Origin of the sequence: Streptomyces sp. HUAS CB01 (genome assembly GCF_030406905.1) — a bacterium.
Taxonomy (GTDB): domain Bacteria; phylum Actinomycetota; class Actinomycetes; order Streptomycetales; family Streptomycetaceae; genus Streptomyces; species Streptomyces chengbuensis.
Genome location: NZ_CP129137.1, coordinates 741020 through 856362 on the forward strand (window position 1 = coordinate 741020; position 115343 = coordinate 856362).

Sequence of the window (115343 nt, forward strand, 5' to 3'; positions counted from 1 at the left end):
CTTCCAGTTCGGCGATGTCTACCTCCATCTGATCGAAGCCGACCGGCCGCCGGGGCCGGCGGTGGCCAAGGTGGCGGGCCACCCCGAGTTCCGTGACATCAGCGACAAGCTCTCCGCCTACGTCAGCGCGTACGACCCGGAGACCTGGCGCAGCCCGAAGGACGCCATGGCCCACGAGTTCTACCGCTGGGAGCGTGCCGCGAAGGGATGAGGCACGACGAATCGCCGGCTCCGCGTACGGACGCGGAGCCGGCGAGGGGGAGGGAGCCCGGGGGTCAGCCGCCGGGTGTGACGCTCTCGAACGCGTGGAGGTACGCGTTCACCGGACGGACGTCGCCGACGACGAGGCCGGCGTCCGCCATCCTGCCGGTCATGCTCTCCTGGGTGTGCTTCGCACCGCCCACGTTCAGGAGCAGCAGCAGATCCATCGACGTGGTGAACTTCATCGACGGGGTGTCGTCGACGAGGTTCTCGATGACCACCACCCGGGCCCCGGGACGGGCGGCCGAGACGACGTTGCGGAGGGTCCTGCGCGTGCTGTCGTCGTCCCATTCCAGGATGTTCTTGATGATGTAGACGTCGGCCTCGACCGGGATGGCCTCCCGGCAGTCGCCGGGGACGATGGTGACCCGGTCGGCGAGGGACCCGCCGTCCCGCAGCCGGGGATCGGCGTTGGCGACGACACGCGGCAGGTCCAGCAGCGTTCCCCGCAGGCCGGGGTTCTTCTCCAGCAGGCTCGCCAGCACATGGCCCTGACCGCCGCCGATGTCCGCGACGGTGGACGCTCCCGTGAGGTCGAGCAGTTCCGCCACGTCCAGCGCCGACTGCATGCTGGACGTGGTCATGGCCTGGTTGAAGACGTGCGCGGACTCGTGCGCGTCCTCGTGGAGGTAGTCGAAGAAGCCCTTGCCGTACAGGCCGTCGAAGACGCTCCTGCCCGTGCGGACCGCCTCGTCGAGGCGCGGCCAGGCGTCCCAGGTCCACGGCTCGGTGCACCACAGGGAGATGTACTTGAGGCTGTGGGGGTCGTCCTCCCGCAGCAGGCGCGACATCTCGGTGTGGGCGAACGTGCCGTCCGCCCTCTCGGTGAAGATGCCGTAGCAGGTCAGGGCGCGCAGCATGCGCCGCAGGGCCCGGGGGTCGGCCTTGACGGCCGACGCCAGGTCCTCGGCGGTTGCCGGGGTCTCCCCCAGCGCGTCCGCGACGCCGAGCCGTGCGGCGGCCCGTACGGAGCCGGCCAGGGCGGCGCCGAAGACGAGCTCCCGCAGCCGCATGGACGGCGGGGTGGCGGTGTGGACGGTGGTCCCCGCGGTGTCCGTGGCCGCGCCGGTCGTACCGGTCGTCATGCGCACTTCCCCGCCTTCTCGGACAGGCGGCAGTAGTTGCCGGAGAAGGTGTTGCCGGTACCGGTGTCCCGGTTGGCGAGGTCCGCCGGACGGTTGCCCACCAGCATGTTGGACTTGATGACGTTGCCGCTGTTGGGGGCGCCCACGATGCTCTTGAAGAGCACGATCCCGCCGGAGAACGGCGAGGTGCCGACGTTGCTCCAGACGGCGTTCGACGCGACCGTCGCGCCCTCGACGCCGGTGAGGACGATGCCGGCGCCCTGGATCCTCGGGAGCCGCGCGGTCTTGGCGCAGGACTTGTTGTTGTGGTGCACGCGGTTGCCGCGCACGGTCAGGTCGCCCGTCCGGGGGACGCCCTCGTCCCCGACGACGAACATGCCGGCGCAGTTGCCGGTGACGACGTTGTTGTTCACGTACAGGTTCCGCAGGCGCCGGACGGTGATGCCGATGCGGTTCCCGGCCAGCAGGTTGTCCATGACCACGGTGCGCCGCGTGTTGATGGCTCCGGCCTCGGTGTCGATGGTGTTCGACACGAAGATGCCCGACTCCGCGTTGTCACGGGCCGCGTTGCCGCGGATCTCGGACCGCAGGGAGCGCTCCTGGGCGATGCCCCAGTTGCCGTTCCCCACCGCGGTGACCTCACGGACGCTCAGCTTGTTGGTGCGCGAGGCCCAGATGCCGTTCTTCTTGAACTGCGACACCGTCAGGGAGTGGATCCGCACGTTCGTGGCGGGCTTGGCATCGGTGCCGATGACGCAGATCCCGTTGCCGCCCAGACCGCACACGTGCGTGGCCTTGGCCGTGGACGGGAGGAGGACGGTCCGGTCACCCGCGCCGCGCAGCGTCAGGTCGGACTTCCTGATGAGGACGCTCTCCCGGTAGACGCCGGGGGCGATGTCGATGGTGTCGCCGGGGCGGGCCCGGTCGACCGCGAGCTGGATCGACTCACCGGGGACCACGTCGTAGGTGGTGCGGGCACCTGCCGGCGCCGCCACGCCCAGCCCCGAGGTCACCATCAGAGCGACACAGCCGAGGTACATGAATTGTCGTTTCGTCATGAGCTCAAATTATGTGGCGAATAGGACAAGTCGCCACATAACTCACCCATCAGGAGCGTGTCGTGGAGGCCTGCCCGGCGGACCGGTTCAGCAGGGCACGTCACCCTCGAGCCGGCGCAGCCGCTCGGCGTCACTCGTCCGGGGGCAGGTGCCGCACGCCTCGGCCGGGCGGATCGTGTAGTAGAGGCAGCAGCCGGCGCGGGTGCGGGTCGGGTACGACCGGCCCTCGCGGCCCGCGAGCCGGCGGAAGTCGGCGCCGCCGGGGAACGGCGGGACGGGCTCCGGCAGCAGCTGGGTCGCGGCCCGCACGCCGCGCTCCTCCTCCCCCAGCATCCGGCCGAGGTACCAGACGCCGGACACCAGGTCGTCGCCCGCCATGCCCCACAGCGCACGGGGCCCCCGGCGCACCCGCGGGGCGATCGCGGTCAGCAGCGGACGCACGTGGTCGGCGTAGCCGGCGCGCAGCTCCGCCCGCAGGGCCTCCTCGTGCGGGAGCACCCGTACACCCGGCAGCCCGGCGGCCGGATCGCCGGGAAGACACGCGAAGCCGCCGGGAACGACGGAGAAGGCACCTGTGGTGAGGCTGACACGGACGTCCTGGGGCCGGAGCCGCGGGACGCGGCGCTCCAGGCACCACGGTCCGCTCATCAGCAGACCCACGGACCAGAGGTAGTCGTGGAGCGCGCGGGAGGCCGCGACGTCGGGACGCGGGGTGCGGCCGTGGTCGTGCTCCACCCGCAGGACCTCGGCACCGAGGAGGGCGTCAAGGAACTCGGGGCGGCCGGCCAGCTCCGCGCCGTCGGCCCAGCCCTGCGGGGTCGACGAACCGGGCTCCGCAACGTCCGCCTCGAGGGCGGGGCAGAGCTCCGCGAGCCGGCGGAACGCCGATCCGGCGACGGCGGAACAGCTCACGGCGGAGGCATGAGGGTACACCGGAGCCAGGGTCACGAACGCTCCTCGACACAGCGGCTGACACGGATGAGGTAAGGCGAGGCTCACCTTAACCACAGAAGTGATCTCCCGCGCCAACCGGGGTCGTGTCGAGGCGAATTGACAGAGTTAGGTGTGCCTAACCTAGGCTCTGGCCCCGTGATCCGGAACTCTCGGATCACCGGATCCGAGCGCGGAGTGGCCCCCTCATGCGGTTGTACCTGCTTGCCCTGAACCCGACCGACTCGGTCACCGAGGGATTCCTCCCGGCCGCCCGCCGGCTCGGACTGGACGTCACCCTGCTCACCGACCGGCCCGCCGACCACCGTGCCGCGCACCGGGACGTCGAGGTGCTGGAGTGCGACGTGCGCGACTTCCGCGCCGTGGTCTCCCGTGTGTCCGCCCACGCCTCACCGGACGCGGTCTTCACCAACAGCGACCACCTCCAGACCCAGGCCGCGCTCGCCGCGGACTACTTCGGGCTGCCGGCCAAGGACTGGCGGGCCGCGCTGCGCACGAAGGACAAGGCCGAGATGCGCCGCCGGCTGGCCGCCTCGGGCCTGGACACCGTGCGGTCGCTGGAGCTGCCCGCCGCGCAGGACCCGGCCGCCGCGGCCGGGGACTTCCCCTACCCGTGTGTCGTCAAGCCGCGCGAGGGCGTGGCCAGCGAGGACGTCGTCCTGGCCGGGGACGCGCGGGAACTGGTGCGGCACTGCGAGGAGATCCGGGCACGGCGCCCGGGGGCCGCGCTGGTGGTCGAGGAGTACCTGCCCGGAGAGCTGTTCACCCTCGAGACCCTCGGCGACGGCCGGGTACGCCATGTGCTGGGCGGGTTCCGCACCGAACTGTCCCCTCCCCCGTACTTCATCGAGGAGCGGCTGACCTACGTCGCCCGGCATCCGCGGGACATCGAGGAGCAGGTGCTCGCGCAACTCGACGTGCTCGGCGTCGGGTTCGGCGCCTGCCACACGGAGTTCGTGGTGCACGAAGGCCGCGCGCGGATCATCGAGGTCAACTACCGTGCCATCGGGGACCAGTGCGATCTGCTGCTCGCCGGGCTGCTGGACATACCGCTGTTCGAGCACGTCCTGCGCACGCATCTCGGCGAACCGCTGCCGTCGGAGCTGGGGGCGCGGGACGACGGAGCCGCCAGGCTCGACTACCCGTGCGCCGACCGGGCCGGGACGCTGACGGCGGCCCCCGGAGCGACGGAAGTGGAGGCGGGCGGGGTGACACTGACGTACCGGCCGCTGCGCGGCCTCGGCGAACACCACCCGGTGTACGGGACCAACCGCGACTTCCTCGGCGTGGTGCGGGCCACGGGGACCGACCGGTCGGCCGTGGACCGCGCCGTGACCGGGTTCCTGGCCGCCCAGCGCTGGGAGATCACACCGTGACGGTCCCCGCGGCGGGCGCCTCCGGTGCGGCCGGCCCGGCGACCGCGCGAGCCGGACTGCTGCTGCGGGTGCTCAGCGCCCTGCTGCGCGAGGACGTCGTCGGGCTGCGCAGCCGCGGCCGCCCGGTCGAGCGTGCCGACGGGACCTGGCTGCGGCTGGACGCCCCCGGGCCGGACGCGCTGCTGCTGCCGGTGCGCGAGGACGGCTTCCAGTGTGCGTGGGAGGCCAGGGAACCGCTGCTGCGCCGGGAGTCGGACGGCGCCGAACTGACGGACACCGACACGGTCCTGGCCGAACTCCGGGCCCTCGCCGCACCGGTGGACCGCGGCGGCTTCGACGCGTTCGCCGACGAGTGCCGCCAGACCCTCGCGACCGTACGCCTGCACGAGGCCACGGAGCAGGAGACGCTGCGGACGCTCGCGGATCGCCACGGCGCCGATCCGGCCGACTGGACCGGGCTGTCGGGCGGCCTCGCCCTGGACGCCCTCGCCGCCCGGCTCGACCATCCGGTCTATCCCACCGCGCGCGGCAGATCCGGCCTGACCGTCGCGGCGCTGCGGGCGTACGCGCCGGAGTTCCACCCGCGGTTCGCGCTGCGCTGGCTCGCCGTGCCGCGCGAGGCCGTCACCGCCGCCGGCCCGCTGCCCGGCCCCGCACCCTCGGCCCTCGGGCTGTCCGGCCTCGACCGCACCCATGTCGCCCTGCCCGTGCATCCGCTCACCGCGGCGGGCCCGCTCGGCCGGGCGGTGCGCGCCGCCGGGCTCGACGGCCTGGCGGTCCCGGCGCCACGGTCCCACCTGGACGTCGTCCCCACCTTGTCCATGCGGACGGTCGCCCTCGCCGGCCGGCCCGGCACCCACCTCAAACTGCCCCTGGCCACCTCCACCCTGGGCCGGCTCAACCGGCGCACCATCAAGCCCGGAACCCTGGCCGACGGGGCCGCCGTCCAGCATCTGCTCCAGACCGTGACGGCCCGCGAACCCCGCTTCCGGGACACCGTCCTGCACGCCGACGAGACCTGCTTCGCCCACGCCGGACACGAGCTGCTCGCCGTGCTGACGCGCCGCCAGCCGTCCGGACTCGACCGCTGCCTCGTCGTACCGATGGCCGCCCTGCTCGCCCGGGCACCGAGCGGGCGTCTCGTCGTCGACCACCTGGCCGACCGCTTCCACGGCGGCGATCCGCTCGCCCTGCTGGACGCGGTGCTCACACTGCTCCTGGACTTCCAGACCACGCTCTTCGGGTACGGAATCGCCCTGGAGTCCCACCAGCAGAACGTGTCGCTGGTGCTGGACGCGTCCGGTGGCGGCCCTCGGTTGCGGCTGCTCCTCAAGGACAACGACGGCCCGCGCATCAACGGCGCACGGCTGCGGGCGGTACTCGGTGGGGACGCGCCCGGGCCGGGGGACTTCGACGACCGCCGCATACTCACCGACGGCGACGGACCGCTCGCCGACCTCTTCACCACCGTCACCGTCCATCTGTGCGCCGGGGCCTACGCCTTCGGCCTCGCCGGGCACGGACGTGCCCCGCTCGACCGGCTGCTCCGGCTGGTCCGCGACCGGCTGGCCGAGGCGGTGGAACGGCTCGGAACCGGACCGGGTGAGCCCGGAGCCGTACTGCGGGCCCGGGTGCTGGACGCGCCCGAGCTGCCCGTGAAGGCGATGGTGACCGCGGGAACCCTGCTGGCCAAGGAACGTTCGGGAGCGTCCGACATCAACAAGCACTACACCACCGGCCCCAACTACCTGCTGCGGGGAGTGTGAACCCGGATGACCTCCACGCATCCGTCCGCGCACCGTGCGGCCCTGGCACCGCCGCCCACGGCCGACGACGCGGTCGCCCACACCCTCCTCAACTGCCTCCTCCGAGAGCTGTGCGGCCCCGAGCACCAGACCGCGGTCATCGACGGGCACCTGCTGCTGCGGCTGCCCCGCCGCGGGGTGCTGCTGCGCGTCGCGCTGCGCCGCACCTCGCTGCTCGGCGCCCACCGGTTCACCGGCCCCGTGACCGAGGAGACCTCCGGCGGCTGGTCACCGGTCGGCTGGCAGCGGCTGGCCGGGCACGTCCACGCGGAGCTGACGCTCCGCACGGGCGTGCCCAACGAGGAGTTCCTGGACCAGGTCGCCTCCAGCCACCGGGGCGTCGCGTCCGCACTGGCCGTGGGCCCCCCGGCCGCCCGGGACACCGGCCCACGCGCCGTGCCCGCGGCGTACCTCGCCTCGGAGCGGTCCCTCGCCCTCGGGCACCGCTTCCACCCCACGCCCAAGGCACGCGGCGGGGACACCGCGGCCTGGGCGGCGTACGCACCCGAGGCCGCCGCGTCGTTCCCGCTGCGGCTGCTCGCGGTACGGGAGGACCTGGTGGCCGAGGAGTCGGCGGAGCCGGGCGCCGGAGCGGCGCTCGACCGGCTGGGCCGCGCGCCGGACGGGTACCGGCTGCTGCCCGCCCACCCCTGGCAGTACCAACTGCTGCGCGACGACCCCCGGCTGCGGACGGCCCTCGCCCGCGGCGAGGTGCGGGACCTCGGACCCGGATCCGCGGCGTTCGCCGCCACGGCCTCCGTCCGCACCCTGTTCGACGGCGACGGCTTCCTGAAGTTCAGCCTGAACGTCCGCATCACCAACTGCCTCCGGAAGAACGCACGGTACGAGCTCTCCGGCGCGGTGGCGCTCACCCGGCTGCTGGAGCCGGTCCTCGCCGAACTGACCGCCCGCTTCCCCGGCAGCGACGTGCTGCGCGAACCCGCGTACCGGAGCCTCGCCCTGCCCGGTGCCGGCGGTGTCCCGGTGCGCGGTCTGCTCGAGGGCTTCGGCGTGATCGTCCGCGAAGGGCTCGGCCGGCGGCTGCAACCCGGGCTCACCCCGCTGCTCGCCGCGGCCGTCGCCGACGAGTACCCCAACGGACCCGCCCATGTCTCCCGTCTCCTCGCGGACACGGACCCGCGCACGGCCCTGTCGTGGTGGCGCGCGTACCTCGGTCTGCTGGTGCCCCCGGTCCTCGCGGCCTACTTCGACCACGGCGTCGTGCTGGAGCCGCATCTGCAGAACGTCCTCGTCTGCGTGGACGGGGGAGGGCGCCCACGGCAGGTGCTGTTCCGCGACCTGGAGGGCACCAAGCTCCTGCCGGACCGGCACGCCGCCGCCCTCGCGGCGCTCCCCGCGGACGTGGCGGGGCTCCTGACGTACGACGCCGGGCGCGGCTGGGACCGGGTGGTCTACTGCCTCCTGGTGAACCACGTGGCCGAGATGCTCGCGGCCCTCGCCGATCTGCACCCCGGCACGGAGGCGGCGTTGTGGGCCGAGGTGCGGGACGTGCTCCGGCGCCACGCCGACGAGCACGGGCGGCAGCCACGGCTCGACGCGCTCCTGTCGGGAGCACCGCTGCCCGCCAAGGCCAATCTGCTCACGCGCTGGGCGCGCACGGCCGACCGCGAGGCGGGGTACGTGCGGCTGCCCTCCCCGCTCGCCGATGACGTGCTGTCCGGGGCGGTCCGCGCCGACGACCTCCGGAGCGCCCGATGACCCACTCCCCCGTGCCCGGCGCCCCGTCGGCGCCCGCCGCGTCCGCCGGCGCGGCACCGGCGGTGACCGCGTCCGCCACCGCTCCCCCCGCCGCCCCCGCCCCCGTCACCGCGCCGGTGCGCCAGCGGGCCCTCTCCCTCCCGGCCGACCGGCTCCCGGCCTACCTCTACGACCTCGGCGCGCTGCGGGAGCACGTCACGGCGGTACGGGAGTCCCTGCCGGAGCGGGTCGAGCTGTACTACGCGGCCAAGGCCAATCCCGAACCGGAGATCCTTTCGGCCCTCTCGCCGTACGTGGACGGCTTCGAGGTCTCCTCGGGCGGCGAACTGGCCCATGCGGTGAAGGTCGTCCCGGACCGTCCGCTGGCGTTCGGCGGTCCCGGGAAGACGCCGGCAGAGACGGCGGCGGCGCTCGGGGCCGGTGTGGCCCGGTTCCATGTGGAGAGCGCCCATGAGCTGCGGATGCTGGCCGCGCTCGCGGCGGAGCGGCAGGCGCCGGCGCCACCGGTCGAGGTGCTGTTGCGGTTCAATCTGCCGCTGTCCGAGGACGCGTTGAGGACGAGCGCGCTGTCCATGGGCGGCCGGCCGACACCGTTCGGCCTCGATCCGGCCGAGGCGGCCGACGTGATGCGGTACCTCGCCGGCGGATCCTGTCCCGGGCTGCGGGTGCGCGGGGTCCACGCCCACCTGGCGAGCGGACTCGGGGCGGCGGCCCAGCTCGCCGTCGCGGAGTCCGTGGTGACCTGGGCCGTGCGGCTCTTCGAGCGCCACGGTGTACCGCTCCACGAGGTGAACGTCGGAGGCGGCATGGCCGTCGACTACGCGGATCCCGCCGCCCGCTTCGACTGGGCCGGCTACGGAGCCGGGCTGGCACGCCTCACCGCGGCCCACCCGGACCTGCGGCTGCGCATCGAACCGGGGCGCGCGCTGACCGCGTACTGCGGCTGGTACGCCACCGAGGTCCTGGACGTGAAGCGCAGCCACGGCGAGGACTTCGCCGTGGTCCGCGGGGGCACGCACCATCTGCGCACACCGGCGACGAAGGGCCACGACCAGCCCTGTGCGGTGCTGCCCGTGGCCGGCTGGCCCCATCCGTGGCCGCGCCCCGAGGCGCGGGGCGACCGGGTCACCGTGGCGGGGCAGCTGTGCACGCCGAAGGACGTGCTGGCCCGCGACGTGCCGGCGCCGGGGCTGCGGGCCGGGGACCGGGTGGTGTTCGCGCTCGCGGGCGCCTACGCGTGGAACATCTCGCACCACGACTTCCTCATGCATCCGCGGCCGGGGTTCCACTTCCTCGCCGGGTGAGGGCCGTGCCCCACGGCCGTCCGGGCGCTCGCCGTGCGGACGCGACGGTCAGGGCCGTGGGCCCGGCCCGACGGGGCCCATGTCCGTCCGCAGGCGGCGGGCCCGCTGCGTTCCGCGGTGCGCTGATGCTGACACGGTGGCAGGTCAGCGACGGTCAGGGCCGTGGGCCCGGCCCGGCGGGGCCCATGTCCGTCCGCAGGCGGCGGGCCCGCTGCGTTCGCGGTGTGCTGATGCTGACACGGTGGCAGGTCAGCGACGGTCAGGGCCGTGGGCCCGGCCCGGCGGGGCCCACGTCCGTCCGCAGGCGGCGGGCCCGCTGCGTTCCGCGGTGCGCTGATGCTGACACGGTGGCAGGTCGCCCGCACAGCGGGTCCTTGCGAACGGTCCCTCGACACCACGCGTGCCGGGTGGCGCGGGGCGGCCGCGTCGGCGTGCAACCGGCTCGGTGCCGGGACCGGGGACGGTCCGCCGGGAGGGGCGCGGCGTCCGTTGGGGTGCAGCGCAACGCTTTGGATCGCCCTCGCACGGCACGTAGTCGGGGGCGGCAACCCAGCGAGGGCGTCGCGGCCCGCCGGTCCCTTCCGGTCGGTACGAGGGGTGTCAGGGCAACGAGGGGCGGGGCGGTTCCGGCGGGGTGCAGATGGCGGCCGCGCGAGGGGCGGCGCGGATGATCGCGCCGACCAGGTCGGTGCCGGGCTCCGGGCAGGGCTCCTCGGTGGGCCGCCCCGGGCACTCCGCGGCAGTGCGCGCGGGGCGGCGGACGGGGGTCCGCTCCTGGCGTCCGGCCGTCACGGCCGGCTCGGCAGACGGCTTCCGCGGCGGCAGGCGCGGGCCGCGGCCAGGAGTTCGCGGACCCGCGCGCCGGACTGTCCGGGGTCGCCCACGGGCCTGGGGAAGGGCAGCGGGACGTCGTGGTGGCCGTGTGCGTGCTCGAGGCGGAGAGTGATGCCCCGCCGGTCCATGGCCAGCGGCCACACCCGGACCACGCCCTGGAGCAGCCGCGGATCCACCAGCCGGGTGAGCAGCTCCACCACCTCGGCGTGGTCGTCGACGAGATGGGTGAGCACGGCGGCCTCGTGACGGGCGAGCACGTCCGGCCGGGCCAGGGCGAGTTCGTCGAGGCCGACCGTGACCGGCCCCGCCGCGGTCTCCAGGGCGACGTGCGCGGTGACCATCCGGAACGTCACGGTCCCGGATTCCTCGCACTCCGGCCCGGCCTGGGCCAGCCACCCGGCGACCGTGACGCGGGACCGGACCCGTTCGCGGACCGCGACCGGCGCGACGTCGGTGAACTTGAGGACGACGGCGAGCGTGCCGCGTGGCGCGAGGGCGACCTCTCCGGCCAGCCGGCAGTCGGCGGGCAGCCGCAGCAGCAGCCGGCCGTCGTCGCCGACGCTGTGCAGCCCGCCGCCGACCAGGTCGCAGGTGTGCGCGTCGGTGACCACCGTGAAGGATTCGGCGGCGGCCAGCACCGTGCGCACCCGTTCGGCCGGGCTCGCCTGCTCACCCGCGCAGACGTCGTCAGCAGTCATTCCGCACCCCTCGATTAGGTTAGGTAAGGCACGCCTAACCTAGCTCATGAGTCGGTGCGGGCGCATCACCCGTCGGGGTCGCACCGCCGCCCCACGCTCGCCCGCGCGTGACCGGACCGCCCGGCCGTGGGCCGTGGCCGCGCGCAGGGCCCTCCGGGACCGGGACGTGTCGCCCGAGGAGGGGCGGGCGCGGGCGCGGGCGGTTCCACCGCACCGGCGGGGCGACGCGTCGCCGCCGGCACCCGCCCGTCTCCCCCGGACCCGCCCGCGCGTGCCCGGCCGGGCGCCCGTCGCGGCGGGACCGCCGACGGCCGTGGAGCGGACGTGACGACGTGGCGACGTGGCGACGTGGCGACGGCATGACGTGGCGACATGGCGACGTGGCGACGTGGCGACGTGGCGACGTGGCGACGTGGCGACGTGGCGACGTGGCGACGTGGCGACGTGGCGACGTGGCGACGGCATGACGTGACGTGAAGGGGCGTGAGTTCCGCGCGGCGTCCGCCTCGTGCGGGCCAGTCGCGCGGTGGCCCCGGTCGCGGCCCGCTGGCACGCTCCCGGCGAAGTTCGCGGTGCGCGTTTCCGCAACCCCCGGGCGGCCGAAAGGAGCGCACCATGACCACGACGACCACCGAGGAGCATGAGGCCGGTGCCGAACGGGAGCTCACCGTACGCGAGGCCGGCGGCCGGCTCGGCGCCGTGATCTCATGTGGTCGCGGGACAACCGCGCCATCCAGCACCACGGCGTGGACGACTCCGACGGCCACGAGCGCAGGCTGCGCCGCGTCACGATGGACGGCGACGTGGCGGCCGGCGTGGACGGCGTGCCCTCGCGGCTGCTCGAGCCGCCGGCGGCCGTACCGGCGCCCCCCTTCGGCGCCCCCTCCGGCGCCTCCACCGCGGTCGCCTGAGCCCGTCGCCGCCATGACCGGGTGTGGTGGGATCCGGTGAGCCTTCGTCAGCCGCCGTACCGACGGCTCACCGGTTCTCACCCTCCACCCGGCTCAGGACGTGGCCAGTAGTGCCTCCAGCGCCGTCGCCGTGCCGGGGTGGGCGTGGACGAGGGCCACGCCCCCGGGGCCTTGGGCCGTCGTCTCCCACGCGTCGTCGCAGCCCAGCAGTTCCGCCACCGCGTCGCAGGCGGCGGGATGGGCGGCAAGCAGCGGAACGCCTCGGCCGCCGCCCCCCGGCCGGGCGGGACGCACCGCGCGCGGGTCCGGTGGTACGCGCCACGGCGGCACCCACGAGTCGAGGACGTCGAGCCGCGCGGGGAAGATCCGGCCGGCCTCGCGGATCAGCAGCGGCGCCAGCTCCGCGCCGCCGGCCCGGAGGGTGGTGATCAGGGTCGGCAGCCAGGGCAGCAGCACCGCGTCCGGCAGCCGGGCGAACGCGTTCGACACCGATTCCACGACGAAGTCGGCGAGGGCGGGCGCCGGCTCCAGCGCGTGCAGGAATCCGCTGAGGTAGCGGGGGTAGGCCGGCACCACGAGGGGGTTGGCGAGCAGCTCGTCGCACCGCGTGCGCAGATCCGCCCGGGAGAGGCTGCCGAGCTGGGTCTGCGCCGCCCAGAGCAGTGCGACCTTCGCCGGTTCCCCGGGGTGCGACTGGGCGACGGCCAGCTCCAGTTGCGTACGGTCGCAGCCCAGCGACAGCGCCAGACCCTCCATGCTGAACAGGAACCCCAGCATCGCGGCGACCTGACGGACGGTCGCGTGCTCGTCGGTGAACGCCGTCGGCAGCAGGGTGCAGTAGTGCGCGTACCCCGTCTTGACGAAGGACTCGATCCACGGCGGCAGCACCGGTTCGCTGGTCCGGTAGTACGCCAGCAGCCTGCGCACCCGGCGCAGGACCTCCGGGGCGCCGTCGACACTGCGCTCGGTGGCCAGCACCTCCAGGGCGCGGGTGCCCAGTTCGTCGGCGAGGCGTCGGCTGCGCAGATGCAGCGTCGCGTCCTCGACGGCTTCGAGGACGACCGCTGTCGTCGCCTGCGGGCCGTACGCCGTGCGCCGAAGGCGCTGCTCCAGCACCTGCTCGATGCTGACGCCTTCGTAGCCGAGCTCGATGAGCGCACGCTGGTGGGTGCCCAGCGCGAGGTCCCAGGACTCCTGGATGGGGCGCTCGCCCAGCCGCCGCTCCCCCATGATCGGGCGGGCGGCGCCGTGCGGCATCAGGTACCGCAGCATCCACAGCACATCGGAGCACTTCTCCAGGTCCGGCCGGGCGGCGATGTCCAGCAGCGCCCGCTGCACTCCACGCTGCTGGAGCCTCAGTCCCAGCGGGGCGAGCCGGTCGTGCACATCGCGCGCCAGGGGCGGCAGCGCGTCGTAGCCGACCTGGCCGATCCGGTCGCCGCCCATCATGATCTCCACGAGCCGGCGCACATCGCGCCGGCCCGGCACGGTGTCCTTCTCGATGCAGGTGACGGCAGCGTCCTGGAAGTCGTACGGGGTGGGCTTGGCGCGGTCCCTCATCCCGGCCAGCAGGATCGAGGTCTCGAACACGGCGATGGCGTCGGCGGTGGAGGCGAGGTAGCCGTTGCGGCGTGCCGCCCGCACGATCTCGACCGACCAGCCGAGCAGTTCGGCCTCGTCGAGGCGGTCCAGGACGGGCGGCCGTCGCAGAAAGCCGGAAAGCCTGTCGGAGGCCGGCACCGCCGGGTCGACGGCCGACGGGCCGGCCTTCACCGCCTTCGCCTTCTTCTTCGCGCCCGCCTGCCCCGCCAGCCGGAACGGCTCGACGCCGGAGCGCCTGACGTTCTTCGCCCACACCGTCGCGGCGATGGACACCGAGCCGGCGGCGAGCCCGAACTGCGCCTCGATCGCGGCGTGGCTGGAGGGGATCAGACCGTGCTGCCACGTGGTCGCGGTCCGTGGCGCGATCTCGAAGGTGTCGGCACCGTCCACGCCGAACTCGGCGACACGGCTGGCCGCGTGGAACGCGCCGCAGACGTAGAGGCAGTCCGCGGGATCGGTGCCGGTGGCGGCGAGGTGCTCGCGCATGCGGGTCCACATGTGGCGCTCGCGGTCCTCGTCCACGCGCACCCGCCGTGGGTCGCCCGGCGCAAGACGGCGGAAGAGACTGCCGATCAGCAGCATGACCTGCCGGTACGTGTCGTGGTCGCTGTCCCCGAGAGGCAGCTCCACGTACTGGTGCCACCACTCCGACCAGTGCCGGACCCGGCCGTGGCGCAGCAGGTGCTCCTCCAGCTCGGCGAAGCGCGGCCGCAGGTCGCCGAGTTCGACGCCGACCGCGTCGCCGTGCAGTGCGGCCTCCTCCTCGGCCGGTCCGTCCGGACCGGCCGGCTCGGCTGCGTCCGTTCCGCGCGCGTCCCACTGGAACACATGGTCGGAGGAACGGTCGACGAGGACGAGCTCGACACCCGGGGTGTCCAGGGCGTAGGCGATCGCCTGGTACTCGGCCGACGCCTCGGTGACGGGCGCGACCACGGAGAGCGGCGACCAGTCGGCCGGGAATCCCTCGACCTCGGAGGCGAACGCCTGCACCGCGACCGGGAGCCTGCAGTTGCGCAGTTCGGTCAGCAGCGGGGCCATGTCCTCGCACAGCTCGAGGTACACCACCTTCGGCTGCTTCTCCCTCAGCCGCCGGGCCATCGCGAGCGCCGAGGCGGGCGAGTGGTGACAGACCGGGAAGATCTCGAGGGGTTCCCGCACCGCGCGGTCCACGTCGTCGACGATGCCGAGCAGCAGGCCCTCGAGCGCGTCGGGACCGCCGGCGAAGGCCGCCGCGGCTTCCTGCAGCTGGGTCCGCAGCGCGGTGAACGTCCCTTCCTCGGCGGCGCTCATGACAGGGTGGCGATCGCGTCGCGGCCGCCCTCCAGGAACTCCGGCCAGGAGCCGCCCTCCTCCTTGCTGCGCGGCTCGACGACACCGTGCAGGTACTTGTTGAGGATGGCCAGGTCCTCCGGCTCACGCCGCGCCAGGGATCCTACGAGGGAGGAGGCGAGGGTGTGGGCGGTCAACGCCCGCTCGCCGAAGAAGTTGCTGTGCAGGATCGCGTCCTCCAGCACACCGATCTGCTCGGCGGTCGACAGCGCGGACTCCAGCTTCTCGTCGTCGCTGCCGGCCGAGGCAGCGGAGGCGCGCAGGTCGGCGAAGCTCTGCAGGAGCACGTCGAGCAGCGTCGGAGGCACGTCGAGCTCGATCCGGTGGCGGCGCAGCAACTCCTCGGTGCGGAAGCGGACGATCTCCGCCTCGCTCTTCTTGTTCGTCACCACCGGGATGCGCACGAAGTTGAAGCGGCGCTTGAGGGCCGACGAGAGGTCGTTGACGCCCCGGTCCCGGCTGTTGGCGGTGGCGATGACCGAGAAACCGGGCTTGGCGAAGACGATGTTGTCGCTGTCCAGCTCGGGGACCGAGATGTACTTCTCCGACAGGATGGAGATCAGGGCGTCCTGGACGTCGCTGGTGGAGCGGGTCAGCTCCTCGAAGCGGCCGATCGCACCGGTCTCCATCGCGGTCATGATCGGTGAGGGGATCATCGAGTCGCGGGACTGGCCCTTGGCGATCACCATGGACACGTTCCACGAGTACTTGATGTGGTCCTCGGTGGTGCCGGCCGTGCCCTGCACCACCAGAGTGGAGTTCCGGCTGATCGCGGCGGACAGCAGCTCGGCGAGCCAGCTCTTGCCGGTGCCGGGGTCGCCTATGAGCAGCAGGCCGCGGTCGGAGGCCAGCGTGACGATGGCGCGCTCGACGAAGCTGCGGTCCCCGAACCACTTCCGGGAGATCTCCCGCTCGAGACCGTCGGAGCGCTCGGAGCCCAGGACGAACAGCCGGACCATCTTCGGGGAGAGCCGCCAGGAGAAGGGCTTGGGGTTGTCGTCGATCGACTCCAGCCAGTCCAGTTCCTCGGCGTACTTGATCTCGGCGGGGGCGCGCAACAGATCGGACATGTCAGGGCCTTTCTCAACGTGTAAGAGTGAAAGAGCGTCAGCGTGGGACGCGGTGCGGACGCGGTCATGGCTGAGGACGCGTCAGCGGGCAGTGCCGCCGCGGCTGAGGAGGCGACGGATCCGCCCGCAGCGCCGGTCAGGCGAGGAACGTCTTGAGCTCGTGGACGAGCTTGCGTATGTGACCGGATATCACCGGTGTGCCGAGGTCCTTGAAGCGCTCCCGGAACCAGGGGTTGACGCTGCCCCGGCCGGAGCTGGTCACCGAGCCGACGGGGATGAACTTGGCCCCCGAACGATGGATGGCGGCCATGGACTCGAAGAGCTGCTCGCTCCGCCATTCGTAGAAGTCGGAGATCCACACCACGACGGTGTTGCGCGGTTCGGCGATCTTCGGCTGGGCCAGCGCCATGGCGACCGTGCCGTCGGTGCCGCCGCCGAGGTTGGTGCGCAGCAGCGTCTCGAAGGGGTCGTGCACCCAGGGTGTGAGGTCGAGGGCCTGGGTGTCGTAGGCGATCAGATGGACGTCCACCTTCGGCAGTCCGGTGAAGATCGAGGCGAGGATGGTGCAGTTGACCATCGAGTCGACCATGGAACCCGACTGGTCCACGACCACGACGAGCCGCTGCGGCATCGTCTTGCGGGCGGTGTGCCGGTAGTAGAGGCGGTCGACGTACAGCCGCTCCTCCTCCGGGCTCCAGTTGGTCAGGTTCTTCCAGATCGTGCGGTCGAGATCCAGGTTCCGGAAGACGCGCTTCGGCGGCACGGAGCGGTCCAGGGCCCCGACCGTGGCCTTCTCCACCTGGGTTCGCAGCACCTCGGCGACCTCGTCGACGAAGCGGCGGATCAGGGCCTTGGCATTGGCCAGCGCCACACCGGACAGATTGTTCTTGTCGCGCAGCAACTGCTCGATGAGCGACATGCTGGGGGTGAGCTGCGAGGCGAGCTGCGGGTCGGCGAGGACTTCGCGCAGATGCATCCGTTTCACGAGGTCGGCCTCGATGGCGCCGAGTTCCGGGCCGATCGCCGGAATCAGCGTGCTGAGGTCGGGCACCGCACCGCCGCCGGAGCCGGTCGGGGCGGCGGCGCGGCCGGCCGCGCCGCCGCCGGAACGGCCGCCGCGCAGCTCGCCGGGCCGGCAGCCGAGCGCACGCTCCAGCCAGCCCGCGTCGGACTGCCAGCGCGCGAGCTGCCCGGCGGTGACCGTGCCGGATCCGGACGAGAAGACGTTGAGCAGCACTTTCGACACGAGTGCGGCACGGCGTACTTCGGCGGCGCGGTCACGGCCGTCCGGCCCGCCCCCACCGGCGCGCGCCTCGGGCGCGGCACCGGGTACGGCCGGGGAGCCCGCTTCGGGCACGGACCCGGGTACGGGCGCGGCACCCGCTGCGGCCGGGGCCCCGGCTTCGGGTCCGGCTTGGGGTCCGGCTTCCGCTCCGGCTTCGGGTCCGGCTTCCGCTCCGGCTTCCGCTCCGGCTTCCGCTCCGGCTTCGGGTCCGGCTTCCGCTCCGGGCAGAGATCCGGTGGCGGGTCCGGGCACGCGGACGGGGTCGGAGCCGTGAGCGGGGTCCGGTCCGGACCGGTCGTCGGGCCGGGGCACCATCAGACCGTCGAACTCGGCGGCCAGCTCCGGATGGCGCTGCACGATGGAGTCGACGGACGCCTGCGGGTCCAGCAGCGCGGGCGGCAGCCCGATGTCCTCGACGACGGCGAGGCTGGCCGCCTCCAGCGTCGTCTGCTCCTCGTGGTCGAAGAGGCGGGCGAGGAGCCGCCAGTACAGGACCTGACGGCGATGGTCGTGGGAGTCCGCCTCGGGCCGCCGGCCCGGCCGCTCCCGGTCGGTCGTCTGCCCCCGGTCGGTCGTCTGCTCCGTCACTTCCGCAGCAGCCTCCCCGCTCGCTCCCGCAGCACCGTCACGGCGTCGGTGGCGGCCTTCTCGGCCCTGAGACCGGCCCTGTCGGCCGTGCCGCCGGCCCATCCGCCGCCGTGCACCGCCACGGCCTTCTTCCGCACGGTCCTCTCGACGGCGAGCGGCTGGACGCTGAAGATGCCGGCGTCCCACCGGAGCAGCCCGATGCACGCGCCCGACGCCTCGACGGCCTCCGGCGTCAGCGGCCCCGCCGTCGGAATGCGGTCGGTGTCGACGGCCACGGGGTGTCCGGCGACCTCGAACAGCAGTGAGCCGTCCTCCTCGCGCACGGTGTAGCCCTCCAGGAACACCGGCTCGGCGATGCGCGCCGGGTGGCGGTCCAGCGGTGCGGCCGCCGCTGCCGTGGCCGCGGCCATGGCGACGCGGGCGGTGGCGAACGCGTCGGCGGGCCCGCCCGGGCGTGCCAGGTCGTCGTTCCAGATCAGGTCGCCCTCGGCGGTGACCGGCATGCCGGACAGGTCCATCGAGCGGCCCTCGCTCACGGCTGCCAGCAGCGCCATGTGCGGACGGAGCAACTGCCAGACACCGGCCTCCACGACCGTGTCCGGCTTCGGCACCGAGACGGCGGCGCGCACCAGCCGGGGCGCGGTGCCGTCCGCGGGCTCGAACACCGCGTGGACCTGGGCCTGGGCGGCGGTCGCGTGCTCGTGCACGTCGACGCCGAGCGGCAGCAGCCGGCCGGTGGCCGTGCCGGGTGCGGACACCTCGGCCGCACCCGGCAGCGTCAGCAGCACCGCCCGCGACCAGAGGTCGGCCCAGCGGCGCACGGGGATCCGTTCCAGCGTGGCGCCCGGGCAGGAGGCGGCGAGTTCGGCGGCGAAGCCGTCCAGGAGCGTCGCCTGCCTGCGCAGGGCCGGGTCGGCGAGCATCGCGGAGACCACCTGGGCCGCGCCGGAGACCAGTTCGTGGTCGATGCCCTGCCATCCGGCGCGCGCCAGGTCGGACAGCCAGGAGCGGGCGGCGGCGGACACGTTCGCCGTCCGCCGTTCGGCAGGCGGGGGTGCGGCCTCCTCGACGCGCGATCGGCCGGTCGCCTCGTCGACGCGGGTCATGAGCGCGTCGTGGACGGAGCCGAGCAGCGCCGTACGGGCGGCGGCCAGTGCGACGAAGTGGTCCTCGCCGGCGGCTCCGGCCGCGGCCTTCCCGGCCGCCTCGGCGGCCCGGGAGGCAAGGGGCGTGCCCGCCACGGCGTCGGCCAGTTCCGCCGCCCCCGCGGCCTGGGTGGGCCGGGGCCTCAGCAGACCGCCGACGAGAGCGCGGTCGAACGCGTCGACGGCGGCCAGGGCCTCGTCGAGCCCGTCGATCGGGTCGGTGAGCAGAGCGGTGCGCATCACGCCACCGCCCTGGTCGGCGGGAACCACTGCATCTCGGGCAACGGCACGGTGTCCGGGGTGAGTTCGAGGTAGGCCAGATGGCGCAGGAACCGGCTGAACACGGGTGCGGCCGTCTTCGTCGCGGCCTGCGCGGGACGGGTGCCGGTCATCGCGGTCGTGAGACCGGCCGCAGTCGGCTCCTCGTCCCCCGTCTCGACGCGCAGGTAGCGGGCGACGCGCTCGGCGCCGTACTGCAGCACGGCCTCGCCGACGAGGGCCCGTATGTGGTTGCAGAACGAGCCGCGGGCACCGCCGCACGGCCGGTTGTTGTTGGTGCTGCAGGCGAACGCGTACGTGCCCGTCTCGACGGACGACACATAGACCCGTTCGATGTCCGAGCCGCTGGACACCACGCCCTGCAGGCGTCCGTCCGCCAGCTCGACGAACGGGACCTTGGCGAGCTTTCGCGGCCGCGCGGGCGCCACCACGCGCGCCGCGCTCCGCTTCTCCCAGTCGGACAACGCACCATCTCCTTTGCACAGCACGGGAAGTCCCTGCCGGCACAGTGGCTCCGGCGGGACACGACAGAACCTAGCGGCGTGCACTGACAACGCCGATCTTGAGTGGGGGGACCGGGGCAGCGGCCCCGGGAGCCGGACGGACGCGGAGGGGCCGCGAACCCGCACAGCCATACGCACGTTCCGGGACCTCGCGGCTACTCCCGGTGACGCATCCGGGGCCGCGGACGGCGCTCGCGGTGCAGAGCGCGCCCAGGCTCTCTAGCCTCGAAGCAGAAGAAGACGCGAGGAACCACAACTGAGCAAAGGCGCTCCGGTCAGCCCGCCCGTCCGAACCCGGAGGTGGCCCCCATGCCCGAGCTCTTCATCGGCGGTACCTGGACCGCCGCCGCCGGCGGGCGGAAGCGGGAGATCCGCTGTCCGGCCGACGGCACACTCGTGGCGACCGTCGACGAGGCGGGGCCGGAGGACGTCTCCGCCGCGATCGCGGCCGCCCGCGACGCCTATGACAGCGGGCCGTGGCCCCGCACCACGGCCGCGGAACGCGGTGAGTTGCTGCTGCGCTCCGCCGCCCTGCTGGAGCGCGACCGGGCCGAGTTCGCCCGCGCCGAGTCGCTGGACGCGGGCAAGCGGCTGGTGGAGAGCGAGTACGACATGGACGACGTCGCCAGGTGCTTCCGCTGGTTCGGCCATCTCGTGGCGGCGGGCGGCCACGACCGCGTCGTCGACGCCGGCCTGCCGGACGTCGACAGCCGTGTCGTCCATGAGCCCGTCGGGGTGTGCTCGCTGATCACTCCGTGGAACTACCCGCTGCTCCAGACGTCCTGGAAGGTCGCTCCGGCCCTCGGCGCGGGCAACACGTTCGTCCTCAAGCCGAGTGAACTGACCCCGCACACCGCCGTGTTGCTGATGCGGCTGCTCACCGAGGCGGGACTGCCCGGCGGCGCGGCCAATCTGGTGCTGGGCGCGGGCGGTGTCGTCGGCGCCCCGCTCACCGAGGATCCCCGGGTCGACATGGTGTCGTTCACGGGCGGTCTGGTCACCGGCCGCCGCATCATGGCGGCCGCGGCTCCGACGGTGAAGAAGGTGGCGCTCGAACTCGGTGGCAAGAACCCGAACGTCGTGTTCTCCGACGCCGCGTTCGAAGCGGCCGTGGACTACGCGGCGACCGCCGTCTTCCTCCACTCCGGCCAGGTGTGCTCGGCCGGGGCGCGGCTGCTGGTGCAGGACGAACTGCACGACGCGTTCGTGGCGGAGATCGTCAGGCAGGCGGAGTCCATCAGGCTCGGCGGGCCTTTCGACGAGAACGCCCGCACGGGCCCGCTGATCTCCTCCGGGCACCTGGAGAAGATCGAGGCGTACGTCGAGGCCGGTCTCGCCGAGGGCGCCGTACTGCGCTGCGGGGGTTCCCGGCCGGACGCCCCGGAGCTGTCGGACGGCTTCTACTACCTCCCGACGGTGCTGGACGAGTGCGCTCCGGACATGACGGTGGTGCGCGACGAGTCGTTCGGCCCGGTCCTGACCGTGGAGCGGTTCCGCGACGAGGACGAGGCGGTGGCGCTCGCCAACGACACGGTCTACGGGCTCGCGGGCGCCGTGTGGACCGGGGATCCGGCGCGGGCGCACCGGGTTGCCTCACGGTTGCGGGCCGGCACGGTGTGGATCAACGACTTCCATCCGTACGTCCCGCAGGCGGAGTGGGGCGGGATGAAGCAGTCCGGGTTCGGCCGTGAACTCGGCCTGGCCGGCCTGGCGGAGTATCTCGAGGCCAAACACATCTGGCGCAATCTCGCGCCCAGCCCCCAGAGGTGGTTCGCATGACGGCGGACACGGGACGGGCACCGGACGCCAAGGGCCCGTCGGGCCCCGGCCACCACGAGGACGACGCGTCGCTCGCGGAACTGGGGTACAAGCCGGAGCTCAAACGCACGCTGGGCAACTTCCACACGTTCGCCGCCGGGATCAGCTACATCTCGATCCTCACCGGCACCTTCCAGCTGTTCTACTTCGGCGTCGCCTTCGGCGGCCCGGCCTACTGGTGGTCGTGGCCGATGGTGTTCGTCGGCCAGCTGATGGTGGCGCTGTGCTTCTGCGAGCTGGCGGCGCGCTATCCGGTCGCCGGCTCCGTCTACAACTGGGCGAAGAAGATGGGCGGTCCGCACCTCGGCTGGCTCGGCGGCTGGATGATGATGACGGCGACGATGGTGACGTTGTCCGCCGTGGCGCTGGCGTACCAGATCACCCTGCCGCAGATCGATCCCTGGTTCCAGCTCGTGGGCGACGGGACCGGTTCGTCGGCGGCGGCCAACGCCGTCCTGCTCGGTACGGTCCTCATCGTCTTCTCGACACTCGTCAACGCCTTCGGCGTGCAGCTGATGGCGCGCATCAACTCCGCGGGCGTCTTCATCGAGCTCATCGCCGCCGTCGCGCTGATCATCTTCCTCGCGGTGCACATCACCCGCGGGCCGGCCACCGTCCTCACCGAGACGTACGGGCTCGGCAAGGACCAACCCTGGGGCTACTTCGGAGCCTTCCTCACCGCTTCGCTGGCCTCCGCCTACGTGATGTACGGCTTCGACACGGCGTCCTCGCTCGGTGAGGAGTCGCACGCGCCCCGGCGGAACTGCCCGCGCGCCATCCTCCGCGCGCTGGTGGCGTCCTTCCTCATCGGCGGAATGATCCTGTTGTTCGCGCTGATGGCCGTGCCGAACCTGTTTGCGAAGCAACTGTCCACCGAGGGGCTGCAGTACGTGGTGCTGGTGACCCTGGGCCCGACGGTCGGCGAGATCTTCCTGTGGTGCGTCGTCGTCGCGATCACCGTGTGCGTGCTGGCCGTGCACGCCGCCGGGATCCGGCTGATGTTCGCGATGGCACGGGACAACAACCTGCCGGCGGGATCGCGGCTCGCGCGGGTCAGCCCCCGGTTCCGGACGCCCGTGGTGCCCGCGGTCGTCATCGGCCTCGTGGGTGTCGTCATCCTGGTGATCAACATCAACCAGCCGCAGATCTTCTCGGTGGTCACCAGCATCGCGATCATCATGATCTACGTCGCCTATCTGATGGTCACCACCCCGATGCTGATCCAGCGGCTGCGCGGCAGGTGGAAGCCGGCCGAGGACGGCTTCTCGCTCGGCAGGTTCGGACTGCCCGTCAACGTCCTCGCCGTGCTCTGGGGCGCGGCCATGTCCCTGAACCTGGCCTGGCCCCGTGCCGAGGTCTACAACGCCACCGGGCCGCAGCACTGGTACCTGCGCTGGGGCGCGTTCCTGTTCATCGGTCTCGTCGCGCTCGGTGGGTTCGCCTACTACTGGTTCGTCCAGCGCCACAAGACGGGTGTGCTCGCCGAGCACGCGTCCGAGTCCGCGCCGACCGGTGGTCCGGCGGCTCCCTGACGAGCCTCCCCGGCACGCGCCCGGCCGTGTCCGGCCGCGGCCCCGACGGCTCCCCGACGACCTGGAGATGCCATGGCCTCACCCGCCTCCGTGCCGGAGTTCGACCATGTCGTGGTGGGAGGCGGCACGGCCGGCGCCGTCGTCGCCGCGCGGCTCAGCGAGGACCCGGACGTCCGCGTCTGCCTGCTGGAGGCCGGCCCCTCGGACGTGGGCGACGACAACATCCTGGTACTGGAGCGCTGGATGGCCCTGCTGGAGTCGGGCTACGACTGGGACTACCCCGTCGAACCCCAGGTGAACGGCAACAGTTTCCTCCGCCATGCCCGGGCCCGGGTGCTCGGCGGTTGTTCGTCGCACAACTCCTGCATCGCGTTCTGGGCGCCCGCGGAGGACCTGGACGGCTGGGCCGCGGCGGGCTGCACCGGCTGGAGCGCCGCGGACTGCTTCCCGCTGTACCGGCGGCTGGAGAACAACGACGCGCCCGGCGACCACCACGGCCGCTCCGGCCCGGTGCGGTTGCGGACGGTGCCCCCGAGGGACCCGTGCGGGCGGGCCCTGCTGGAGGCCTGCGCCGAGGCGGGCATCCCGACGACCCCGTTCAACGCCGGTACGACGGTGGTGCGGGGCGCCAACTGGTTCCAGATCAACGCCCGTCCGGACGGCACCCGTTCGTCCGCCTCGGTGTCGTACCTGCACCCCGTGCTGGGCACGCGGCCGAACCTGGAGGTGAGGACCGGGGTACGGGCGCGGCGTCTGCTGTTCTCGCCCGACGGCCGGTGCACGGGTGTCGAGTACCTGGAGCCGGACACCGTCCACACCTCGGTGGTGACCGCGCGCGGTGAGGTGGTCGTGGCATGCGGGGCGATCGACTCGCCGAAGCTGCTGATGCTGTCGGGCATCGGCCCGGGCGGCCATCTGCGGGACGTCGGCGTCGACGTACGGGTGGACGCCCCCGGAGTCGGCTCCCACCTGCAGGACCACCCGGAGGGAGTGATCATGTGGGAGGCGAGGCAGCCCATGGTCACCACGTCGACCCAGTGGTGGGAGATCGGCATCTTCGCGGACACCGTGCCCGGCCTCGACCGGCCGGACCTGATGTTCCACTACGGCTCCGTGCCCTTCGACCTCAACACCTACCGGCACGGCTATCCCACGTCCGACAACGCCTTCTCGCTGACGCCCAACGTCACCCAGGCGCGTTCACGGGGCACGGTGCGGCTGCGCAGCCGGGACTTCCGCGACAAGCCGATGGTCGACCCCCGGTACTTCACCCACGAGCACGACATCCGGGTGATGACGCACGGGCTGCGGTTGGCGCGCGACATCGTCTCCCGGGGCCCGATGACCGACTGGGCGGGTGCGGAGCTCGCCCCCGGGCCCGGAACCACGAGCGACGACGCCCTGTTCGCCTACGTGCGGGACACCCACAACACCGTCTACCACCCGGCGGGGACGGTGCGGATGGGCGCTGACGCCGACCCGGAGTCCCCGCTCGACGCGCGTCTGCGGGTCAAGGGCGTACGGGGACTGCGGGTGGCCGACGCCTCGGTCATGCCGCTGCTCACCACGGTCAATCCGTGCATCACGACGATGATGATCGGCGAGAGGTGCGCCGACATGATCAAGGCCGATGCGGCGGGGAGCGGCTGAGCGGTCTCCGGTGGGAGCGGCGGGCTCCGGGCCGCCGCAGCGCGAGGGGAGTTCGAGCCGGGAACGGCTGACGGACGTCCGGCGGCCGGACGGTGCGCTTCCGCCCGGCGGCCGGGCCTTTCTCAGTGCGTTCCCGGCTCGGTGTCCCGCGTGGGGCGGGACACGGGGCACCGGCCGGTGGAGCCGGCAGGCTGCTGCGGGGCCCTCATGACGGGCCGGAAGCCCGGGGCGGTGGAGCCCCGGGCCCGGAGTCCGACGCACGGCGCTCAGTGCCGGCCGCCACCGCCACCGCCGCCACCGCCGCGGTCACCGCCGTGGTCGCCGCCGCCACCGCCGCGGTCACCGCCGTGGTCGCCGTTGCCGCCGCGGCCGTTGTCGTGGTCGCCGCCCCAGTCGTGGTCTCCGTATCCGCCGTAACCGTAGTCGTCGTCGCAGTAGTGGTAGCGGTATCCGTCGTCCCAGCAGTCGCCGGACGAGTAGCTCGCCGCGTTGGCGACGCCCGCTCCTCCCAGGGACAGGGCCAGAGCCGCGAACAGGCCGGCCGGCAGACGGAATGCCCTTGAAGTCCTCGCACGCATGATGAGATCCCTTCCGGCGACTGCCGCGGGCGCCACGGCGCGGGCCACCGCGCGCCGGCACCGGAGAAGGCCGGTGACGTGTTCGCGAGGGGCACTGGCGCATCGGCCGTGCGTGAAGCGGGAGTTGCCGCGGCGGGGCGGTGGTGCCGTCCGCGCGGCATGGCGCGCCGCGCCCGGACGGATCGGTGCCCGCATGGAACGGCGCCGACCGGGCTCGGCCGTGTACGACGCCGCGCGCCCGCCAAACGGCCCTGCCGGCCGTCGACCGGGATATCGAGGTTCGTGACCGCCCTCCCATGGACCCACCGGGAGCCATGGACTCACCGGGAGCCGCACCACCGAAAGACGGACATTTCATTACATTTAGAACAAACTAGGCACGCGCGGCCGGGAAAGTCAACCGCTGGCGACCGGCCAGTCAACGGCCGCGGACGACCGGGCACCCACCCCCGGAAGGGGGACTCCGGAGAGGGTTCCGGCGCAGGTGGAGGCCCCCGCCGGAAACGGAGGGGGTCCGACCGGGCATGCCGGCGGCCCTGCGAGACCGATATCGCACGGGGTGTGTGACGGGGATCATCGAAGGCGTGTGCATGCGTCGTTGACGCACGCGAGCATTTCATGTGCCTCCTCCCCTCATCTCGGCTGGTCGCACCGCTCGGTGATCGGCCACAAGGAGTGGCAGCCGGGGAAGATCGACCCTCACGGGTTCATGATGGACACGATGCGGAGCAGGGTCCGGCAGCGTCTCGGCGGCAAGCCGGACGGCCCGCCCACGCCGCCCCCGTCCAAGCCGCCGGCGGCGTACGAGCCGTTCCGGTGCCGCGTTCTTCTCCGTGGGCCGGCGCAGCGCCGTCCTCACGGCGATGGGCAGGCGGCTGGTGGCGGAGTGCTGCGGGCGGTACGAGGTCGGCCCGGACCCGGAGTGGACCGAGGCGGATCGCACGTCCTACGCGGCCTGGCAGCGCAAGCTCGACTACTCGGGGAGCGATGCGGACGGCATCCCCGGGAAGACGAGCTGGGACAGGGTGAAGGTGCCGAACGTCTGATCCGGGGAGGGGTCTCGTGGGCGAACGGCGCCGCCCCGTCCGGTGGTTGCGCACCGGACGGGGCGGAGGGTGCCGGGACGAGGGGCGCCCCGGGCGGGGCCGGCCCCTCGCTCGCCCGGGTCAGCCGAGGGTCGCGAGCGCCTGGTTGAAGGTCTTCGACGGGCGCATGACCGCCGAGGCCTTGGACACGTCCGGCTGGTAGTAGCCGCCGATGTCGGCCGGGGAGCCCTGCACGGCGATCAGTTCGTCGACGATCGTGCCCTCCTGCTCGGTCAGCGTCTTGGCGAGCCCGGCGAACGCCTCCGCGAGCTGGGCGTCGTCGGTCTGCTTCGCCAGCTCCTGGGCCCAGTAGAGCGCCAGGTAGAAGTGGCTGCCGCGGTTGTCGATGCCACCGAGGCGGCGGCTCGGCGACTTGTTCTCGTTGAGGAAGGTGCCGGTCGCACGGTCGAGCGTGTCGGCCAGGATCCGCGCGCGGGCGTTGCCCGTGGTGGTGGCGAGGTGCTCGAAGCTGACCGCGAGCGCCAGGAACTCGCCCAGGCTGTCCCAGCGGAGGTAGTTCTCCTTGACGAGCTGCTGGACGTGCTTCGGCGCGGAGCCGCCGGCGCCGGTCTCGAACAGTCCGCCGCCGTTCATCAGCGGGACGACGGAGAGCATCTTGGCGCTGGTGCCCAGCTCCAGGATCGGGAACAGGTCGGTCAGGTAGTCACGCAGGACGTTGCCGGTGACGGAGATGGTGTTCTCGCCGCGGCGGATGCGCTCCAGGGAGAAGCGGATCGCGTCGACCGGGGCCATGATCTCGATCTGCAGGCCGTCGGTGTCGTGCTCGGTGAGGTACTGCCGGACCTTCTCGATGAGCCGGGCGTCGTGCGCGCGGCCCTCGTCCAGCCAGAAGACCGCCGGGTCGCCGGTGGCGCGTGCGCGGGTGACGGCGAGCTTGACCCAGTCCCTGATCGGCGCGTCCTTGGTCTGGCACATGCGGAAGATGTCGCCGGCGCTGACCGTCTGCTCGAGCACGGCGTTGCCCTCGGCGTCGACGACGCGGACGGTGCCGGTGGTCGCGATCTCGAAGGTCTTGTCGTGGCTGCCGTACTCCTCGGCCTTCTGCGCCATGAGGCCGACGTTCGGGACGGAGCCCATGGTCGCCGGGTCGAAGGCGCCGTTGGCGCGGCAGTCGTCGATGACGACCTGGTAGATGCCCGCGTAGCTGCTGTCCGGGATGACGGCGAGGGTGTCGGCCTCCTGGCCGTCCGGGCCCCACATGTGGCCGGAGGTGCGGATCATCGCCGGCATGGAGGCGTCGACGATGACGTCGCTCGGGACGTGCAGGTTGGTGATGCCGCGGTCGGAGTCGACCATCGCCAGGGCGGGGCCCTCGGCGAGCTCGGCCTCGAAGGACGCCTTGATGGCGTCGCCCTCGGGAAGCGCCTCCACACCCTTGAGGATGCCGCCGAGACCGTCGTTCGGGGTCAGGCCGGCCGCGGCGAGGGTCTCACCGTGCTCGGCGAAGGTCTTCGGGAAGAAGGCCCGTACGACGTGGCCGAAGATGATCGGGTCGGAGACCTTCATCATCGTGGCCTTCAGGTGGACGGAGAAGAGCACGCCCTCGGCCTTGGCCCGGGCGACCTGCTCGCCGAGGAACTCGCGCAGGACGGCCACACGCATCACGGACGCGTCCACGACCTCGCCGGCGAGCACCGGGACCGACTCGCGCAGCACGGTGGTGCTGCCGTCGTCGCCCACGAGCTCGATGCGCAGGGCGCCGTCCTCGGTGACGACGGCGGACTTCTCGGTGGACCGGAAGTCGTCGCCGGTCATGTGCGAGACGTTGGTCCTGGACTCGGAGGTCCAGGCACCCATGCGGTGCGGGTGCGCCTTGGCGTAGTTCTTGACCGAGGCCGGGGCGCGGCGGTCCGAATTGCCCTCGCGCAGCACGGGGTTGACGGCGCTGCCCTTGACCTTGTCGTAGCGGGCGCGGATGTCGCGCTCCTCGTCGGTCTTCGGGTCGTCCGGGTACGCCGGCAGCGCGTAGCCCTGCTCCTGGAGCTCGGCGACCGCCGCCTTCAGCTGCGGGATCGAGGCCGAGATGTTCGGCAGCTTGATGATGTTGGCGCCGGGGGTCTTGGCCAGTTCGCCGAGCTCGGCGAGGGCGTCGTCGATGCGCTGGCCCTCCTCCAGGTACTCCGGGAACTGGGAGATGATCCGCCCCGCCAGCGAGATGTCCCGGGTCTCCACGGCGACTCCGGCCGTCGAGGCGTACGCCTGGATCACCGGCAGGAACGAGTACGTCGCCAGGGCCGGGGCCTCGTCAGTGTGTGTGTAGATGATGGTCGAGTCACTCACCGGGTGCTCCGCTCTCCACGTCTGCAACATTGCTCGACATCAAGATATCTCGGCGCGTCTTCCCTCTCGACAGTGGCCTGCCCCACAGCGGCGGAAAACCGTCGGCCCACGGTCTCACGGTGTGCGACCGGTGAGGACGAGGGGCAGGGACTGCTCGGACCAGACGGTCTTCCCCTCCCGTGTGTAGCGGCTGCCCCAGCGGCGCGAGAGCTGGGCGACGAGGTAGAGGCCGCGGCCCCCCTCCTCCGAGGTCCGGGCCCGGCGCATCCTGGGCTGGGTGTTGCTCGGGTCGGAGACCTCGCAGGTCAGGGCGTCCGTCCGGAGCAGCCTGAGCCGTACGGGACCGCCGGCGTAGCGGATGGCGTTGGTGACGAGCTCGCTGGCGATCAGCTCGGTGGTGAAGCCCAGTTCGTCGAGGTCCCACCGGGTCAGCTGCTCCAGGACCAGATGGCGCGCGTCCGCGACGACGGCGGGGTCGGCGTCGAGCAGCCAGGTCGCCGTGGAGTCGGCGGGGACCTCCCGGGTGCGGGCCAGCAGCAGCGTCACGTCGTCCTTCAGCCGGCCGGGCGGGAGGTCCTCGACGATGTCGTGGCGTGCGTGACGCAGCGGCCGCTCCAGCACCGCCGCACGCACCAGCCGGTCCGCCAGGTCCCGCATGCCCTCGTCGATGTCGCCCTCACCCCGCTCGATCAGGCCGTCGGTGTAGAGGGCCAGGACGCTGCCCGGCGTCAGGTCGCGCTCGGCGGCCTCGAAGGGCCAGCCGCCGACTCCGAGCGGCGGCCCGGGGCTCAGATCGACCCAGTCGACGGTGCCGTCCGGCGTGACGACCGCCGGCGGCGGATGGCCGGCGCTCGCCATGACGCACTGCCGGGCCACCGGGTCGTAGACGGCGTACAGGCAGGTGGCACCGGCCGGACCGCCCGGGAGGGGGATGCCCGTGTCGCCGTTGCCGGGCTCCTCGCTCTCTGCCTCGGCGGCGACCTGCAGGACCAGGTCGTCCAGGTGCGCCAGCAGTTCCTCGGGCTCCAGGTCGAGGTCGGCCAGCGCCCGTACGGCACTGCGCAGCCGCCCCATCATGGCCGTGGCGTGGAGTCCGTGACCGGCCACGTCCCCGACGACGAGGGCGACTCGCGCCGAGGACAGCGGGATGACGTCGAACCAGTCCCCGCCCACGCCGCTGTCGGCGTCGGCCGGGAGATAGGCGCCGGCGGCCTCCAGCGCGGGCCGCTCGCAGGTCGCGGGGGGCAGCAGGCTGCGCTGCAGGCCGACGGCCGTACGGCGCTCCTTCGTGTAGCGGCGCGCGTTGTCGACCGCGAGCGCCGCGCGGGAGGCGATCTCCTCCAGCAGGGCCAGATCGTCCAGGTCCAGGGCAGGGCGGTGCCCGGTCCGCCAGACCACGAGCCGGCCGAACATGATGCCGCGGGCGCGCAGCGGAGCGGCCATCGCCGAGTGCGCCTCCGGCACGGCGGCGGCCCACTCCGGCGCACCGCCCGGTGCCGCCTGGGCGTCCCTGCCGAGCCCCGTGACGAGCACACCGTGGCTGTTGCCCGCGAACGCCCCGGGACCGCGCCCGTCGGGCTCGTCGACGGTCTCCGCGTGTGTCGTGCCGGTCCGGGGCACCCCGGCCTCCGCCCCGGCGACGGCCATCCGCAGCAGTACGAGTGCGTGCCGGCCGTCCGCGGGCGGTTCGCCGCCCGTCAGCACGGTCTCCGCGAGGTCCACGGCCGCGCGGTCCCCGAGGGCGGGTGCCAGGACCCCGGCCAGGTCCTCGACGGTGCGCATGACCGAGAGCGACGACCCGCTCAGTGCCTCGGTGGCGCGGTAGAGGAGCTCCAGCCGGCCCCGGGCCCGCTGGTGGTCGGTGACGTCGGTGAAGACCGTCGCCACGCCCATCGCCCGGCCGTCGGACTCCAGCAGCCGGAACGCCGAGAACGACAGTTCCCGGCCGCCCCGGGGGTCGACCAGGGTGCGCACGGTGGTGCTGAAACCGATCAGCGGGTGGCCGGTGCGCAGGACCTCCCGCAGCTGTGCGTCGATGGTCTCGGCGTCCTCCGCGCGGAGGAAGTCCCCCAGGCGCCGGCCGCCCATGTCGAAGGGCACCCCGGTGTACGGCAGCAGATGGGAGTTCGTCCGCAGCAGCCGCAGACCGGCGTCGAAGAGGGCGAGCCCGACCCGGCCCTGCAGGAACAGCTCCCGGGTCAGGGCGCGGTCCTGCCGCCACCGCACGAGGACGTCCTCGGGAGCGCAGACGACCAGGAACCGGGCCGCGCCGTCTCCGCGGCCCTCGTCGAGGGGCAGCACGCCGAAGCCGACGTCCAGTTCGTGGCCGGAGCCGTGCCGGAGCGTCACCCGGCCCTCCCAGCCCGCCTGCGGGTCCGGTGCGCCCCGCTCTCCCCGGTCGGCGTCCCGCGCACCGGCTCCGCCGGACGCCTCGGACACACCGGACGCACCAGCCCCGCCGGACGCTCCGGCGGGTGCCCGCCCGCCGCCCCACCGCGCGCGCAGGGTCTCCCAGCTGTCCGCGTCCGCCAGCAGCTCCCTCACGGACCTCCCGCAGACGTCCGCGCACGGCCGGCCGAGCAGGGCCTCGGCGGCCGGGGTCAGGGCCACGACGGTGCCGGCGCCGTCCAGCAGCGCCGCCGCGGTGCCGGCGACCGCGAAGGGGGAGTCGTCGCGGCCGGTCCCCGCGGCGCCCGCACGGGAGTCGTCGACCCGCGCCGGCCGTTCTCCCGGGCCCCCGGGGCCGGCGGGGGGCCACATGTCCGGGAACGACGCCGGTGTCACGGTGCCCGCCGCCGGGAGCGCCGGGCCAGCAGCACCGCCACGTCGTCGCGCGCCGTCGAGGGCAGCAGCCGGGACAGGACGCGGTCGCAGGTGTCCTCCAGGGGCCGGTCGAGGTGACGCAGCGCGGTGGCGAGCTCCCGCATGCCCTCGTCCAGGTCCCTGCCGCGGGCCTCGATCAGCCCGTCCGTGTAGAGCACCAGCAGCGTGCCGGGTTCCAGCGGCACCCGCTCGGTGCGGAACTCGGCGCAGCCGGTGCCCAGGGGCGTACCGGGAGAGCCGTCCAGGAAGTCGACCGTGCCGTCCGGAGCCACGACGGCCGGGGGCGGATGGCCCGCCCGGGAGACCAGGCAGTCCCCGGACACCGGGTCGTGGACGGCGTAGACGCAGGTGGCCATCTCGTTCTCGCCGAGATCGGCCACGGCGGCGTCGAGGGAGTGGAGCATCGCCGCGGGTGGGACGTGGTGCCGTGCCAGGGTCCGCACCACCGTGCGCAGCTGGCCCATGACCGCCGCGGCGTGGATGCCGTGCCCCATGACGTCGCCGATGACGAGCCCGGTCCTGCCGTCGGGCAGGGCGATCACGTCGAACCAGTCGCCGCCGACCTCGTGGTCGCTGGCGGGGAGGTAGCGGCCGGTGAGCTCCAGGCCGGTCACCTCGGGCAGGGCGGCGATCGACAGGCTGCGCTGGAGGGTGAGGGCGGCTTCGCGCTGGCCGGTGTACATGCGTGCGTTGTCGACGTTGAGGGCCGCCCGGGCGACCAGCTCGTCGATCAGCACCTTGTCCAGCTCGTCGAACGGCTCGCGCTCACGGGTACGCGTGAGCACCACCGCACCGAGGGCCTTGCCCCGGGCGACCAGCGGCACCAGTCGCGCGGAGCGGATCCGGCTGCCGAAGTACGCGCGCAGCCCCTCGTCCCCGGCGCCGGGGAAGAGCGCGGGCAGATCGCTGCGGAAGAGGTCCATGGGCCGGCCCTCGGCGATGACCCGTTCGTACACCGAGCCGAGCGGGACCTGGTAGGTGGTGCCCGCGACGAGCGTCGAGGTGGGGGCGTCCGCCTCGGGGAAGACGGCGGCCATCCGGCGCACCATGCCCTTGCTGGACTCCGTGGCCTCGTCAGGGCCGAGGACCTCCTCCAGCAGTTGGACGTCGGCCGAGTCGGCGAGCTCCGGCACCAGCATCTGCACCACTTCCTCCGCGGTCCGGCGCAGGTCCAGGGTGGTGCCGATGCGTGCGCCGGCGTCGGCGAGGAGCGCGAACCGCCCCTCGGCGCGCCGGGCCTGCGACCGGGCGTCCTCCTGGTCGCTGATGTCGATCAGCGAGGCGATCAGCCCCAGCCGCCGCCCGGTGATGTCGAGCAGCGGGGCGAAGGAGCAGGACCACATGCGGTCGCGGCCGGGCTCGGCGGGGGTGCGGCCGGTGCCCCTTACGTCGACCATCGCCCGGCCCCGCTCCAGGACCTCCCGCATCAGCGACTCGAGGACCTCGACGTTGACTCCCGGGACGACCTCCGTGGGCCGCTTGCCGAGGTGGCCGGCCGCGGGGACGCCGTTCATCCGCGCCAGCGCGTCGTTGACGCGCAGGTAGCGCAGGTCGGGGCCGAGCATGGCCAGCCCGATGGGCGACTGGGTGAACAGCCCCTCCATGGCCGCCAGCGAGTCCCGCATCCGCAGCACGGCGGAGGTCTCGACGGCGATCGCCATGACGCCCGTCTTCCCCTGCGGGTCCGGCGACGGGCAGATCCACATCTCCATCGCCACGAAGTGCCCGTCGCGATGGCGTACGGGCAGGGTGCCGACGACCGCCTCCCCGGCCAGGACGCGCTGGGCGAGCTGCTCGGCCAGATCCCAGTTGCCCTCCGGGACGAGTACCTGGTTGGCGTCGCGGCCGAGCAGTTCCTCCGGCGGGTGGCCGAGGACGTCCTGGGCGGCCAGCGACCACTCGACGATGCGTCCGCCCGCGTCTGTCCGCCAGAGCGCGACCGGCAGGAGTTCGCGCAGCACACCCGCGTACCCGACCACCGTCAGGGGCTGGTCGGGCAGCTTGCTCATCGGCTCGTGAATGTCCACGCGACCGCCTCACCCCGGGGAGCCGGGGGCGCAGCACGTGCCGGGAACTCCCCGGCGATCCCCGGATGAGCGCTGCCGGCCCGGCACCGGTGCCACCTTTCGGGTGCATTTTCTCAGAAATCACCCTATCCAAGGCATCGAAAGCGGCAAACGAGGGCGACGGGGCCGGGGCGGACCCCGCACGGCCCGCCCCCCGCCGTGCCCGCGCGGACCGATTCCGGGCCGGGACTCGCGGGCCCTGCGCGGGCTCCCGGACCCGGGGCCGGGCCTCGCGCGCCGACCCCGGGCCGACCGTCCGGCCGGTCCGGCCGGTCAGACCTTCTCGAAGACCATCCGCAGCGCGGTGTAGCGGCGCTCACGCAGGAACTTCAGCGCCGTGCGCTGCTCCCTGATGATGTCGGCGACCGCGTCCTCGCCGATGAGCTCCGCGCCCCTGGCCCGGTTGGCCTGCGCCCGCTCCAGCCAGCTCGCCACCGTCTTCACGCCGTCGTCGGGATCGCTGCGCACCTCCGGGATCCGGAACAGGCCGCGGGCCGCCTCGGTGAGCTCGCCCCGGGTCGGGAGGAACACCTCGGGGAAGACCTTCCGGGACGCGTGCATGCCCTCGCGGAGGTTGTCGAAGCCGTCCCGGACGTCCTTGAGGGCCGTCCTGATCCGCCCGCCGCCGTTCGCCTCGTGCCCGGCGGGGCGGCGCGGCGGCAGGACCAGGGAGGTGAACCAGCCGCCGCTGTTCCAGGCGTTGGCCTGGAGGGAGACGCGCCCGCCGGGCCGCAGCCAGGTGTGACAGCGCTCGAAGAACGTGCGGTAGCTGGCCACGCGCCTGCGCCGCAGCATGGTCGTGCCCGCGAAGTGCTCGATCGCCTCGATCGCGATGATCGCGTCGTACGGGGCGTCCGGCTCGTGGTCGAACCAGTTCTCGGCCAGGATCTCGCAGTTGGGCCAGCCCTTCTGGCGGACCCAGGCCGCCTGGCCGGGGCTCATCGTGAGCCCGACGGCATGGCCCACGTCGTGGTTCTCCACCAGGCGCTGCATGAGGCTGCCCCAGCCGCAGCCGACGTCGAGCACCCGGCCTGCGCCCGCCGCGCGCGCGGCCTCGACGTGGTGATCCAGCTTGCGGAGCTGCGCCGACTCGAGCGTGTCGCCGTCCTCCCACATGGCGTAGGAGTAGACGAGTTCGGGCCCGAGCGTCAGCCGGTAGAACTCGCCCAGGAAGTCGTACTGATGAAGGATCGCCTCGGACGACGTGCCCTTGTACTCGGACGTTTTTCTCGACCCGATCAACGCCATCACCTGCCTGCCTGTCGATTCGGTGCGGAATTCCGACGGCCGCGGGCGGGCCGGATCGGGAACGGCGGCAGCCGCTCGGAGGAGGTGCGCACGCAAGTCGGTTTCCGGACGCGGCGGTCTTCACCGGACGACCGGGCTTCTCACGGCCGTTGACCCGCCGACGACCCGGACCGCATTCGCGGAACGCACCTTCCGATCACAGTAACCGTGCGCCGTCGAACCGGCACGCCGAGCGATCGACGGGCGAGAGGAGTGCGGCTCCCGGCCGGGGGACGCCGCGGCGGGCGGCCCGGCCGCACAGCCGGACCGCCCGCCGCCACAAGGCCGTCTACGGCAGCCGACTGCCGGTGGGCGCGCCTTCCCCGGCCTGTCGCTTGGTCCTGAGAACGTCCCCCGCACCACCGCGTGCACGGCGGCGTCCGGTCATCTCCGGCGCGACGTCCATGATCTCCCTGTCGAGCTCGTCCTCGGCCTTGGGAACGGGCTTCCCGTGCTGCCTGGCTCGCTTCATGGCGACCTCCTTCACTGCGTGAGGTTTCTGCGCCGTTGGCTACCCGGTCGCGGCGCCGTCATACGTACGCGTCACCGCCGAGGGGGACAGCCACCGGGAACAAACCAAATAGACCACAGAACCGTTGCCCCGGCCTGCCGGAAATCCCCCACCCGTCCGGCCCGCTCGTCCGCCCATAAGATGTATGCAGCACGCACGGCAGGAGAGCGATGACGGCACTGCCGAGTTCCGGAACGACGCACGCCTGGGTGGTCGAGCGCCCCGCGCCGATCACCACGGGGCCGCTGCGCCCGGTCGAGCGGGAGATCCCCGAACCCGGACCGCACGAACTGCTGCTGGGCGTCCGCGCGTGCGGCGTCTGCCGGACGGACCTGCATCTCGCGGAGGGCGATCTGGCGCCCCGCAGGCCGCGCTGCACGCCGGGCCACGAGATCGTCGGCGAGGTACTGGCCACGGGGCGGTCCGCCGACGGGTTCGCGACCGGTGACCGGGTGGGGGCGGCCTGGCTGGCGGGCACCTGCGGGCAGTGCCGCTGGTGCCGGGCCGGACGCGAGAACCTGTGCCCCGCGTCGCGCTACACCGGCTGGGACGTCCACGGGGGCTTCGCCGGGCACACGGTCGTGGACGCACGGTACGTGTACCGGCTGCCGGCGGGCCTGCCGGACGAGGACGCCGCCCCGTTGCTGTGCGCCGGCATCATCGGCTACCGGGCCCTGGAGCGCGCCGAACTGCCGCGCGGCGGGCGGCTCGGCGTCTACGGCTTCGGCGCGTCCGCGCATCTCACCGCCCAGCTCGCCGTCGCGCGGGGCGCCGAGGTACACGTCGTCACGCGCTCGTCCAAGGCGCAGCGGCTGGCGCTGGAGCTGGGCGCCGCGTCGGCAGGGCCGGACACCCCTCCGTGCCTCCTGGACTCCGCCATCCTCTTCGCACCGGCCGGGACCCTCGTACCGAAGGCGCTCGAGGCCCTGGACCGGGGCGGGACGCTGGCGATCGCCGGAATCCATCTGACGGACGTGCCGCCGCTCGACTACGAGCGGCATCTGTTCCAGGAGCGCACCGTGCGCAGCGTGGCAGCCAACACCCGCGAGGACGGTCGGGCCTTCCTCTCCGAGGCGGCGCGACTGCGCCCCACCGTGCGGGCCGTGCGCTACCCCATGCGGGAGGCGGACCGGGCGCTGGCCGACCTGGCGTCGGGGAACGTCACCGGCGTGGCCGTGCTCGTGCCGCCGTGAGGCCGCGGAGCGCCGCCGCCGGACTCGTTTGCCGAAACGGCAAGGACAATTGCCTGTCCGTCGGGACAGGTCGCAGGGTGGCGACATGAACGAGACGAACGAGCGGGACCTCGCCGAACTGGACGTCGTGGTGGTGGGAGGCGGAGCGGCCGGGCTGTCCGCCGCGCTGACCCTGGCGCGGGCCAGGAGGACCGTGCTGGTGATCGACTCCGGGGAGCCGCGCAACGCCCCCGCAGCCGGCGTCCACGGCCTCCTCGGCCGGGAGGGGACACCACCGGGCGAGCTGCTGCGGACGGGGCGGGAGGAGGTCGGCCGGTACGGCGGGCGCATCGTGCCGGACACGGTGACGGGCGCCCGCCGCGAGGGAGACCGTTTCGTCGTGCAGACGGCGGGCGGCCTCCGCCACCGGGCACGGCATCTGCTCGTGACCTCCGGTCTGGTCGACGAGCTGCCCGGGGTGCCGGGCCTGCGCGAGCGCTGGGGCCGCGATGTGCTGCACTGCCCGTACTGCCACGGCTGGGAGGTGCGGGACGAGCCGCTCGGGGTGCTCGCGAGCGGACCCGCGGCGGTGCACCAGGCGCTGCTGTTCCGGCAGTGGACGCCGGACGTGACCCTGTTCCTCCACACCGCGGACGATCCGGCCGAGGAGCAGTGGGAGCAGCTGGCGGCGCGCGGCATCGCCGTGGTCGACGGCGAGGTCGTTGGTCTGGCGATCGAGGACGACCGGCTGTGCGGGGTGCTCCTGGCGTCGGGCCGGCGCGTACCGGTCGGGGCACTGGCCGTGGGCCCGCGCTTCGAGGCGCGCGGGGAACTGCTCTCCGGACTCGGCGTGACGACCGTCGAACACCCCGTGGGCGTGGGCCGTTACGTGGAGTCCGACGCGCGGGGGGCGACGGGCGTCGAGGGGGTGTGGGTGGCGGGCAACGTCACCGACCTCATGGCGAGCGTCGCCGTGGCGGCGGCGTCCGGCGCACAGGCGGGCATGGCGATCAACGCCGAACTCGTGGCCGCCGACACGGCCGCGGCGGTGTCCGCACGCCGTTCGGCAGCGCGTGCCGCGGAGGCGTTCGGTACGGCCTCGGAGTCGGCTGCCTGCGAACGCGTCCTCGGGGAGAGCCGCCACGGGCTCGGTTCCCTGCTCGGCGGGGGCCGGGGCGGGGCGGACTGACGCGCCACGGGGACTGCAGGAGCGGGTGACGCAGGGAGTCGACCGCTCAGGAGCGGGCCAGGACCGGGCCGTCCGGGAGACCGGCCGAGTCGCCGACGCCGGGCCTGGGGCGGGAGGACGCCGGCAGGGCCTGTTCCGTCCAGATGGCCTTGCCGTCCTTGCTGTACCGCGTGCCCCAGCGCTGGACGAGCTGGGCGACGATGAACAGTCCCCGCCCGCCCTCGTCGTCGTCGGCGCTGTGCCGCAGGTGGGGCGCGGTGTGCCCGGCGTCCGCGACCTCGCACACCAGGGTGCGGTCGTGGATGAGCCGCAGGTGCAGCGGCCCTTCGGCGTATCTGACCGCGTTCGTGACCAGCTCGCTGGCGATCAGTTCGGTGGTGAAGACCAGCTCGTCGAGCCCCCAGTCGCGCAGCCGGTTCGCCACGAGCTCGCGGGCGCGGCCCGCGGCGACCGGCTCCGCCGGCAGGCTCCAGACGGCGACCCTGCGGTCGTCGAGTTCACGGGTCCGCACCAGCAGCAGCGCGGTGTCGTCGTTGGTGGTGCCGTCGGGCAGCAGTTCGGAGATGGCCCGGTCGCACAGCTCCTCCAGGGAGTCCGCGCCCTCGGCGAGTACGTGCCCCAGGGTCTCCAGCCCCTTGTCGATGTCGCGGTCGCGGGCCTCGACCAGTCCGTCCGTGAAGAGCGCCAGCAGGCTCCCGACGGGGAGCTCGATCTCCAGGCACTCGAACGGCAGCCCGCCGAGTCCCAGCGGCGGCCCGGCGGGCAGGTCCGGGAAGCTGACGCGCCCTCCGGGCTCGACGACCGCCGGGGGCAGATGCCCGGCCCGGGCCATGGTGCAGCGCCGCGACACGGGGTCGTAGACGGCGTACAGGCAGGTGGCGCCGGCCGCGACGTCGTCGTCGCCGGTGAGCGTGCCGAGCGCGTCGGCGCTGTCCTGGGCCGACTGCCCCACGAGGTCGTCGAGCCGCTTGAGGAGTTCGTCGGGCGGCAGGTCCAGGGGCGCCAGCGCACGGACGGTCGTGCGCAGCCGTCCCATGGTGGCCGCCGCGTGCAGTCCGTGCCCCACCACGTCGCCGACGACCAGCCCGACGCGCGTCCCGGACAGCGGGATGACGTCGAACCAGTCGCCGCCGACCCCGCTGAGGTCGTCCGTGGGCAGATAGCGGTACGCCAGGTCGACGGCCGAGTTCGACGGGAGGTGCTGCGGCAGGAGCTGCCGCTGGAGAGCCAGCGCGGACTTCCGCTCCCGGGTGTAGCGGCGGGCGTTGTCGACGGACACCGCGGCGCGGGCGACGAGTTCGTCCGCCACGGCGACGGCCCCGCGGTCGAAGAAGCCCCGCCGTCCGTCGCGTACGAACGTGGCGAGTCCCAGAACACCGCCCCCGGCGCGCAGGGGCACGACGAGGGTGTCGTCCTCCAGCACGAGACCGCCCGAGGCGAGGCTGCGGTGCTGGGGGGAGTCCTCGGCGTAGGTCACCGGCAGCGGGCGGCGGCCCCTCTCCGCGGCGGGCACGGTCCCGTCCACGGCCCCGGAGGCCGGGGCCCCGGGGGCCGTGGCCGCCGAACGGGAGGCGGCCCGGAGCAGATCGGTCCCCCCGGGCCCCGTGCCGCCCGGCACCTCGCCCTCCAGTACGGCGGGGGCCAGGTCCACGTCGACGCGGTCGGCGAACTCCGGCACGGCCACCGCGGCGAGTTCGCCGGCCGTGACGAGCACGTCCAGGGTCGTACCGACGCTGCGGCCCGCCTCGACCAGCAGGTTCACCTGGCGCTGCGCCTCGTAGCGGTCGGAGATGTCGAAGGCGTCCTCGCACACGCCGAACACACGGCCGTCGGCGTCCTGCAGGCGGTAGTACGAGCAGGACCACAGGTGCTCCTTGCCCGGGTCGCTGGGCTGCTCGGCGCGGAAGTGCAGATCGAGGAACGGCTCCCCGGTGTCCAGCACCTGGCGCATCACCGCGTGGAGCGTCTCCGGGTACCCCGGGGTCACGAACCTGCCCCTGGGGTAGAGCTCTTCGGCCAGCTCGCCGCGGGTCTCCGCCAGCGGGCGCCCGATCTCCCGCTCCGATGCGGCGTTGCACCAGACGAGGCGGAGGTCGGTGTCGTATATGGCGAACCCGAGGGGCGACTCGGTCGCCAGCCCCTGGAGCATGGCGAGCCGGGACTCCCATTCCCTGAGCCGGTCCCGGTCGGCCGCCACGACGACGCGCTCCACCTGCCCCGTCCCGGAGAGCAGGCAGACGGCGGTGACGAGCTGCATCCGGTGGCCGTCGCGGTGGACGGCGGCGTGCACCTCGTGCTCGGGAAAGGGAGGCACCAGGGCGCTGTCCTCCGCGCCGGCGGCCCGGCCGGCTGCCGCCCGGCGGTCCGGTGCGGCGCCGGGCGCGGGCGTCCCGACCGGCGGCAGGATCGCGGTGACCGGCCGTCCGATGATCTCGTCCGTCCGGTAGCCGAGGAGATCCTGCGCCGCAGGGCTCCAGCCGATGACGACGTCGCGCTCGTCGAGCACGAACGTCGCGGCGCTCGTGACGTCGAGCGGTCCGCGGAAGTCGGCGTCCTCGGTCGACCTTCTCGCGTTGTCCATGACGCCCTCACCGGCCGGCTTCGTCAGGTCCAGAATCCGCCTGATGCTGACCCTGCGCAACCGATCGGACCGGATGCGCGGCCGGCCCCTCCGTACCTCCTCAGCGCACATACGAACAGGTGAGCGGGGTGGTGGTGACGTACCGCAACGGGACGCGCCCGGTGCGGACACGCGCCCGGCCGGAGGGGTCTGGTGTGAACTCCCACGGGCACGGATGACAGCATGGGACCCATGAGCAACGACGTTTTCTTCGACATCACCATCAACGACGAGCCCGCCGGGCGGATCGTCTTCACGCTGTTCGACGACGTGGTCCCCAAGACCGCGCGGAACTTCCGTGAGCTCGCAACCGGTGAGCACGGCTTCGGCTACGAGGGCTCCGGCTTCCACCGGGTCATCCCCGACTTCATGCTCCAGGGCGGTGACTTCACGGCCGGCAACGGCACGGGCGGCAAGAGCATCTACGGCGAGAAGTTCGCCGACGAGAACTTCCAGATCAAGCACACCAAGCCCGGCCAGCTGTCCATGGCCAACGCGGGCCCGAACACCAACGGCTCGCAGTTCTTCATCACGACCATCGTCACCGACTGGCTGGACAACAAGCACGTCGTGTTCGGCGAGGTCGTCGAGGGCATGGACGTCGTGAAGCGGATCGAGTCCCTGGGCTCGCGCAACGGTGCCACCCAGGCGAAGATCACCATCGCCAAGTCGGGCGTCGTCGAGGGCTGAGCCCCGGACGAAGCCGTCCCGGCCCCGGCGGAGGTCTGCGACCCGCCGGGGCGGGGTGGCGGCGTGCCGCGTCCGGCGGCGCCCCTCCGGCGGACGGGCGCGGGTACGCCTGTGCACGGCGAACGCCCGTGCCGCGCGGCCCGGCGGCCCCGGAGTTCCCGTGCCGGCCACACCCGGCGGCCCCGGAGGATCCCGCTCCGCCCCGCCCGTGCGGGGGCTCGGGGTTACTGTGGGGGCAACGGTTGCCGGGAAGGACGGCCATGCGGGTAGCGCTCTTCGTCACGTGTGTGAACGACACGCTCTTCCCGCGCACCGGTCAGGCCGTCGTCCGGCTGCTGGAGCGCCTCGGTGTGGAGGTGGACTTCCCGCCGGAACAGACCTGTTGCGGACAGCCGCAGTACAACACCGGCTACCGGCACGAGACCGAACCCCTCGTGCGGCGCCACGCCGCCGCGTTCGACGGCTACGACTACGTCGTCACGCCGTCCGGCTCCTGCGCGGCGATGGTCCGCGACAACCACCCCCGCGTCGGCGCCAGGGCCGCCGCCGAAGGGCGCGGCCGGGAACTCACGGAAGCAGCCGCGGCCTCCGCCGCACGGACGTACGAACTGACGGAGTTCCTGGTCGACGTGCTCCGGGTGACGGACGTCGGGGCGTACTACCCCCACACCGTCACCTACCATCCGACCTGCCACGGGCTGCGCGTGCTCGGTCTCGGCGACCGGCCGCGCCGGCTGCTGGAGCACGTCAAGGGGCTGGAACTGCGGGAGCTGGAGGGCGCCGAGGAGTGCTGCGGCTTCGGCGGCACCTTCGCGGTCAAGAACGCCGCCGTGTCGTCGGCCATGGGCGCGGACAAGGCGCGCCACATCACCGCCACCGGTGCCGAGGCGGTGTGCACGGTCGACAACTCGTGCCTGACGCACATCGGCGGAACGCTCGCCCGGCTCGGCTCGCCGGTGCGGCCCGTCCACATCGCCGAGATCCTGGCGAGCACGGAAGAGCACGTCCGATGAGCGGCACGTATCTCGGGATGCCCGCCTTTCCCGCGGCGGCGGCCGCAGCCACCCGCGACAGCACCCTCCGGGCCAATCTGCGCCACGCCACGCACACCGTTCGCGACAAGCGCGCCAAGGCGGTCGCGGAGCTCGCGGACTGGGGGCGCTTGCGGGCCGCGGGCGCCGCGATCAAGGACCGGACGCTGCGCCATCTGGACCACTACCTGGAGCAGGTCGAGACCGCTGTGACGGCGGCTGGCGGCACCGTGCACTGGGCCGCCGACGCCGCCGCGGCGAACCGGATCGTCACCGCCCTCGTGCGCGCCACCGGCGAGACGGAGGTTCTCAAGGTCAAGTCCATGGCGACCCAGGAGATCGGTCTCAACGAGGCGCTGGCCCGGGCCGGGATCACCGCCTGCGAGACCGATCTCGCCGAGCTGATCGTGCAGTTGGGCGACGACCTCCCCTCGCACATCCTGGTCCCGGCGATCCACCGCAACCGTTCCGAGATCCGCGACATCTTCCGCGAGCGGATGGCCGACTGGGGCCGGCCCGCGCCCGACGGCCTCACCGACCGGCCGGCCGAACTGGCGGAGGCCGCCCGGCTGCACCTGCGGGAGAAGTTCCTGCGGGCGAAGGTGGCGGTCTCGGGCGCCAACTTCGTGGTCGCGGAGACCGGCACGCTCGTGGTCGTCGAGTCGGAGGGCAACGGCCGGATGTGCCTGACGCTGCCGGAGACGCTGATCTCGGTCGTCGGCATCGAGAAGGTCGTGCCCACGTGGCGCGACCTGGAGGTGTTCCTCCAACTGCTGCCCCGTTCCTCCACCGCCGAACGCATGAACCCCTACACCAGCATGTGGACCGGTACGACCGACGGCGACGGCCCGCGCGCCTTCCATCTGGTCCTCCTGGACAACGGCCGCAGCGACACGCTCGCCGACACGGTGGGGCGCCAGGCGCTGCGCTGCATCCGCTGCTCGGCCTGTCTGAACGTGTGTCCGGTGTACGAGCGGGCCGGCGGGCACGCGTACGGATCCGCCTACCCCGGCCCGATCGGCGCGATCCTCACACCCCAACTGCGCGGCACCGGCAGCGAGCTGGACGCCTCGCTCCCCTACGCCTCGTCGCTGTGCGGCGCCTGCTACGAGGTGTGCCCGGTCGCCATCGACATCCCGGAGGTCCTCGTCCATCTGCGCGAGCGGGTCGTCGAGGGCGGCCCGGTGACCCGCGACGGCAGGAGGGTCGTCATCCGCCCGGCGAAGGGACACGCGGCCGAGCGTGCGGCGATGCGCGCGGCACGCTGGACGCTGGACCACCCGAGGGCGCTGCGCACCGCCCAGCGCCTCGCCTCCCGCACCCGCCGGCTGCATCCGCGCCGGCTGCCGGGACCGGGGAGGGCCTGGACCGACACCCGGGAGCTCCCGGAGGTGCCCGCGGAGTCGTTCCGCGACTGGTGGGCGCGCACACGCGGCGGAAGGAGCCCGGCGTGAGCGACAGGGAGACGGTGCTCGGCCGGGTACGGCGCGCACTGACGGACGTACCCCGCGAGGAGCGGCCCGAGGACGTGCCGGTCCCCCGGGACCATCTGCGCGTCCACGGGGAGCGCACCCCGGCCGCGACCGCGGACCTGCTGGCCCGGAACCTGGCGGACTACCGGGCGCTGGTGCACCGGGCGTCCACCGCCGGGCTGCCGGACCTCGTCGCCGCGCTGCTGACCGCACGCGGGGCCCGCACCGTGCTGGTGCCGGACGGACTGCCGGAGCGGTGGACGGCCGTGGCGGGCGCGGCGGGCGTCCGGCTGTGCCCGGACGACCCGCGGACGACGGCCGCCGAACTGGACGCCGTGGACAGCGTGCTGACCGGTTGCACGGTCGCCGTCGCCGAGACGGGGACGATCGTGCTGGACGGCGGCCGCGGGCAGGGCCGTCGGCGGATCACCCTGGTGCCGGACCATCACATCTGCGTGGTGCGGGTTCCGGAGCAGGTCGTCGACTCGGTGCCCCAGGGGCTGGAGCGGCTCGACCCGACGCGTCCGCTGACCTGGATCAGCGGGCCGTCGGCGACCAGCGACATCGAACTGGACCGGGTGGAGGGCGTCCACGGGCCCCGCACACTGGAAGTCGTCCTGCTGGAGGACTGAGTCCGTGCAGTCCGCGGCATCCGCGGCCTCCTGCCGGAGGGCCGTTCCGTGGGAGAGCCGAACCGGCGGTTCCGGGTCGGGAGGTCCTTCGGCGCCCGCCCCGGCGGGAGGCGTCAACCGGCGCGGCTGTGCCCGTGGTTCACGCCGCCAGGGGGGCGGTGTCCATCCCGGCCTGACTGCGCAGCCCGTCGAGGAATTCCCGTACCGCCTCGACGGCCGTACGGCGCGGGCTCCAGCCGAGTTCGTCCCGGGCGCGCGAACAGTCCATCAGGGGCAGCCGCAGCACCGCGTCGAAGAGATCGGGCGAGGCGGGGACCAGCCTCAGCCGCCAGGCCGCGGACAGCGCGGCCCGCACCGGCGACAGCGGGAGCCGCAGTGGTCGCGCCTCCAGGATCGCGGCGAGGCCGGCCGCGTCCAGCGGCGGGTCCGCGGCGAGGTTGAAGGCGCCCCGGACGGGACGGACGACCGCCTCCCGATAGGCGGTCGCGGCGTCGTCGGTGTGCAGTGCCTGGAAGGTGAGCCCGGGCAGATCCGGCACAGCGGGGACGAGCGACGGGCGCACGAGCTGCGCCGGCAGGAGCCGGCCCGCGAACAGCCGGCGCTGCTGGGAGGCGGACTCCCGCTTGAACAGGAAACCCGGTCGCATGCGTACGACCCGTGTCGCGGGATTCCGGTACTCGTAGGCGTCCAGGTAGCGCTCCAGGTACGCCTTCTCGCGGCAGTACGCCGCCTGGGGCCAGCCGTGGGTGGGCCAGCTCTCGTCCACCGCACTGGCCTTGGGACCCGGTGAGTACGCCCCGACCGAGGAGGCGTGGACCAACGCCGGAACTCCGGCCGCGGCCGCCGCGTCGAACACGCGGATGCCGCCGAGCACGTTCGTCCGCCAGGTCGTCACGGGGTCGTGGGTGGGCTGGAACTTCCAGGCCAGATGGACCACGGCGTCGGCGCCGGTGAGGAGCGGGACGAGATCGGTCCCGCCGGGATCGATGTCGGCGGCCGCCCAGGTGGTGCCCTCCGGCCGCCAGTCGGGGATCCGGCGGGCCAGTCCGAGCACCGAGGCCACGCCCGGGCACCCCGAGAGCGCCTCCACCACGCTCGTCCCGGCGTTGCCCGTCGCCCCGACGACCACGACCCGCAGTCCTCCGGTTCCTCCCGTCCCGTGCTGCGTCGTCCCGTTCATCTCTGGCGCCTTCCAGCCGAGGTGTGGTGCATCGGTGCGGGTACCCGGCCCACCTTCCGCTATGCCCCGATTCGCTCCGTTTTCCAGATCGGCACGGAGGGGAGAGCGCCGGCCTTCTGCCCGCGGGGGCGCGGATCCGGGCCGGTCGTGGAGTGCCGTGGATCCGGGCCGGTCGGGCGCGGGCGTCGTCAGGCTCGGGCGGCGCCCGGCGGGCGCAGATGGCCGTGGAACAGTTCCAGGGCCGCGAGCACCGCCGCCGACCGGATGGCTTCCCGGCTGCGGCCGCTGCCGGTGTGGGGAGCGTCCACCACGGTCCCCTCCGGCCCGCACACGGCGACGAACAGGGTGCCGACGGGGCGTCCGTCCTGATCGGCGGGACCCGCCACACCGGTCGTGGCCAGGCCGTACGAGGCGCCCATCAGCCTCCGTACCCCCTGGGCCATCTGTGCGGCGACCTCCTCGTGCACGGCTCCCTCGTCCTCGAGCAACCGTGGGTCCACGCCGAGCACCGACGCCTTGACCTCGGTCGCGTAGGCGGTCACGCCGCCGCGGAAGGTCCCGGACGCACCGGGCGCGTCCGCCAGCACCGACCCGAGGCGGCCCGCGGTCAGCGACTCGGCGACCGCGACGCTGCGCCCGGCCGAGGCCAGGGCCTCGTGCAGCTGCCGGGCGAGCAGCCCGGCCCGGTCCAGCCCCGGCCGCTCCGCCACGCTCTCTTCCGGTTCCGGACGCGGTCTGTCCACGTTCCCATGGTGCGTGCGACCCGGCGCGTCCCGCCTGTCGAAGCGGGCGGAAGCGCCGTGCGCGCGACGTGCACGGCGCTCCGCTTGGCGCGACGGGCGCGGGGTACCCGGGGACGACACCCGAGGGAAAGGACGTCCGATGACGGATGTGTCGCGTCTGCCCGGCGCCGCGCACCACCACTGGGACTGGCAGCTGCGTGCCGCCTGCCGAGGCGCCGACAGCAGCCTGTTCTTCCACCCGGCCAACGAGCGCGGCGAGGCTCGGGAGGAACGGGAGAGGAAGGCCAAGCGTGTGTGCGGCCGCTGCCCGGTGCGCACGGCCTGTCTCAGTCACGCGCTGGAGACCCGTGAGCGGTTCGGCGTGTGGGGCGGGCTCGGCGAGCAGGAGCTGCGGACGCTGCTCGGGCCCGCCCGCGGCGAGCGGGAGGAACGGCTCGGACGGGAGGAACTCGCCGGACGGGACGACCGGGACGCGGTGTGCCGCCCCGCGGCCTGAGAACGACGGAGACACGGCGTACCCCGGAGCCCGGAACGGCAGGCTCGCGGCGTACCGACCGGCGCCCCGGAACGACGGGCACTCGGGCTGCCGTCCGGCGACCCGAGGCAGTGCGCCGGGTGTCCGGCCGCATGCGCGCCCTGTGGCGAGCGGCGCACCTGCCCCCTCAGTCGCGGGCCCGCCGCCGATGACTGGTGTCGCACCACGGGAAACGCAGGCTTCTCCGGCATGTGCACAGGGCCACACAGAAGCGGTCCGAGGAGACGACGGTCCCGTCCTCCAGGAGGATCTCGACCGGGCCCTCGACGAGTACGGGGCCATCGGTCCGCACGGTGATGCGGCGCGGTTTCTCAGCGGGTTCGTTCGGCACGGATGACCACCAGCTCTTCCTTCTGACCGCCCGGACTCAGCAGGCCCCGACCGCAGAGCCAGGACCGCCTCGACCGCAGAACGGGCCCCAGAGCCACCTGGCGGCGGTCCGTGATCTCCGCCTTGAGTCCCGCCGACCGAAGCCGTGCCAGTGTGGATCCCTCCCCGCTCAGCACCGAGTGCACGACGAGCAGCACCCCGCCCGGCCGCAGCAGCCGGGGCACCTCACCGCAGATGCGGTCCAGGACCAGCCGTCCGTCGTGCCCCGCGTCCCAGGCACGCGCAGCGCCCCGGGCCGGCGGGTTCGGGCTGGGTACGTACGGCGGGTTGGCGAGGACGAGGTCGAAGGTGCGGCCCGCGACGGGGGCGGTCAGATCACCACGGATCACCCGCACCGGCGTCCTGGCGAGCAGGGCGTTGAGGCGCGCCGTCCACACCGCCGGCCGGGAGATGTCCACGGCGACGACACTGGCGCCGCGCTTCGCCGCCGCGACCGCCAGGGCGCCGGTCCCGGTGCCCACGTCGAGAACGCTGGCCCTCGGCGGGAGCGCCTCGCGGCGCAGGGCCTCGGCGAGGAGGTCCGTGTCGTCCTGCGGTGCGTACACACCGGGCAAGATGATCAGCGTCACATATGACGCATACCCCGTCATATTGGCCCAATCATCGTGGCGCTCGCACCCATTCAGAGACCCTGGGCAGCTGGGGCGGCGAGACCCTCACCCCTGAGCGAGGTGCGTCCCTCCCGCCAGGCGGCGAGCAGATGACGCTCCAGCCGCTCGTCCAGGTGCACGGTGGCGTCGATGCCGAACGCGACGTCGGCCTCCAGGGAGGGCTCCTCCTCGAGCAGGCCGGCGATGACCTCGCGCCGCACCACCTGCTCGTGGACGGCGTCCGCCTCCACGTGCTCGTCGTAGAAGAACTCGGCCGCGGCCCCCGCCCCGGTGCGGCGCATCGCCTCGGCCATCCGCCGTGACGCCGGGGACGACGTGATCTCGACGGTCGCGAAATGGCCGACCAGACAGCCGCGGAGCGCGCGGTGGAGCCCGAACAGCGACATGAGGTTCACCGCCGCCAGCATCGGTGCGGGCGCCGGGTCGAGGTAGCGGCCGTACGCGGTGTCCAGGCCCAGGTCCGCCATGAGCGCGGCGAAGAGCCGGGCATGGATCCGGTCCGCCCGGCCGCCGCCGTACTCGTCGAACTCCACGGCGGCCATCCCCGCCTTGGCCCGCCCCCACAGCCTCGGCAGCACCCACGCGTGGGGGTCGGCCTCCTTGAGGTGGTACAGGGACCGCTGGGCCGCGAGCTCCCGCAGCTGCCACAGCTCGCCCTCGCGCCGCAGGTAGTGCGACGCCGAGGTGCCGTGGACCGGCTCGACCAGCAGCCCCGCCACGGCCTCGTCCACGGTCCGGTGGCGGGTGGCGTCGCTCCGCAGGGCTCCCAGGAAGCGGTTCTCCAGGGCGCGCCGCAGGCCGAGCAGGTCCGGCTCCCACTCCAGGTCCGGGTCCACCCCTGCGAAACCGCGGTAGTGGAGTTCGTAGCAGATGTAGAGGGCGAGCTGGAGATCGTCGCCGTAGGGGTCCGCTCCGGCCGCGACCGGGGCCGCGGGCAGCGGCGTTCCCTCGGTGAGACGGCCGACGACCGCCTCGGAGAGCGTGCCCCGCGGCTTCGGCAGCGCCGGCGCCCTGATGAGGTCGGTCGCTGTGTCACTCATGACTCACGTGTACCCACTGTCCCTGACTTCGCTCCTCCGGCCCGCCCGCCTGTTGGGCCTGTCCCACCTTGCTCGCCCGCCCGATAGGCGGTCGGCCTCTCGGGGTAGGCATCGCGGCGTGGAGCACTCCGCCCCGCTGATCGTCTGGGCCAACTTCTTCTCGGACCTGGCCGTCGACCTGCCGGCCCACGGTGTCCTGGAGCGGTGGGCCGAGCAGGCGCCGCGGAAGGTCTGGCTCATGCGGCCCGGTGACGTGCTGGTCACCCCCGTCGCGCCGGGCCCGGCCTTCCTGGACCACGCCTGCGGGCTGCTGGACGTCCCGCCGGGGGCCGTCACGGTGGTCACGGTGCCGTGGACGCCCGGGACGACCATGGCGGAAGCGGTCGAGCGGGCCGGGCTGACGGAACGGCTCGGCGCCCTTGCCACCGAACGTCCGGGGGCACGGCTGCTGCCCGTCGCACTGGACAGGTCCACGGTCGCCCTCGCATCGCGTCTGGGACTGCGGATCGCTCCGTACGGGCCGGCGGGGGTGGGCGCGAGCGCCGTGGACACGGCGTACCGGCTCAACACGAAGGCCGGGTTCCGTGCCGTCGCCGGGGAGCTGGGAATCCGGGTTCCGCCCGGGCGGGTCTGCACGGGTGAAGGGCTGAGCGGGACGGTGCGGGCGATGCTGGGTCGCTACGAGCGGGTGGTGGTCAAACCGGACCGTTCGGCGGGCGGCTGCGGGCTCGTGTTCCTCTCCCGCGCCGCCCCGGTCCTCGGCCCGCTCGCGGACCGGGCGCCGGGCTCCTGGGTGGTGGAGCGGTGCCTGGACGTCGCACGGTCCGTCAGCGTCCAACTGCTCGCCCGCCCGGGCGCCGCACCCAGGGTGGTCCACAGCGGGGAGATGCGCACGACGGCCGGTTCGTACACCGGCTATGTCTCGCCCCTCCGCGGCGTCGCGCGAGGCACCGTACGCGAGCTGGAGCGGTGGGGCACGGACCTCGGGACGTATCTGGCGGACAGGGACTACGCGGGACCGTACGGGCTGGACGCCGTCGTCACCGCCGACGGTTCGCTGTACGCGACGGAGAGCAACGTCCGCCGGACCGCCACCACCACCCCGGGGGCGATGGTCGAACGGCTCGCCCGCGCGGCCGGGTGCCGGGACCGCACATGGCTGGTCGCCGCGGGGCGGACACCCTCGGCGCACGGATTCACCGACGCACTGCGGCGGCTGCGGGCCGAGGGGCTGGACTGGCGTCCCGGCCGGGGCGAGGGGGTGGTCCTGTACGGGGACGCCCCTGCCGACGGCCGGTCGTGGCGCTACGCCGTGATCGGCCCCGGGCACACGAGGGTCGCGCAGATCGAGGCGGCGCTGGCACGCGCCCTGGCGTTCGAGCCGCCTTCCGGGGCGGGGTGAGCCGGGAGCCCGGGCCACCGGGCGGCCGCAGTCCGCGCGGTCGGCCGAGCAGGCAGGAGGCGGCCGTGGTGCGCGCGGTCGGCCGGGAGCGGTGACCGGCACCGGCACCGCGCCTGTCGGGCGGCGGCCCCACAGGCGCGGCCGTACCGGGCGCGCCCCCGGACGGTCGCGGCCGTACCGCGTGCCGCCGGTGTCCGCGGCGCGTGCGGGGTGGGCCGGATGCGTCCCCGCCAGGCCGGGGAGCGGGTGCCGCCGGTGTCCGGGGCACGGGCACCGGCCACGAAGCCGGTGCCGCGGGGTCGCGTGCACCGCCCCGCGGCCGGAGCACCGAGCCGGCGTCAGGTCGTGGGCCGGATGCGTCCCCGCCAGGCCCCGGACTCGTCGCCCCGGCCCTCGATGTAGTCCTTGAACCGACGCATGTCGTCCTTCACCCGCCGGTCGATCAGGCCGGTCATGGCCGCGGTCTTCTCGGCGGCTCCGGTCGGTTCGACGTCCATCACCAACTCGACACGCGTGTGCGCGTCGTCCAGACGCTGGAAGCTGACCGTCCCCTTCTGCCTCGTGTCGCCACCGGTGGTGCGCCAGGTGATGCGCTCGTCGGGAAGCTGGTCGACGATCTCGGTGTCGAACTCCCGGTGGACGCCGCCGATCCTGGTGGTCCAGTGGTTGTGGCGGTCGTCCAGCTGCCTGACCTCCTCGACGCCCTCCATGAAGTTCGGGAACTCCTCGAACTGCGTCCACTGGTTGTACGCGGTGCTGACGGGGACGTCGACCTCGACGGATTCCCTCACCCTGCTCATGACTGCGCTCCTCTCGTCGGAAGCCGTGCGGAGGGTGGTGCGCCGCACGACAGGCACGTCCGACGCGTACCCGGTGCCGGCGGAACTACCGCCTCCGGGGGCCCGGGCCGGGGACTACTTGCGAGCCCGCAGCAGGAAGGAGTGGCCGGCGGGGTCGGACATCAGCCGGGCCTCGCGAGGGGTTCCCCGGCCCGTCACGTCCATCGGGGTGGCCCCGAGGCTCACGGCCTCACGCTCCGCCTCGTCCAGGTCCCCCGGAGACACCAGGATCAGCAGATGGGCCTGCTGGGCGTCCTCGGGGCGGGGCCAGCTCGGGGGCGCCAGGCCGTGGTCGCGCCGGAAGCCCAGCACCGAACCGTCCTGGCCGGCGACCTCGATGAGATCGGGGTCGGACGTCCTCCGCACCTCGGCGCCGAGCAGCGCGGCGTAGAACTCCGCGAGCGCCTCCGGCTCGGCGCAGTCGAGGGCGAGCACCGCCGTCTTGGGAACCGCCATTTCCCCTCCCCTTCGTCGGGACTTCCTGGGCACGGCGGGTACCCCGGATGTCAACGCGCAGTCACCCGACGGCAGGGGGCCGCGTCAGCCGGGTCGGCACGCCGGTCGGCCCGGAGAGCGTCCGGCGCCGTGTCAGAGCATCAGGACGAGTGCGTACGCCACGAAGAACGCGGCGACCAGCAGGACGAGCGCGCAGACGGCCACGAGCGGGCCCCTGGCCCAGCCGCGCGGCCGGGTCGGGCGAGTCGGGCCGGCCGGGTGAGCCGGGCGGGTCGGACGGCGTTCGCGCGGTTCCGTGCCCGAGGACGCGTCCGAGGCCGTTGCCGGGAACGCGCCCGGGCCGGACGGGTGCCCGCCCGGCGGCAGCGCGCCATCCGGATCGGGTGCGGCCGCGGCACGCGGATCGGGGTCGGGGCTGTTCACCGTCATGTGCGGCTCCTGCCCGGCTTCTCCCGGTCCAAGGGTCCGCGGATCCGCCGGAGCGCAGGTGCGGTCACGGCACCTGCAGGTCGTAGACGGCGAAGGCGCGCCCGATCACCGGCTGCGCCACATTGCGCACGCGCACCCCGCCCTCCGTCATCCCGTGTTCGACGCCGAGGTGGGCATGACCGTGCACGGCCAGGTCCGCGCCGCCCTCGTCGACCGCCTCGGCCAGCAGATAGCTGCCGAGGAACGGATAGATCTCCGGCGGCTCCCCGGCGAGGGTGTCGGGAACGGGCGAGAAGTGCGTCAGCGCGATGCGGACGTCGGTGCCCTCCGCTGCCAGGTGCTCCAGCGACCGGCGCAGGTCCGTGGCGCAGCGCCGGGTGTAACGGACGAATTCCTTCATCAGCGGTTCGCCGAACTCCCCGGCGCTGCGGCCCGCGTAGCCGCCGCAGAAGCCCTTCGTCCCCGCGACGCCGACCTTCGTGCCGTCGATGTCGAGGACGGTGGAGTCGCCCTCCAGGACGGTGACCCCGGCGTCGCCGAGCACGGCCGTGATCTCCGCCTCGCGGTCGCTGTGGTAGTCGTGGTTGCCGAGGACGCCCACGACCGGCACGGACAGCCCGGCCACCTCGGCGGCGACGACCTCGGCCTCGGCCACGGTGCCGTGCCGGGTGAGGTCCCCGGCGAGCAGGAAGACGTCCGCGCAGTCCTGGAGGGTGTCGAAGGCGGGGCGCAGCCGGCCCCGGCCGTCCTCGCCGAGATGGATGTCGCCGACGGCCGCGATCCGGATCACGGCAGGTCCTCGTGGGCGTCGGGGGCGGCGGTGGAGGCGACGACGAGGTCGGAGCGTACGGGAGTGTCGTCACCCAGTTCGTCGGCCACGGCGCGCAGGACGCCGTCGCGCTGTTCGGGCGAGGAGACGGTGCCGGTGAGCAGCACGGCGCCGCCGCGTTCCTCGACGCGGACCCCCAGTTCGGCGATGTCGTCCCCGGCCAGGCGCTCACGGATGCGCGCGACGCGGTAGGCGCCCTCACCGGTGTCGGTGGGTTTCACGGTCCGGCCTCCCTCGGTTCCCGCGGGTCGATGACGTCGAGGCGTTCGAGCAGGTACAGGAACGCGTCCGGCAGCGGATTCGACCGGTGCTCCGCCCGCAGGGCGTCCCAGTCGATGAGCTCCCGCAGCGTCCGGGCGATGGTCAGCAGCGGCGCGAAGTCGCAGTGGTGCTCGGACAGGGCCCAGAGGAGGCTGCTGAGGAGGTCGTACGGGGCCAGGACCGGCATCCGCACCGAGTCGACGGCCAGCACCGGCGCGCGCTCCAGCATGGCGCCGGTGACCGGCCCGCCGGCCAGCTCGAAGATCACGTCGATCTCCTCGCCGCCCGACCGTGCCTTGACCAGCCAGTCCTCGGGAGCGGCGACGATCTCCACGCCGCCGTCCCGCAGTGCCTGGACCACTCCGTCGACGTCCTCCCGCCGAACGCAGAAGTCCGTGTCGTGCTGGAATCCGGCCGCCACCCCGTGGGCGTGCGCGGCGACGCTTCCGGCCAGGGCGAACGGGTACCCGGAGGCCTTCAGCAGGGCGGCCACCTGCTTCGTGGTCTCCAGGATGGCCTGGGTGTGGTCCTCCGGCAGTGCCTCGGCACGGCCGGAAGCCGGACGGGCGCCGGCGTGCGCGCCGGCTTCGCCGCCCGGTGGGGCGATCCCGGTACCGGCGAGGTGCAGCCGGCGTCCGCCGCCCCGGCTCCCCGTCGACTGGTCCATGTCCGCTCTCCCTTCCGCCGATGACGCGTCAGCGCCGCTCGTACGCCCCGGTCCAGCTGCGGGCCCGCTTCCGGCCCTCCACGAACCCCACCGCGCTCCGGGCCGTGGGACGCCGGCCCGCGCGGTGGCACGTACGGCACCGGCCGCGACGGCGGTTCCGCCATGCAGCACGCCTACCCCTCTTTTCCGGGATGAATATCGCGTTCCGCACGGTGGGACCGGCTCTGGCAGTGCGGGCACCACAGGGTGCGGCGGCCCGAGAAGCGGCGGGAGCGCAGCGGTCCTTCGCAGCGCGGGCAGCGGGGGTCGGGGTCCTCCCGCCGGCCCGTGAGCCAGGTACGCCTGGGAGGTACGCGTGCGACGCGCACGGACGACGCGAGGACCCGGCGCAGGGCCGCGTACAGGCTCCGCGTCTCCTCCTCGGTCAGCTCCCCGGCGGCGCTGTCCGGGGCCACACCGGCGCGCCACAGGATCTCGTCGCTCAGCAGATTGCCCAGGCCGGCGAGGACGGACTGGTCCATCAGGACGTTCTTCACGGCACCCCGCCGCTCGTCCAGCAGCTCGCGGAACTCCTCACGGGAGACGGACAGCGCGTCGGGTCCGAGGTCGGCGAGGATGTGCCCCACGGCCGCCTCGGTCCCGGCGAGCTGGACGCCCTGGAGCTTGCGCTGGTCGCGGTAGCGCAACTGCCGTTCGTCGTCCAGCGTCAGCACCACGCGGTCGTGCCGGTCGAGGGGCTCGTCCGCCGGGGTGCACAGCAGGGCTCCCGTCATACCGAAGTGCCAGACGAGCGCGGGACCGTCGTCCGTGGGGGCGATCAGCCACTTGCCGTGCCGCCGGGGCTCCCCGAACCGCTCGCCCTCGACCTCCGTCCGCAGCCGCCGCACGGTGACCCCGCGGAGGACCCCGGGGTCCCGCACCTCCACACGCGTCACCCTGCGGCCGCGGCCGCAGGAGCTCAGCACCTCACGGAAGCCCTCGACGTCCGGCAGCTCGGGCATGCTCACCTTCGGGAGTCGGTCCGGGTCTGTGGTCCGTGACGTCGATCCCGGACTCGGATCCCGGACTCCGCCCGCGGGAGGGACGCCGTCCCCGACGCGGGACTCCGTCCGGGGCGCCTGCGGGGCGTCCGCCCGGGGCTCCGCGTCGCCCCGCCCCGGAACGGGCGGCCTTACGCTCGCCCGGGTACCCGCACGGGCGCTTCCCACGCACCCGGCGTGGTCACGCGGGACGGCCGGCGCCGCGCACCCTCTCGAGGCCGGGGACCTCTTGGCGACCGAGCTCACGGCCTCATGAGCACCGGTCACTCGGGGTGACGCGGTCCGGCGGGTGGCGGGTGACCGGAGTAGCGTGAGAGTTCCGGGTCCCGCGTGTCCGGGCTCGCGGGACGTGGAGATGGGCGGCTGTCGTGTCTACGTCAAGTCATGCGCTGTTCGGCGCCCCCTGCTGGGTGAGCCTCATGGCTCGTGATCTGCCGGCGGCGGAGGAGTTCTATGCGGAGGTGCTCGGGTGGGCGTTCCGGCCCACCCGGCTCGGCGAGGAGTTCGCCGTCGGATTCCTCGACGGCACTCCCGTCGCCGGGATCGGGGCGCTCGCGGACAGCCTCGCCGTCGCCGTGGCGTGGACCCCGTACTTCGCGGTGGACGACGCGGACGCGACAGCGGCACGCATTCACGAGCGCAGCGCCACGGTGGCCGTGGGCCCGCTCAGCTTCGGCACCGGGCGGGCGGCGCTGGCCGCGGACCGCGACGGCGCCGTTTTCGGCATCTGGCAGGGCAAGGCCATCCCCGACTGGAGCATGGGCACCGACAAGGCGCCCGCCTGGCTGGAGCTGCGCACCCGCGACGCGTTCGAGTCCGCGATCTTCTACGCCGAGGTGCTGGACTGGGCCTGCGCACAGCCCGGTTGCTGCCAGGTGGCCTACGAGGACGACCATGTCGTCCTGCGCCACCAGGGGGACGTGGTCGCCCGGATCACCGGCGGCGCGATCGGCGAGGCTCCCGACCCGCACATCCGCCCTCGCTGGCACGTGTACTTCTACGTCCCCGACGTGGACGTCGCCGCACGGACGGCCGTCGGGCTCGGCGGCCGGGTCGTCGCGCCGACCCGGCCGGCCGGCGCGGAGGACTGGATCACCCTCCGCGACCCCGACGGCGGTCTGTTCACCGTCACGTCGAACGACCCGATGCCGGCGCCCGCTCCCCGGCGCTGAGCACGCCGCCCGGCGGGCAGGGGGCCGGACGACCTCGGCTCCCCCAACGAGCCAGGGCCCACAACGACCTGGCCGGCCCCGTCGAGACGGGACCGGCCAGGATGCGTTGCACGGAGCCGCGTCAGTGGCGACGTGCCGCCGCACGCTGCGGACGACGCGTGCGGAGCAGCAGGACACCCGCGACGAGCAGCACGGCCCCGGCCGCGGACGGCCACAGCTGCGCACCCGTTTCGGCAAGCCCGCCCCCCTGACCGGCGGCCACGGGCTGACCGCCGCCGTTGGGCTCGGGAGCGTTCTCGCCGGCCTTCGTGGCCTGGGCGGCGGGCTTCCCGTCGCCCGCACCGGCCTGCGCCGAGCCGTTCGACCCGGCGGACGAACCAGCCAGGACCTCGGGCTCCTTCACGTCACCGCCGCCCTCCGGGGCGTTCTGCCCGCCGGAGCCGTCGTCACCCGCGCCGGAACCGTCCTGACCCGCACCGTCGTCCTGACCGGCACCGTCCTGACCGGCGGCCGCGCCCGGCTTGTCGTCGCCACCGGGTGCGTCCTGACCGCCCGCTCCCCCGTCGGCCGGCGGGTTGTCCCCGCCCGGGTTCTGCGGCTCGTCCGGCGCATCCTGCCCACCCGTCGCACCGTCGTTCGGTGGAGCCGGGTCGCCGGGGTTCTCCCCGCCGTCGTTGCCGCCGTTCCCTTCACCGCCGCCGTTCCCGCCGTTGCCGCCGTCGTCACCGCCGTTGCCGCCGTCGTCACCGCCGTCGGCAGGAGGTGCGCCGGCATCGCCGGGACCGCACTCGCGACCCTCGTTGATGCAGCCCACAAGCTCATCCATCAGGTTCTCGTCGAAGACGTTGATGAAGTCGCCGTGGTCGGTGACGGGCTTGTGCAGCTGCTCCGGGAAGGAGTCGACCGCGAAGACGCTCGGGTTGGCCCCGTCGAAGACCGGCGGCGGCACGTCGTACACGATGCGCTGCACGAGCTGCGGAATCGCCTGGAAGCCGTTGGGGCAGGCGCCGTTGGCCTCGGCGAAGGCGACGTGGGTGCGGTGGTTGGCGCTGTCGGTGTTCTGGCCGTCCCAGCAGCTCTGGAACTTGAACGAGCGCACCACCTGGCTGCCCTCGGGGCAGATCGGGTACTTGTCCTTCAGCTGACGGTCCTCGAAGCCGGTGCAGCTCCACGACGCGTTCGCGTTCGCGTTGCCGTTGACGAACGCCTTGGCGTCGCCGGTGATGATCCGCAGGAACCGCGGCATCGCCGTCACCTTGGACACCGGGCTGCCGACGAAGTTCAGCGTGACCTGCGACGGCGTCTGGATCTCGCCGACGTTCTGGTCCTTGCCTCCGCCGTCCGCGTTGGCGTCGTTCTCCTGCTGCCCGTTCTGCAGCCGCAGCACCGGCCAGTAGTACGTCGACTTGTCGCCCTGGTCCACGCAGGTCGTCTGGCCGTTGGCGAGGTCGTCGTCGCTGGCGAAGGCGTCGTTGGCCTGGTTGCCCACGTAGTCGTGCATGTGGTGGGCGCCGTTGGCGACACCGGGCGCGACGATGACGTTGTCCGGGTTGAACTTGCCGTTCTCGTTCACACCGCAGTCGGTCGCGAACGTGCCCCGGGACGCGTTCTGCTGAGCGGGCGGGTTGCTGACGTTCGGCTGGACGGACTGGATGTCGACGAAGTCGGACTGCTCCGGGCCGTTGCCGGCCTGACCGCCGTTGCCGTCGCCCTGGTCGCCGCCGTCCTGGCCCTGGTCGCCGCCGTCCTGGCCGCCGTCCTGGCCCTGGTCCTGACCGTCGCCCTGGTCGCCGCCGTCCTGGCCGCCGTTGTCGGCGTCGTCCTGCTGCAACTCGCAGGCCGCCATGGACTCGAGGCCCTCCGGGCGCTCGCCCGCCCGGTCGATCGCCGTCGAAATGCGGTCGAGGCTCGCCGTCCGCTTGTCCTCCAGCGGACCGAGGACCGCGTTCTCGGCGAACTTCGGGTCCTGCGCGACCTGTTCCTTCTGCTCGGCGAACCGCTGGTAGGCCTCCGTGATCTGGCTGTCCATCGCGGCCAGTTCCTTGTCGACCTCGGGCCGCGCCGCGTCCGGCACCTCCGAGAGCCCGTTGGCGACCTCGGGACACTTGATGGTGGACGCGGCGGCGCCGGCTCCGAGGGTCTGGTTCTGCGACTGCCCCCACCCCTCGCCCGCCGAGGCGTAGGTGTTGACCGCGATCAGCCCGCCCCCGCCCAGCATGAGCGCGATGGAGGCCGCCACTACTCGCCTGCCGCCCGTTGAGCGTCTGCGTGCACTTCTTCTCAATGGAACTCCTGTGCGTCTCTGCCGGTTCGCGCGTGGACGCGAACGGCTGTGGGGGACCCGCTGATTTCCATACGGACGCACGGCACGGAGTGTTCAAAGCAATCCGCAACTCGTCGGCGCGGCACGGCTCGACGGCCGCCAGAGCCCGTCGGCGGAGGTGCGTCGCCGGCGCCCCGGCGTCACTGCGCCGGAGTCCCTGCCACGGACGCCCGGACCGACGGCCGGGTGCGCTGTGGTCCCCGGTACGCAGCACCGCAGCGTCCCTGGTACGCAGGTGGGGACCCGCGTCGCGGGGGGTGCGGGGCGGGTACGGCCGGCCCGGGCGTGCGGTGGTCCGCCGCCTCGAGCCGCCTCAGACGCCGCCGCCCCCGCGTACGACCACGACGGGACAGCGCGCGTGGTGGAGCATGGCCTGGCTCACCGATCCCAGCAGCAGCCCCTTGAATCCCCCGCGCCCCCGGGCGCCGACCACCAGGATCCGGGCCGAACCGCTCGCCTCGATGAGTGCCTTCCGCGTGTCGCCGCGCACGAGCCTGCGCTCGACCGGGACACCCGGGTACGTCTCCCGCCGCCCCGCCAGTGCCTCGGCCAGCAGACGTTCCTCCGCCTCGGTGACCGCGCCCGGCGGGTTCGCGTAGTGCATCGATGGGTCCTGCGAAGGGGGCAACGGCGCATTCCACGGCGTCCAGGCGTGGAGGGCGAGCACGCCAGGCCCCGCGCAACGCGGCCTCCGCGAAGGCGAAGTCGACCGCCGCCTCGCCCGCGGGAGATCCGTCGACACCCACGACCACGGGACCACCGGGGCGGGAACCCTCCCGCACGACCAGCACGGGGCATCGGCCGTGCGCGGCCAGATGCACGGCGGTCGACCCCACCATGAGCCCGACGAAGCCGCCCGTCCCCCGGGGACCGACGACGACCAGCTCCGCCCCCGGGACTCCGCTTCGAGCACGGTCGACGGCTCGCCCGGCACCACGACGGAGCCGACCTCCACCTCGGGCGCCGTGGCCACGGCCCGTTCGACCGCCTCGGCCACGAGACGGTCGGCCAGGTTCCGCAGACCGCCCTCGGGCGGCCCGTACGACGACGGGCCCAGCGGCACCCGCATCCGGGGCCGGATGAACGCGTGCACCACCCGGAGTGCGGCCCCTCGCCACCGGGCCTCCCTTGCCGCCTCCTCGGCCGCGGCCAGGCCGGACCCCGAGCCGTCGACTCCCACTGACCACCAGGCCGCCCATGACGCCGCCTTTCGCACGGGGTGTCCGTCCTCACCACCAGGCTCACCTCGGTCACGCCCAGCCGCAGCGACGACGTCCCTCGGAGCCAGGGCACGGGCACGGGACGGCACGAACGCGACCCCGCACGGCGCGGCACGGCACGCGGCCGGCACGCCGCTCGGCACGAACGCCATGGCGCGACACGGGCCCCGGGGTACGCCACCGGTCCCGTCAGCCCCGCCTCCCCCGGGGTGGCTCGGTGTCCCCGCCGCCCTCCCGCCGCGCCTCCCGGACCGGTCCGACGCGCCCCGCCCCCTCGACCGCTCCGGCCTCCCGGGGCCGCCCGGCCTCGTCGGCCCGGCCGCCCCGCGCGCGCTCCCCGGCCCCCGCCGCCTCGGCGCCCCCTCCGCCCTCCGCGGCCTCCGCGACCCGCCCGGCCTCCGCGCTCGTGCCGGGATTCCGGGGACTTCCGGGATCCCCGGCACCGGCGGCGCGTGCCCGGTGCTCCCGCACGGCCGAGTCGACGTCGTGCTCCAGCGGGGTCCTGTCGATGGCGGCCGTCAGGTCCTCCAGCGCCCGCAACTGGAGGGCAGCACCTCGGCGCACGACCCGTTCCTGGACGCCGTCCTCGTCGCCCGCCCAGGTGTCGAGTGCCTCCTCCACCCGGTCCCATTCCGGGTTCCTCCGCTCGCGTACGTCACGTGCCGCCTGCGCGGTGTCCGCCGCCACGGCCTCGGCGAACCCCGCCGCCTCCGGGACCGGCGGTCCCTCCCGGGTGGGCAGATGGGTCTCCAGCAGCATCGCCGCGCGCCCCAGCGCCCTGATCGCCTCCCCGGCGTCCTCCGCCTCCCTGCGGTTGAGTCCCCGGTGCCGCACCGGCTCCTGCTTGGCCCGGTCGAAGGCCTCGTCCCAGGCGGCGTCGGCCTCCCGGCTGTCGAGCAGGGCCTTCCGCACCTCCGCGAAGCCCTGGGCCGAGGGCTCGGCATAACTCCGCACGACCGCCGCCGCGTACCGCCCGTTCGCCGCCAGCCGGTCGGCGAGCCGGTCGAGCAGCCGCGGGGTCTCCCAGGCCGGGTAGACGAGGTAGGCCACCATCGCCAGGACCCCGCCGATGAGGGTGAGGAGCACGCGGTCCGGCACGGTCTGGTCCCACTCCTCTCCGCCCATGCCGAGCAGGAAGACGACGTACGCGGCGGTGAACGCCTGGGAGACGGCGTACCCCGTGCGCATCACCAGGTACATCAGCGCGGCCGACACCACGGCCAGCGCGCCCGACAGATACGCGTCGGGCCGGGTCAGCTGCACCACACCGGTGGCGAGGGCGACCCCGACCAGCGTGCCGGCGAAGCGGGCGACGGCACGTGCGTAGGTCTGGTGGAAGTCGGGGCGCATGACCAGCACGGCGGCGATCGGCACCCAGTAGCCGTGGCCCGGCGAGAGCAGACTGCCCACCACGTACCCCACCGGGGCCACCACCGCGAGCCGCAGGGCGTGGCGGAGGACGGTGGAGTCCGGGCGGAGCTCGCGGCGCATGTCACGCAGGACGACGGGCAGCACCCGGATCATCGTCGGGCGCATCAGGAACGGGGTCTCCGCCGACGTGCCGGCCCGCGACGCGCGCCTCTCGCCGCTCTCGGCGACCTCCAGCACCTCGCGGAGCAGGGTGACGAGCCGTACGGCGGCCTGCCGCGCGGCCCCTCGAAGTACCTCGTCGGCCTCGGCGCCCGAGGGCGCGCCGTCCGCCTCGGGCCGCCGGTTCGCCTCGTCCACCGCGTCTGTCCCGTCCACGGCGCCCGCGGGGGCGATCCGCAGCACGTCCATGACCCTCGGCGGCACCTCGGCCCGGGTTCCGCGCCGGATCGCCCGGGCGGCGGCGTCGAGGACGTCCGCGGCCGCACCCAGCAGTTCCCTGGCACGATCCCGCTGCGGGCCGTCAGCGGGCGCGCCGAGGGCGGGATCGGCGAGGGAGGCCACGGCCGGGCGGATCCGTTCGGCCAGACCACGCGTGCCGTGCAGGGCGGGTGGCCGGTGCCGCGCCTGCAAGGGGGTGACGGCCGCCGCGTCACGGGCCGTCATCAGCGCCTCGGGGTCGAAGGGCGCCGTGGGATCGTGGCGCAGTCTGCGGGCGTAGTCCGCGACGGCGGCGAAGGCGTCGGCGAGGGCGTCGCGGTGGGCCCCCCATCTGCGGACGGGGAACAGCAGGATCAGCATCGCCTGCACGGCACCGCCGAGGAAGATGACCACGGCGTGCTCCAGCGCCTGCCCGACGCTGCCGGGCAGGGTGATGGTCACCAGCATCGCGGCGACGGTGGCGGTGGACACGATCCCCGCCGTGGGGCCGGCGGCCCAGGCCATCCCCGCCAGGAACGACCACAGGGCCAGCAGGAGGAGGAAGGTGACGACGTTCCCGGCGGCGACGTAGCCGAGGAAGGTGCTGACGGCCAGACCGGCGCCCGCGGCGAGCGCGATGACCTTCCGGGGGCGCCAGCTCCGCTGGAAGGTCGCCGTGCCGGCCGAGAACGCGCCGAGCGCGGAGGACGCGGCGTAGGCCGGGGAGACCAGCCACAGGGACAGGCCGATCACGATGGCGACCCCGGCGGCCGCACGGATCGCGACCAGGGGTTCGAGCCGTTTCCGCTCGATCGCCAGGCCGGTGCGCAGGATCTCCCTCAGCGCGCGCAGCCACGTCACAGAACGAGCCTACGGGGCCCGCGGCCGATGCTCGCCCCGGAAGCGCCCGGCGCGGGAGAGGGCCCCGACCAGGACCACCGCGGCTCCACGGTCCAGGTGGGCACGGTGAATCGGCCCCGTCCGCCGTCGCGGAACCGGTCTGTGCGGCCGGGCCGCCGGGACGGCGCGGGAGCGCGCTGTCGGTGGCTCATGGGACAGTCGGATCCGTGCCGGGTGCCGTGGGAGGGGACCATGAGAGAGCTGCCCGAGATCGTCGGACGTGACGCGTTCGACGCCCTGGTCATCAGGACCGACTACGGCGACGAGGCCGCCTGGCGGGCGGTGGTCGCGGACCTGAACCGGCGATGGGGGGACGACGACGAGTTCGACCCCGCGGTCCACCTCGTGGACGATCCCGTATGGGCCGATCGCACGCCCGAAGAGGTCCTGGGCGCGGTGAGGCGGGACGAGGAGCTGTGCGTGGTCTTCCTCGCCGACCGGGTCACGATGCGGTCCGCCGGCCGGGCCCTGCTCGCCCTCGACGTCTTCGAGGAGGAGGACGACCTCGACCCGATGTACTACCAGGAGCTCATCGACTCCCCGCCGCCGCGGGAGTTCCGGACCGTCCCGGCCGAAGTCCACGTCGTGCACGCGAATCTGTCGATCGGCAACATGGACTTCGAGGAGTTCGCCGAGACGGCCGTCGCCGAACCCGACCCGGTCCACCGGTCCTTCTGAACCGTGCCCGCCATCGACGGGTACGCGTCGGGCGCGGGCGCCGAAGTCCGCCGGGCAGGGAACCGCCGGGCGCGGCCTCGGGCGGGAACCGCGTCACTGCCCTGACACCAAGACTTTCACCTGCCCAGCATCACCGCGGGGTGGAGGAGGCTTTGTTCGCGCGTACGGTCCAGGGACACCCGATCCGGCGACGGACGACACCGCCCCGTGCACACCAGAGCGATGTGCTCGGGCATCGGACCGTCCAGGCCGACCGGCTTGCCCTGGGGCGTGAGGGACCCCGCCCCCGCACCCCCGGACCACGGACACGATCCGTGCCGCCGGACGCGGCGAGCACGCGGGCAACCAGGACATCCAAAACCGTTCGGGATGTCCGCAGTGACCAGGAATGGGTCCAAGAACTGACGGGGACGAGCCGCCCGGCCGGGTTCGCGCCGCGGGACCTGCCGAGGGGCCGGACGGGCGCGAAGCGCGTCACCCCGACGGAGCGCCGGGGGCGACCGACGGGCCGCCTCGTGCCGGTCCGGACGCCTTCAGACCATGGCCTGGTCGATGTAGCACCAGCGCCAGTCCTCGCCCGGTTCGAAGGACTGCACGATCGGATGGCCCTCGGTCTCGGCGTGCCCGCTCGCGTGCCTGAGCGGCGAGGAGTCGCAGCACCCCACGTGGCCGCAGGAGAGGCACAGTCTCAGATGCACCCAGGGCGATCCGAGCCGCAGGCACTCCTCGCAGCCCTGCGGGGTGTTCGGCGACACCGGACGCACCATGTCGAGATGCGGATCGGTCTCCATCACGGACGGCCTCCGTTCGGCGGCGTGCGGGATTCAGCGGCGGTCTCGCAGGGCCTGTTCGACCCACTGGCGCAGAGCGGGTGCGGGGGCCGCGCCCGCCTGGCGGGCGATCACCTCTCCCCGGTCCATGAGGACCAGGGTGGGTACGGCCTGCACCTGGAACTTCTGCGCGATGCGCGGCGCCTGGTCGACGTCGACCTTGACCAGCTTGATCCGGCCGGCCAGTTCGCGTGCGACCTGCTCCAGCGCCGGACCGACCGTGCGGCACGGTCCGCACCAGGTGGCCCACAGATCGACGAGGACGACGGGCGCGGCCTTCTCGGCGACCTCCTCGAAGTCGGCGTCGCCCGCGTCGGCGATCCACGGGAGCGGGGACGCGCAACTCCCGCAGCGCGGACGGCCGTCGGCGGCGGCCGGCACCCGGTTCCCGCGGCCGCACGCGGCGCAGACGACCGTCCTGCTGTCGGTGTTCGTCGGGCTCATCGCGCTCACGCGGCCTCTTGCGCGGAGCGCGGCCGGCCGGTCGCGCCCTCGTCGTAGGTGACGACGAGTTCGCCGTCCCGCTCGTCCACCCGGATGGTCGAGCCGTCGCGCACGTCGCCGCGGATCAGCGCACGGCCCACGAGCGTCTCGACCTCGTGCGAGATGTAGCGGCGCAGCGGCCGGGCACCGTACACGGGGTCGAAGCCCTGCTCGGCGATGTGCTCGCGGGCGGCGTCGGTGAGTTCCAGGGTGATCTGCCGCTCCGTCAGCCGCCGCCGCAGATCGTCGAACTGCAGGTCCACGATCGTCTTGATCTGGGCCATGCCGAGGGGCTTGAACAGCACGACGTCGTCGATGCGGTTGAGGAACTCCGGCCGGAAGTGCGCCTGCAGATCGCCCATCACCAGGGCCCGGGTCTCGGGCTTGATCTCCCCGTCGGCGGTGACGCCGTCGAGCAGGTACGGGGACCCGATGTTGGACGTCATGATGACGACGGTGTTGCGGAAGTCGACCGTGCGGCCCTGCGAGTCGGTGATCCGGCCGTCGTCGAGGACCTGCAGCAGGGTGTTGAAGACGTCCGCGTGCGCCTTCTCGATCTCGTCGAACAGGACAACGGAGTACGGCTTGCGGCGGACCGCCTCGGTGAGCTGGCCGCCCTCCTCGTAGCCGACGTATCCCGGGGGCGCGCCGACGAGCCGGCTGACGGTGTGCCGTTCCTGGTACTCGCTCATGTCCAGGCGGACGAGGCTCTCCTCGCTGTCGAAGAGGGCCGCCGCCAGGGCCTTGGCCAGCTCGGTCTTGCCCACGCCGGTCGGTCCGAGGAAGACGAACGAGCCGATCGGCCGCCGTGGGTCCCGGATGCCGGACCGGGCCCGGATGATGGCGTCGGTGACGAGCTTGACCGCCTCGTCCTGGCCGACCACGCGCTCGCCGAGGATCTCGTCGAGGCGCAGCAGCTTCTCGCGTTCGCTCTCCTGCAGCCGGGTGACGGGGATACCGGTCCACGCGGCGACGATCTCGGCGATCTCGTCCTCGGTGACGACCTCGTGCAGCAGCCGGCTCTCGCCCTGCTTGGCGGCGAGCGAGTCCTCCTCGGCCGCGAGGCGCCGCTCCAGTTCGGTGATCCGGCCGTAGCGCAGTTCCGCCGCACGGTTGAGGTCGTAGTTCCGCTCGGCCTCATCGGCCTCCTGTCGTGCCTGTTCCAGGTCCTGGCGCAGTTCCTGCACCCGCCTGATGGCCTGGCGCTCGGCCTCCCACTTGGCGTGCATCGCGTCGGTCTCGGCCCGCAGGTCGGCCAGTTCGCGCCGCAGTTCCTCGAGGCGCTTGCGGCTGGCGGGGTCGGTCTCGGTGCCGAGTGCCGCCTCCTCGATCTCCAGCCTGGTCACCCGGCGGGTGATCTCGTCGAGTTCGGCCGGCATCGAGTCGATCTCCGTACGCAGCCGGGCGCATGCCTCGTCCACGAGGTCGATCGCCTTGTCCGGCAGGTACCGGTCGGAGATGTAGCGGTGGCTGAGGGTGGCCGCGGCGACGAGCGCGGTGTCCTGGATCTTGACCCCGTGGAAGACCTCCAGGCGTTCGCGCAGTCCGCGCAGGATGGAGATGGTGTCCTCGACGCTGGGTTCGTCCACGACCACCTGCTGGAAGCGGCGTTCGAGGGCGGCGTCGGACTCGACGTACTTGCGGTACTCGGCGAGGGTGGTGGCGCCGATCATGTGGAGTTCGCCGCGGGCGAGCATCGGCTTGAGCATGTTCCCGGCGTCCATGGCGCCCTCGGCCCCTCCGCCGGCACCGACGACGGTGTGCAACTCGTCGACGAAGAGCAGGATGCGCCCCTCCGCACCCTTGACCTCGCTGAGCACGGCCTGCAGCCGCTCCTCGAACTCGCCCCGGTACTTGGCACCCGCGACCAGCAGGCTCATGTCGAGGGCGAAGATGGTCCGGTCGCGCAGGCCGTCGGGCACGTCCCCGCGCACGATCCGCTGGGCCAGGCCCTCCACGATCGCCGTCTTTCCGACGCCGGGGTCACCGATCAGGACCGGGTTGTTCTTGGTCTTGCGGCTCAGGATCTGGATGATGCGCCTGATCTCCGCGTCGCGGCCGATGACCGGGTCCATCCTGCCGCTGCGCGCCTCGGCCACCAGGTCGCGGCCGTACTTCTCGAGGGCCTCGTACGCACCCTCGGGGGTGGCGGAGGTGACGCGCTGGTGCCCGCGGATGCCGGTGAGGGCCTCCAGGAACGACTCCTTCGTGACGCCGAACTCCTTGAGCAGCCGGCCCGCGGCGGTCCTCGACCCCTCGTCGGCGAGAGCGAGGACGAGGTGCTCGACGGACACGTACTCGTCCTTGAGCCGCTTGGCCTCCTGCTCGGCGGAGTCCAGCACCTGGGCGAGCCGCTGGGTGATGAACACCTGGCCCGGCTGGGCACCGGGGCCGGTCACCCGGGGCCGGCGGGCCAGCGACTCCGTCACCGCCGTGCGCAGCGCCTGGGTGCCGACGCCCGCCCGGTCGAGCAACCGGGGCACCAGCCCGTCGGGCTGGTCGAGGAGGGCGAGCAGCAGGTGCTCGCCGTCGACCTCGGTCTGGTCGAGGCGTCCGGCGATGGTCTGTGCTTCCTGCAGGGCTTCCTGCGACTTCTGGGTCAACCGGTTCATATCCACGATTCATCACTCCTGGCGCCGGCGTTGCTGCGCCTCAGCTCGTCCTCCAGCTCGCTGATCCGGTCGAGCAGATCGAGCACCAGACCGAGTGAGGCGTAGTTGAGGTGCAGCCCGGCCCTGAGGCGTTGGATGCGGGCCAGTACCGAGGGGGCGCTCCGGTCGAACCAGAGCCGGCCGTCGGCGCCCCGGGCGGCGTCGATCAGGCCGAGTGCGACGAACCGCCGCACGACGTCGGGGTGGAGGGAGGCGAGACGCGCGACGGCGTCCAGGTCCAGCCGGGTGACCGGATCCATCGCGTAGCGACGGACGACGACGTTCACGCCGGGCTGCCGGGCCGGGGGCGTCGCCCGGCGGTGCCCGGGGGCCCGCCCGGCGGACCGGGGGTCGTGGGTCATCCTGGTTTCCTCGGGTCGAAGGGGGAGTCGGCGGCCAGTTGCTCGAAGAGTTCGCGTTCGCGCTCGGAGGGCTTCGGCGGGACCATGATCCGGACCTCCGCGTAGAGATCCCCGTCGTCGCCGCGGGGGTTGGGCATCCCTTCGCCGCGCAGCCGCAGCCGGCGGCCGCTCGACGAACCGCCCGGCACGGTGACCTTCGCCGTGCCGCCGGGGGTCGGAACGGGCACGGTGGCACCGAGCGCCGCCTCCCAGGGGGTGACGGGGAGGACCACGTGGATGTCGCGGCCCTCCAGCCTGAACCGCGCGTCAGGTTTGATCCGCACGCGCAGGTAGAGGTCGCCCGGCGGGCCGCCGGCGCTCCCCCGGCCGCCCTCTCCGGCCAGCCGGATGCGCTGGCCGTCGACGACCCCGCGGGGAACGGTGACGTCGTAGGTCCGCGGACCGTCCGGTCCCGAGAGGGTGATGCCTCGTTTGCCCCCGCGGTAGGCCTCCTCCACGCCGAGCCGGATCTCCGCCTCCTGGTCCGCGCCGGGCACCGGCCCCCGGGCCCTGGCCCCGCCGCGCCCGAACAGCCCGCCGAACAGGTCGTCGAAGTCCACGCCTCCGGCGCCGCCCTCGAAGCCCTCGAAGCCCTCCCCGAAGTCGGACACGAAGCGCACGCGGCGGCCGTCGCCGCCCGGTCCGGCACCGGAGCGGGTGTACCCGCCGCGGGCGCCCGCAGCGGCCGCGACGCGCTCGTCGTAGTCCTTCGGGATCTCCCGGAAGTGCTCGCCGAACCGGTCGTAGCGGCGGCGCGTGTCGGGGTCGGACAGCACGCTGTACGCCTCGTTGATCTCTCTGAACCGCTCCTCGGCCTCCGGCTCCTTGTTGACGTCGGGGTGGTGCCGGCGGGCCAGTTTGCGGAACGCCGCCTGGATCTCGTCGGAACCCGCGCCGCGGCCGACCCCGAGGACGTCGTAGTAGTCACGCGCCATGGGCGTCACTCCTGCCGCTTGTTCACCACGACGGCCGCGGGGCGCAGCTGCTGGTCGCCCTCGCCGTAGCCCGGCCGCTGGACCCGGACCACGGTGTTGGGTTCGGCCTCGGGGTCGTCGACGAGGCCGACGACCTCGTGCCGGGTCGGGTCGAACGGGACGCCCGTCTCCTCGTAGCGGGGGTACCCGAGTCCCCGGAGCACCTCGACGGCCAGATCGCGCACGGCCTTGACGCCTTCCTGCACGGCGGACGGGTCGGATCCCGCGTGCTGGAGGGCGAGTTCGAGGTTGTCGACCACGGGCAGCCATGCCGCCGACGTACGGGCCCGCTCGTCGCTCCGCTCGCGCTGCAGCTCCCTCGCATGGCGTTTGCGGAGGTTGTCCAGGTCCGCGAGGGAGCGCCGCCAGCGGTCCCGGATCTCGTCGAGTTCCGCGGTGAGTTCGCCCGTGCCCGGCTGTGCCTCCGCGGGCGGCGCCTCGGTGGGGCCCTCCGGCGGGGCAGGTTCGTTGTCGGTGGTCATGAACGGCCTCAGCCCTTGTCGAACTCTGCGTCGATCACGTCGTCGTCGGATCCGCCGGCACCGACCGACGCGCCCTGGTCGGCCCCGGTCCCCGCTCCGCCCGCCGCGGCACCGGCGGCCGCACCGCCCGCGGCGGCGCCGGCCTGGTGGGCCGACAACGAGGCGTGCATCTGCTGGAGTTCGGACGTCAGCGACCTGACCCGGTCGACCGGCGCCTCCTCCTGCACGGCCTGCCGGGCGTCGCCGACGAGCATCTCCGCCCTGGCCTTCTCGTGCGACGGCGCGGCGTCACCGAGGTCCTGGAGCCTGCGCTCGACCTGGTAGGCCACGGCGTCCAGCTCGTTGCGGGCGTCGACGGCCTGGCGCAGCGCGGTGTCCTCGCCACGGTGGCGCTCCGCCTCCTGGACCATCCGCTCGACCTCGCTCTGGTCGAGGTTCGAGCCCTCGCTGATGGTGATGCCCTGCTCGGCGCCCGTGTTCTCGTCGCGTGCCGTGACGTTGAGGATGCCGTTGGCGTCGACGTCGAAGGTGACCTCTATCTGCGGCTCGCCCCTCGGCGCCGGCCGGATGTCCGTCAGCTGGAAGCGTCCGAGGACACGGTTGTCGGCGGCCATCTCGCGCTCGCCCTGGAGGGCCACGATGTCGACGGCCGGCTGGTCGTCCTCGGCGGTGGAGAACGTCTGCGTACGGCGCACCGGGACCGTCGTGTTGCGTTCGATGAGCCTGGTCATCACACCGCCGCGGGTCTCGACGCCGAGCGACAGCGGGGTCACGTCGAGCAGCAGGACGTCCTTGACCTCGCCCTTGAGCACGCCCGCCTGGATCGCCGCGCCCAAAGCGACGACCTCGTCGGGGTTCACGCTCATGTTCGGGTCCTTGCCGCCGGTGAGCCGGCGGACGAGGGCCTGCACGGCCGGGATACGGGTCGACCCGCCGACGAGGATGACCTCGTCGATGTCGTTCTCGGTGACCTTGGCGTCGGCAATGGCCTGCTTGACGGGTTCGAGCGTCCGCTCGACGAGGTCCGCGGTGATCTGCTCGAACGTGGACCGCATGACGGTTTCCGTGAGGTGCTTGGGGCCGGCCGCGTCGGCGGTGATGAACGGCAGGCTCACCTGCGTCTGCGTCACCGAACTCAGTTCGACCTTGGCCTTCTCCGCGGCCTCGAACAGCCGCTGCAGCGCCTGGGGGTCCTGGCGCAGGTCGATGCCGTTGTCCTGCTGGAACTTGTCGGCCAGGTGGTCGACCAGGCGCCGGTCGAAGTCGTCGCCGCCGAGGTGGCTGTCACCGGCCGTGGACCGGACCTCGACCACGCCGTCGCCGACGTCGAGCAGACTCACGTCGAACGTGCCACCACCGAGGTCGAACACCAGGACCGTCTCGTGGCCCTTCTTGTCCAGACCGTAGGCGAGGGCCGCCGCGGTCGGCTCGTTGATGATGCGGAGCACTTCCAGGCCGGCGATCTTCCCGGCGTCCTTCGTGGCCTGGCGCTGGGCGTCGTTGAAGTACGCGGGGACGGTGATGACCGCCTCGGTCACCCGCTCGCCCAGCTGCTTGCCGGCGTCGTCGGCCAGTTTGCGCAGCACCAGCGCGCTGATCTCCTCCGGCGAGTACAGCTTGCCGCGCACGTCGAAGCGCGCGTTGCCGTGCTCGTCGGGGACGACGTCGAACGCGACGGCCTTGGCCTCGTCGGATATCTCGTCGTAACGACGGCCGATGAAGCGTTTGGCCGAGTAGATGGTGCCCTTGGGGTTGAGGATCGCCTGGCGGCGCGCGAGCTGACCGACGAGTCGTTCTCCCGTGTCGGTGAAGGCGACGACGGAGGGAGTGGTGCGACTGCCCTCGGCGTTCGGGAGCACCGTGGCCTCTCCGCCCTCCCAGGCCGCGATCACCGAGTTGGTGGTCCCCAGGTCGATTCCGACTGCCTTGGCCATCAGGTTCTCCTTCGTCGCACGACGCGCGGTTCACAGGTCCGGAAGCGGACTCACAGGTCGGAGAGCGTGCCGTTCACCCTGCTTCGAGTCCGCGAACTTCTTCGAGTCCTCGAGGAGGTGCGCATGCCTCGCGCCTTCGAGGGGGCGCCTTCTCGTGGAGGCGGCCGGACGGGCCGGGTCCCGAGGCGGTCCCGTGGGCGGCCGGCCGCGGTCGTGCCGACGGGGCCGTGTCGTCGCGGCCATGGCCGGCGGCATACGTGATCGCCACGTCCGGCGGTTCGGCTGGTCCATGATCCGTACTCCCCGCGTGGCCGAGCGCCGTCGGCCCGTACGCCTGCTCCGGCGTCGCGCCCCGGGCAACCTCGCAGCCAGCGCCTGCCAGGTTCCCATGCGGATGCGCTCCCGCCCTGCCAGTACAAGGGTGACGACATAAGCCAATCGGGGCAATTCGGAAGTTCGCTCCGGTGCTCCTGTCGGCGTCGGGCCGTGCACCTCACCCTCGGCGACCTCGCCGTCACGGCGAGCGCGGTGCGTCGCGGTCTCGGTTCACCCCCAGGGCTCGGGGCCGGAGCCCGCCGCCGGTGCTGCCGGCGCCCAGGCGCGGCCGGCCCGTACGCTCCGCTCGCGGCCGGTACGTCCGGCCGGCGGCCCGCGCCGGGCCTGCGTGCTGACGGGTGGCGGATGCACCGCGGCCCCCGCCGCCGAGAACACGGGCGGCGAGACGACCCGCGGGCCTCGCCCCACCGGTCGGTCCGGGCACACCCGGCCCGGCCGTCCCCAGCCGGGCCGTCCCTCAGGCTCGGTTGCGCGACGCCCCTGCCCTCGTCCTCCCACGGCGATCCCGCGGGTGGTGGCGCACAGGCGGTCGAGGAGGCCGTCAGCGGCCAAGGGAGGACGCCCTGGCGGACGAGGGAAACAACGCGTGCCCCCGAGCCGCGGCGACCAGGAGAGGACGCCCGTGCGGAGGGAAACACCGCGCGCCCCCCGAGCCGCGGCGACCAAGAGAAGGTGCCCGAGCGGAGGGAAACAACGCGCACGCCCCGAGCCGCGGCGACCAAGAGAAGGTGCCCGAGCGGAGGGAAACACCGCGGGCGCCCCGAGCCGCGGCGACCAAGAGAAGGTGCCCGAGCGGAGGGAAACACCGCGGGCGCCCCGAGCCGCGGCGACCAAGAGAAGGTGCCCGAGCGGAGGGAAACACCGCGGGCGCCCCGAGCCGCGGCGACCAGGAGAGGACGCCCGTGCGGAGGGAAGCAACGCGCACGCCCGGGGCCGCGGGCGTCGGCGGCTTCCCGGGGCGGCGGTGCGCGAGCACCGCGACCGTGTCCGCGACCTCGATGCCCTCCGGGCCCCAGGGTGCGCGCGGCACGGACGACCCGGCGCCGGGTCGTCCGGCGCGGACCCCCGACCGCGCAGCGGAGCCGGCCGCCGGGCTGCCTGGCGCGGCCGCGGACCCGACCCGTGTGGACAGGTCGTACGGGGTCACACGCGGGAGCGTGAGGACGACCTCGGCGTGCCCGGCGTGCACCACCGCGGGAGCACGCGGACCGCGACGGTGTGCCCAGGGCGAACCAACCGCGGGAGCGTGAGGACGGCCTCGGCGTGCCCGGGGCGGACGCACCGTCCGCCCCGGGCGGCGGCCCCGGCCGCCCGCCGCACCGGACGGCCGGGGGGTCAGCGCCCCGGCGCCAGCAGGGCCGCCGCGGACACCGTCAGAGGGTCCAGACCGTCATGGCCGGTCTCCGCGTCCTCGATGAGCCGGGCGCGCATCCGGGGATCCCAGAACGCCCGGATGTGCGCGGCGATCTCCCCGGCCGCCTCGGCGGGGTCCCGGTGGCGGAACTGCGCCGCGATGTCGTTGGCCAGCCGTACGTGGGCGGCGACGGGCTGAAGGGCCATGGCTCACCGCTCCCCGGCGGCGACGGACCGCGCGGCGGCCGGTTCCGCTGCCGGGGGCCGCTTCAGGGTGACCTGGACCGCCGTCACCTTGTACTCGGGGCAGTTGGTCGCCCAGTCCGAGTGCTCGGTCGTCACGACGTTGGCACCGGTCGCGGGATGGTGGAACGTCGTGTACACCACCCCGACCGGCATCCGGTCGTCGATCCGCGCCCGCAGGCTGGTCTCGCCGACCCGGCTGGCCAGTGCCACGGTGTCGCCGTCGCGGATGCCGCGCACCTCGGCGTCGTGCGGATGCAGTTCCAGCACGTCCTCCGGGTGCCAGGCCACATTGCCGGTACGGCGGGTCTGGGCGCCGACGTTGTACTGGGACAGGATGCGGCCGGTGGTGAGGATCAGCGGGAACTTGCGGGTGCTGCGCTCCTCGGTCGGTACGTAGACGGTCTCGACGAACCGGCCCCTGCCGCGCACGAATCCGTCCACGTGCATGATGGGCGTGCCCTCGGGGGCCGTGTCGTTGCACGGCCACTGCACACTGCCGACCCGGTCGAGCTTCCCGAACGACACCCCGGCGAAGGTCGGCGTGGTCATCGCGATCTCGTCCATGATCTGCGAGGCGTCGTCCCACTTCATCGGGTAGCCCATCGCCTGGGCGATCTCGCAGACGATCTGCCACTCGTGCTTGCCCGTCCTCGGGGCCATCACCGGCCGCACCCGGTTGATCCGGCGTTCGGCGTTGGTGAAGGTGCCGTCCTTCTCCAGGAACGACGTCCCGGGCAGGAACACGTGGGCGAACTTCGAGGTCTCGTTGAGGAAGAGGTCCTGCACGACGACGAGGTCCATCGCCGAGAGCGCGGCCGTCACGTGCCGGGTGTTGGGGTCGGACTGGGCGATGTCCTCGCCGTGCACGAACAGCGCCCGGAACGTGCCGTCGACGGCGGAGTCGAACATGTTGGGGATGCGCAGCCCCGGCTCCGACTGCAGGGTCCTCCCCCACAGCGTCTCGAAGACGGAGCGCACCGCGTCGTCCGACACATGCCGGTAGCCGGGGAGTTCGTGGGGGAACGAGCCCATGTCGCACGAGCCCTGGACGTTGTTCTGCCCGCGCAGCGGGTTCACGCCGACGCCCTCGCGGCCGATGTTGCCGGTGGCCATGGCGAGATTCGCCATGCCCATCACCATGGTCGAGCCCTGGCTGTGCTCGGTGACGCCGAGGCCGTAGTAGATGGCCGCGTTGGGCGCGCCGGCGTAGAGCCGGGCGGCCGCGCGCAGTTCCTCGGCCGGGACGCCGGTGATCCCGGCGACCGCCTCGGGGCTGTGCTCGGGCCGGGCGATGAACCGCTCCCACGCCTCGAAGTCCTCGCAGCGCTCCGCGACGAAGGCGCGGTCCACCAGCCCTTCGGTGACCACGACGTGGGCGAGGGCGTTGACCAGCGCCACATTGGTGCCGGGCGCGAGCTGGAGGTGGTGCGCGGCCTCGACGTGCGGGGAGCGCACGAGGTCGATGCGGCGCGGGTCGGCCACGATGAGCCGGGCGCCCTGGCGCAGCCTGCGCTTCATGCGGGAGGCGAAGACGGGGTGGCCGTCGGTGGGGTTGGCGCCGATGACGAGGATGACGTCCGCCCTGGCGACGGACTTGAAGTCCTGGGTGCCGGCCGAGGTGCCGTAGGTCTGCTTCAGTCCGTAGCCGGTCGGCGAGTGGCAGACCCGGGCGCAGGTGTCGACGTTGTTGTTGCCGAAGGCCGCGCGGACCATCTTCTGGACCGCGTACACCTCCTCGTTGGTGCAGCGGGACGAGGTGATGCCGCCGATCGCCCCGGCTCCGTGCCGGGCCTGGATGTCCAGCATCCGCCGCGCCACATAACCGATGGCCTCCTCCCACCCCACCTCGCGCCAGGGGTCGGTGATCCGCTCGCGCAGCATGGGCTTCAGCTGCCGGTCGGGGTGCGAGGCGTAGCCGAACGCGAACCGGCCCTTGACGCAGGAGTGGCCCTCGTTGGCCCCGCCGTCCTTGTACGGCACCATCCGCACGACCTCGTCGCCGCGGAGTTCGGCCTTGAAGGAGCAGCCGACACCGCAGTACGCGCACGTGGTGACGACGCTGCGGGTCGGCATGCCGAGCTCCACCACCGAGCGCTCCTGGAGGGTGGCGGTGGGGCAGGCCTGGACGCAGGCGCCGCAGGAGACGCAGTCGGACTCCATGAAGCTGCCGCCTGCGCCGGCCGCGACCTTGGAGGCGAAGCCGCGGCCCTCGATGGTGAGGGCGAAGGTCCCCTGCACCTCGCCGCAGGCCCGGACGCAGCGGGAGCAGGAGATGCACTTGCTCGCGTCGAAGTCGAAGTAGGGGTTGGAGCTGTCGGTGGGCTCGTCGAGGTGGTTCTCCCCGTCGAAGCCGTAGCGGACCTCGCGCAGCCCGACGACCCCGGCCATGTCCTGCAGTTCGCAGTCCCCGTTGGCCGGGCAGGTCAGGCAGTCCAGCGGGTGGTCGGAGATGTACAGCTCCATGACGCCGCGCCGCAGTCCGGCGAGTTCCGGGGTCTGGGTGCGCACCTTCATACCGGGGGCGACGGGCGTGGTGCAGGAGGCGGGCGTGCCCTTGCGGCCGTCGATGTCGACCAGGCAGAGGCGGCAGGACCCGAAGGGTTCGAGGCTGTCGGTGGCGCAGAGCCTGGGGATGTCGATCCCGGCCTCGGAGGCGGCGCGCATCACCGACGTGCCCTCGGGGACCAGCACTTCCGTACCGTCGATCTCGACGGCCACGGTCGCCTCGCCGGCCCGTGCCGGGGTGCCGTGGTCGGGCTCCTTGATCAGGGTCATCGACGCGTCTCCTTCGTCGCTCCGAAGTCGCCGGGGAAGTGCTCCAGGGCGCTCCTCACCGGCATGGGGGTGAGCCCGCCCATCGCGCAGAGCGAGCCCTCGGCCATCAGGTCGCAGAGGTCGTTCAGGAGCACGAGGTTGGCCCGCCGGTTCTCCCCCGCCACGATCCTGTCGATGACCTCGGTGCCGCGCACCGCCCCGATCCGGCACGGTGTGCACTTGCCGCAGGACTCCGCGGCGCAGAACTCCATGGCGAACCGGGCCTGCCCGGCCATGTCCACCGTGTCGTCGAAGACGACGACGCCGCCGTGTCCGACCATCGCGCCGGCGGCCGCGAACGCCTCGTAGTCCATGGGCAGTCCGAAGCGGGAGGTGGGCAGGTACGCCCCGAGCGGGCCGCCCACCTGCACGGCACGCACCGGCCGTCCCGAGCGGGTTCCGCCGCCGTATCCCTCGACGAGTTCGCCGAGGGTGACGCCGAAGGCGGTCTCGACGATGCCGCCGCGGGCCACGTTCCCGCCGAGCTGGAAGACCTGGGTGCCACGGGAGCGGCCGGTGCCGAGGTCCGCGAAGGACTTGGCTCCGTCGGCGAGGATCATCGGCACGGAGCCGAGGGTGAGGACGTTGTTGACGACGGTCGGCCTGCCGAAGAGTCCCTCCAGCGCCGGGATCGGCGGTTTGGCCCGGACCGTGCCGCGTTTGCCCTCCAGGCTCTCCAGCATGGACGTCTCCTCGCCGCAGATGTACGCCCCCGCCCCGACCCGTACGAAGAGGTCGAAGTCGAGGTCCGAGCCGAGGACGCCCTCCCCGAGCCAGCCGTGCTCGCGGGCGGTGGCGATCGCCGTGCGCAGGGTCGCCACCGCGTCCGGGTACTCCGACCGCACGTAGACGTAGCCCTCGCGGGCGCCGACGGCCCGGGCGGCGATCGTCATGCCCTCGATGAGGGTGAACGGGTCGCCCTCCATCAGCATGCGGTCCGCGAACGTGCCGCTGTCGCCCTCGTCGGCGTTGCAGCACACGAACTTCAGCCCCGCACCGGCCTCCCGGACCGTCTTCCACTTCACCCCGGCCGGAAAGCCCGCGCCGCCACGGCCGCGCAGCCCGGACTCGGTGACCTCGGCGACGATCTCCTCGGGAGTGAGCTCCAGGGCGCGCCGCAGTCCGGCCAGCCCGCCGTGTGCGAGGTGGTCCTCGGCCGAGAGCGGGTCGACGACACCGACCCGGGCGAAGGTGACCCGGGTCTGGTCCCGGAGCCAGCCGATGTCCTCGGTGAGGCCCCGGCACAGCGGGTGGGCGGCCCCGTCGAGCAGGCCGGCGTCCAGCAGGCCCTCGACGTCGGCGGGCGTCACCGGGCCGTACGCGACCCGCCCGGCCGGGGTCGTCACCTCGACCAGGGGCTCCAGCCACAGCATTCCGCGCGAGCCGTTGCGGACGACGCGGACGGGCCGACCGACCTTGGCCGCCGCGGCGGAGATCCGGTCGGCGACCTCGTCCGCGCCGACCGAGCGGGCGGCCGAGTCGCGGGGCACGTGGACGGTCACGGGAACGCTCATGCGTCCGCCCCCTCGACCGTCAGGAAGGCGTCCAGCCGCTCGATGGTGACCCGGCCGTGCAGCCGGCCGTCGACCTCCACGGCCGGTCCCAAGGCGCAGTTGCCGAGGCAGAAGACCTGGTCGAGGGTGACCTCGCCGTCGGTGGTCGTCTCGCCGAAGGAGACTCGGAGCCGGCGCCGCGCACGGTCGGCCAGGGCCGCGGCGCCCACCGCCTGGCACGCCTCCGCCCGGCAGATCCGCACGGTCCGCCGGCCGGGCGGCGTCTCGCGGAAGTCCTCGTAGAAGGTGACCACGCCGTGCACGTCGGCCCGCGACAGGTTCAGTTCGGCGGCCAGGACGGGGATCACGGCCGGATCGACGTATCCCAGTTCCTCCTTGACGGAGTGGAGCACGGGCAGCAGGGCGCCACGCTCACCGCGGTGCCCGGCGACGATCGCCCGCACCCGGTCCTCCAGCGCCCCCTCCGGTGACGGCTCCGTCGGTGGCCCCACCGACGGCCCGGGCAGTACGGCCATGACCAGCCCCTTCCACCGAACGACAGATAAGGGCACTGTCGTGCGGATTCGCGGGCGCGTCCAAGCGTTCTTCGCTATGGGCTGTTAGGCGCGGACTATCAACGGGGGCGCACGGGCCGGTCGGCGGCGGTGCGCGGCACCAGGTGCCGGCGCAGCACCGCGTCCAGTTCGCCCTCCAGGTCCACCCGGTGGGCCACGTCGACGAGCGCGCGCACGAGGCTGAGCCCCGGGTCACGGTCGGCGAGGACCAGACCCACGGAATGGTTGCGGGCGGGGCGCTCCATGGGCACCAGACGCATCCCCTCGGGCACGCCGAAGAGCCCCAGCCAGGCGTGGGCGATCACACTCGACCAACGGCGGGTCGCCAGGTGGGCGTACAGGGCGGACACGGTGTCGGTCTCCATCGACGCGTCCGCCCGCACCCCGGCGTCGGCGAAGTTGCGGTCCAGGATCCGGCGGTTCTGCATCTGCGGGGAGAGGAGGCACAGCGGCAGTCCCGCCACCTCCTCCCAGGTCGCCCTGGTGCGGGTGGCGAGTTCACCGTCCCGCGGGGTCAGCAGCAGATAGCGCTCCCGGTACAGCGGGACGGTACGGACGTTGCCGAGCGGTTCGCCGTCCACGTAGCTCAGCCCGACGTCGAGGTCGAACTCGGCCAGCCGGTGCACCATCTGCCGCGAGGAGACCGATTCGAGCGATATCCGTACCTTCGGGTGGCGGTCGAAGAACGGGGTGGTCAGCGACTGGGCGGCGGTGAGGGCGGTGGGGATCGCTCCGACGCGCAGCACTCCGGTGAGTCCCCCGCCCCTGGCCGCGAGGTCGTCCCAGAGCGCGTCGCGCTCGGCGAGGATCCGGCGGGCCCACATCACCACCCGCTCCCCCTCGGGGGTGAAGCCCTCGAAGCGCCGGCCCCGGCGCACGATCATGACCTTGAGATCCCGCTCGAGCGTGCGGATGCCGGCGGACAGCGAGGGCTGGGAGACATGGCAGGCTGCGGCGGCCCGCGCGAAATGGCGCTCGCGTGCCAGCGCGATCAGGTACTCCAGTTGCCTGAGCAGCACGGCTGGACCCTACCCGTTCCCCGGCGGGCGCAGCAGTCCCGCGACGGACGGAGCCCGGCGCGAACGGCCCGTGCCCGCCGGGGCGATGGGCACCGAGTCGTCATCGGGGGCGGAGTGAACCGTGGTTCGCGGGAGGAGTACTGTGCGCTGCCATCAGACCAGGTGTTCGGACCTCCATGGAGGATTGATGAATGCACCCACCCGTGCGTGGAAGCGCTCGGGCGCGCTTGTAGCGGGCGCTGCCTTCGGGCTCGTCGGAGTGGGCCTGAGCGCCGCTCCGGCGTCGGCCCACACGCCCGTCTGGACGGTGACCTGCTCCGAGGTCACGGTCGACCTCAAGGCATACAGCCCCAACGTCACCAACACGGTGTCCGTCACCGTCGACGGCAAGGACCTGCTGCCCACCGAGGCGTTCGGGCGCGAGTTCAGCAAGACGCTGCAGCTGCCCGAGCACAAGGCCGAGGTCCAGGTGCGGCTCGTGGTCAAGGCCGGCGACGGCGACCGGTTCTCGCACGACGAGACCAAGACCGCGCCCGTCTGCGAGACCCCGAAGCCCTCGGAGACCCCGGAGGAGCCGGAGCCCTCGGACACCCCGAGCACGGAGCCGCCCGGCTCCGAGGCTCCGCCGTCGCCGGAGCCGAGCACGCCTCCCCTGGCGGAGACCGGCGGCTCCAGCGCCACGCCCGTGATCGCGGGCGCCGCGGCCGCCGCGGTGGCGGCCGGTGCCGGCATCCTCGTGGTGACCCGCAGGCGCCGCGCCGACCGCGGCTGACCCGCGCCCGGCACAAGGTCCCTTCCGTGCCCCGCGGCCCGCTCGGGCGGCGGGGCACGGTCGTGCGCCGGTGCGTCCGCGGGGGGACCTGGCCCGCTCACGGGCCGCGCCGTGGCTCTCCGCCGTCCACGCGGGAGGCGTGGGGACACCTGCGCGTCGGGCGCATGGCGGGAGCACGCGAACGGACGCCCTCCGGCGGACTGTTCGCGTTCCTGGGTGGTCCGCGCCGCGAAGTCGGCGGTGGAACCGGTGTGTTGCGGAGGACGGGTCGGAACGGACCGGCCGGGCCGGCGCGATGCGGCGGACAGGTCGGCAGGGACCTCCCGGAACCGGCCGGACGAACCGGCCGAACCGGACGTTGAACTCGTCGAGAAGGGACCGGGTGGGAACGGGTTCCGCTGGAGCACGGCGGGAACGGGCGGTCGGCGGTCGCTTGGGCTCGGCCCGCGAGGTCCCGGCAGACGGGTGCGGAAGACCCGCCACCGCCGGGCGGAGGGGCGTGCCATGATCGCGGGCATGACCGTCTCGAGCGTGCGACGTGCCGTGGTCCTCGCGGCGTCGGCCGCGGTGCTGGCCACCGGGTGCGGACTGTCGGCGGAGCTGGACCGCGAGGCGGATCCCGCACGGACCGGAGTGGACGCGCGCCCCGGTCCACCGGCGTCCGACCGCTCCGAACCCCCGGTTTCCGTGCCGCCTGGTTCCCGGCCGTCGTCCGGTGCGCAGGGATCCCCGGGACAGCCACAGCCGGCCGCGGCGAACTGCCCGGCGGCGGGCGTCCGGGTGTCGACCGGCATGGTGACCGCCACCATGGGCCTGCGCGCCATGCCCGTGACACTCACCCACTGCGGCACGGGCGAACGGCGCCTCAACGGCTATCCGGACGTCCGGGTACGCGATGTCCAGCGGCGGCCCATGGACGTCACGGTGCTCAAGGGCGCGGGACCGATCACACAGCTCGACGACCCCGGCCCGCACCCGGTCGCGCTGCGCCCCGGGGAATCGGCACGCAGCGTGTTCGTCTGGCGCTACTCCGCCGTCGACACGTCGACGCTGCGGGGCAGCGGGGTCTACGTGGAGATCGGACCGAGCGCCGGTGCGGGACGGCAGACCGTGGAGCCGGAAGGCGGCCTCGACATCGGCGAGACGGGCCTGCTCGGCACCACGGCATGGCAGAAGGTCACGGACTGAGGCGGAGGGACACGACGGGCGCGCGGCGCGCACGCGCCGAGGGCGCGGCACGAGCGCAGAGCGCCCGCGCCGGGGGCCGTGCGCGGCTCGCCCCGCCTGGGACACAGCGCGTACGCAGGCGCCCGGACCGGGGGCACGGCACATGCGCAGGTCGCCTGGACCGGGGATACAGCAACGTGCGCAGGTCGCTCTGACCCGAGCAGCGGGTGCGCGGAGCGGCCAGGCCACGCGCCCGACGAGCGCGCGGAGCGCCCAGGTCGGGGGACGACGGGGCCCCGTCCCCGTACCCCTCACGTCGGGGATCCCGCGAGCGCACGGGCCCCCGTGCCTGGACACGACGTCCGCGGTCCTCGCGCTCCGGGGACACGGTGAGCGCACACGTCCCCGCGCCGGGGACTCCGCGAGCGCACACGCCCCCGGCCAGTGACACCCGAGCGAACGGCTCCCGCCCGGCGGGGACGGCCGGGCGGGACGCCCCGCTCAGCCGGCGGTCAGCGGCCTTCGCCCTACCCGGCCTGCTCGCCCTACCCGGCCTGCTCGCCCTACCCGGCCTGCTCGCCCTACCCGGTCTGCTCGCCCTTCTCTGCCTTCTCGGCGCGCTTCTCCTTCAGGCGCACGGCCTCCTTGCGCACCTCGGCCTGGGTCGCGCGCTCCCGCTGCAGCCACTCGGGGCTCTCCTGCTTCAGCGCTTCGATCTGCTCCGTGGTCAGGGCCTCCGTGACACCGCCACGGGCCAGGCCGGAGATGGAGACGCCCAGCTTCGCCGCGACGACGGGACGGGGGTGCGGGCCGTTGCGCCGCAGTTCGCTGAGCCACTCGGGCGGGTCGGTCTGGAGTGCGTTGAGCTCGTCGCGCGAGACGACGCCCTCCCGGAACTCCGCAGGGGTGGCTTCGAGGTACACACCCAGCTTCTTCGCCGCCGTGGCGGGCTTCATCGTCTGGGTGCCGTGGTGCGACGTCATGGGTCAAGGATATCGAGCGTGTGCACGAGCTCCGACCACGCCCGATAACCTGGTGCGGTGACAGGCTCCGAAGCTCCCCCCTCGTTCAGGCTCGCCTATGTACCCGGCGTGACCCCCGGCAAATGGGTGCGGATCTGGCAGGAGCGGCTGCCCGACGTGCCGCTGGAGCTCGTCCCGGTGACGGCCGCCGAGGCGCCGGGGCTGATGAACGACGGGGGTGCCGACGCGGGAGTGGTGCGGCTGCCTGTCGACCGCGCCGTCTTCAGTGCCATCCCGCTGTACACGGAGACGACGGTGGTCGTCGTGCCGAAGGACCATGCCGTCGCGGCCGTCGACGAGGTCTCCCTGGAGGACCTGGCCGAGGACGTCGTGTTCCACCCGCTGGACGACCCCCTCGAGTGGCAGGAGCTCCCCGGACGTCCCGCGGTCGAGCGACCCGCCACGACGGCGGACGCGATCGAGCTCGTGGCCGCGGGCGTGGGTGTGCTGGTCGTCCCCCAGTCCCTCGCCCGGCTGCACCACCGCAGGGACCTCACGTACCGCCCGGTCGCCGACGCCCCGCAGTCGAGCGTCGCCCTGTCCTGGCCCGAGGACCGGACCACCGACCTGGTGGACGACTTCATCGGGATCGTCCGCGGCAGGACCGTCAACAGCACACGGGGACGGCGTCCCTCCCCCGCCGAGCAGCCGAAGGACAAGCCCCGTCGCTCCGGCCGCCCGGCGCGCGAGGCGGGCGGCAAGTCCGCGGCCGGCGGGCGACGCGGTGCTGCCACGGGCCGCGGCGGCGGCGCCTCCGCCGGGCGCAAGGGCGCCCGGCCCGGCAAGCCACGCCGCCGGTCCTGATCCACGCGCGGATCGCCATCGCTCCTGATCCACGGGTCCGGGCGGGCTGCGGCCGGACAGGGAAACGCGGGTGCCCCGGGAGATTCTCCCGGGGCACCCGCGATCGGTCGCTCGGCGGCGGTATCCGCCCTACCAGCGGTACCAGCGTCCGCGGCCGCCACCCGGCGCGGCCGGCCGGACGACGAAGCCGAGCAGCCAGACGACGAGGACGACGGCGGCGATCCACCAGAGCGCTTCGAGGGCGAATCCGGCGCCGAAAAGCAGGACGGCGAGTATGAGAACCAGCAGCAACGGGACCATGTTTATCAACCTCCGAAGCCACGGTTGCCCCGGCCCCGCGCATTCACACACGCGGCCTGCCGATTGCTCCCGGCGTCATTTCCCTTGGGTGCGGGGGGTTTGACGACGTGGACTCCGGTTAGTCGACGCGATACACCTGTTGTCGACTACTGGGAAGTGGGAGTCATGGCAGCCGACGAGAAGACCCGAGCCAAGATCGAGCAGGCCAAGGGCAAGGTGAAGGAGACGGTGGGGCGTGCCGTCGGCAACGAGCGGATGACCGCCGAGGGACGCGCCGAACAGTCCAAGGGCGACATGCGCGAGGCGAAGGAAAAGACCAAGGACGCCTTTCACCGCTGACGTCGAACTTTCGGGCACCGGGCCCGGTATCCGCACCGCGGGTACCGGGCCGGCCCATTTCCGCACGGATCACCGGCCGACCGTCGGTGCGGAATACCGATGAATGCGTTGCGGGGCGCGCCTGCGGGTCCTCGCCGTACGGTTCGGCTCCCCGCGGTCGTGGGCCGGGAAATGCCCTCGGAGCAGCCACGGCGGTCATGGTGGGCGTCTGCGCGCCGCCCACGAACAGCGACATTGGCGGGAATCCATCGCCGCGTTCCGGACACACGGCAACCGCGGTCGTGACGTACCCATAACCGGTGCTTCAGATTCCGGTAATCGAACACATCATGGACACCACGTTCGGCCGCCTGTACGGTGCGGCAGCAGGTGGCCGGAACCATCGCGGGCCACGGACCGACGGGCGCACTGTGTGTCGACTTCCGGCGGAGGGGGGCCGTTTTGCGTGTGGCGACATCCGGTGAGGACACTCGATGTGGCTTGAACTCCGCCGATGCGCTCAGCCGTTCCGCACTCGCGGTTCTCCATCTCAATGGCAGATTCACGGCCCTGCTCAACGGGCTGACGCTGGCGGCCGGACTGAGCGCGGCCCAGTGGCAGGTGCTCGACACGATCGGCGCCGGTCCGCAGTCCGTCTCCGGTGCGGCCCGCCTCCTGGGCATCACCCGGCAGAGCGTGCAGCGCATCGCCGATCTGCTCGTGGACCAGGGGCTGGCGGCCTACCGCGACAACCCCGCCCACCGGCGTGCCAAGCTGCTCGAGACCACGGACGCGGGCAAGGCGGTGCTGGCCGGCATCGACCCGGGTCTGGCCGAACTGGCCCGAAGGCTGTGCGGCGAGCTGGGTGGTGAGGATGAATTCCGCAGGATCACCGAAATACTGGGGGAACTCTCGCGGGCGCTGTGCGCCGTCGGCCCGCAGGCGCGTTCCTGAGCGCACGGACGGACGCGCCGGCCGTACCGCGGGGTCGCGAGGGCTCGCGTACGACTGGAAATCGACCTGGCCGCACAGCGGTTGGTGTCTGATATCGCGCAACGTGCATGTTGCGCGGTCAACGGCCTGAATGTGGGTCACGTCGGGGGGACCTCTTGAACCAGCTCGTCTTCAGAATGCTCGGCCCCCTGCTGGTTCAGGCAGACGGGGTGCCGGTCCGGATCAAGGGCAGACGCCAGTCCACCGTCCTCGCGATGCTGCTGCTCTCCGCGGACCGGATCGTGTCGGTCGACACCCTGGTGGACGCCGTCTGGCCGGAAGATCCCCCGGCGACCGCCCGCAACCAGATCGCCATCTGCGTGGCGACCCTGCGCAAGACCTTCAAGGAAGCGGGTGAGAGCGAGCTCCTGCTCACCTCCTCCCCCGGGTACGTGCTGGCCCGCGGCGAACACCGCATCGACGTCGTGGAGTTCCTCCAGCTGGCCGAGCGCGGTCGGGAAGCCGCACGGCACGGTCGCGCCGAGGAGGCCTGCGTCCTGCTGGAGGAGGCCCTCAGCAAGTGGCGGGGAACCGCTCTCGACAAACTCTCGGGCGACCGGATCGAAGCCGAGGCCGCCAGGCTGGAACAGCTGCGGCTCGATCTGATCGAGGAGCGCGCCGGGCTCATGCTGGGCCTGGGGCGGCACCGGGTGCTGACCGGGGAGCTCGGCGAGCTGGTCGCACGCCACCCGTTACGGGAGCAGTCCCGCGAGCATCTGATGCTGGCGCTCTACCGTTCGGGGCAGCGCGCCGAGGCGCTGGAGGTCTTCCGGCTGGGCCGCAGGCTGCTCAACGACGAGCTGGGCATCGAACCGGGGCCCGCCCTGCAGCAGTTGCACGATCTGATCCTGCACGACTCCCCCGAGCTGTCGCGCCCGCCCGCCGCGGCTCCGTCCGCCTCGGTCACCGTGCAGACGGTCCCCGCCCAACTTCCGGCGGACGTCATGCGGTTCACGGGCAGACAGCAGGAGCTGGCCGCCCTCGACCGGCTGCTGAAGGAGCCGTACCAGCCGCACGCACCCGTCCTGGCGACCATCGCCGGGGTGGGCGGGGTGGGCAAGACGGCGCTGGCCGTCCACTGGGCGAGCCAGGCGGCGGACCGCTTCCCCGACGGTCAGCTCTTCGCCGACCTGCGCGGCTACGACGAGGAGAACCCCCCGGTCTCCCCCGCCGCGGTGCTCGACCGCTTCCTCAGGGCGCTGGGGACTCCCGCCCCGCAGATCCCGGAGGAGGCCGACGAGCGCGCTGCCCTCTTCCGCAGCCTCCTCAGCACCCGGCGGATGCTGATCCTCCTCGACAACGTGCGGTGCTTCGCCCAGTTGAGACCGCTGCTCCCGGGCGGCGGCCGCAGTGTCGTCCTGGCCACCGGGCGCGAGGCCCTGGACGACGTGACCGGTGACTACACGGCACTGCGGATCAGATTGCGCGTACTCCCGCCCGCGGAGGCGACCACCCTGCTCACCAAGATCGCCGGCGCCGACCGCTTCGGCAGTGACCCGGTGGGACTCGAACAGCTGAGCGCGCTGTGCGACTGCCTGCCCCTGGCGCTGCGCATCGCCGGGGCACGGCTGGCGAGCAAGCCCGGGCTGACGGTGCGCGGGCTGGTCGAGAGGCTGCGCGACCAGCGGCGGCGGCTGGACGAGCTGAGCCCGGAGGAGGGCGGGGTCCGGGCCGGCTTCCGGCTCACCTACCGGGACCTGGCTCCGGAGGCGGCCCGGATGTACCGCAGGCTCGGCCTGCTGCGCACCCCGGACTTCGCGGCGTGGGCCGCGGCCGCCACGGTGGACACGAGTCTGTGGCGCGCCGAGGAACTGCTCGACCAGCTCGTCGACGCCCAGTTGCTGGAGGCCGTGGAACCGGTACCGGGCAGGCCCGCCCGGTACCGGTTCCAGGACCTGCTCCAGCTCTTCGCCCGTGAGCGTGCCGAGGCCGACGAGACGGAGGAGGAGTGCGACGCCGCACTGGAGCGCGCGTTCGGCGCCTGGCTGTGGCTCGCGGAGGAGGCTCATCGGCGGCTGGACGGCCGGGACTTCCCGGTGGGCCGTCCGGCGCAGCCGGCTCCGGCCTTCCTGCCCGGCGCCACGGACGAGCTGCTGTCCGCGCCGCTGGACTGGTTCGACTCCGAGCGGGCCGCGGTCGCCGACGTGGTGGCGCACGCGGCCGAGTCGGGCCGGGCGCGGTACGCGTGGGCCCTGACCGAGAGCGCCGTGCCCCACTTCGAGACGCGCAACTACCTGGAGGACTGGCAGCGGTGCGCCGACGCGGCCCTGTCGTCCGCCCGGCGCGTCGGCGACCGCGTGGGCGAGGCCACCATGCTGCGCCTGCTGGGTTCGCTCGCCATCTACCAGCGGCGCTACGAGCAGGCCGAGGGCTGGAACATGGCCGCTCTGCGACTTCTGCGGGGCAGCGAGGACGTCCACGGGGCTGCGCTCGCCCAGCGGAACCTGGCGATGTGCGCCCGGCTCCAGGGCGACTGGGACCGGGCGCTGGAGTTCTGCCGGGCGGCGCTGGAAGGCTTCTCCGCGGTGCGCGACACCCGCAACCAGGCCCATCTGCTCGGCTATCTGGCGCAGATCGAGCTGGACCGGGGTCAGGTGGAGGAGGCGCTCCCGCTGGCCGTGGAGGCGGTATCGCTCAGCCGGCGGTCCGGTTCCGTGCGCGCGGAGACGCAGAGCCTCTACCGGCTCGCGGAGGTGCGCCTGTGCGCGGGGGAACTGGACGACGCGGCCCAGTCCTTCAACGAGGTGCTGCAGTTGTCCCGCAAGGAGGGCGACCGGGTCGGCGAGGCCCACGCACTGCGCGGACTCGGCGAGACGCAGTGGAGCCAGGGCCTGCTCCCGGCGGCCGAAAGCACGCTGAGGCAGGCCCTGGAGATCACTGAGGAGCTGTCCGACCGTTTCCTGTACGCACGCGTGGAGACCGACCTCGGCTGTGTGGAGGCGCTCGGCGGCCGGCACGCGGCGGCGGCGGAGAGGTTCGAGCGGGCCCATGCCGCGCTCGGCGAAGTCGGAGCCCAGCCCTGGCGGGAAAGGGTGCTGAGACTGCTCGCCGCACTGCGCGGCGGGCCGGGCGGGGCGGGTGCGGCCGCGGGCCCCGGGACGGAACGGTGCTTCACGCCCCAGGCGTTGCGGCTGCTCCTGGCGGAACGGTCCGACTGAGCCGCTCCCGGAGGGTTCGGAGCGTCAGCCCCAGGGCATGTCGTCGTCGGACGCCGCGGCCGGCCCCAGGGGCCTGACCACGCCCCAGGGCATGTCGTCGGCGTTCGTGACCGTCGTGGAGTGCGCGGTGGAGCCCAGTCCGGCGCCCGCGCCCGTGATGAGCCCTGCCAGTACGAACAGACCGGCCATCGTCGCCCGCTTCGCCGTCCGAGTGCTGCGCATTGCGATTCCCCCTCATCGGTGGACCGTCATTGCCGCTTGCTGCGGTACGAACGGACAGTAGGGACGCCTCCTTTCGATCCTTTGTCCCACCGATTTCGCGCGCCGGGACCCCCGTGAAACCGACACGATATCGAGAAAATAACGCCCCCCTCTAGCGTCGTCCGGAGATTCTTCGCGTGAATCACGAACGGGGCTGCCCATGGAATTCCGAGTGCTCGGGCCGGTCGAGGTCCGCCGGCACGGGAGCAGAGTGCCGCTGTCGGGCACCAAGCTGCACACCGTGCTGGCAGCGCTGCTGCTGGCCCGCGAGGAGGTCGTGTCCGACGACCGGCTGAGCCGGCTGCTCTGGGGCTGGGCGCCGCCCGCCACCGCGAGCGCCCAGCTGTACACCTATGTGTCGAGGCTGCGGAAAATCCTGGGCGACGACATACTCATCGACCGCAGGCCACCTGGGTATGCCATGGCCATAGGCAATTCCTCACTCGATCTCATCGAATTCCAGGAACTCGGCCGCGAGGGCCGGGAAGCGCTCTCCGCACACGATCACGAAAAGGCGGGAGATCTTCTCCGGAGCGCCCTCGCGCGCTGGAACGGCCCGCCGCTCGCGAACACCACGGACCATCTCGCGGCCGCCGAGGCCACCTGCCTGACCGAGGCGCGCGCCGTCACCCTGGAGCACCGGATCGCCGCCGACCTGGCGCTCGGCCGGCACGAGGAGATCACCGTCGAACTCACCGGTCTCGTCGCGGAGTTCCCCCTGAGGGAACGCATCCGCTGCCAGCTGATGACCGCGCTGTGCCGCTGCGGGCGGCAGGCCGACGCGATCCATCTGTACCACCACGGCCGCGCGGTGCTGGCGGAGGAACTCGGCGTCGACCCGGGCGAGGAGCTGCAGGCAACGTACCGGGCGCTGCTGGACGGCTCGCTCGTGCGGCATGCGCAGCGGACCGGGGCGAAGCCGGAGCACACCGGGCGCCGCCAGGCCGACCCGGACTCGCATGGCGTACCGGCCACCCTGCCCCCGGACACGGTGGACTTCACGGGCCGCGAGCGCGAACTGGGACTGCTGTCCCGTGCCCTCGCCCCGGACACCGCCGCTGCCGACCGGCCCCGCAGGGTGCTGGTGACGGGGATGGCCGGCGTCGGCAAGACCGCACTCGCCGTGCACGCGGCGCACCGCTGCAAGCGGCACTTCCCCGACGGGCAGCTGTACGCCGACCTGCGCGCTCCGGACGGCACGGCGCGGCCGGCCGGAGGGGTGCTGCTGCATCTGCTGCGGGCGCTGGGGCTCGCCGTCGGCTCCGGGACTGCCGAGGACACCGACGAACTCGTCCGGCTCTACCGGGAGCGCACCGGCGGCAGGCGGCTCCTCATCCTGCTGGACAACGCCGCGAGCGCGGCGCAGCTCGGGCCGCTGCTCCCCAACACGCCGGAGCCGGCCGTCCTGGTCACGGGACGCACCGCGCTGCCGACCGTGGCCGGGGCGCACACCGTCGCCCTCGATCCGCTGGAGGACGGACCGGCGCTCCAGGTGCTGGCCGCGGCGGCGGGGCCGGACCGGATCGCCGCCGCCCCCGGCGCGGCGGCGGTGATCGTGGAGCACTGCGCCGGGCTGCCGCTGGCCCTGCGGATCGCGGGCACGCGGATAGCGGCCCGGCCGCACTACGCGCCGGACCGGTTCGCCCGGCGGCTGGCGGACCCCGGCACCCGGCTGCGGGAACTCCACTCGGGCGACCTGGACGTCCAGGGTGCGCTGCTCGCCTCGTGGCGGGCCCTGCGACCGGATGCCCGCCGGGCGTTCCCGGTCCTGGGCGGCCTGGGCCCGGAGCCGTTCCCCGCGGTGCAGGCCGCCGAGCTGCTGGGACTGCCCGAGGGGGACGCCGAGCTGCTGCTGGAGGCCATGGCGGACGAGGCGCTGCTGGAGGTGAGCGGCGCCGACGAGTGGGGCCGGCCCTGCTACGTGTTCCACCCGCTGGTGCGGCTCTTCGCCCTCTCCGTACCGGACGGCCGGGCACAGGGCGAGCCGGCAGGACGGTTCCGTGGGGCGTAACCGGTGGCTAACCGGCGCCCCCTACCCTCGCTCCGCCCGGCGGAGCAGCGACGCCCCCGCAGTCCCGGCCCGATGGATTCCCTTTATCGCGAGTGGAGTTGGACCATGACCGAGCTCTTGCACGGCCCCGCCGACAGCGCCGCCCCGTTCCCCATGACCGAGACCCAGCAGGCGCTGATGATCGGGCGCGGAGAGGGTGTCGAGCTGGGCAGCATCGGCTGCTACGGCTACTTCGAATGGGAGCGCGAGGACCTGGATCCGGAACGGTTCGCCGCCGCCTGGCGCCGCGTCGTCGCCCGGCACGACATGCTGCGTGCCGTCGGTGCCTCCGACGGCACGCAGCACGTGCTCGCGGACCCTCCCCCGTACGACACGCCGGTGCTGGACCTGCGAGGGCTCTCCCCCGACGACGCCGAGCAGCGGCTCGCCGGCCTGCGTGAGGAGATGAGCCACCGGGTGTTCCCGGTGGGCAGCTGGCCGCTGTTCGACCTGAGGTTCGTGCTGCTGCCGGGCGAGGGGAACCGGGGCCGGGTCCATCTGGGCATCGATCTGCAGGTGCTGGACGCCTCCAGCGCCTTCCAGGTGCTCTTCCCCGACCTGATCGACCTGTACGAGGACCCCGGCTCCGAACTGCCCGAGCCCGGTCTCACGTTCGCCGAGTACGCGCGCTGGCGGGCCGACGTCATGCCCGGCACGGAGGCGTTCCGATCGGCCCGTGACTACTGGCTGGAGCGGGTGCCGCAGCTCCCGCCGGCGCCCACGCTGCCGAAGGGCGGGGGCGGGGGGACCGAGGTCCGCTTCGCCCGGCACGAGCACCGGCTGCCGCCCGCGGACTGGGAGCGTTTCAGGGAGCTGGCGCGCCGGGCGGAGGTGACCCCGTCGGTGCTGCTCACCGCCGCGTTCGCCGAGGTGGTCCGCTGCTGGGCGGAGGAGACCGACTTCACCCTGAACTACCCGGTCTTCGAACGCCCCCGGGTGCACGAGGACATCGGGTCGGTGCTGGGTGACTTCACCAACGCCGTGCTGCTCGCCGCGGACGGTTCGGGCGCGACGTTCCTCGACCGGACGCACGCCCTGCGCGACCAGCTCCGCCGGGACATGGAGCACGGTGCGTTCAACGGTGTCCGGGTGCTGCGCGAACTGACCCGGCTGCACGGTGCCGGCGCGCAGGCCGGCATGCCGGTGGTCGTCACCAGCCTGCTGGACTACCCGGCCCGGCGACCGGTCACCGACCTGGGGCACGAGGTCTACTCGATCTCGCAGACCCCCCAGGTGTCCCTCGACGTCCAGCTGCGCGAACTCGACGGTGAACTGCGGATCATCTGGGACTACGTCGACGGCGCCTTCGCGCCGGGGTTCACCGGGGCCGCGTTCGGGGCGTACGTCTCCCTCGTCCGGCGCCTGGTGGAGGACCCGGAGAGCCTGCACAGCCCGCGCTTCGACCTGATCCCCCCGGCCGAGCGCGAGCTGCGCCGCCGGGTCAACGACACGGCGGGGCAGATTCCGTACACCACGCTGCACGAGCTGTTCGCCGAGCAGGCCGCCCGCACACCGGACGCCGAGGCCGTCGTGGACACCCGGCGCCGTCTCACGTACGCGGAACTCGCCGCCTACGCCTGGCGGATCGGCCACCGGCTGCGGCAGCACGGCGCGAAGCCGGGCGAGCTCGTCGCCGTCGTGATGGAGAAGGGCTGGGAGCAGTACGCCGCGGTCTACGGGATCCTGGCCTCCGGGGCGGCGTACCTGCCGCTCGACGCCTCCCTGCCGCCCGAGCGGCTGCGCAGGCTCCTGGCCCACGCCGGGGTGGACAAGGTGCTCACCCAGTCCCGGCTCGAGTCGCGGACCGGCTGGCCGGCGAACGTCCACCGCTACCGCGTGGACGAGGACTTCGAACTCGGCGACGCCGCACAGCCCGGGACCGCGCAGACCCCGGCCGACATGGCGTACACGATCTTCACCTCGGGTTCGACGGGCGAGCCCAAGGGCGTCATGGTCGACCACATCGGTGTCGTCAACCTGATCCGTGACGTGGCCCGGCGGTTCGGGGTCGCCGCGGACGACCGGCTGCTGGCCGTCTCCGGGCTGCACTTCGACGCGTCGATCTACGACGTGTTCGGCGTGCTCACGCAGGGGGGCACGGTCGTGGTCCCGCCACCGTTCGAGCACGCCGAGCCCGACGTGTGGGCCGACCTGGTGTCGGCGGAGCGCGTCACGCTGTGGAACTCCGTGCCGGTGCTGATGGAACTCCTCGTCGGCGAGGCGGAGGTGCGCGAGCGGCGCGGCGGCGGACGGCCGCTGGAGTCGCTGCGCCTCTCGGTGCTCTCCGGTGACTGGATCCCGCTGACGCTTCCGGACCGGTTGCGCGCCCAGTGCCCCCGTATCGAGGTGGTGGGCTCGGGCGGACCGACGGAGACGATCTGCTGGTCGCTGTTCCAGCCGATCGGCGAGGTCGACCCGGCCTGGACCAGCATCCCGTACGGCAAGCCCATCACCAACCAGCGGTACTACGTCGTGGACGGCTCCGCCCACGAGCGCCCGATGGGAGTGGTCGGCGAGATGGCCGTGGCCAGCGACGTCGGACTGGCGCTCGGCTACCTGGAGAACGAGGAGCTGACCCGCAGCCGGTTCGTGGCGCTTCCGGAGACCGGTGAACGGGCCTATCTGACGGGGGACCTGGGGCGCTACCTCCCGGACGGAAGCATCGAGATCCTCGGCCGGGACGACTTCCAGGTGAAGGTCCAGGGCCACCGGATCGAGCTCGGCGAGATCGAGGCGGCGCTGCGGCAGGACGAACGCGTCGCGGCGGCCGTGGTGGTCGCTCCCGCCAGCGCCCACGGTGTCCGGCGGCTGCACGCCTACGTCGTCACCGGACCGGAGGGCACGGGCGAGCAGATCCTCGCCCGGCTCTCGGAACAACTGCCCGCGTACATGGTCCCCTCCGCGCTGACCGTGCTGGAGGAGCTGCCGCTCACCCGCAACGGCAAGGTGGACCGGTTGCTGCTCGCGTCCACCGCGGGAAGCCGCCAGGCCGCCGACGACTCCTCCGCGGCCGACGCGGCCGCGGAGCCGGGCGACGCACTGGAGCTGGTGCTGTGCGCGGCCGTGGCCGACATCCTCGGCCTCGACCGCGTCGGCCCCGGCGACAACTTCTTCAAGCTGGGCGGTGATTCGCTCAGCGGAACCCGGCTGGCCGGCCTCCTCCAGGACCTGCTGGGGGTGCCGGTGCCCGTCAAGACCGTGTTCCGCACCCCGCTCCTGGCGGAGCTGGCCGCGCGGATCGCCGCCGACGAGCAGCACGGCGCGGAGGCGCTGGCCGCCGCGGAGGCCCTCGGCGCACTCCCGGACGAGGACGGCGCGGACCTCCCCGCCGGGGCGCCGGACCTGCCCGGGGCCGCTGCCGGCGTCTGACCGACCACAGGAACTCCACGAGGGGACAGCCATGACCTTCACCCTGCCCGCGCCGCTGGGCGCCCCGGCCGAGGACCACCGTGTCCCACCGGCCGCCGGGCCGCGGCCGGAAGCACCCGACATGATCACCTTCGCCGGGCACGCCGCCGCCCGGCTGCGCCGGACCGACGCCGTCCTGTACGACCTGCTGAACGAGGAGGCGGCCCGTCAGAACAACACCCTGATGATGGTCGCCGCCTCGAGCGTCGCCGACCCGTCCGTGCTGGCCTGCGGCGGAAGCACGCTCGGAAACCTCACCGCCGAGGGCTACCCGGGCGGGCGCTACCACGCCGGCTGCTCGGTCGCCGACGAGATCGAGCGGCTGGCGATCGAGCGGGCCCGTGCGGCGTTCTCGGCCCAGGACGCCGTCGTCCAGCCGCACTCGGGGTCGTCCGCGAACCTGGCCGTGCTCACCGCCCTGCTCGCGCCCGGCGACACCCTGCTCGGCCTGGACCTCGACTGCGGGGGTCATCTCACCCACGGATCGCCCGCCTCCGTCAGCGGCCGCTACTACAGGGCGGTGGGTTACCGGCTCACCCCCGAAGGGCTGCTGGACTACGACCGGATCCGCGACCTGGCCCTGGCCCACCGGCCCAAGCTGATCGTCTGCGGTGCGAGCGCCTACCCGCGCACCATCGACTTCGCCCGGTTCCGGGAGATCGCCGACGAGACGAACGCCTACCTGCTCGCCGACATCTCGCACATCGCGGGCCTCGTCGCCGCCGGACTGCACCCCAGCCCCATCGACCACGCCCACATCACCACCACGAGCACCTACAAGCAGCTGTACGGACCGCGCGGCGGGCTGATCCTGCTCGGCCGCGACGCCCGCAGCTCCGGGCCCGAACGCGGGACCCTCGCCTCGACCATGCGCCGCGCCGTGTTCCCTTTCACGCAGGGCACCCCGGACCTCGCGTCCGTCGCGGCCAAGGCCCGGGCCCTGGGCTTCGTGGCGGGGCCCGGGTTCGCCGAGCTGGCCAAGCGGCTGGCGGACGGCGCCCAGGCGATCGCCGAGCGGCTGTCCGAGCGGGGTATGCGCCTGGTCACCGGTGGCACGGACACCCACATGGTGCTCATCGACCTGCGGCCGGCCGGCCTGACCGGGGACATCGCCGAGGAGGCCCTGGAGTCCTGCGGCGTCATCGTCAACCGCAACCGGGTGCCCGGTGACACCACCCCCGTGCGGACCACCGCCGGGCTGCGGCTGGGCAGCAACACCCTGGCGGCACGCGGTATGGACCGCAACGCGGCCGCCGAGTGCGCCGACCTGGTCGCGGACGTCCTCGACGCGCTGCGGGCCGGCTCGGGAGTGCTCCCGGCGGAGGTGCGCGCGACGGCGCGGGCCCGGGTCGACGCGCTGTGCGCCCGCCACCCGCTGCCGGGGTACGGGTCGTGACGTTCAGCGGTTTCCCGCCCTCGGCACCGCGCCTGTACGAGGAACTCGCCGCCGGGAACTCCAAGGAGTCGTGGCGCCTGCGTCATCGCGCGGTGTACGAGAGCGACGTCCGGGCACCCATGGAGGAGCTGGCCGGCGAACTGTCGGCGCACTTCGCCGAGTACGCGGGCGGGGTGCGCCTGCTGGGCCCGGTCCGGGACACCCGGATGTCCCACGACAAGTCCCCGTACAAGACGTACCAGGGCGCGTACCTGGACGTGCTGCCCGCGCTGGGCTTCTGGGTGCACCTGGACCGGGAGGGGCTGTACGCCTCCGGGCGCTGGTACCCGTACGGGGGCGCCGAGGTCGTCCGCTACCGCGCCGCCGTCGAGGAGGAGGACGGCGGCGCGGAGCTGGCCGGGATCACCGCCCGGCTGACCGGCCTGGGTTTCACGATCGGCGGTGACCGGCTCGCGACCCGCCCGCGGGGAGTGCCGGCCGGCCACCCCCGGCTGGAACTGCTGCGGCACCGCAAGATCGACGCCGGACGGCGGCTCGGGCCGGGACCCGCTCTCGGGTCGGCCGCCGCCGGCGCCTTCGTCCGGGAGACCTGGGAACTGGTGCGGCCGCTGCTGGACTGGGCCGCGGCCCGCGGGCTGACACCGCGACCGCGAGGCGACCGAGGAGCTGACACACCGTCATGACCGTGGAGACCGTGGATCTGCGCAGCGACACCGTGACCCGTCCGACGCCCGCGATGCGCCGTGCGATGGCCGTCGCCGAGGTCGGGGACGATCTGTTCGGGGAGGACCCCACCGTCCGTGCGCTGGAGGACCGGCTGGCCGGCGTGTTCGGCTTCGGCGGCGCGCTGTTCGTCCCATCGGGTGTGATGGCCAATCAGATCGCCCTGCGTCTGCTCGTGGCCCCGGGCCAGGAGGTCGTCTGCGACGCCGGCGCCCACATCCTGGCCCACGAGGAGGGCTCGCCCGCCCGGTACGGCGGGATCCAGACGCGCACCGTCACCGGTGAGCGGGGCCTGCTCGGGGTGGAGGCGCTGGAGAGCGTCCTGCGACCGGGCAACGCCTACACCGTCGGCACCCGCGCGGTGGCGCTCGAGCAGACCCACACCCGCGCGGGCGGCACCGTGTACCCCCTGGAGACCCTGCGCGCGATCCGGCGGCTGACCGAGCGCGCCGGGATCTCCGTGCACCTCGACGGGGCCCGGATCTGGAACGCGCACACCGCGACCGGCACGCCGCTGCGGGAGTACGGTGCCCCGGTGGCCGACACTCTGTCGGTGTGCCTGTCGAAGGGCCTGGGCGCCCCGGTCGGTTCGGTGCTCCTCACGGCCGCCGAACGCCTTCCCAGGGCACGGTCGTTGCGGCACGGTCTGGGAGGCGGCATGCGGCAGTCGGGGATCCTGGCGGCCGCCGGCCTGCACGCGCTGGACCACCACCTGGAGCGCATGGCCGAGGACCACGCCCACGCGGCCCTGCTCGCCGCGGGGCTGCGGGACGCCGGATGCGCCGTGCGGCCGCAGGAGACCAATGTCGTCCTCGTCGACACCCCCGACGCCGAGGAGGTCGTGGCCGGTGCGGCCCGGGACGGGGTCCTGGTGACCGCGCCCGGTCCACGAGTGGTCCGGCTCGTCACACATCTGGGTGTCGGACGACAGGCGTGCCGTCGTGCCGCGGGGGTCCTGGCGGCCCTCATGGGCGAGGGTCGCCGGACGAGGGGCGGTCCCGCGGCCGCGGGACACGCGCAGCAATGGAAAGAGAGCGAAGAAGCCTGATGAGTTGGGAAGTTCTGCCGGCGACCGCCGAACGATGGGACGACGCGCGTGCGGTCCTGCAGCCGCGCAAGAGCGCGCACACCTGCTGGTGCATGGCCTGGCGGCTGACCACCGGCGACTACGGACGGATGACCGCGGACGAGCGGGGCGCGCACCTGCGCTCCCTCGTCGAGGCGGGCAACCCGGCGCCCGGGGTGCTCGGCTATCTCGACGGGGAGGTGGCCGGCTGGTGCAACGTGGCACCGCGCAAGCATCTGGACCGGCTCACCTCGTCGAAGACGATCACCCCGGTCGACGACCTGCCGGTGTGGTCCGTGACGTGCTTCGTGGTGCGCAAGGAGTTCCGCGGCAAGGGCGTCGCGTCCGGTCTGCTGGAGGGAGCGGTGGAGCACGCCCGGGCCAACGGCGCACCCGCGGTGGAGGGTTACCCCGTGGACCCCGAGGGCGGACGGGTGAACCCGACGCTCGCGTACGTCGGCACGATGGAGATGTTCGAGCGGTCGGGCTTCCGCCGGGTCCGCAGGACCGAGGCCAAGAGCGACAAGCGCTACCGCTGGGTGATGCGGCGCGACCTGGACTGAGCGTCCCGGAGCCGGGTCCGCCGCGCGGCGCACCCGAGCGCAGGGAGCGGTTCGGCCAGGACGGTCCGGAGAAGGGGCTCCCGCACTGCGGGAGCCCCTTCTCCGTCGCTCCGGTTCAGGCGGTGTGCGCGGCGATGTCCCACAGCTGGGTGGGGCGTCCGCAGCGCAGCGCCTCCCAGGCGGCCCGCCGGTAGCACCCGGCCACGAGGCCGTCCCTGACCAGCCCGGAGGCGCCGTGCAGATGGACCGCGTCGCGGGTGACGTCCAGCGCGGTCTCCGCGGTCAGGGCGATCAGCCCTGCGGCGTCCCCGGGGACGAGCCGGTTCTCGTCGAGGTCCTTGGCGGCGTCGCCGACCGCCCAGCGCACCGCGTCGAGACGGGCCAGCAGACCGGCGACCCTCAGCCGCGGCCCCTGGTGCTTCACCAGTGCCTGGCCGAACTGCCGGCGGCTCCTGATGCGGGAGACGACGGCCGTCAGCGCGGCGGCGGTGATGCCGGCGAGCAGCGACGCCTGGTGGACCGCGGCTCGCAGACCCGCCCGGGCCAGGGCCTGTTCGGCCGCGAGCCCCCGCAGGACCACGGACGCCGCGGGAATCCGGGCTCCGTCGAGGACGGCTCCGGAGACCGCGCCGCCGCCGTGGTCGCGCAGCGCACGCAGCTCGACCCCGGGGGCCGGCAGGTCCACGAGGGCGACGCAGGGCCCGTCGGGCCCGGAGGCCAGGACGAGCAGCGAGCCCGGCTCCACACCCGCGGCGAAGGGCCCTCCCGAGCCGGTCAGCACCACCCCGCCGTCGTCACCGTCGGGCTTCCAGGTGACGCCGGGCGGTACGGCACCGCGCGGGTCGGGCAGCCGGCCCGGCACGGCGACGGGGTGCGAACCGTCCCGTACCCGGTCGAGCAGGCCGTCGAGGCCCTCCGGGGCGAGCGGGCCGAGTCCGGACAGCAGGTCCAGCGCGAGGAACGTGTCTGTGAGCGGAACGGACTGCATCGCGTTGCCGCCCTCCTCGCAGACCATGGCGATGACGGCCTGACCGAGGTCGAGGCCGTCCATGCCGATGGGCAGGGCGAACTCCCAGGCGCCCACGCCCGTCAGGGCCTCCCACGCGCTGACGGGAGTGGAGGCGTCGATCTCCAGGCCCTGACGGACGGTGAGCCGGAGCTGCCGGAAGAGGGAGTCCTCGTCCTCGCGCTCCCGCCACCGCTCCACCGGTGGCCTGCCGTCCGCCGTCCGTTGTGCTGCGCTTGTCAAGGCCGTACCTCCGCCCCTGAGTCGAGACGCAGCCGGGCCAGCGTCTCGAGCATCATCTCGGCGGTGCCGCCCGATATCCGCATCCCGGGGGCTTCCCGCAGCGCCGAGTCCAATGGATGTGCCACCCCGTCGGTACCGGGGTCGTCGAGGGTCATGCTGTGGTCGCCGTCCAGTTCGGCGGCCCACCAGGCGACCTCCGCGGCGAGTTCGGTGGTGTACCACTTGGCCGCCGCCGCCTCGTCCTCGTTGAGCTCGCCGCGGTCCAGCCGGGTCAGCACGCGCCGTACGAGCGTGCCCGCGGCCAGGAGGCGGGCGTTGAGCTTGGCGAGGCCGATCTGGTCGTGCTGGCCCGACTGGAGCCGGTCGGTGTGGGCTTCGAGCCGCTCCACGGCGGCGCGGTACCAACGCAGCGCCTTGACGTAGTAGTCGAGTCCGGTGCGTTCGAAGGCGAGCGTCTTGACGACGATCGCCCAGCCCTGGCCGGGCTCGCCGACCACGTCGCCGGCGGCGACGGCCACTCCGTCCAGGGTGACCTCGTGGAAGGCGTCGTCCCCGATGCCGGGGACGGCGGTGATCGTCACGCCCTGCTGGGCCAGGGGCACCAGGAAGAGGGTGAAGGCGTCGTTCTCGGCGCGCGCGAGGCACAGTCCGTAGTCGGCGAGGCCGGCGAACAGCGAGTGGACCTTGGTGCCGTAGAGCTTGTAGCCGCCGTTGCCGTCGGCAACGGCACGGGTGGACAGGATGTTCAGGTCGGAGCCTGCCTGCGGTTCGCTGAAGAGCACGCAGCCGAAGGCGGTGCCGGCGGCGAAGCCCGGCAGGTGACGGGCTTTCATGGCGTCGCTCGCGACGTTGAGGAGGGTTGATCCGACGATCTGGACGGTCAGGGTGTGCAGCAGGTCGGGCACGTCGTGCATCGCCAGTTCCTCGACGAGCACGGCGGCGGCGACCTGGCTGACTCCGCGGCCGCCGTACTCCTCGGGCCACTGCGGGGCGAGCAGTCCCGCGTCGCCGAGGGCCCGGTGCACGGGACGCGGGTCCCTGCTGCGCCGGGCGGCGGCGACGGGCGCGGACACCAGGACGTCATGGATCTCCTCGCGGAGGGCTCGCATGGGCGTGCGGGGCGCACCCTCACCGGAGCGGACGAGGCCGCAGTCGGCGGGTGCCCGGTAGAACTCGGTGGTGAGCAACGGTTACTCCCAGGGGCTGAGCGGTCTTGGAGAGGTCGGGGCGGGTCGATGAGCGGGTCGAGGGCCGAGCCCTGCGAGGCGGCGGTGGGGTCCCCCCGGGCCCCTCGGGGCCGAGGAGAGAGCGCTGGGGCCCCTCCCCCGCCCGGAGGGCTGTGGGGAGGCGCTGCGCGCGACGAGGACGGCGCCGCCGGGCGAGAGTCGTCGGCACGCGACGCCGCCACGATCTCCCCGAGACCGCTCGGGGCCCGTCGTCAGAGGGTGGTCCCGGGGGACGCGGCGGCACGGGCGAGGACGTCCTCGACTCCGCCGAGCAGCGCGGTCACGTCCTCGGGACCGGCGGCCCTGCGGTTGAACTCGGCCGTTCCGCCGATCTCGCCGTCGCGTTCGACCAGGCCGACGCAGGCCAGGGTGGCGGCGGGGTCGGTGCTGTACAGCTCCAGGTGGTGGGCGGGCGGTCCGGGAAGCTGGCCCACCTCGATGCCGGGCAGGCCGAGGGGGACGGCGGGGTAGTTGTGGAGGGCGAACAGGACGCTGTACGGCTGGGTCCCGCCGGTGAAGAGCTCGTCCGCGGGGAGCCGTTGGTGGCTCAGCCCGTCGGCGACCGCCCTGCGGGTGCGGTGCAGCAGCTCCACGAAGGAGGGGCGGCCGGACAGGTCGATCCTGACCGGCACGACGGTGGTGAACTGTCCGACGGCCCCTTCGAGAGGTCCGGCGAAGCGGCCGGCGGCCGGAGTGCCAACGACGGCCTCGGTGGTGCCGTCCCGGCGGGCCAGGACGACCGCCAGGGCCGCGACGAGCGTCATGAAGGGGGTGGCACCCTCCGCGGCGCCGAGGGCCAGCCCGGCTTCGAGCGGGCTGCCCGGCCCGCGGTCGATGCGTACCGGGACGTGGCCCCGCTCGAAGCCGGCGGGTGCCCGCGGCGCCGGCGGGATCCCGGCGAACGCACGGCGCCGCTCGGCCAGTTCGGCGGCGCCGTCCGGGGAGGCGAGCCAGCGCCGCTGCCAGTCGGCGTGATCGGGGAGCTGCAGCTCCGGCGGGGCGAGGCTCTCGGGGCCCTCCCGGTAGCCGGTGGCGAGGTCGTTCAGGAACACCCCCGACGACCAGCCGTCGAACACGCCCAGGTGCGACGCGAGGACGAGGACGTGGTCGTCCGGGCCGAGCGTGAGCAGCCGGAAGGCGCTGGTGCGGCCGCTCTCCAGGGACAGCGGTGTCGCGGCGCTCTCGGCGAGCTGGGCACGTACGGCGTCCCGCCGCGCCGCGGGCGTGCGGTGCGTCAGGTCCGTGCGGGTCAGCCGCAGGCACGGCTCCTCGGCCACCGTCAGCAGCGGTCGGCCGCCGTCCTCGGGCTCCGTGATCCGGCAGCGCAGGGCCTCGTGGCGGGCCAGTACGCCGGTGAGCGCCCCACGCAGCCGCCCCGTGTCGAGTCGTCCGGTGAGCCGCACGGCGTGCGAGCCGGTGCCGCTGCCGCCCGCGGTGCCCAGACGTTCGCGGCGCAGGAGCCGCGCCTGGAGTGCGGTGGCCGGGACCGGCCCCGCGCCGGAGCGCGGGGCGGGTCGGGCGGGGACGGGGGTCCGGGCGGCGAGCAGCATCCGGGCGAGCTCCCGCTTGGCCTCCGGCAGGGCGGCGAGGGCCCGGTCGACCCCGGTGCCGGCGGTCATCGCCCGCCGTCCGGCTTCTGCAGCGAGTCGAGCAGCGCGGCCGCTTCCTCGTCGCTCATGTTCTCGATCTGGTCGAAGACCGCCAGCAGCCGGTCCTGTTCGCCGGCCGCCTCGGCCCGGGCGGTGCGGACGAGGTCGGCGAGTCCGGCGACGGTCGGGCGGCTGAAGAAGTCGGCCAGCGCGATGTCGATGCCGAAGACGGCGCGGACCCGTGAGACGACGATGGTCGCCTGGAGCGAGCTGCCGCCGAGGGCGAAGAAGTCGCCCTCCACGTCCGGGCTCGTCCACTCCAGCAGCGGGGTGAGGATGTCGCGGCAGATCTGCTCCTCGACGTCGTCGCGCGGGGCGGTGCCGCCGGCTGCCTGGTCCACGGGCAGCGGCAGCGCCGCGACGTCGGCCTTGCCGTGCGGGGTGAGGGGCAGCTCGTCCAGCACGACGACCACCGGCACCATGTAGCCGGGCAGCCGGGAGGCGGCGTAGGCGCGCAGCCCCTCGGCGTCGGCGACCTCGGAGGCGTACCCGCCGGCCTGTTCGACCGTGACGTAGGCGGCGAGGACCGGCTCGCCCCCGGCGCCGGGCCGGGCGACGGCGACGGCCTGCTGCACGGAGGGGTGGCCGAGGAGCACGGCCTCGACCTCACCCGGCTCGATGCGGTGGCCGCGCAGCTTGAGCTGCCGGTCGGTGCGGCCGAGGAACTCCAGGTTCCCCCCGGGGAGCCAGCGCACGAGGTCACCGGTGCGGTAGAGCCGCTCGGTCTCGGGACCGTCGGCCCAGGGGTTGGTGACGAACCGTTCCGCCGTCAGTTCGGGCCGCCCGAGGTAGCCGCGGGCGACGCCGGGGCCGGCGACGCACAGTTCGGCCGGAACGCCGGGCGGCACGGGACGCAGCCGCTCGTCGAGGACGAACGCCTGGTGGCCGGGCATCGGGCGGCCGATCGGCGGATTGCGGTCGTAGCTGCCGGTGCAGTCCATGAGGGTGACGGCGACGGTGGCCTCGGTCGGGCCGTAGCCGTTGACGAAGCGTCGCTCCCCCGCCGTCCATTCGGCGACCAGCTTGCCCGGGAACGCCTCGCCGCCGACGGACACCAACCGCAGGGCGGGCAGGCGGGACTGGTCGAGCAGGGGCAGCAGGGCGGGCGGCAGCTCGGCCACGGTCACGGCGTCGTCGCGCATCCGGGCCTCGAGGAGGGCCGGGTCGCGGCGCTCCTCGTCGGTGGCGATGACGAGTTCCCCGCCGGCCAGCAGGGTGGTGAAGACCTCGAAGACGGAGACGTCGAAGGTGAGCGGGGCGAAGTGCAGGACGCGGTCGCCGGTGCCGATCTCGTACGCCCGGGCGATGGTGCGGGAGAAGTGGGTGACCGAGCGGTGCTCGATCATGACGCCCTTCGGGGTGCCGCTGCTGCCGGAGGTGTAGAGCACGTAGGCGAGGTCGGCGGGCGTCGACGTCGGTGCCAGGGAGGGCACTTCGCGCACCGGGGCCGTGGTGCCGGCCGTGACGAGCTCCAGCGGGACGGGCAGGTCGGCCGTGTCGTCGACGAGGGCGTGCCGGACGCCGGCGTCGGCCAGCACGGTCCTGGTGCGCTCGGCAGGGGCGGCCGGGTCGACGGGGATGTAGTGGGCACCGGCCTTGAGGGTGCCCAGCAGTGCCGCGACGGCCGCCGGGCCGCGCCCGAGGCAGACGGCGACCGGGTCGCCGTGCCGCACGCCCCGGTCGCGCAGCCGGTGGGCGATGGCCTCGGACCAGCGGTCCAGGGCCGCGTAGTCCAGTGTGGTGGCGCCGTGCCGGACGGCGACGGCGTCGGGCTGGATGGTGGCGCGCTCGCGGAAGGCGCGGTCGAGCGTGGTGGTCCAGGCGGCCTCGTCGACCGGTCCGCCGCGGGACAGCTCGCGGGCGTGCCGGGACGCGGCGGGCTCCTCGACGAGGCTGATCTCGCCGACGGGCAGGTCGGGGTCGGCGGCGACCTGCTCGATGACCCGGCGGAAGGCGGTGAGCAGCGCGGAGGCGGTGCCGTGCCGGTAGAGCGAGGTGTTGTACTCCAGGGACAGCTCCAGCCCGTCGTTCTCCCCGACGAGGAAGCTCATGTCGAACTTGGCGGCACCGTCGTGCAGTTGCTCGACGGCGAACTCCACGTCGGCGGAACGGGCGGAGTGGGCGCCCCAGTGGCCGAGGGAGGTGAACTCGATCTGGAACAGGGGGTGCCGCAGCGGGTCGCGGGCCGGCCGTACGGCGTCGACGACCTGCTCGAAGGGGAGCTCGCTGTTGGTGAAGGCGTCCATGACGGTGCCTGCCGTGCGCGCGACGAGCTCGCGGAAGGTGAGGCCGTCCCCGACCTCCGTGCGCAGGGTGATCATCTGGACGAAGCAGCCGATGACCCGTTCCAGGTCGGGGTGCGGGCGGGAGGCGCTGGCCGTGCCGACGACGACGTCCTCGGTGTGGGTCCAGTGCCGCAGCAGGGCGTTGAAGGCGGCGAGCAGGGTGGTGAAGACGGTGGTGTCGGAACTCTCGGCCACCGCCTTGAGGCGGTCCAGCAGGTCCTGTTCCAGCCGCAGGCTCAGTCCGCGGCCGTCGCCGCGGGTCTCGGGGCTGCGCGGATGGTCGGGCATGACCTCGGTGGCCTCGGCCCCGGCGAGCAGTTGCCGCCACTTGTCGGCGAGCGCCCTGCGGTGCTCGGCGTTGTCGAGCTTGGCGCGCTGCCAGGCGGCGAAGTCGGCGTACTCGACGGGCGGGGCGGCCGGCTCCGGGCGCCGGCCCCGGGCCGCCTGGGCGTAGCAGGAGGTGAGCTCCTCGGTGAAGATGCGGGTGGAACCCGGGTCCCAGACGACGTGGTGGACGACCCACAGCAGGACGTGCCGCTCGTTGGCGAGCCGCACCAGGTGGGCCCGTACGGGAGGGGCGGCGGCCAGGTCGAAGGGAGCCGACGCGCAGGAGGCGGTGAGTTCCGCGAGCTCCCGGTCCTGCTCCCCGCTCGCGCTGAGGTCGCTGGTCTGGACGCCGAGGACGAAGGCGGGCACGGGCTCCTGCCAGGGCACCCCGTCGACCTCGACGAGCCTGCTGTGCAGGACCTGGTGGCTTGCGACGACGGCGTTGACCGCCTCGTGCAGCGCGGCCCGGTCGAGCGGGCCGTCCAGCCGGACGGCGAGGGCTATGTTGTTGCGCGCCTTGCCCGCGCCCAGCCGATCGACGAACCACATCTGCTCCTGCTGGAAGGAGGCGCGGGAGCGCGGTCCGTGGTCGGCACGCTTGAGTTCGACGCGGTGGCCGACGCCGGCGGTCATCTGGTTGCGCATCCGGCCCAGCAGCCGGGAGCGCTGCCCCTGGGGCAGCCGGCCGAGCCGTTCGGCGAGGTCAGACATGGGTTCCTCCGTTGCGGTGCAGATCGGCCAGCAGCGCGGCGAGCCGGTCGGGCAGATGCTTGGCGAAGTAGTGGCGGCCGCCGGGGATCACGGCGAGCCGCAGGTCACGGGCGTACCGGCCCCACGCGCGATGGCCCTGCTCGTATCCCTGGGTGGCGTCGTCCGCGTCCCCGACGACGCAGGTGAGCGGGGTGGCGAGCGGCCGTTCGTAGCCCTGGGGCGTGCGGGCGAAGAACCGGGCGGCCTCGGTCATGTCGTGCCGGACCATCCGCATGACGGCGGTCAGGTCGCTGTCGTCGAGGACGCCGTCGAAGCCGTCCATGGCGGTGAGGTAGGTGACGAGGTCGTCGTCGCTGGAAGTGCGTTCCATCTCCAGGGCGAAGTCGGGGTCGTCCTCCGGGAGTGCGGCGGCCAGGTGGAGCGCCACGGGCCGCAGCCCGTCGCGTTCCAGCACCCGTGTGGTCTCCAGGGCGGCGACGACGCCGGCGCAGTGGCCGTAGACCGCGAACGGGCCGGTGACGGTGCGGGCGATCTCGCGGGCGGCGAGTTCGGCGAACTCGGAGACCGGGAGCATGGGGCCCGGGGCGAGGGGGTCGTGTCCGGGCGGGGACACGGCCAGCAGCTCGATGTGCGGGGGCAGTTCGGCGGCCAGCGGCTGGTAGGCGATGGCGTCGCCGCCGCCGTGGGGGAAGCACACCAGGGTCAGGGCGGCGGCACGGTCGCCCTCGGCCCGGGTGGACAGCCGGTGCAGCAGCCGGTGGGGTCCCGTCCCGTCGCCGCTGCCGCCGCCCAGTTCGGCGGCGCGGGCGGCCAGGCCGGCCGGGGTCGGGTTGCTGAACAGGTCGACCACGCGCAGTTCGTGCGCCTCCGGCAGGGCCTCGGCGACGGCGCGGACCGCGCGTACGGCGGCGAACGAGTCGCCGCCGAGGGCGAAGAAGTCGTCGTCGGCGCCGATGTCGGCGAGTCCGAGGACGTCGGCCCAGACGGCGGCGATCCGGCGGGCCGCGGGTGTCCCCCGGGCCGGGGCCGCCGTCGCGGCGGGGGATCCGGCCGAGGGAGCGGCGACGGCCCGCGGATCGGGCAGGGCCTTGCGGTCGACCTTGCCGTTGGGACTGAGCGGCAGCCGCTCCAGGACGACGAGTTCGGCGGGCACGCAGTGCGGGGGCAGCACCGTGCCGAGGGCGGTGCGCAGGGCGGCGGTGTCCGGGACCGCGCCGTCCTCCGGCACGATGTGGCCCACGAGGCGTGCCGAGTCCGCCTCCTGCCGGGCGACGACGACGGCCTCACGGACGCCGGGCAGGTCGCGCAGGGCGCCCTCCACCTCGCCGGGTTCGATGCGCAGCCCGTTGAGCTTGATGCGGAAGTCGGTGCGGCCGAGCAGTTCGACGGTGCCGTCGGGCAGATAGCGGGCGAGGTCCCCGGTCCGGTACAGCCGTTCGGTGCGCCCCGGTTCGAGCTCGACGTGGACGAACTTCTCCGCGGTCAGCTCCGGCCGGTTGAGGTAGCCGCGGGCCAGCCCGGTCCCGCCGAGGTGGAGTTCGCCGGGCACGCCGACCGGCACGAGCCGGTCCTCGGGGTCGAGGATGTACGTGCGCTGGTTGGCCATCGGCCGGCCGTACGGCAGTTTCGTCCAGCCCGGCTCGACGCGGCCCACCCGGTGCTCGACGGAGTGGATGGACGCCTCGGTCGCCCCGCCGAGCGCGGCGAACCGCAGCCCGGGGGCGAAGGCCCGGATCCGGTCGGGCTGGGTGACGGGGATCCAGTCGCCGCCGAGGAAGGCGGCCCGCAGGCCGGGCAGCGCAGGTCCGGAAGCGTGCTCCAGCTGGTCGAGGAGCAGCCCGAGCAGCGCGGGCGCGGAGTTCCACACGGTCACGCCGTGGCGCTCGATCAGCTCGGCCCAGTGGGCCGGGTCCTTGGCGGCCGCGGGATCCGGCAGGACGACCGTGCCGCCGGCCGCGAGCATGCCGAGCGTCTCGTACACGCTCATGTCGAAGCTGGGCGAGGAGAGGGCGAGGACGGCGTCGCCGGGGCCGATGCCGTAGGACCGGTTGAGGTCGAGCAGGTTGTTGACCACTCCGCGGTGTTCCAGGGCGATGCCCTTGGGCGTGCCGGTGGAGCCCGAGGTGAAGATGACGTACGCGAGGTCGCGGGAGGTGACGGGGACGGCGGGCCGGGTCGCGGGCAGCGTCTCCAGCAGCCGCCGGTCGGCGTCCAGGAGGACCCGGGCGGTGCCGGGGCCGAGCGGCAGCCGGCCCACGAGCTCCGCGTCGGAGACCACGATCGGCGGTGCCGCGTCCTCGATCAGCAGGCGCAGGCGCTCCTGCGGGTACTCGGGGTCGAGCGGCACGTAGGCCGCCCCGGCCTTGAGGACGGCGAGGATCGCGGTGATCAGTCCGGGACCGCGGCGCAGGCACAGGGCGACGGTCCGGTCGGGGCCCGCGCCCGCCTCGGTGAGCCGGTGGGCGAGCCGGTTCGCGCGCTCCTCGAGCTCCCGGTAGCTGACCGTCCAGCCGCCCAGGCCGCCGCAGACGACCGCCGCGGCGTCCGGCCGGCGGTCGGCGTGCTCCTCGAACAGCTGGTGGAGGCACGCGTCCTGGGGGAACGGGGCCCGGGTGGCGTTCCAGTCGTCGAGCGCGGCGCGGCGCTCGGCCTCGGTCAGCAGCGGGAGGTCGCGGAGCGGCGTCCCCGGGCGGTCGACGGCTCCTTCGAGGGTGGTGAGGAAGTGGCCGAGGAGCCGGTCGACGGTGGCGGCGTCGAAGAGGTCGGTGGGGTACTCCACCAGGGCGCGGACGGTGCTGCCGGTGTCGTGGACGCTGATCATCAGGTCGTACTTGGTGGCGCGGGAGGCGAAGTCGAGGGGCTCGGTGGTGAGTCCGGCGAGCGCGGGCGCGGTGTCGGGGGTCTCGTCGAGCAGGAACATCACGGAGGTGAGCGGCGGCCGGCTGGGGTCGCGCGGCAGTCCGGCCGTGTCCACGATCAGGTCGAAGGGCAGTTCCTGGTGGGCGTAGGCCTGCAGGGTGGTCTGCCGGGTGGCGCGGACGAGTCCGGCGAACGAGAGGTCTCCGGGCGCGCCGATGCGCAGCGGCAGGGTGTTGACGAAGAAGCCGACGAGGTCGCTGAAAGCGGGATGGTCGCGGCCGGACACGGACGTGCCGACGACGATGTCGTCCTGGCCGGTCCAGCGGCGCAGGGTGGCGGCGAACCCGGCCAGCAGCGTCATGTAGAGGGTGGCGCCCTCGGACTTGCCGAAGTCCCTCAGCCGGGCGATGAGCCGCGGCGGCAGCTCGATGTAGCGGGACGCTCCGGAGTGGCCGAACACGGCCGGCCGGGGCCGGTCGGTGGGCAGGTCCACGGGGCTCGCGCCGGCGAGTTCCTCGCGCCAGAAGCCGGTGAGTCGTTCCAGCCGGTCGCCGCTGATGCGGCGGCGCTGCCAGGCGGCGAAGTCCGCGTACTGGAGGGCGAGCGGGGGCAGTGGTGGGGCGTCCGCTCCGGTCCGCGCCGCGTAGGCGCACTCCAGTTCGGTGGTCAGCAGCCGCATGGACCAGCCGTCGGTGACGATGTGGTGCAGGTTGAGGACGAGGACGTGGTCGTCGGCGGCGATCCGGGCGAGCGAGGCGCGCAGCGGGATGTCCCCCGCCAGGTCGAAGGGCGCGGAGGCGTCCGCGTCGTAGAAGGCGCGCACCGCGTCCTCGTCGGGGAGTTCGGTCACCGGCAGCGGCAGCCGGTGCCCCTGCAGCACCCGGGGCACTGCCTCGGCCGCGCCCGGGACGTCCTCGTGGACGGTGCGCAGGATCTCGTGACGGTCCACGAGGTCCTGCAGCGCCCCGTGGAGGGCGGGGACGTCGAGGGGGCCGCGGATGCGGGTGGCGACCGGCACGTTGTAGGCCGGGCTGCCGGGCTGGAGCTGGTCGACGAACCACAGCCGGCGCTGGGCGAAGGAGAGCACCGGCGGCTCGGCGGGGTCCCGCGGCGCGGGCTCCGGGTCCTCCCGTACGGCGGCACGTCCCCCGTTGCGGCCCGCGAGGGCCTGGAACAGTGCCCGGCGGGACTTCGGCAGTGCGGCTATGCGTTCGGCGAGGGACTCGCTCACCTTGTGCCTCCGTGCGTGTGGTCGAGAGGAAGACGGCGGGGCGCGGCGGGGCTGTCGCCGGCCTGACGTGCGGCTGCGGAGCGGGTGCCGGCCGGGGCCGGCGCCCGCTCCGGTGCGCGGGGAGACCTACGCGCGGATCTTCGCGTCGTCCCCGGCGGACGCCGCGGGCTCGGCGCCCGGGGTGTCCTGCGCCTCGGGGCTGTCGCCGCCGGGCATCTCCTTGATGGCCGCGACGGGACCGCCGAGGAGCGTCAGACCGCCGATGGCGGTGATCGCTCCGGCGACTGCCAGGGCGCCGGTCAGGCCGAGTGCCTCGCCCAGCGCGCCGCCTGCCAGGTAGCCGAGGGACAGGGCGCCGTAGACCGCCGAGAGGGCGGTGCCGCTGACGCGTCCCATCTGCTCGTTGGGCGTGACGCCCTGGACCAGGCTGAGGACGTGGATGTCGAACATCGGGGACACGAAGCCGATGACGGCCTGGACCACGATCAGTCCGACGAAGCCGGCGACGGCGCCGCCGGTCGGGACGAGGATGTAGCCGGCGCCCAGGACGACCGCCGTCAGGACCAGGGTGCGGCCGAGCGTGAGTGCCTTGGAGACCTGCTCGGACAGCACCGCGCCGACGATCACGAAGACCGACATCACGGCGAAGGCCGCGCCCACCTGGCCGGGGCTGAGGTCGAGGACCTTGTACGCGTACACGATCAGCAGCGCGTCACCCATCGCGGCACCGAGGTTGACGACGACGTTGGCGGTGAACAGGCTGCGCAGGACGGGGGTTCCGAAGAGGGTCTTGAGGCCCTCCTTCATCTCGGCCTTGGCCGAGGCCTTCGTCTCCTCCACCTTGGAGCGGGTTTCACGGTGCCGGATGAGGAGCAGGGCGACCAGCGAGACGAGGAAGGTGAGCGCGTCCGCCGTGATCGCACGGGCGGCGCCGAGGAACTGGATCAGCGCGCCACCGGCGCCGGCGCCGACCGCCTCGGCGACGCTGCGGCTGATCTGGAGCTTGGTGTTGCCCTCGACGAGGTTGTCGGTGCCGATCAGCTGCGGCAGCCAGGACTGGTACGAGACCTCGAAGAAGGTGGTCAGGATGCCGGTGGCGCAGGCCACGACGTAGACGTGCGTCATCGTGACGGAGTCGAGTGCGAAGGCCAGCGGGATCGTGCCGAGCGCCAGGAAGCGGCCCAGGTCGGCCACGATCATGACCATGCGGCGCGAGACCCGGTCGGCGACGAGCCCGGCGACCGGGGCGAGCAGGAGGAACGGCAGGAAGCGCAGCGCGCCGAGCACGCCGACCTCGAACGCTCCCCCGTCGAGAAAGACGACCGCGAGGGTCGGCAGCGCGAGCAGCGAGATCTTGTCACCGAAGTTGCTGACGGTCTGCCCGAACCACAGGCGGTTGAAATCGGAATGCCGACCGAGTGCCATGTCGACGCCCTTTTCTGATCGGGGACGGAATTGTCGGACGGCACTGAAGCTACGGACCGGCGGTTAGTGTCCGGTTACGAATCCGGGCGGTTGGAGACCTGGCGTAGAGAGCGTATGAGAAGCGTTGTAGAACCGTGCGAGATCGGCGCTCTCGCGGGCGATCCCGGCCTCGATCCCCTCCCTCGCGACCTCGTCCGTCGCCACCGCCTCCGGCGGCTCGCCGCCGGCGAAGGGCTCGACGACGGGCGCACCGCCGTTCCGGCCTCCGGACCAGGTGCCCACCGCCCAGCCGTCGACCATGACGGTCGCGCGGATGATGCCGCCGCCCGGCCAGACGCGGCGCTCGTGGGCTGCGGGCACCGACAGGTCCCTGCGCCGGTATCCGACAAGGTAGTTGTCGAAGGCCGGCAGCAACCGCACATCGCCGCGGGGAATTTCCTCCGCGCATTCCCGCGGGGCTTCTCCGACGGCCGCCCAGGCCCTTTTGCAGACGGTGGCGCGCAATCCTGACCAGTGCGCGAAATCGGCCGCGTCCGAGGGTCCGTGTGCCCGCCGGTAGCGGCGGGCGAGTTCGTTCTCCGCGGCCTCCCCGGTCGGGGGCTGCGGGCCGCCGGCCGGCAGCCAGTCGTCGAGGAGGACGAAGGTGGCCTCGCCGTCGCGCTGAGGGCCGTGGCAGATCAGTCCGGAGAGTGCCGCGCGCCGGATGAGGTGGAACGCGGACTGGCCCGTGGACTCGACTCCCAGGGTGGTGAGGCGTGCGGTGAGTTCGGCGCGGGTGAGCGGCCCTTCGCCGTCGACGGCCTTCACGATCAGCCGGGACGCACGGTCGCACAGGGCCTCGTCCAGACCGAGTTCCCTCAGCCGGCGGGCACCGAGGGCCAGCTGGACGGGCCCGAGGAGACCGAGCAGCCAGCGGGCGTCGGCGGCCGGGACGAGCTGGAGCGTGCCGCGCATGAACCAGCCGCGTACGGCGGTCCGTTCGGAGTCCGTGGCTCGACGTACGTCCTCGGCGGTCAGCCCGTCGACGCGGGTGCGCAGGCCGAGGGCGGCGGCGCCGAGGTCCTGCGCCTGGACGGCGACGACCCGCTCCAGGGCGCCGGCGACCGTCCTCTCACGGGCCCGGCCCCCGATCGCCTGTGCGTGTGCCCTCAGCAGCCGGTCGGCGGTTCGTCGTTCCACAGTTCCTCAGTCTTTCACCGGAGTGGTCCGTGCGGACCGTCGGACACCGTCCGCGGCCGCACCTGTTCACGGCTGCCCGGCACCCACCTGGCGGCGGGCCGGCAGCCCCGTCGGCGGGCCGAGCCCGCGCCGCGCACGGGCAGGCCGGTGGGGCCCGCCCGTCGGGGACGGGCGCACCGGCCGTGACCGGCGGTTCCTTGCGCACCCGCCGGCGCAGGAAGGTGCGCCCGTGGGGTGGGGCGTCCCCCGGCCCCGATGTACCGCGGTTCCGCTGTCCCGCCCGGCCCCGCGGTTCCGCTGTCCCGCCCGGCCCGCGGGCGGACCACCGGGCATGGCTGTCGCAGCCCGGCGCGGTCCCACGCCGGCCACCGCCCAGCGCTCGCCTTCCGGCCGGCCGGCCCGACGTCGGCCTCGGCGCCGAGACCCACCGGCCCGCGTGGGGGCGAGGGCCACCGGCCAGTGCGAGAACCACCGGCCGCGGGCGACCGCGGGTCCCGCCCCGCATGGGGCGACTCCCGTCGGCGCGTGCATGGGCCCGGCTCGCGTGCGGGTGATGCCCGTTGCCCGCCCCGGCGCATCCGGCGGTCTCGGGCTCGCCGTACGGGCGCTCCCACCGTCCGCGCTCGCCACGACCGTCAGGACCCGAGCCGGAAGCCGGAGGCGCCCCGCAGCCCCGGAAACCCCAAGGTGCCCGAGAACCCCCGAGCAGCCCGGCGGCGCGGACCCTGACCGGCGCGTGCGGGGCGGCGCCAGGCGCGGTCGGTGGCGAGCCGAGGGGCGCCCGCCCGGGCCCGTTCCGTCCGGGCCCGTTCCGGGCCGGGGCTCGCCGGGCGTCACCGAGCCGGCCACCCGGCCCGGCGCCCAGGCGGCCCGTCACTGCCTGCGGCGGAGCACCGCGTAGTAGCCGGGGAGCAGCAGCGCCTCGGAGTCCGACTCGGGGTCGACGGCGTGCAGTTGCACCGCCTGGTCGTGCACGACCTCCCAGTCGTCCGCCGGGAAGGCCGCGGCGAGTTCGGGACGGGTGAAGCGGTGGGAGTGCCGTACGCCGGCCGCCTCGAGCGGGCCCACCAGGTCCTCGGCCCGGCCGCGCTTGCCGCCGACGAAGCCGAGGTAGCCGAAGGAGTTGCTGGAGTAGTCGGGTTCGTGGACGATCAGCACCCCGTCGCGGCCGAGCAACCGGCCCGCGACGGACGCGAGCCGTGCCCGGGCCGCGTCGTCGAGGACGTGGAAGACGCCACGGACGAAGATGTTGTAGGGGCCTTCGCCCAGGGCGGCGGCCTGGGCCGCGTCGGTCATGTCGACGGCGAGGTGGTCGACGTTGGCCACCCCTTCCTCGCGTGCCTCCCGGACGGCGTGCTCGATCGCGCTGGTGGACACGTCCACACCGACGACGCGCGGGTAGTGCGCGGCGAGTTCACGGCTGTAGCGGCCGTTGCCGCAGCCGAGGTCGACGACCGGCATGTCGTCCCGGAAGTGCCGCTTCGCCTGGTCGAGCAGCCAGGAGAACTCCTCGCCGCTGTCGGCGTCCCAGATGACGTCCCCGCCGCGGCCCGTGCGCTCGATGCCCGCCCAGTAGCGTTCCCAGGCGTCTCCGGTGTCCCGTTCCCCGGCGGCTTCGGCGAGGGCCGCCTCCTCGCCGGGCGGCGGCGAGTGCCGCTCCCAGGCGTCCTCCTCGCCCAGTGACTCGATGAGCGCGACGAAGTCCTCGAACATGCCCTCGATCAGCCCGTCCGGGTACACCGCGGGGAGGTGGTCCCAGTTGAAGGTGAGACCGCCCGCCTTCTCGAACACCTGGAAGTCCAGCGAGACCTGCGGGGTCTGGGAGATGCCGTAGACGGGCACTCCGAGTTCGTTCTGCTCGTAGTTGGGCGGGTGGCCGGCGAGGCTGGTCATCACGACGGGCATCGCCGGGGCGAGGGTGCCGCGCAGTTTCGTCAGCTCCCGGAGGACCTGGACGCCGCTGAAGTAGCGGTGCTCCAGGTCGGCCCACAGGCGCCGCTGGAGGTCCTGGGCGCGGCCGGCGAAGGTCGAGGCCCGGTGTTCGACGGCCAGCAGCAGGGTCGTCGTGGTGTCCGCCAGCAGGGAGTTGACCTGCGGATGCAGCGGAAGCCGGTTGAAGAGCGGGAAGTTGACGGTGAACCGGGCCTGCCCGGAGGCCCTGCCGAGGATCTCGGCGTAGGCGGCGGCGAGCACTCCCGACGGGGTGACCTTGCGGTCACCGGCCCGCTCCTGGATGCGGTTCCACAGGTCGGTGGGGACGACGTGGCTGAGCCGCTCGAAGCGCACCGGGAGCTCCGGGGCGTCGGCCGGGCGCTCGGGGAGCTCCGGCGCGGGCGGCAGCCCGGCGAGGCGGTCCCGCCAGTACCACTCCGAGCGGCGGTAGAGCTCGCTGTCCCGCAGGGAGTTGCCGACGGCCAGCACGTAGTCGCGGAACGTCAGCTCCAGCGGAGGGAGTTGGGCCGACGGGTCGGCGTAGTAGGCGACGAGGTCCGGCACGAGGACCTGGAAGTAGCTCCAGGCGTCGGCGACCAGGAAGTCGAGGCAGAGGTGGATCCGGGCGCGACCGTCGCCGAGCAGGCTGATCCGTACGTCGAACAGGGGCCAGCTGTCGGCGTCGAGGACCTGGTGGGCCAGCCGTTCGCGCAGGGCGGCGAGTTCGGCCTCGCGGGCGTCCGCGTCCAGCGCGCCGAGGTCGGTGACGGGGATGTCGTGGTCGGGCACCTCCTCGTACACCTGCTGGGTGCCGTCGGGGAGGATGCGGGTGCGCAGGGCGTCGTGGCGCTCGACGAGGCGGCGCCACGCGGTCTCGAAGCGGGGTACGTCGAGGCGCTCGCTGTCCCACTCGAAGTAGCCGTGGCAGCCGACGTTGCCGAGGTCGACGAGTCCGCCGCGGCCGATCCACAGCGCCTGCTGGCTCTCCGTCAGCGGGAAGGGCGCGAAGCGGGCGGCCGGATCGGGCACGATGGCGGGCAGTCCGCCGAAGCCGTCCCGTCCGCCCTCGCGCCGGGTCACGACGATCTCGCCCAGTTCGGCGACGGTCGGGCGGGAGGACAGGTCGGACAGGCTGAGTTCGACGCCGTAGCGCCGGCGGATCTCGTCGATCAGCTGGAAGGCGAGCAGCGAATGGCCGCCGAGGTCGAAGAAGTTGTCGTGGATGCCGACGACCTCGGTACGGAACGCCCCGGCCCACAGCCGGACCAGCCCGTCCTCGATCTCGTTGCGCGGGGGCTCGTAGCCGGTGCTGACGCCGTCGTGGGGCTCGGGCGGCTCGGGAAGGGCGCGCCGGTCGACCTTGCCGTTGGCCAGGCGGGGCAGGGCGGACAGGACGACGACGCCGGACGGCACCATGTAGTAGGGCAGGGTGCGGGCCACGGCGGCCCGGATGTCGGCGGGACGGGGGTCCGTGCCGGGTTCCGCTGCGACGTACGCCACCAGCCGCCGGTCGTCGGCGGCGCGCTCCTGGACGACCACCACGGCCTCGGTGACGCCGTCGACACGGGCCACATGGGTCTCGACCTCGCCCAGTTCCACCCGGAAACCGCGGATCTTCACCTGGGCGTCGGAGCGGCCGAGGAGTTCGACGGCGCCGTCCTCGCGGCGGCGCGCCAGGTCCCCGGTGTCGTACAGCACCGGATGCGGGTCGCCGTCGACGACGACGCCGGTGCGGAACTTCGCGGCGGTGAGGTCGGGGCGGCCGTGGTAGCCGGCGGCCACGCCGGCACCGGAGACGTGGAGCCGTCCCACCTCGCCGTCGGCGACCGGGCGGTCGTGCTCGTCCAGCAGGTGCACCCGCATGTTGGCGATGGGAACGCCGACGGGGACCTGACGGGCGGCACGGATCGCCTCGGGCGTGGCCTGGCTGGTGAAGTCGACGCCCGCGCCGAGGTCGAGGCAGGTCAGGACGTTGGTCGTCTCCGTGGTTCCATACGTCATCACGACCCGGAACGGTGTGTCGGTGGGCGGCCAGGAGTGCACGCGCTCCGCCGTCGTCACCAGGACGCGCAGCGCGGAGTCCGCGGGCCAGTCGAGTGCCCAGACGGGCTCGGCGAGAGCGGCGACCAGCATGGTGTGGGTGATGCGCTCGGCGACGAGCCAGTCGCGGATCTGCTCCGGTGTCTGCGCCCGGCCCGCCTCGGGAATGTGGACGGCGGCGCCGAGGGGCAGATAGGGCAGCCATTCCATGATCTGCACGGCGAAGCCCGGTGTCGACATCCAGGACGCCCGGTCCCCGGGGCGCACCCCGTAGGCGCGGGCGGTCCAGTGCACCAGGTTGGTGAGCGCGCCGTGCCGCTCCAGGACGGCCTTGGGGGTTCCGGTGGACCCGGAGGTGTAGATGAGGTGGCTGACGGTGTCGGGTCCGGTGGCCACCCCGACCGGGGTGCCCGGCCGGTCGAGACCGGCGGTGGCGACCTCGGCACGGGCCGTGTCCCCGGGCAGGCGTGCGGCGGTCTCGGGGGGCGCGAGCACCAGCAGGGGCCCGGCGTCGGCGATCATCGCGGTGAGCCGCTCGTCGGGGTTGACCGGGTCGAGCGCCACGATCGCGGAGCCCGTCTTCAGGATCGCGAGGGATCCGACGACGTAGTCGGCGCCGCGCGGATAGCACAGGCCGATCCGCTCACCGGGTCCGGCGCCCCGGGCGATCAGGGCGTGCGCGAGCCGGTTGGTGGCGGTCTCCAGCTCCTCGAACGTCCAGACCCGGCCGCCGTGCACGAGGGCCGGGGCCGCCGGGGTACGGGCGGCCTGTGCGGCGAGGAGCTCCGCATAGCCGGTGCGGGGGAAGTCCGTGTCGGTGCGGTTGAAGTCGGTCAGTGCGGTGGTCACAGCGCGGCCCTTTCTCGGGGTGCGGG

General features: G+C 73.5%; 84 protein-coding genes and 4 pseudogenes (2 of these 88 running past the window's edge). 33 read left to right on the forward strand and 55 right to left on the reverse strand.

All coding sequences use genetic code 11. The features are described from left to right. Positions 1 to 211, forward strand: the 3' portion of a protein-coding gene (locus tag QRN89_RS03340) for a TcmI family type II polyketide cyclase (protein ID WP_290347838.1). The gene continues 122 nt to the left of window position 1, outside the view; 211 of the gene's 333 nt are visible here — the last part of the coding sequence; its start codon lies beyond the left edge, outside the window; its stop codon occupies positions 209 to 211. Positions 212 to 275: 64 nt separating this feature from the next. Here the strand turns inward: QRN89_RS03340 and QRN89_RS03345 are convergent, their stop codons facing one another. The 3 genes from QRN89_RS03345 to QRN89_RS03355 form a co-directional block, all read right to left on the reverse strand. Beyond that, positions 276 to 1346 carry a methyltransferase gene (locus tag QRN89_RS03345; RefSeq protein ID WP_290347839.1) on the reverse strand — a complete coding sequence of 357 codons (1071 nt, stop codon included), beginning with the start codon at positions 1344 to 1346 and terminating at the stop codon, positions 276 to 278. After that, positions 1343 to 2404 (reverse strand): right-handed parallel beta-helix repeat-containing protein, encoded by a 1062-nt coding sequence (locus tag QRN89_RS03350; RefSeq protein WP_290347840.1) that lies wholly within the window; start codon positions 2402 to 2404, stop codon positions 1343 to 1345. Before QRN89_RS03350 ends, QRN89_RS03345 begins: the two co-directional genes overlap by 4 nt. Positions 2405 to 2491: 87 nt before the next feature. Then, positions 2492 to 3352 (reverse strand): (2Fe-2S)-binding protein, encoded by an 861-nt coding sequence (locus QRN89_RS03355; RefSeq protein WP_290347841.1) that lies wholly within the window; start codon positions 3350 to 3352, stop codon positions 2492 to 2494. Positions 3353 to 3543: 191 nt separating this feature from the next. Between QRN89_RS03355 and QRN89_RS03360 the strand changes: the two genes are divergently transcribed. Genes QRN89_RS03360 through QRN89_RS03375 form a run of 4 tightly spaced genes read left to right on the forward strand, consistent with a single transcriptional unit; the run spans position 3544 to position 9559 of the window. Continuing rightward, a complete protein-coding gene (locus QRN89_RS03360; RefSeq protein ID WP_290347842.1) occupies positions 3544 to 4731 on the forward strand; it encodes an ATP-grasp domain-containing protein in 1188 nt (395 codons plus the stop codon). Then, positions 4728 to 6497 carry an IucA/IucC family protein gene (locus tag QRN89_RS03365; RefSeq protein WP_290347843.1) on the forward strand — a complete coding sequence of 590 codons (1770 nt, stop codon included), beginning with the start codon at positions 4728 to 4730 and terminating at the stop codon, positions 6495 to 6497. Before QRN89_RS03360 ends, QRN89_RS03365 begins: the two co-directional genes overlap by 4 nt. Before the next feature lie 6 nt (positions 6498 to 6503). Continuing rightward, entirely contained in the window at positions 6504 to 8255 is a 1752-nt protein-coding gene (locus QRN89_RS03370; RefSeq protein ID WP_290347844.1) for an IucA/IucC family protein, read from the forward strand. After that, positions 8252 to 9559 carry a type III PLP-dependent enzyme gene (locus tag QRN89_RS03375; protein ID WP_290347845.1) on the forward strand — a complete coding sequence of 436 codons (1308 nt, stop codon included), beginning with the start codon at positions 8252 to 8254 and terminating at the stop codon, positions 9557 to 9559. Before QRN89_RS03370 ends, QRN89_RS03375 begins: the two co-directional genes overlap by 4 nt. A gap of 788 nt (positions 9560 to 10347) precedes the next feature. On the opposite strand, the gene QRN89_RS03380 is transcribed toward QRN89_RS03375, so the two are convergent. Next, positions 10348 to 11091 carry a DUF2470 domain-containing protein gene (locus tag QRN89_RS03380; protein WP_290347846.1) on the reverse strand — a complete coding sequence of 248 codons (744 nt, stop codon included), beginning with the start codon at positions 11089 to 11091 and terminating at the stop codon, positions 10348 to 10350. A gap of 719 nt (positions 11092 to 11810) precedes the next feature. Between QRN89_RS03380 and QRN89_RS03385 the strand changes: the two are divergent. Then, a pseudogene (locus tag QRN89_RS03385) lies at positions 11811 to 12002 on the forward strand (TauD/TfdA family dioxygenase); the annotation flags it as partial. A gap of 93 nt (positions 12003 to 12095) precedes the next feature. On the opposite strand, the gene QRN89_RS03390 reads toward QRN89_RS03385, so the two are convergent. From QRN89_RS03390 to QRN89_RS03410, 5 genes are all read right to left on the reverse strand, one after another. Continuing rightward, positions 12096 to 14894, reverse strand: a complete 2799-nt coding sequence (locus QRN89_RS03390) for a DUF5682 family protein (protein WP_290347847.1) — start codon at positions 14892 to 14894, stop codon at positions 12096 to 12098. Continuing rightward, positions 14891 to 16003: an ATP-binding protein gene (locus QRN89_RS03395; protein ID WP_290347848.1), complete on the reverse strand. Its 1113-nt coding sequence runs from the start codon at positions 16001 to 16003 to the stop codon at positions 14891 to 14893. The genes QRN89_RS03390 and QRN89_RS03395 overlap by 4 nt, the downstream gene beginning before the upstream one ends. Positions 16004 to 16139: 136 nt before the next feature. Then, positions 16140 to 17780: a vWA domain-containing protein gene (locus QRN89_RS03400; RefSeq protein WP_290353558.1), complete on the reverse strand. Its 1641-nt coding sequence runs from the start codon at positions 17778 to 17780 to the stop codon at positions 16140 to 16142. Between the two features lie 92 nt (positions 17781 to 17872). After that, positions 17873 to 19261: a hypothetical protein gene (locus QRN89_RS03405; RefSeq protein ID WP_435833237.1), complete on the reverse strand. Its 1389-nt coding sequence runs from the start codon at positions 19259 to 19261 to the stop codon at positions 17873 to 17875. Beyond that, complete coding sequence (locus QRN89_RS03410; RefSeq protein ID WP_290347850.1) at positions 19261 to 19764, reverse strand: hypothetical protein; 504 nt, start codon at positions 19762 to 19764, stop codon at positions 19261 to 19263. Before QRN89_RS03410 ends, QRN89_RS03405 begins: the two co-directional genes overlap by 1 nt. 348 nt (positions 19765 to 20112) lie before the next feature. On the opposite strand from QRN89_RS03410, the gene QRN89_RS03415 reads away from it, so the two are divergent. The 3 genes from QRN89_RS03415 to QRN89_RS03425 all read left to right on the forward strand — a co-directional run bounded on the left by QRN89_RS03415 (position 20113) and on the right by QRN89_RS03425 (position 24803). Next, positions 20113 to 21582: an aldehyde dehydrogenase family protein gene (locus QRN89_RS03415; protein ID WP_290347851.1), complete on the forward strand. Its 1470-nt coding sequence runs from the start codon at positions 20113 to 20115 to the stop codon at positions 21580 to 21582. Beyond that, the gene (locus tag QRN89_RS03420; protein WP_290347852.1) at positions 21579 to 23153 is read left to right on the forward strand and encodes an APC family permease; all 1575 of its coding nucleotides are present in this window, start codon (positions 21579 to 21581) and stop codon (positions 23151 to 23153) included. Before QRN89_RS03415 ends, QRN89_RS03420 begins: the two co-directional genes overlap by 4 nt. A 72-nt stretch (positions 23154 to 23225) precedes the next feature. Then, a complete protein-coding gene (locus QRN89_RS03425) occupies positions 23226 to 24803 on the forward strand; it encodes a GMC family oxidoreductase (protein WP_290347853.1) in 1578 nt (525 codons plus the stop codon). Positions 24804 to 25069: 266 nt separating this feature from the next. Here the strand turns inward: QRN89_RS03425 and QRN89_RS03430 are convergent, their stop codons facing one another. After that, positions 25070 to 25381, reverse strand: coding sequence for a hypothetical protein (locus QRN89_RS03430; protein ID WP_290347854.1), 312 nt, complete (start codon positions 25379 to 25381; stop codon positions 25070 to 25072). Between the two features lie 640 nt (positions 25382 to 26021). Here QRN89_RS03430 and QRN89_RS03435 point away from each other — a divergent pair. Beyond that, a pseudogene (locus QRN89_RS03435) lies at positions 26022 to 26427 on the forward strand (peptidoglycan-binding protein); the annotation flags it as partial. 120 nt (positions 26428 to 26547) lie between these two features. Here the strand turns inward: QRN89_RS03435 and QRN89_RS03440 are convergent. The 5 genes from QRN89_RS03440 to QRN89_RS03460 all read right to left on the reverse strand — a co-directional run bounded on the left by QRN89_RS03440 (position 26548) and on the right by QRN89_RS03460 (position 35415). Continuing rightward, positions 26548 to 28767, reverse strand: a complete 2220-nt coding sequence (locus QRN89_RS03440; RefSeq protein WP_290347855.1) for an NADP-dependent isocitrate dehydrogenase — start codon at positions 28765 to 28767, stop codon at positions 26548 to 26550. Between the two features lie 114 nt (positions 28768 to 28881). Continuing rightward, positions 28882 to 31527, reverse strand: coding sequence for an ATP-binding SpoIIE family protein phosphatase (locus QRN89_RS03445; RefSeq protein ID WP_290347856.1), 2646 nt, complete (start codon positions 31525 to 31527; stop codon positions 28882 to 28884). Positions 31528 to 31547: 20 nt separating this feature from the next. Next, positions 31548 to 33599: a SpoIIE family protein phosphatase gene (locus tag QRN89_RS03450; RefSeq protein ID WP_290347857.1), complete on the reverse strand. Its 2052-nt coding sequence runs from the start codon at positions 33597 to 33599 to the stop codon at positions 31548 to 31550. 330 nt (positions 33600 to 33929) lie between these two features. Then, positions 33930 to 34904 (reverse strand): SAM-dependent methyltransferase, encoded by a 975-nt coding sequence (locus tag QRN89_RS03455; RefSeq protein ID WP_290347858.1) that lies wholly within the window; start codon positions 34902 to 34904, stop codon positions 33930 to 33932. Positions 34905 to 35232: 328 nt separating this feature from the next. Beyond that, positions 35233 to 35415, reverse strand: a complete 183-nt coding sequence (locus tag QRN89_RS03460; protein ID WP_290347859.1) for a hypothetical protein — start codon at positions 35413 to 35415, stop codon at positions 35233 to 35235. A 209-nt stretch (positions 35416 to 35624) separates the two neighbouring features. Here QRN89_RS03460 and QRN89_RS03465 point away from each other — a divergent pair, with 209 nt between their 5' ends. Further along, on the forward strand, positions 35625 to 36647 hold the full coding sequence (locus tag QRN89_RS03465; RefSeq protein WP_290347860.1) for a zinc-dependent alcohol dehydrogenase family protein: 1023 nt from the start codon (positions 35625 to 35627) through the stop codon (positions 36645 to 36647). A gap of 85 nt (positions 36648 to 36732) precedes the next feature. Further along, the gene (locus QRN89_RS03470; RefSeq protein WP_290347861.1) at positions 36733 to 37815 is read left to right on the forward strand and encodes an NAD(P)/FAD-dependent oxidoreductase; all 1083 of its coding nucleotides are present in this window, start codon (positions 36733 to 36735) and stop codon (positions 37813 to 37815) included. A 46-nt stretch (positions 37816 to 37861) separates the two neighbouring features. Here the strand turns inward: QRN89_RS03470 and QRN89_RS03475 are convergent, their stop codons facing one another. Further along, positions 37862 to 40396 carry a SpoIIE family protein phosphatase gene (locus tag QRN89_RS03475; RefSeq protein ID WP_290347862.1) on the reverse strand — a complete coding sequence of 845 codons (2535 nt, stop codon included), beginning with the start codon at positions 40394 to 40396 and terminating at the stop codon, positions 37862 to 37864. A gap of 231 nt (positions 40397 to 40627) precedes the next feature. Between QRN89_RS03475 and QRN89_RS03480 the strand changes: the two genes are divergently transcribed. From QRN89_RS03480 to QRN89_RS03495, 4 genes are all read left to right on the forward strand, one after another. After that, positions 40628 to 41125: a peptidylprolyl isomerase gene (locus QRN89_RS03480; RefSeq protein WP_269731762.1), complete on the forward strand. Its 498-nt coding sequence runs from the start codon at positions 40628 to 40630 to the stop codon at positions 41123 to 41125. A gap of 260 nt (positions 41126 to 41385) precedes the next feature. Continuing rightward, entirely contained in the window at positions 41386 to 42138 is a 753-nt protein-coding gene (locus QRN89_RS03485; RefSeq protein WP_290347863.1) for a (Fe-S)-binding protein, read from the forward strand. Continuing rightward, the gene (locus tag QRN89_RS03490; RefSeq protein WP_290347864.1) at positions 42135 to 43610 is read left to right on the forward strand and encodes a lactate utilization protein B; all 1476 of its coding nucleotides are present in this window, start codon (positions 42135 to 42137) and stop codon (positions 43608 to 43610) included. The genes QRN89_RS03485 and QRN89_RS03490 overlap by 4 nt, the downstream gene beginning before the upstream one ends. After that, a complete protein-coding gene (locus QRN89_RS03495; RefSeq protein WP_290347865.1) occupies positions 43607 to 44260 on the forward strand; it encodes a LutC/YkgG family protein in 654 nt (217 codons plus the stop codon). The genes QRN89_RS03490 and QRN89_RS03495 overlap by 4 nt, the downstream gene beginning before the upstream one ends. 139 nt (positions 44261 to 44399) lie before the next feature. On the opposite strand, the gene QRN89_RS03500 is transcribed toward QRN89_RS03495, so the two are convergent. Next, positions 44400 to 45440 (reverse strand): NAD-dependent epimerase/dehydratase family protein, encoded by a 1041-nt coding sequence (locus QRN89_RS03500; RefSeq protein WP_290347866.1) that lies wholly within the window; start codon positions 45438 to 45440, stop codon positions 44400 to 44402. A 188-nt stretch (positions 45441 to 45628) separates the two neighbouring features. Further along, positions 45629 to 46183 (reverse strand): CinA family protein, encoded by a 555-nt coding sequence (locus QRN89_RS03505; RefSeq protein WP_435833238.1) that lies wholly within the window; start codon positions 46181 to 46183, stop codon positions 45629 to 45631. Between the two features lie 139 nt (positions 46184 to 46322). Between QRN89_RS03505 and QRN89_RS03510 the strand changes: the two genes are divergently transcribed. Next, positions 46323 to 46679 carry a WhiB family transcriptional regulator gene (locus tag QRN89_RS03510; RefSeq protein WP_290347867.1) on the forward strand — a complete coding sequence of 119 codons (357 nt, stop codon included), beginning with the start codon at positions 46323 to 46325 and terminating at the stop codon, positions 46677 to 46679. A gap of 166 nt (positions 46680 to 46845) precedes the next feature. Here the strand turns inward: QRN89_RS03510 and QRN89_RS03515 are convergent, their stop codons facing one another. From QRN89_RS03515 to QRN89_RS03525, 3 genes are read right to left on the reverse strand one after another with little or no spacing between them, the layout of a single operon-like run. Then, positions 46846 to 47049, reverse strand: a complete 204-nt coding sequence (locus QRN89_RS03515; protein ID WP_290347868.1) for a CDGSH iron-sulfur domain-containing protein — start codon at positions 47047 to 47049, stop codon at positions 46846 to 46848. Beyond that, entirely contained in the window at positions 47030 to 47698 is a 669-nt protein-coding gene (locus QRN89_RS03520) for a HemK2/MTQ2 family protein methyltransferase (RefSeq protein ID WP_435833239.1), read from the reverse strand. The genes QRN89_RS03515 and QRN89_RS03520 overlap by 20 nt, the downstream gene beginning before the upstream one ends. Before the next feature lie 32 nt (positions 47699 to 47730). Beyond that, complete coding sequence (locus tag QRN89_RS03525; protein WP_290347870.1) at positions 47731 to 48759, reverse strand: iron-containing redox enzyme family protein; 1029 nt, start codon at positions 48757 to 48759, stop codon at positions 47731 to 47733. 118 nt (positions 48760 to 48877) lie between these two features. Here QRN89_RS03525 and QRN89_RS03530 point away from each other — a divergent pair, with 118 nt between their 5' ends. Continuing rightward, the gene (locus QRN89_RS03530) at positions 48878 to 50161 is read left to right on the forward strand and encodes a preATP grasp domain-containing protein (protein WP_290347871.1); all 1284 of its coding nucleotides are present in this window, start codon (positions 48878 to 48880) and stop codon (positions 50159 to 50161) included. Positions 50162 to 50499: 338 nt separating this feature from the next. Here QRN89_RS03530 and QRN89_RS03535 read toward each other — a convergent pair whose 3' ends face one another. The 7 genes from QRN89_RS03535 to QRN89_RS03565 all read right to left on the reverse strand — a co-directional run bounded on the left by QRN89_RS03535 (position 50500) and on the right by QRN89_RS03565 (position 54643). Further along, positions 50500 to 50961, reverse strand: a complete 462-nt coding sequence (locus QRN89_RS03535; RefSeq protein ID WP_290347872.1) for an SRPBCC family protein — start codon at positions 50959 to 50961, stop codon at positions 50500 to 50502. A 114-nt stretch (positions 50962 to 51075) separates the two neighbouring features. Then, a complete protein-coding gene (locus QRN89_RS03540; RefSeq protein WP_290347873.1) occupies positions 51076 to 51456 on the reverse strand; it encodes a VOC family protein in 381 nt (126 codons plus the stop codon). A 132-nt stretch (positions 51457 to 51588) separates the two neighbouring features. Further along, complete coding sequence (locus QRN89_RS03545) at positions 51589 to 51885, reverse strand: DUF6480 family protein (RefSeq protein WP_290347874.1); 297 nt, start codon at positions 51883 to 51885, stop codon at positions 51589 to 51591. A 64-nt stretch (positions 51886 to 51949) separates the two neighbouring features. Next, positions 51950 to 52675, reverse strand: coding sequence for a metallophosphoesterase family protein (locus QRN89_RS03550; RefSeq protein WP_290347875.1), 726 nt, complete (start codon positions 52673 to 52675; stop codon positions 51950 to 51952). Beyond that, on the reverse strand, positions 52672 to 52935 hold the full coding sequence (locus QRN89_RS03555) for a BON domain-containing protein (protein WP_290347876.1): 264 nt from the start codon (positions 52933 to 52935) through the stop codon (positions 52672 to 52674). The genes QRN89_RS03550 and QRN89_RS03555 overlap by 4 nt, the downstream gene beginning before the upstream one ends. Next, positions 52932 to 53642: a nucleotidyltransferase family protein gene (locus QRN89_RS03560; protein ID WP_290347877.1), complete on the reverse strand. Its 711-nt coding sequence runs from the start codon at positions 53640 to 53642 to the stop codon at positions 52932 to 52934. Before QRN89_RS03560 ends, QRN89_RS03555 begins: the two co-directional genes overlap by 4 nt. Positions 53643 to 53815: 173 nt before the next feature. Beyond that, on the reverse strand, positions 53816 to 54643 hold the full coding sequence (locus QRN89_RS03565; protein WP_290347878.1) for an Fpg/Nei family DNA glycosylase: 828 nt from the start codon (positions 54641 to 54643) through the stop codon (positions 53816 to 53818). Between the two features lie 458 nt (positions 54644 to 55101). Between QRN89_RS03565 and QRN89_RS03570 the strand changes: the two genes are divergently transcribed. Further along, the gene (locus tag QRN89_RS03570; RefSeq protein WP_290347879.1) at positions 55102 to 55854 is read left to right on the forward strand and encodes a VOC family protein; all 753 of its coding nucleotides are present in this window, start codon (positions 55102 to 55104) and stop codon (positions 55852 to 55854) included. A gap of 121 nt (positions 55855 to 55975) precedes the next feature. On the opposite strand, the gene QRN89_RS03575 is transcribed toward QRN89_RS03570, so the two are convergent. From QRN89_RS03575 to QRN89_RS03585, 3 genes and pseudogenes are all read right to left on the reverse strand, one after another. Then, complete coding sequence (locus QRN89_RS03575; RefSeq protein ID WP_290353560.1) at positions 55976 to 58072, reverse strand: DUF1996 domain-containing protein; 2097 nt, start codon at positions 58070 to 58072, stop codon at positions 55976 to 55978. 418 nt (positions 58073 to 58490) lie between these two features. Further along, positions 58491 to 59357 (reverse strand): annotated as a pseudogene (locus QRN89_RS03580) (universal stress protein). A 229-nt stretch (positions 59358 to 59586) separates the two neighbouring features. Next, complete coding sequence (locus tag QRN89_RS03585) at positions 59587 to 62046, reverse strand: FUSC family protein (RefSeq protein WP_290347880.1); 2460 nt, start codon at positions 62044 to 62046, stop codon at positions 59587 to 59589. Between the two features lie 231 nt (positions 62047 to 62277). On the opposite strand from QRN89_RS03585, the gene QRN89_RS03590 reads away from it, so the two are divergent. Together QRN89_RS03590 and QRN89_RS03595 are read left to right on the forward strand one after the other, a co-directional pair. After that, positions 62278 to 62763: a DUF6924 domain-containing protein gene (locus tag QRN89_RS03590; RefSeq protein ID WP_093653021.1), complete on the forward strand. Its 486-nt coding sequence runs from the start codon at positions 62278 to 62280 to the stop codon at positions 62761 to 62763. A gap of 161 nt (positions 62764 to 62924) precedes the next feature. Next, positions 62925 to 63164 (forward strand): annotated as a pseudogene (locus QRN89_RS03595) (IS200/IS605 family accessory protein TnpB-related protein); the annotation flags it as partial. A 132-nt stretch (positions 63165 to 63296) separates the two neighbouring features. Here the strand turns inward: QRN89_RS03595 and QRN89_RS03600 are convergent. The 12 genes from QRN89_RS03600 to QRN89_RS03655 form a co-directional block, all read right to left on the reverse strand. Next, complete coding sequence (locus QRN89_RS03600; RefSeq protein ID WP_290347881.1) at positions 63297 to 63554, reverse strand: UBP-type zinc finger domain-containing protein; 258 nt, start codon at positions 63552 to 63554, stop codon at positions 63297 to 63299. A 33-nt stretch (positions 63555 to 63587) separates the two neighbouring features. Then, positions 63588 to 64037 carry a thioredoxin gene (trxA, locus tag QRN89_RS03605; RefSeq protein WP_290353561.1) on the reverse strand — a complete coding sequence of 150 codons (450 nt, stop codon included), beginning with the start codon at positions 64035 to 64037 and terminating at the stop codon, positions 63588 to 63590. A gap of 5 nt (positions 64038 to 64042) precedes the next feature. Continuing rightward, on the reverse strand, positions 64043 to 66694 hold the full coding sequence (clpB, locus tag QRN89_RS03610; RefSeq protein ID WP_290347882.1) for an ATP-dependent chaperone ClpB: 2652 nt from the start codon (positions 66692 to 66694) through the stop codon (positions 64043 to 64045). Beyond that, positions 66685 to 67089 carry a chaperone modulator CbpM gene (locus QRN89_RS03615; RefSeq protein ID WP_290347883.1) on the reverse strand — a complete coding sequence of 135 codons (405 nt, stop codon included), beginning with the start codon at positions 67087 to 67089 and terminating at the stop codon, positions 66685 to 66687. Before QRN89_RS03615 ends, clpB begins: the two co-directional genes overlap by 10 nt. Then, complete coding sequence (locus tag QRN89_RS03620) at positions 67086 to 68063, reverse strand: DnaJ C-terminal domain-containing protein (RefSeq protein ID WP_290347884.1); 978 nt, start codon at positions 68061 to 68063, stop codon at positions 67086 to 67088. The genes QRN89_RS03615 and QRN89_RS03620 overlap by 4 nt, the downstream gene beginning before the upstream one ends. 5 nt (positions 68064 to 68068) lie before the next feature. Continuing rightward, positions 68069 to 68584, reverse strand: a complete 516-nt coding sequence (locus QRN89_RS03625) for a nucleotide exchange factor GrpE (protein ID WP_290347885.1) — start codon at positions 68582 to 68584, stop codon at positions 68069 to 68071. An 8-nt stretch (positions 68585 to 68592) separates the two neighbouring features. After that, positions 68593 to 70518, reverse strand: a complete 1926-nt coding sequence (gene dnaK, locus QRN89_RS03630) for a molecular chaperone DnaK (RefSeq protein WP_290347886.1) — start codon at positions 70516 to 70518, stop codon at positions 68593 to 68595. A 1671-nt stretch (positions 70519 to 72189) separates the two neighbouring features. Next, complete coding sequence (locus tag QRN89_RS03635; RefSeq protein ID WP_290347887.1) at positions 72190 to 72414, reverse strand: formate dehydrogenase subunit delta; 225 nt, start codon at positions 72412 to 72414, stop codon at positions 72190 to 72192. A gap of 3 nt (positions 72415 to 72417) precedes the next feature. Then, complete coding sequence (fdhF, locus tag QRN89_RS03640; protein WP_290347888.1) at positions 72418 to 75228, reverse strand: formate dehydrogenase subunit alpha; 2811 nt, start codon at positions 75226 to 75228, stop codon at positions 72418 to 72420. Beyond that, positions 75225 to 76781, reverse strand: coding sequence for a formate dehydrogenase beta subunit (locus tag QRN89_RS03645; protein ID WP_290347889.1), 1557 nt, complete (start codon positions 76779 to 76781; stop codon positions 75225 to 75227). Before QRN89_RS03645 ends, fdhF begins: the two co-directional genes overlap by 4 nt. Next, positions 76778 to 77296 (reverse strand): formate dehydrogenase subunit gamma, encoded by a 519-nt coding sequence (locus QRN89_RS03650; protein WP_290347890.1) that lies wholly within the window; start codon positions 77294 to 77296, stop codon positions 76778 to 76780. Before QRN89_RS03650 ends, QRN89_RS03645 begins: the two co-directional genes overlap by 4 nt. A gap of 98 nt (positions 77297 to 77394) precedes the next feature. Then, positions 77395 to 78354 carry a LysR family transcriptional regulator gene (locus QRN89_RS03655; RefSeq protein ID WP_290347891.1) on the reverse strand — a complete coding sequence of 320 codons (960 nt, stop codon included), beginning with the start codon at positions 78352 to 78354 and terminating at the stop codon, positions 77395 to 77397. A 187-nt stretch (positions 78355 to 78541) separates the two neighbouring features. Here QRN89_RS03655 and QRN89_RS03660 point away from each other — a divergent pair, with 187 nt between their 5' ends. Then, positions 78542 to 79126 carry an LAETG motif-containing sortase-dependent surface protein gene (locus tag QRN89_RS03660; protein ID WP_290347892.1) on the forward strand — a complete coding sequence of 195 codons (585 nt, stop codon included), beginning with the start codon at positions 78542 to 78544 and terminating at the stop codon, positions 79124 to 79126. Between the two features lie 516 nt (positions 79127 to 79642). Further along, entirely contained in the window at positions 79643 to 80314 is a 672-nt protein-coding gene (locus QRN89_RS03665; RefSeq protein ID WP_290347893.1) for a DUF4232 domain-containing protein, read from the forward strand. Between the two features lie 560 nt (positions 80315 to 80874). On the opposite strand, the gene QRN89_RS03670 is transcribed toward QRN89_RS03665, so the two are convergent. Further along, positions 80875 to 81276, reverse strand: coding sequence for a DUF5997 family protein (locus QRN89_RS03670; protein ID WP_290347894.1), 402 nt, complete (start codon positions 81274 to 81276; stop codon positions 80875 to 80877). A 57-nt stretch (positions 81277 to 81333) separates the two neighbouring features. On the opposite strand from QRN89_RS03670, the gene QRN89_RS03675 reads away from it, so the two are divergent. Further along, on the forward strand, positions 81334 to 82119 hold the full coding sequence (locus tag QRN89_RS03675; RefSeq protein ID WP_290347895.1) for a LysR substrate-binding domain-containing protein: 786 nt from the start codon (positions 81334 to 81336) through the stop codon (positions 82117 to 82119). Positions 82120 to 82248: 129 nt separating this feature from the next. Here QRN89_RS03675 and QRN89_RS03680 read toward each other — a convergent pair whose 3' ends face one another. Beyond that, a complete protein-coding gene (locus QRN89_RS03680; protein WP_290347896.1) occupies positions 82249 to 82419 on the reverse strand; it encodes a hydrophobic protein in 171 nt (56 codons plus the stop codon). 165 nt (positions 82420 to 82584) lie between these two features. Here QRN89_RS03680 and QRN89_RS03685 point away from each other — a divergent pair, with 165 nt between their 5' ends. The 3 genes from QRN89_RS03685 (at position 82585) to QRN89_RS03695 (ending at position 86888) form a co-directional block, all read left to right on the forward strand. Then, positions 82585 to 82758: a CsbD family protein gene (locus tag QRN89_RS03685; protein ID WP_290347897.1), complete on the forward strand. Its 174-nt coding sequence runs from the start codon at positions 82585 to 82587 to the stop codon at positions 82756 to 82758. Positions 82759 to 83238: 480 nt separating this feature from the next. Next, positions 83239 to 83691 carry a MarR family winged helix-turn-helix transcriptional regulator gene (locus QRN89_RS03690; protein WP_290347898.1) on the forward strand — a complete coding sequence of 151 codons (453 nt, stop codon included), beginning with the start codon at positions 83239 to 83241 and terminating at the stop codon, positions 83689 to 83691. A 155-nt stretch (positions 83692 to 83846) separates the two neighbouring features. Continuing rightward, positions 83847 to 86888: an AfsR/SARP family transcriptional regulator gene (locus QRN89_RS03695; protein ID WP_290347899.1), complete on the forward strand. Its 3042-nt coding sequence runs from the start codon at positions 83847 to 83849 to the stop codon at positions 86886 to 86888. Positions 86889 to 86912: 24 nt separating this feature from the next. On the opposite strand, the gene QRN89_RS03700 is transcribed toward QRN89_RS03695, so the two are convergent. Beyond that, positions 86913 to 87110: a hypothetical protein gene (locus QRN89_RS03700; RefSeq protein ID WP_290347900.1), complete on the reverse strand. Its 198-nt coding sequence runs from the start codon at positions 87108 to 87110 to the stop codon at positions 86913 to 86915. Between the two features lie 199 nt (positions 87111 to 87309). On the opposite strand from QRN89_RS03700, the gene QRN89_RS03705 reads away from it, so the two are divergent. The 6 genes from QRN89_RS03705 to QRN89_RS03730 all read left to right on the forward strand — a co-directional run bounded on the left by QRN89_RS03705 (position 87310) and on the right by QRN89_RS03730 (position 96355). Next, positions 87310 to 89160, forward strand: a complete 1851-nt coding sequence (locus tag QRN89_RS03705) for an AfsR/SARP family transcriptional regulator (protein WP_290347901.1) — start codon at positions 87310 to 87312, stop codon at positions 89158 to 89160. 105 nt (positions 89161 to 89265) lie between these two features. After that, complete coding sequence (locus QRN89_RS03710) at positions 89266 to 92568, forward strand: non-ribosomal peptide synthetase (protein WP_290347902.1); 3303 nt, start codon at positions 89266 to 89268, stop codon at positions 92566 to 92568. Positions 92569 to 92599: 31 nt separating this feature from the next. After that, a complete protein-coding gene (glyA, locus tag QRN89_RS03715; RefSeq protein WP_290347903.1) occupies positions 92600 to 94003 on the forward strand; it encodes a serine hydroxymethyltransferase in 1404 nt (467 codons plus the stop codon). Further along, positions 94000 to 94686 (forward strand): DUF2461 domain-containing protein, encoded by a 687-nt coding sequence (locus tag QRN89_RS03720; RefSeq protein WP_290347904.1) that lies wholly within the window; start codon positions 94000 to 94002, stop codon positions 94684 to 94686. Before glyA ends, QRN89_RS03720 begins: the two co-directional genes overlap by 4 nt. Continuing rightward, positions 94683 to 95774: a threonine aldolase family protein gene (locus QRN89_RS03725; protein ID WP_290347905.1), complete on the forward strand. Its 1092-nt coding sequence runs from the start codon at positions 94683 to 94685 to the stop codon at positions 95772 to 95774. The genes QRN89_RS03720 and QRN89_RS03725 overlap by 4 nt, the downstream gene beginning before the upstream one ends. Further along, complete coding sequence (locus QRN89_RS03730; RefSeq protein WP_290347906.1) at positions 95774 to 96355, forward strand: GNAT family N-acetyltransferase; 582 nt, start codon at positions 95774 to 95776, stop codon at positions 96353 to 96355. The genes QRN89_RS03725 and QRN89_RS03730 overlap by 1 nt, the downstream gene beginning before the upstream one ends. 115 nt (positions 96356 to 96470) lie before the next feature. Here the strand turns inward: QRN89_RS03730 and QRN89_RS03735 are convergent, their stop codons facing one another. The 9 genes from QRN89_RS03735 to QRN89_RS03775 all read right to left on the reverse strand — a co-directional run. After that, positions 96471 to 97604, reverse strand: a complete 1134-nt coding sequence (locus QRN89_RS03735) for an acyl-CoA dehydrogenase family protein (protein WP_290347907.1) — start codon at positions 97602 to 97604, stop codon at positions 96471 to 96473. Beyond that, positions 97601 to 98791, reverse strand: coding sequence for an acyl-CoA dehydrogenase family protein (locus tag QRN89_RS03740; protein ID WP_290347908.1), 1191 nt, complete (start codon positions 98789 to 98791; stop codon positions 97601 to 97603). Before QRN89_RS03740 ends, QRN89_RS03735 begins: the two co-directional genes overlap by 4 nt. Positions 98792 to 99042: 251 nt before the next feature. Beyond that, entirely contained in the window at positions 99043 to 100449 is a 1407-nt protein-coding gene (locus QRN89_RS03745) for a condensation domain-containing protein (RefSeq protein WP_290347909.1), read from the reverse strand. Then, a complete protein-coding gene (locus QRN89_RS03750; protein ID WP_290347910.1) occupies positions 100446 to 103802 on the reverse strand; it encodes a non-ribosomal peptide synthetase in 3357 nt (1118 codons plus the stop codon). Before QRN89_RS03750 ends, QRN89_RS03745 begins: the two co-directional genes overlap by 4 nt. After that, positions 103795 to 107892 (reverse strand): non-ribosomal peptide synthetase, encoded by a 4098-nt coding sequence (locus QRN89_RS03755; RefSeq protein ID WP_290347912.1) that lies wholly within the window; start codon positions 107890 to 107892, stop codon positions 103795 to 103797. The genes QRN89_RS03750 and QRN89_RS03755 overlap by 8 nt, the downstream gene beginning before the upstream one ends. A 126-nt stretch (positions 107893 to 108018) precedes the next feature. Next, positions 108019 to 109317 (reverse strand): MFS transporter, encoded by a 1299-nt coding sequence (locus QRN89_RS03760; protein ID WP_290347913.1) that lies wholly within the window; start codon positions 109315 to 109317, stop codon positions 108019 to 108021. Positions 109318 to 109380: 63 nt separating this feature from the next. After that, positions 109381 to 110496 (reverse strand): winged helix DNA-binding domain-containing protein, encoded by a 1116-nt coding sequence (locus tag QRN89_RS03765; protein WP_290347914.1) that lies wholly within the window; start codon positions 110494 to 110496, stop codon positions 109381 to 109383. Between the two features lie 873 nt (positions 110497 to 111369). After that, positions 111370 to 115317, reverse strand: coding sequence for a non-ribosomal peptide synthetase (locus QRN89_RS03770; RefSeq protein ID WP_290347915.1), 3948 nt, complete (start codon positions 115315 to 115317; stop codon positions 111370 to 111372). Next, positions 115314 to 115343: the 3' end of a cytochrome P450 gene (locus tag QRN89_RS03775; protein ID WP_290347916.1), read on the reverse strand. It continues 1200 nt past the right edge of the window; only the last 30 of its 1230 coding nucleotides appear in the window; its start codon lies beyond the right edge, outside the window; the stop codon is at positions 115314 to 115316. The genes QRN89_RS03770 and QRN89_RS03775 overlap by 4 nt, the downstream gene beginning before the upstream one ends.

Coding starts and splice junctions, on each gene's coding strand:
- QRN89_RS03345 (WP_290347839.1), bottom strand. CDS start 1,346: ATGACGACCGGTACGACCGGCGCGGCCACGGACACCGCGGGGACCACC.
- QRN89_RS03350 (WP_290347840.1), bottom strand. CDS start 2,404: ATGACGAAACGACAATTCATGTACCTCGGCTGTGTCGCTCTGATGGTG.
- QRN89_RS03360 (WP_290347842.1), top strand. CDS start 3,544: ATGCGGTTGTACCTGCTTGCCCTGAACCCGACCGACTCGGTCACCGAG.
- QRN89_RS03370 (WP_290347844.1), top strand. CDS start 6,504: ATGACCTCCACGCATCCGTCCGCGCACCGTGCGGCCCTGGCACCGCCG.
- QRN89_RS03375 (WP_290347845.1), top strand. CDS start 8,252: ATGACCCACTCCCCCGTGCCCGGCGCCCCGTCGGCGCCCGCCGCGTCC.
- QRN89_RS03380 (WP_290347846.1), bottom strand. CDS start 11,091: ATGACTGCTGACGACGTCTGCGCGGGTGAGCAGGCGAGCCCGGCCGAA.
- QRN89_RS03390 (WP_290347847.1), bottom strand. CDS start 14,894: ATGAGCGCCGCCGAGGAAGGGACGTTCACCGCGCTGCGGACCCAGCTG.
- QRN89_RS03395 (WP_290347848.1), bottom strand. CDS start 16,003: ATGTCCGATCTGTTGCGCGCCCCCGCCGAGATCAAGTACGCCGAGGAA.
- QRN89_RS03405 (WP_435833237.1), bottom strand. CDS start 19,261: ATGCGCACCGCTCTGCTCACCGACCCGATCGACGGGCTCGACGAGGCC.
- QRN89_RS03415 (WP_290347851.1), top strand. CDS start 20,113: ATGCCCGAGCTCTTCATCGGCGGTACCTGGACCGCCGCCGCCGGCGGG.
- QRN89_RS03420 (WP_290347852.1), top strand. CDS start 21,579: ATGACGGCGGACACGGGACGGGCACCGGACGCCAAGGGCCCGTCGGGC.
- QRN89_RS03425 (WP_290347853.1), top strand. CDS start 23,226: ATGGCCTCACCCGCCTCCGTGCCGGAGTTCGACCATGTCGTGGTGGGA.
- QRN89_RS03430 (WP_290347854.1), bottom strand. CDS start 25,381: ATGCGTGCGAGGACTTCAAGGGCATTCCGTCTGCCGGCCGGCCTGTTC.
- QRN89_RS03445 (WP_290347856.1), bottom strand. CDS start 31,527: ATGTGGCCCCCCGCCGGCCCCGGGGGCCCGGGAGAACGGCCGGCGCGG.
- QRN89_RS03450 (WP_290347857.1), bottom strand. CDS start 33,599: ATGAGCAAGCTGCCCGACCAGCCCCTGACGGTGGTCGGGTACGCGGGT.
- QRN89_RS03455 (WP_290347858.1), bottom strand. CDS start 34,904: ATGGCGTTGATCGGGTCGAGAAAAACGTCCGAGTACAAGGGCACGTCG.
- QRN89_RS03460 (WP_290347859.1), bottom strand. CDS start 35,415: ATGAAGCGAGCCAGGCAGCACGGGAAGCCCGTTCCCAAGGCCGAGGAC.
- QRN89_RS03465 (WP_290347860.1), top strand. CDS start 35,625: ATGACGGCACTGCCGAGTTCCGGAACGACGCACGCCTGGGTGGTCGAG.
- QRN89_RS03470 (WP_290347861.1), top strand. CDS start 36,733: ATGAACGAGACGAACGAGCGGGACCTCGCCGAACTGGACGTCGTGGTG.
- QRN89_RS03475 (WP_290347862.1), bottom strand. CDS start 40,396: ATGGACAACGCGAGAAGGTCGACCGAGGACGCCGACTTCCGCGGACCG.
- QRN89_RS03480 (WP_269731762.1), top strand. CDS start 40,628: ATGAGCAACGACGTTTTCTTCGACATCACCATCAACGACGAGCCCGCC.
- QRN89_RS03485 (WP_290347863.1), top strand. CDS start 41,386: ATGCGGGTAGCGCTCTTCGTCACGTGTGTGAACGACACGCTCTTCCCG.
- QRN89_RS03490 (WP_290347864.1), top strand. CDS start 42,135: ATGAGCGGCACGTATCTCGGGATGCCCGCCTTTCCCGCGGCGGCGGCC.
- QRN89_RS03500 (WP_290347866.1), bottom strand. CDS start 45,440: ATGAACGGGACGACGCAGCACGGGACGGGAGGAACCGGAGGACTGCGG.
- QRN89_RS03510 (WP_290347867.1), top strand. CDS start 46,323: ATGACGGATGTGTCGCGTCTGCCCGGCGCCGCGCACCACCACTGGGAC.
- QRN89_RS03520 (WP_435833239.1), bottom strand. CDS start 47,698: ATGACGGGGTATGCGTCATATGTGACGCTGATCATCTTGCCCGGTGTG.
- QRN89_RS03525 (WP_290347870.1), bottom strand. CDS start 48,759: ATGAGTGACACAGCGACCGACCTCATCAGGGCGCCGGCGCTGCCGAAG.
- QRN89_RS03535 (WP_290347872.1), bottom strand. CDS start 50,961: ATGAGCAGGGTGAGGGAATCCGTCGAGGTCGACGTCCCCGTCAGCACC.
- QRN89_RS03540 (WP_290347873.1), bottom strand. CDS start 51,456: ATGGCGGTTCCCAAGACGGCGGTGCTCGCCCTCGACTGCGCCGAGCCG.
- QRN89_RS03545 (WP_290347874.1), bottom strand. CDS start 51,885: ATGACGGTGAACAGCCCCGACCCCGATCCGCGTGCCGCGGCCGCACCC.
- QRN89_RS03560 (WP_290347877.1), bottom strand. CDS start 53,642: ATGGACCAGTCGACGGGGAGCCGGGGCGGCGGACGCCGGCTGCACCTC.
- QRN89_RS03565 (WP_290347878.1), bottom strand. CDS start 54,643: ATGCCCGAGCTGCCGGACGTCGAGGGCTTCCGTGAGGTGCTGAGCTCC.
- QRN89_RS03570 (WP_290347879.1), top strand. CDS start 55,102: ATGGCTCGTGATCTGCCGGCGGCGGAGGAGTTCTATGCGGAGGTGCTC.
- QRN89_RS03575 (WP_290353560.1), bottom strand. CDS start 58,072: ATGCTGGGCGGGGGCGGGCTGATCGCGGTCAACACCTACGCCTCGGCG.
- QRN89_RS03590 (WP_093653021.1), top strand. CDS start 62,278: ATGAGAGAGCTGCCCGAGATCGTCGGACGTGACGCGTTCGACGCCCTG.
- QRN89_RS03600 (WP_290347881.1), bottom strand. CDS start 63,554: ATGGAGACCGATCCGCATCTCGACATGGTGCGTCCGGTGTCGCCGAAC.
- trxA (WP_290353561.1), bottom strand. CDS start 64,037: ATGAGCCCGACGAACACCGACAGCAGGACGGTCGTCTGCGCCGCGTGC.
- QRN89_RS03615 (WP_290347883.1), bottom strand. CDS start 67,089: ATGACCCACGACCCCCGGTCCGCCGGGCGGGCCCCCGGGCACCGCCGG.
- QRN89_RS03620 (WP_290347884.1), bottom strand. CDS start 68,063: ATGGCGCGTGACTACTACGACGTCCTCGGGGTCGGCCGCGGCGCGGGT.
- QRN89_RS03625 (WP_290347885.1), bottom strand. CDS start 68,584: ATGACCACCGACAACGAACCTGCCCCGCCGGAGGGCCCCACCGAGGCG.
- dnaK (WP_290347886.1), bottom strand. CDS start 70,518: ATGGCCAAGGCAGTCGGAATCGACCTGGGGACCACCAACTCGGTGATC.
- QRN89_RS03635 (WP_290347887.1), bottom strand. CDS start 72,414: ATGGCCCTTCAGCCCGTCGCCGCCCACGTACGGCTGGCCAACGACATC.
- fdhF (WP_290347888.1), bottom strand. CDS start 75,228: ATGACCCTGATCAAGGAGCCCGACCACGGCACCCCGGCACGGGCCGGC.
- QRN89_RS03645 (WP_290347889.1), bottom strand. CDS start 76,781: ATGAGCGTTCCCGTGACCGTCCACGTGCCCCGCGACTCGGCCGCCCGC.
- QRN89_RS03650 (WP_290347890.1), bottom strand. CDS start 77,296: ATGGCCGTACTGCCCGGGCCGTCGGTGGGGCCACCGACGGAGCCGTCA.
- QRN89_RS03660 (WP_290347892.1), top strand. CDS start 78,542: ATGAATGCACCCACCCGTGCGTGGAAGCGCTCGGGCGCGCTTGTAGCG.
- QRN89_RS03665 (WP_290347893.1), top strand. CDS start 79,643: ATGACCGTCTCGAGCGTGCGACGTGCCGTGGTCCTCGCGGCGTCGGCC.
- QRN89_RS03670 (WP_290347894.1), bottom strand. CDS start 81,276: ATGACGTCGCACCACGGCACCCAGACGATGAAGCCCGCCACGGCGGCG.
- QRN89_RS03680 (WP_290347896.1), bottom strand. CDS start 82,419: ATGGTCCCGTTGCTGCTGGTTCTCATACTCGCCGTCCTGCTTTTCGGC.
- QRN89_RS03685 (WP_290347897.1), top strand. CDS start 82,585: ATGGCAGCCGACGAGAAGACCCGAGCCAAGATCGAGCAGGCCAAGGGC.
- QRN89_RS03700 (WP_290347900.1), bottom strand. CDS start 87,110: ATGCGCAGCACTCGGACGGCGAAGCGGGCGACGATGGCCGGTCTGTTC.
- QRN89_RS03705 (WP_290347901.1), top strand. CDS start 87,310: ATGGAATTCCGAGTGCTCGGGCCGGTCGAGGTCCGCCGGCACGGGAGC.
- QRN89_RS03710 (WP_290347902.1), top strand. CDS start 89,266: ATGACCGAGCTCTTGCACGGCCCCGCCGACAGCGCCGCCCCGTTCCCC.
- glyA (WP_290347903.1), top strand. CDS start 92,600: ATGACCTTCACCCTGCCCGCGCCGCTGGGCGCCCCGGCCGAGGACCAC.
- QRN89_RS03725 (WP_290347905.1), top strand. CDS start 94,683: ATGACCGTGGAGACCGTGGATCTGCGCAGCGACACCGTGACCCGTCCG.
- QRN89_RS03730 (WP_290347906.1), top strand. CDS start 95,774: ATGAGTTGGGAAGTTCTGCCGGCGACCGCCGAACGATGGGACGACGCG.
- QRN89_RS03745 (WP_290347909.1), bottom strand. CDS start 100,449: ATGACCGCCGGCACCGGGGTCGACCGGGCCCTCGCCGCCCTGCCGGAG.
- QRN89_RS03750 (WP_290347910.1), bottom strand. CDS start 103,802: ATGTCTGACCTCGCCGAACGGCTCGGCCGGCTGCCCCAGGGGCAGCGC.
- QRN89_RS03760 (WP_290347913.1), bottom strand. CDS start 109,317: ATGGCACTCGGTCGGCATTCCGATTTCAACCGCCTGTGGTTCGGGCAG.